The sequence below is a fragment of the Mesorhizobium sp. P2_E6 genome (assembly GCF_056403835.1).
The window spans coordinates 337,399-423,388 of record NZ_JBFUEQ010000007.1; the positions used below are offsets into that span (position 1 = coordinate 337,399).

Consider the following 85,990-nt stretch of genomic DNA (forward strand, 5'->3'; position numbering starts at 1 on the left):
GCTCCTCGTTGAGGTCGACCATTCGGGCAAGCCGCTCCTGCGGCGCCGGCCTGATCTTCTGGCGAAGATCGTCGAGCGGTGTCGGACCGGAGCGCGCACCGGGCAAGGCGCCGACGCCAGCGCTTTCGGCGTTTGCACTTGCTTCGGGTGTCGGTAGCGAGCGTTGGACGTCTTCGTAGCTGGGGCCTGTAAGTGCCGGCGTCGCCTTTGCCGTCAGCGCCGCCGCCATCGGCCTCAGGCCGAAGAAGGCGACCAGGAACACCACGACGATGAAGGCGCCGGCGTTGATCAGCGTGCCGGCATGCTGGCCGATGGAATCGAGCATCCCAGCCTGCGGGATCGCCTCGCCGTCCAGCCCGTCGATGAACTCGACCGCAGAGACGTCGATGACGTCGCCGCGCTTGTCGTCGAAGCCGGTGGCCGAGGTCACCATCTTCTGGATCTCGGCGACGCGCTTGGCAATCTGCTCCGGCGTGGCGTCCTTGCCGAGGATGGTCACCAGGCGTTGCTGGTTGACCACGACGGCGATCGACATCTTGGTGACGGTGTAGCCGTTGGAGACGGTGGCGATCTTCTTCGAGTTGATCTCGTAGTTGGTGATCTCTTCCTTGCGGTCGTTCTGCGAGGAGGATTGCGGACCGTCGGTGGCGGTTGCCTGGGTCTCGGGCAGGTTCTGCTCGACGCTGGCTGGCGTCGAGGCCTGCTTCTGGTTGTTGTTTTCGTTGGCGCGCACCGACTGCACCGAGCGCTCGACGCGTGAATTCGGATCGAAAATGGTTTCTTCCGTCTGGCGGGTGTCGGTGTTGACCTCGGCCTTGACGCTGGCGCGGAAGTTGTCGGGGCCGAGATAGGCCGTCAGCGCACGGCGGATGTTGTCGCCGATCTGCGCCTCGACGGTCTGCTCGACACCGAGCGTGCGGGCGGCGCTGGTGTTGGAAGGATCATCGCCCGCTGCCAGCAGATTGCCGCTGGAATCGAGCACGGTCACCTTGTCGGCCGACAGGCCAGGGACAGCGGCGGCGACGAGATGGCGGATCGACATGGCGCTCTTCTCGGCGTCGATGCCGGCGTAGCGGATGACCACCGATGCCGAAGGCTGCTGTTCGTCGCGGCGGAAATTGGCGCGTTCGGACATGACGATGTGGACGCGCGCCGCCTTGATGCCTGAAATCGACTGGATGGTGCGGGCGATCTCGCCCTCCAGCGCGCGCACGCGGGTGATCTGCTGCATGAAGGAGGTGAGGCCGAGCGAGCCGACATTGTCGAACAGTTCGTAGCCGGCATTGGCGCTGGTCGGCAGGCCCTTTTCGGCAAGCAGCATGCGCGCCTGCGCGGTTGTGCCGGCCGGCACCAGCACCGAGGTTCCGTCGGCGCCCACATCGAAGCCGATGCCGGCTTCGCCCAGCACCAGGCCGATCTGGTTCACGTCGGCGCGGTCGAGCCCGACATAGAGCGTGTCGTAGGCGGGACGGTTGAGATAGACCGAGGCGATGCCGATGACGCCCATCACCAGGACGGCGATGCCAGCCAGCATGGCAAGGCGCTTGACGCCAAAGCCGCGAAGATTCGAGATGATGCTCTGGATCTGTTCCGGCACGGTTCGACGACTCCCAGCATGACTGTCCGCCGGAACAGTAGTCTTCGAAGCTTGTGCGAAAATGAAATCGGGCCGCGCTTGCGGCGCGGCCCGTTAATCGGAGTGCGAAAAGGACGGTGCCGGTGGCGCCCGCGACTAGTTCTTGAACAGCGACAGGATGCTCTGCGAAGCGCTGTTGGCGATCGACAGCGACTGGATGCCGAGTTGCTGCTGAACCTGCAGCGCCTGGAGCCGGGTCGATTCCTTGTTCATGTCGGCATCGACGAGCTGGCCGACACCACGGTCGATGGAGTCCATCAGGCTCTGGGTGAAGGTCTTCTGCAGGTCGATGCTGCTCTTGGCCGAACCGAGGATGGTTGCGGAATCGGTCAACTGCGCCATGACCTTGTCGATCCTGGTCACCATCTGGGTGATGATGTCGTCGGTTACGCCGGCCGCGGTGATGTCGAGGTTGTAGGCGGAGATGTTGTCGACCTTGGGGACGACCGCTCCCGCCGCCGCCTGACCAGCAGTGTTTGCCGCGATGTCCGTTGCTCCGCCAGCGAGCGCGGTCGCATAGGCGTTGTCATACAGGGTCTGGGCGGCTCCCGTGGCATAAATCGAAGTCTGGCGATCGAGGGTGCCGCGATTCTTGACCTCGGTGGCAAGGCCGTAGTCGAAAAGCTTGGTGCCCTCGACATCGATGTCGATCGTTCCGATCGAGACGGCGCCCGACGAGGAGCGATTGAACGAGGACACGATCTGGGAGTCGGCCTGGACGCCATCATTGGGGACGGCAGTCTGCTTGGAGGTTACCGCAAGGAAGTTCGAGCCTGAGAAGGTCGCCGCATCGGCAAAGGACTTCATCTGCGCCTGAAGCGCATTGATCTCGGTCTGGGTTTTCGCCTTGGCGGCATCCGTCTGGCCGACGGTCGAAAGCAGCTTGGTCTTGATCTGGCCGATCGTGGTCAGCACATTGTTCATGCCGGTGTAGGCGGTGTCGACTTTCGAGGCGCCGAGGCCGAGTGCATCCTGCACCGTCGACAGGGCCGAGTTGTCCGAGCGCATCGTGGTGGCGATCGACCAGTAGGCGGCGTTGTCCGAGGCCTGCGAGACCCGATAGCCCGTCGAGATGCGAGCCTGCGTCTGTTCGAGTGACTTGTTGGTGGCGCTGAGGCTTTGAAGTGCGGTTAACGCCGCAGCGTTTGTCATGATGCTCGCCAAGAAAGTCGCTCCTTCTCAAAAACCGACATGCTCAGACATGCCGGACAGGCCTGTTCAACGGGTGGCATCGTGCCGGTCGGACCGATTCGCCAACGGTCGTAAGCTATTGGTTAACCATAACTAGCGCGGCATGGTTAACAGCCTGTTAAAAGCTGGCCTTTGAGAGTTAAGGAACGAGCATTGTGCGAGGCTTGCAAGGGCAAGTCGAGCAAACGCAAATCGGGCCGCGCTTTTGGCGCGGCCCGATGTTTAGTGCGAACTGTGATCAGGCGAAGGCGATTAGCCGCGGAAGAGCGACAGGATCGACTGCGACGAACCGTTGGCGATCGACAGCGCCTGGACGCCGAGCTGCTGCTGGACCTGCAGGGCCTGCAGACGGGTCGATTCCTTGTTCATGTCGGCATCGACGAGCTGGCCGACACCGCGATCGATGGAGTCCATCAGGTCGGAGGTGAAGGTCTTCTGCAGGTCGATACTGCTCTTGGCGGCGCCGAGCGTGGTGGCGGCGTTGGTCATGTCGGCGAGCGCGGAGTCGATGACGGTCATCATCTGCTTGATCTGATCGTCGCCCGCGGCTTTGCCCGTTGCGGTGTCGAAGATCTTCAGGCTGGCGGCCGAGTAAGTGTCGGTGGCCGTTGCGGCGGCGCCCAGGGTCACGGCAACGGCCGTGAGGGTGGCCACACCGGTGGAGCCCGTGCGCTGCGAGTCCAGGATGCCCTTGTTGAGTGTCGCGGTGGTACCAGCTTCATAGAGCTTGATGTTTTCCACCTTGACGTCGATCGTCGAGATCGAAGACGCACCGGCGGCGTCACGGTTGAAGGCCGAAAGGATCTTCACATCGGCCGCCGTCGTGGCTGTTGCGCCGCTGTCTACGGACAGCATGTTGGTGCCTGAGAAGGTGGCGCCGGTGGCAAAGGACTTCATCTGGTCCTGAAGGGCGGCGATTTCGACCTGGGTCTTTTCCTTCGAGGCGTCCGTCTGGCCGTAGGATGCCAGCAGCTTGGCCTTGATCTGGTTGATGGTGGAGATCGCGCTGTTCATGCCGGTGTAGGCGGTGTCGACCTTCGAAGCGCCGAGGCCGAGTGCGTCCGAAACGGTGGACATTGCCTGGTTGTCTGAGCGCATCGTGGTGGCGATCGACCAATAGGCGGCGTTGTCCGAGGCCTGCGAAACGCGGTAACCGGTCGAGATGCGCGCCTGGGTGTCCTGGAGGGATTTGCTGGTGGCGTTAAGGCTCTGCAGGGCCGTCAACGCGGCGGAGTTCGTCATGATGCTGGACATGGTACTCGTACCTTGATTTTACAGGTGTTTTTTTGACATACCGGGCCTCCCGGTATGACGGTGCGGCATCATGCCAATGATCTTCGAAATCGATCACCCGCCATCTGCGAGCGAATATGCGGGCAAGTCCCTACCAAAGGGCTAAACCGGACGGTTAATCGAAAATATATTGCTTGAATTCTGCGCTGGAGACGCGCGATGGCGACCAGCCGCCAGGGATCAGTTGCCAGCGCTCAGTTGAAGGAGCGCACAAGGCTGCCGACAAGCAGATTCCAGCCGTCGATCAGGACGAAGAACAGGATCTTGAACGGCAGCGACACCACCGTCGGCGGCAGCATCATCATGCCCATCGCCATGGTGATGGTGGCGACGATCAGGTCGATGACCAGGAATGGCAGCACGATCAGGAAGCCGATCTCGAAGCCGCGCCGGATTTCCGAGATCATGAAGGCGGGCACCAGGATGCGCAGGTCGACGGTGTCGCGCGAAACGGTCTGGCCGCGCTCGCGGGCGAGATCTGCGAAGAGGTCGAAATCCTTGTCGCGCACATTGCGCAGCATGAAGGTGCGGAATGGATCCGAAATCTTGTCGAAGGCTACTGTCTGGGTGATCTGGTTGTCCATCAGCGGCTTGACGCCGGTGTTCCAGGCCTGATCGAAGGTCGGCGCCATGACATAGAAGGTCATGAACAGCGACAGTGAAATGAGAATGAGGTTGGCGGGCGTCGACTGCAGGCCGATGCCGGCGCGCAGGATCGAGAAGGCGATGACGAAACGGGTGAAGCTCGTCACCATGATCAGCAAGCCGGGCGCCACCGACAGCACCGTAAGCAGGCCGAACATCTGGATGATGTAGCCGACGGTGGTGCCATCGGCCTTGCCGATGCCGCCGAGATCGAGTTGCTGCGCCGCCGCGACGGAGGTGGCGGCGGCGACCATCGCCGTGGCGAGAAGGAACTTTCTCATTCGAGCAGCAATGTCCTGATAAGAATCTGCTTGGCGTGACCCTGGCTGCGGATCGAGGCGCGTTCCTCAAGATCTGCCTTCAGGTGCTGGTAACCGCTGGCACCCTCGATCTGATGCATCTTCAAGGTGCGCACCAGGGCCAGAAGGTCCTGGTGGATGTCATCCGTCATGGACTGGGGCTGCGGCCCGTCATAGACGACAGACGCTTCCATTCTGATCCAGGTATCGGCAGGCGAGGCGATGTTGGTGGTGATCGGCGCGAGCACGACGAGCATCGGCCCCACGCCTGGCTCACCGGCCCCGGCGGGCTGTGCGGTCTTGCCTTCGTTCTCGGGCGCGACCGGCACCGACGCCGGTGCCCCGACGCCCTTGAGATAGCCGCCGGACATCCAGCCCATGCCGATGGCGGCCGCGGTCACAACCAGCAGCATGACGGCCTGGATGGCAAAGGAGGGACCCTTGCGCGGCTGGACCTGTTCGACGTTTGCCACGGTGCCGTGTTCCCCAATCCTAGAACGGAAGGACCTGGTCGAGAATCTGCTGGCCGTAGGCAGGTTGCTGGACCTCGGTGATGCGGCCGCGCCCGCCGTAGGAGATGCGGGCTTCGGCGATGCGTTCGTAGGGAATGGTGTTCTCGGCGCCGATATCGGCCGGCCGCACGATACCGGCGAGGGTCAACACCCTGAGCTCGGCGTTGACGCGCACTTCCTGCGATCCCGTGATCATCAAATTGCCGTTCGGCAGGACATCGGTGACGATGGCCGCGACATTGAGTTCAAGCGTTTCCGAGCGCTTGATCTCGCCGTCGGCCGTCGTGTCCGTGGTGGAGGTGAGAGCGCCGGCGCCCTTGCCGGCTGTGCTCCACTTGTCCCATTGCGCGCTGAGGTCGTAGCCGAGCTTGCGGTTGGCGGTGCGGCTCCTGTCGTTCTGGTTCTTGAAGTTGGCCCTGTCGTTGATCTTGATCTTGACGGTCAGGATGTCGCCCTGCGACAGCGCCCGCGGGTCGGTGAACAGCCGGCTCTGGCGGTCATCCCACAAGGAGAATTTCTTGACCGGCGTCGGCGGCGTTTGCGGATAACGATATAGGGACGAGGTGTTGCCGCCATCGATGCCGGAGCCGACCGGGGACAAAGCCGGCTCCTTGCCGACCTCCTTCAGGTTGGTCCCGCAACCGGACAGCCCGGCGACCGCGCATACGACGAGCATCTTGCGGATCATGACGGATCTACCCTTCGGGCTGCGCTGGCCATGATGCCGGTGAGCGTCGCCGCCGCCTTCTGGTCCATTTCGTTGAGGATGACGCTCGCCTTGCGTGAATCGAGCTTCATCAGTATGGCCGCCGCCAGGTCGGCGTTGACGATGGCCAGCCGCTCGGCGGCGGCGTCGGGCTTCATGCCGGCATAGATCTGGACGACGCCGTCTTCGGCCCGGGCCAGGAAAACCTCGCGCCGCTTCAGCCAGGTCTCGTATTCGGCCCGCTTCTCCTCCAGCGCCTTCATGCGCTGGTCGATGCCGGCCTGCAGCTGCTTCATCTCTTCCGCCTGCAAGGCATAGCGGCGGTCGCGGGCGGCGTCGGCGATGTTGGAGCAGAAGCGCTCGATCTCACTTTGATCCGGCGCCTTTTCCCGCGTCAAATGCTGCGGTGTCTCGGCCGCCGGCGCGCCCGGCAGGACCTGGCGAACCTTTTCTTCGCCGCGCGCCGTGCTGGCGACTAAGGACATGGCGACAACACTGGCCGCGAACAGGATTGCGGCGGCGCGGCGTCTTTCTTGGCGTGAGAGGGAGCGCGTCATCGGCATCGCCTATTGCAGAACCAGGTCGGCCTGCAGGGCGCCGGCCGACTTGATGCCCTGCAGAATGGCAATGATTCCGTCCGGCTTGACGCCGAGACGGTTGAGGCCGGAAACGAGCGTTTCGAGATCGGGTCCGTCAAGCACGGCGACGCGGGCATCGGGCCGGCTGGCGTCGATCGCGGTGAACGGCTCGACGGCCGTCTCGCCCCTGGAGAAAGGCTCGGGCTGGACGATGCGCGGCGCTTCGGTGATGCGCACGGTGAGCGTGCCGTGGCTGATGGCAACCCGCGAGATCTTGACGTCGTTGCCGATGACGATGGTGCCGGTGCGCTCGTCGATGACGACGCGGGCCGGCGTGTCGGATTCGACCACCAGGTTTTCGATCTCGGCATAGAAGCGGGCCGCCGAAACACCCTTCGGCCTCCTGATCTGCACGGTGCGGGAATCGCGCTCGGCCGCAACCCGCGCGCCGAAGCGCTGGCTGGTGTAGTCGTTGATGGCGTCGGCGATGCGAATGGCGGTCGAGAAGTCGGGGTTGCGCAATTGCAGGGTCAGCGTCGCCTGATCGTCGAACTCGGCCTGGACCGCGCGCTCGACGATGGCGCCGTTCGGCACACGGCCGGAAGTCGGCACGCCTTGCGTCAGCTGCTCGGCCTGTCCCTTGGCGGTGAAGCCGGAAACGATGACCGAGCCCTGGCCGACGGCATAGATCTCGCCGTCAGCCGCCTTCAAAGGCGTCATGATCAGCGTGCCGCCGGCGAGCGAGGTGGCATCGCCCATCGAGGAGACGTCGATGTCGATGCGGGCGCCGGACTGCACGTAGGGCGGCATGTTGGCGGTGACGATGACGGCGGCGACATTCTTGGCGCGTGCGCTGCCGCCTTCGGTGGCGATGCCGAGATTTTCGAGCATGGCGCGGATCGATTGTTCGGTGAACGGCGAGTTGCGCAGGCTGTCGCCCGACCCGGCAAGCCCGATGACCAGGCCGTAGCCGACCAGTTGGTTGTCGCGCGAACTCTGCAGCTGGGCGATGTCCTTGATGCGCGAGGCGACCTGGCCCGGCGGCAGCGAACTCGGCCCCGACGAAACCCGGAACATGCGGCTGGTGGTGGCCGGATTGTATTCGGGATCGTCGTAGACGCCGCCATTCTTGGCGGCGAGCTCGCGCTTGGCCTTGGGCGTCAGGCCGTCGGCCAGCGCCGGCTGCAGGCCGAGCACGGCTGCGAGGATCAGAGCAAGTCCGCGCGTCATGAAGCGCTGACCTGGATGGTCCCATCCGCCATCACCGTGCCGGACAGGATCTTGCCGCTGTCGACGTTGCGGACCTTGACAAGGTCGCCGGCGGAACCCGGCTGCAACGTCACCGCGGTGGCCGAGATCGTCAATCCGCCGGCGATGAAGAAGACCTGCACGGACGCACCCTGTTCGACCAGCCAGGCCTCACGGACGGCGGCGGAGGGGATGTAGCGGCCGGGAAGAAGCGTGCGCTTGGCGACCTTGCCGTCGAGTTCCTCGGCCCGGGTGGCGACCGCGTCCGGCTTGTGCTTGCCGGCGATCAGGGTCACACGCTTGAGCGCGCCAAGCTCGATGGTCTCGCCGGGATAAATAACCCGGTTGGGGATCAACACAACCTCGCCGGCAGGTTGGTTGCTGGCGATCTGAGTGGCCGACTGGTCCGCCGATTGATCTGCCGATTCCTGGGCGAAAGCCGGCATGCAGCCGGCCACCAGCGCAAGGACAAGCGCGGTGCGGCGGAATGCGGAGCAGGAGATCGGCATGGCCATCATCCCTACCTGATGTTCTTGGAAACGACCGAGGCCATGTCGTCGGCGGCCTGGATGACCTTGGAGTTCATTTCATAGGCGCGCTGCGCCGAGATCAGCTCGGTGATTTCCTTGACCGGGTCGACGTTGGAGGCCTCGAGATAGCCCTGCTGGATGGTGGCAAAGCCGGGATCGCCCGGCACGCCGACATTCGCCGGCCCGGAAGCCGTGGTTTCCTGGAACAGATTGTCGCCGAGCGGGGCGAGACCCGCCTCGTTGGCGAAATTGGCGATCTGGATCTGGCCGAGGTTCTGCAGGTCAGCCTGGCCATCGATGCGGGCGAAGACCTGGCCGGTCTTGTTGACGATGACCTCAACGGCGTCGGTGGGAACGGTGATTGCCGGAATGACACTGGCACCGTCCACCGTCACCAGCTGTCCGGTGGCGTTGGTGTTGAGGGCGCCGGCGCGGCTGTAGAGCGTACCGCCGTCGGCGCCTTCGATCTGGAACCAGCCCCTGCCGGTCAGCGCCAGGTCGAAACTGTTGCCGGTGCTGGTCAGTTCGCCCTGGGTGTGGACGTTGCGCACGGCCGTCGTCTTGACGCCGAGGCCGATCGAGACGCCCTCCGGCACCAGCGAGGTATTGGAGCGGTTGGGCACGCCCTGCGTGCGGTCGACCTGGTACAGCAGGTCGGAGAATTCGGCGCGTGCACGCTTGTAGCCGGTGGTGTTGATGTTGGCGATGTTGTTGGCGATGACTTCCAGGTTTGTCTGCTGGGCATTCATGCCAGTGGCGGCGATGGCGAGTGCTTTCATGGCGGAGTTCCTCAGATGCCCATTCGACTGACTTCGAGATAGGCGGAAACCACCTTGTCGCGGATGGCGACGGCGGTCTGCAGCGCCTGCTGCGCGCTCATCACGGCGTCGACCACCTGACGGGTGTCGGCGTCGCCCTTGAGCGCCTGCACCGATACCTGCTCGGCATTCGCCATCGTGCTGACGGTCTTGGAGGCCGCCTGGCTCAGCGCCTCGGCGAAGGAGGTGCCGATATTGCCGCCGGCCGAGGGGGGCGCGCCGCCCTGGAGCAGGCTTGTCACCGCGTCGTCGCCACCGACCGAGGACTTGAACTGAAGGGCTCCGATGCCGCTGATCATTACTGGTTCCTCATCAGGTCGATGGTCATGGAAATCAAGTCGCGCGCCTGCTTGACGACCTGGAGATTGGCTTCGTAGGAACGGTTGGCCTCGGTCATGTCGGCCATTTCGATCAGCACGTTGACGTTGGGCATCTTGACATAACCCTTGTCGTCGGCGGCCTCGTTGCCGGGTTGGAACTCGACGGGAAAGTCACTGGGATCGCGATCGATCGAGTTGACTTGGACAGTCGAGCTGCCGGAGGTCCGGTCGAGCTCGGAGACGAAGCTGATGGTCTTGCGGCGATAGGGATCGGACCCTGGCGTTGTGCCGGTCGACTGGGCGTTGGCCAGGTTTTCCGAAACCACACGCAAGCGCTCCGATTGGGCGCCGAGGCCGGACGCTGCGACTTTTAGGGCTGAGATCAGCGCGTCCATGGTCAGCTCTTCACCGCCATCATCATCATCGAATGGAACGCCTTGACGATCGCCGTGTTGAGCTCGAAGGAGCGGCGCACTTCGCCGGCCTTCATCAGCTGATCTTCCAGCACGACCGAGTTTTTGGACGGCATGACAACGCCGTCATCTTCCTGCGGCTTGACGGTGAAGCCGGCATTGGTCGCGGCGTTGCCGAGATGGCCGGCCTGCGTGGCCTGCAGCGACACCGCGGTGCGGTCGAGCACTTTTTCGAACGGCTCGACATCGTTTGCCGTGTAGCCCGGCGTGTTGGCGTTGGCGATGTTGCCGGCAATAGCGGACTGGCGCACGGCAAGCCATTGCGCTTGCTTGGCGGCGAGGTCGAAAAGGGAAACGGGCTCCATGGGAATCTCCGGGCGGGTTCCCGAAGACTAGGCCGCCAGTCTTGCGCGGACCTTGCGGATGACCGGACGCGCGAGACGGGGCGTTACCTGGAGAGTTCGATCACCTGGTCGGTGCTGGTGACCATGACCCATTTGCCGTTGCGCTGCTCGATGGAAGACACTTGGCTGGAGTCGGGCAATATCGAGCCCCGCTGGACCATCCATAGTCCGGCATCGTCCTCGATCATGGCGCGGCCGTTGGCGACATGAACCATGCGGAATTTCGCGGCGTCGGCCGGGAAGGGTTGCTCGTCGGGCGCAGGCGCGGGATTGGCGTCGTCCTGCACCGTTCCCGTGGCAAACAGATCGAGATTGGCCGCAGGAACGTCCTTTACCGTCAGCGGCGCGCTGCGTTCGGCGACCACGCCGCCGCCCGCCCGCCCCGAATTGGTGCCGGTGCCGCCGAACTTGATCGCCTGGACGCCAAACTGTTCCTGGTTGAAGAAGATGTACCAAGGAAACAGGGCGCAGATCAGCCCTAGTGTGAGGCCGAGCGCGGCAACAACGAAATCGCTGCGGCGGTCGGACTGTTTTTTCAGCCTGGGAAACTGTGCCTTTGGCGGCTGTGGCCATTCGGTGCGGGGGAACAGGCCGTCGATCAGCGACTCGCGGCTGGCTTGGGTCATCTCGCCAGCCTCCGCCTGGGGATCCCTGGGCAGAGCGAGCTCAGCAGCCTTGGACCGAACAGGCTCGGCTTTGGCAGCCCTCGGCAGGATTGGCTTGGCGGCCCTGGGCAGGATTGGCTTGGCGGCCCGGGCTAGAACAGCCTCGGCTTTCGCAGCTATGGCGCGGGCAGCCTTTGCCTTGGCAAATCTGGCTTCGTCAGCCCTGGCTTGTTCCGCAGCGTTGGCCTCCGCGATCATCTCGCGCAGGATACGCTCGGTGTACTGGCGTTCAGTCTCCTGCATCGGCATTCAGCTTACCCTTGAGGTGACGGGCGAGATCGGAGAACGGTTCGGCGGACGGACGGTCCTTGGGCGATTGCGTCAGCGCCTCGTAGATCAGCGGCACCTGGCGCACGGCAATATCGAGCTCGGCGTCGACGCCGCCCTGATAGGCGCCCAGCAAACGGATGTCGCGCGTGTCCTCGAAGCGGGCGATCATCGACTTCAGCCTCGTCACCAGCGCGCGCTGTTCGGCGCTCCAGGCCTTGCCGGCAAGACGCGATATGGACGACAGCGGATTGACCGGCGGATAGCGGCCCTGTTCGGCGATCGCACGGTCGAGCACGACATGGCCGTCAAGGATGCCACGCACGGAGTCGGCGACCGGGTCGTTGTGGTCGTCGCCGTCGACCAGCACGGAAATGATGGCGGTGATCGATCCCCTGCCTTCAACCCCGGGGCCTTCGGCGCCCGGTCCGGCGCGCTCGAGCAGCTTGGGCAGTTCGGTGAACACTGAAGCGGGATAGCCGCGGGCGACCGGCGGCTCGCCGGTTCCCGTCGCCACCTCGCGCAAGGCATGGGCGAAGCGGGTGATCGAATCCAGCACCAGAAGCACGCGGTGGCCCTGGTCGCGAAAATGCTCGGCGACGCGCATGGCGGTGTCGGGCGCACGCCGGCGCATCATGGCGCTCTCGTCGCTGGTGGCGACGACGGCGACGGTCTTGTCCATGCTGTCGCCGATCGTATCCTCGAGGAATTCACGGACTTCGCGGCCGCGTTCGCCGATCAGCGCCACGACGACGGTATCGAAGGCGTCGGCGCCGGCAAGCATGGCGAGCAGCGTCGACTTGCCGACGCCGGAGCCGGCGAAGATGCCGAGGCGCTGGCCGAAACAAAGCGGCGTGAAGATGTCGATGACCTTGACGCCGGTCATGAAGGCGGTGCCGACGCGCTGCCGGGCCATGGCGCCGGGCGTGGTCCGGGCGCCGCTCGGCGTGTCGTCACCCCTGACCAGTGAGGGGCCGGCATCGATCGCCCTGGTGAGCGCGTCGATGGTGCGGCCGCGCCACGAGGCATGCGGCGCCACCGCGAGCGGGCCGCGGCGGAACACGGCATCCCCGATGCCGGCATCGGCGCTGCGTTCGAAGGGTGCCACGACGACCTCGTCACGGCTGATCTTGACGATCTCGCCACGGCGTGCGCCGGCATGGCCGCGCTGTTCGACAATGTCGCCCAGCCTGGCGAAGTCGGAAAGGCCGCGCACCTTGTAGTGCGTGGACGTCACTTCGACGACGCGGCCGCCGCGCTTGAGCAGCGCTTCGGTGCCGGCGAAACGTCGCCATACCCGTTCCAGCGCGGCAAGCCGGTCTTCGGGAGCCGGCTGGAGCTGTCTTTCGGGTGCGCGCAGGGATGGCTGGTCGAGCGACATGGACTATTTCGAGCCGAGCGTCTTGATCGCCTCGTCGGTGGAGGAGTCGGTCTGCCGCATCAGGGCCGCGGTGTTTTCGAACGCGCGCTGCACCTGGATCAGCCGGGTGATCTCCAGCACCGGATTGACGTTGGATTCTTCGAGAAAACCCTGGGCGATGCCGGTATCGGAGCGATCGGTGACCGGCTCCGGCGTGCGCGCCGGAATGATCCCGGAATTGCCGTAGCGGACGAAATTCTCGCCGGGATCGAAATTGTAGAGGCCGATGGAGCCGACAAGCTGATCGTTCTGGCGCAGCGAACCGTCGGCCCCGGCCTTGGGCGGACCGTTGCGGGGGTCGAGCTGGATCGGGGTACCGCCGGCGTCGAGCACCGGGTGGCCCTCGATCGACATCAGTTCGCCATTCTCATTCATCGAAAAGCGCCCGTCGCGGGTCATGACGGTGCCGACCGGCGTATCGATGGCGAACCAGGCATCGCCCTGGACGGCGAAATCGAACGGATTTCCGGTCTCGGTCAAGGCGCCGTGCGCGCCGGAAAGATAGGTCTTGCCCGAAGACGCGAAGGATACCGACTTCGGCCCGGTGCCGGAGACGACATCCTCGAATTTCACGCCGGTAGCGCGAAAGCCGACCGTCGAGGCGTTGGCGACGTTGTCGGCGATCGTGTCGAGGCGGCGCTCGAGCGCGATCTGTGAGGAAAGGGCGACGTACAGGCTGTCCCGCATGATGGTCTCAGAACCTCAATTTCTGCATGGCCATCATCAGGTCGGTGGAGATGCCGACCGTGATCGGCTGGGCAAACAGCACGCTGGCCGAGCTGACCGCCGATGAGGTCGGGTTGTTTATCTCGTACATGCTGGTGAAGCGGGTCAGGAACTTGCCGAGCTTCTCGGGATCGGTGAAATCCGAGATGTCGAGTTTCTGCTCGAACAGCTGCGCCTGCTTGTCGATGTTGGCGGTGGCGAAGGAATCGGGCAGCCCGAGCGCGGTGCGCACGACGCTGGCAAGGGCAGTGTCGGCCAGCACGTCGTACCAACTGGTGATGGTCGGTGCCTTGCGATCGAAATAGAGCGCCAGCCGTACGCCCTGGTTGGTGTTGCCGGCATCCTCTTCGAGCGTCTGGCGCATGTACTTGTCGACGGTCGGCTGCTGCGCCGAAACGATGGTGGTGGCGCTCGCGCCATTGGCTTCGAAATTGAAAGCCGAGGCGAGTGCTGCGTAGGTCTTGTCCGTCATCTTGTTGGCGACGCTGTCGGGGTCGCGGACGCCGCCCTGCAGAACCCGCTTGATGAGATCCTTGTCCTGCGTCGCCGCGTCGAGGCCGAATGACGCGAGGGCGTAGGTGTAGAGCCGGTTGTTCGACATCAGATCGTCGATCGACTTCACCTTGGTGATGTTGGCGAGATAATATGTCGTCTCGCCCTTCACATAGTCGGAGTTCGGATCGAGGCCGGCGATTGCCGCCTGCGTGGCGTAGTTCTTGGTCACCATCTGCTGCGTCTTGTTGTAGATGGTCGCATCGGCGCCGTTGGCGGCGAAGTTGAAGGCGCTGACGAACTCGGCGTAGCGCTTGTCGGTCAACTTGTTGGCAAAGCTGTTGGGATCGGAGACGCCTTCCTTCAACGCCTTGACCATGAAGGCCTTGGCGTAGTCCATGTTCTCGAGGCCGTAGGCCTTCATGGCATATTTGAACAACCGGTCATTTTTGACGAAATCGTCGATCGATTTCACCTTGGTGATGTTGGCGAGATAATATTTGGTATCGCGGTCAACGACGGGCTGCTGCTCGATCCTGTCGAGCGACTTCGAGATGTCCTTGGTGATGAGCTGGTAGCTGGTAAAGGTATTAAGCAAAGACGTGCCTCCGGCCGAAGCTATGCCGGCACAATACCCCCACTTCCTTGCGCGAAACTGAATCGGATCCGCGGCTTCGATTCAAGCCTCACACAAGGCACGAGGGCTATCCCTTGCTTCCGATGTGAAATGCGGAAGGACCTGTTGTGGGCATTCTGATTGGACTGGTGGTAACGCTCGGCTGCGTGCTTGGCGGCTTCATGGCCATGGGCGGCCATCTTCATGTGCTGGTCCAGCCGTGGGAAGCCGTGGTCATCTGTGGCGCCGCGTTCGGCACGTTTCTGGTCGCCAATCCGATGAAGACGGTCAAGGATACCGGCAAGGCCATCCTCGAGGCGTTCAAGCAGGCGGTGCCGAAGGAACAGAACTACCTCGAAACGCTCGGCGTGCTGCACAGCCTGATGCGCGAGCTGCGCTCAAAATCGCGCAGCGAGGTCGAGGCGCATATCGACAATCCGGAGGAATCGGCGATCTTCCAGGCCTTTCCGACCGTGCTCAAGAACCACGATTTGATGAATTTCATCTGCGATTACTGCCGCATCATCATCATCGGCAATGCCCGCTCGCACGAGATCGAGGCGCTGATGGACGAGGAAATCCAGACCATCAAGTCCGACAAGATGAAGGCTTATCACGCGATGGTGGCGGTCGGCGACGGCCTGCCCGCGCTCGGCATCGTCGCCGCCGTGCTTGGCGTGGTCAAGGCGATGGGCGCGCTCGACCAGTCGCCTGAGATCCTCGGCGGCCTGATTGGCGCGGCCCTGGTTGGCACCTTCCTCGGCATCTTCCTTTCCTATGCGGTGGTCGGGCCGGTCGCCACCAAGATCAAGACCGTGCGCGAGAAGAACAACCGCCTCTACATCATCGTCAAGCAGACGCTGCTGGCCTACATGAACGGCGCACTGCCGCAGGTGGCGATCGAGTTTGGCCGCAAGACCATCTCGTCCTATGAGCGGCCAACGATCGACGCCGTCGAGCAGAGCACGATGAACACCGGCACCGCCGAGAAGAAGGCTGCCTGAACGATGCGCCAGAGATCGGTCCCAGCATTGTCATGACAAGCCCGGGAAGCCCCTCGGAAGCCCGCTCGCTGATTATCGAGCGCCTGGTCGGCGACAGCGGCGAGGCCGCCCAGGTCATCGGCACCGGCCGGGGCATGGCCGAGCGCGCCGCGCCGCTGCTGCAGAAGAGCCTGACCAGTGAGCTTGGCGTGCCGGTCACCGTCGATCTCAGGACCGTCGAGATCAGCCGCGTCGCGGAAGCGCGCTCGCATGCCGGCGATACGTTTGCCATGACCATCGTCGCATCAGCCACGTCGTCCGATGCCATGACCGTGGTGATCGATGCGCCGGCGATCGCAATCACGGTTTCTACGCTGTTCGGCGGTGACCCGGAGATGCCGGCATCGCCTATCGAGCGCGATCTGTCGCAGATCGAGGTCGATGTCTCGACCATGGTGTTCCAGCAGGTCGCACAGGCCCTGAACGGATCCGGACGGCGCTCGCTCGATCTGCGCCTGCCCGTGTCGCGGGCGATGTCGGGCACCGAAGCAAAACGGCACGTGCTGCGCGACGGCGCTGCAGTCCGCATCGTCTTTGGCATCTCGACGCCGGCCGATAGCGGCACCGTCACGGTGACGATGCCGCAGCGTATCGTGCTGGCCAGCCGCGATAGCGCCGCCGGTGTCAGCCAGGACGATCACAGCGCCAGCTGGCGCGCGCGCTTTTCGGAAGAAGTGATGCGATCGACGGTGGCACTAGAGGCCACCATGCCGCTTGCACGACTGACACTCGGCGACCTTGCCGATTTCGAAATCGGCCAGGTCATCGAATTCGAGGAAACGGCACAGTCGCAGGCGCGTCTCAGCGCGCGCGGCAAGACCCTGTTCGTATGCGAGTTCGGCAAACTGGGTCAGAATTACACCGTCCGAATCAGGCATCCCTACGATGCCGGGCAGGATTTTATCGACGGGCTGATGCCGGCTGCCGCCGGACGCGCCTGAGCATTTGGAGACGATTCATGGCCCAGACCAAGGCGGAAGCCGACCTCGACCAGCCCGACGAGCAGCTCGACCGCGCCATCGAAGAATTGCGCGGGGTCCTGCATGAAGAGGAACAGCGCCCGGACGCGGCGTTCAGAGCCGCTTCATCAGCCAATTCAAGCGTCATCATGAACATCCCCGTCGATGTCCAGATCATCCTCGGCAGCACCGAGATGCCGGTCTCCGACCTGATGGCGCTGCAGAAAGGTTCGACGGTGGGGCTCAACCGGCGCATCGGCGAACCTGTCGACGTCGTGGTCAACGGCCGCAAGATCGCACGCGGCGAGATCACCGTGCTGGAAAGCGATCCGTCGCGCTTCGGCATCAGGCTGACCGAAATCATCGCCGGCACGAAGGGCGCCTAGACATGGATTGCGGGGCTTGCCGGTGGCAGCGGAGGCGAGAGGCATGACGACGCCGGTGACCTTGACCCGAGCGCAGAAGGCGGCCGCCATACTGGTGGCGATGGGCAAACCGTCGGCCAGCCGTCTCTTGAAATTCTTCAAGCAGGAAGAATTGAAGGCGCTGATCGAGGGCGCCCGGCTGCTGCGGACCATTCCGCAAAGCGATCTAGAGCGCATCGTCGCCGAGTTCGAGGCCGAGTTCACCGAAGGGGCGGGACTGCTCGATTCGGCCGACAGGATGGACACAATCCTCAATGAATCGCTCTCGCCCGAAGAGATGAGCGCGATCATGGGCGACAAGAAATTCGAGGTCGCGCCGGAAGCCCCGCTGCCGATCTGGCCCGAGCTCGAAAAGCTCGAACCGGCGCGGCTTGGCGCCTTCCTGGCCGGCGAACATCCGCAGACCGCGGCCATGGTGCTGTCGAAGCTGGCGCCGCAAGCGGCGGCGAGCGTGCTCCTGACGCTAACCAAGCCGACGCGCGGCGAAATCATCAAGCGCATGGTGACGATGGCTAATGTTCCGGACGCTGCCACCAGGATCGTCGAAAACCGGCTGCGCAGCAGCGTGCTGACGGAAACCTCGACCAAGGACACTTCGGCCGGGCAGGCGCGCGTCGCCAGTGTTCTCAACGAACTGGACAAGCCGCTGCTCGAGGAGGTCATGCAGGACCTGGAGGCCGCCGGCACGCCCGATCTCGACGGCGTCCGCGCTCGCCTGTTCGCCTTCGACGATTTGCCGCTGCTGACCCAGAAAGCGCGGGTGCTGCTGTTCGACGGGCTGTCGACCGAACTGGTCACGCTGGCCTTGCGCGGCACTTCGGCCGCGCTTGCCGAGGCGGCGCTGTCGGCGATCGGCGCGCGGTCGCGGCGCATGATCGAAGCCGAGCTCGGACAAGGGTCGGAGGGCGTTGCCCTTGCCGACATCATGGCAGCGCGCAAGTCGATCGTGTCAACGACGATCCGGCTGTCGCGCGAAGGCGCCTTCGAACTTCCCTCGACCCAGAACGCCGCCTAAGACCGCGACATGGCTGACGCGGTCGACAAGGATTCTAAAACCGAAGAGGCGACGGAAAAGAAGATCCGCGACACCATCGAACAGGGCAAGCTGCCCCATTCGCGGGAGACGGCGCTGCTGGCATCCTTCGTCGCCATACTGGTGTTCACCGTCTTCTACGCCAAGGACGCCATCATCGATCTCGGCATGTTTCTGTCGATGTTCCTGGAGAAGCCGGAAGCCTGGCCGATGGACACCGAGACCGACGTCATCGCACTCTACAAGATCGTCCTCCTGGAGGTGGGCCGCGCCATCGTCAGCCTGCTGGTGCTGTTGAGCGTTGCCGGTGTCGGCGCCTCGGTGTTCCAGAACATGCCGCAATTCGTCGGCGAGCGGATCCGGCCGCAACTCTCGCGCATCTCGATTGCCAAGGGCTGGAACAGGCTGTTCGGCATTCAGGGTTGGGTCGAGTTCCTGAAGTCTCTCGGCAAGGTCGGTTTCGCCATCGTCGTGCTGAGCTTCACGCTGTCGGAAGACCACCGTAAGCTGCTCGCCGGCATGATTACCAATCCGGTTGCGTTCGGCCTCGTCATCCGTGGCATCGCCGTCGACATCCTGGTGGCGATCGTTTTCGTCATGGGGCTGATCGCGGCGGTCGACATCGTCTGGTCGCGCTTCCACTGGAAGCAGGACCTGCGCATGAGCAAGCAGGAGGTCAAGGACGAGTTCAAGCAGTCCGAGGGTGACCCGATCGTCAAGTCGCGGCTGCGCTCGCTGGCGCGCGACCGGGCGCGCAAACGGATGATGACGGCGGTGCCGCGCGCGACGCTGATCATCGCCAACCCGACCCACTTCTCGATTGCGCTGAAATATGTGCGCGACGAAGATTCGGCGCCGATCGTACTGGCCAAGGGGCAGGATCTGGTGGCGCTGAAAATCCGCGAGATCGCGCGGGAACACAACATCCCGATCTTCGAGGACGTGGCGCTCGCCCGCTCCATGTACAAGCAAGTTTCGGTCGATAATGTGATCCCGTCGCAATTCTATCAGGCCGTCGCCGAACTGGTGCGGGTCGTCTACTCGAAAAAGGCTGAGCGCAGACAGATTTCATGAACCGGCAACCGCACGCAAACTCCCGCGAGATCATCGTCGCCAGCGCCATCGAGCAAGTGGTGGGGGAACTCCGGCTGATCGATGTCGCCGACTACATCGCCTTCATCCGGCTGGAGCATTTCGCGTGCCTGTCGGATCTGGTCGATTCGGCGGTGGAGCTGTTTTTCATGCCGGGTACGCTGCGGCTCGGCCATGGCGGCGAGGCGCATGTCGACTGGAGCGGCAGCCCGCGCATCGTGCTCGATCTGGAGCTGAGGCCGCCGGGTGTCACCGTCTATTTCCAGCTGACGCTGAGCGAGCACGGTGCTTCCGTGGTGGTCAACTATGTCTCGTTCGAGAAGCCGGGCGAAGACCCTGAGCACAACACGGCCCTGCTCGAGGCGGTGATCGAACAAGCGCGCATCCGCAGGGTCGAGCCGCTGGCCTTTCGCTGAACATCGGCCGCTTCCGAGCTGCGGCTGAAAGACCCACGAATTTGCCCTATTCGATAAGCCCCAGCCGCAACGCCTTGGCCACCGCCTGGTTGCGGTTGACCGCGTTGAGCTTCTGGGTGGATTGGGTCAGGTACTGGTTGGCGGTGTGCACCGAAAGCTTCAGCAGCCGCGCGATCTCCTCGCTGGTGTTGCCATTGGCGGTCAGCTTCAGGCATTCGAGCTCGCGCTTGGAAATCGCGCGCATGCGGCCGGTATCGCTTGGGCGCATGAGGGCGACAGCGGCAAACAGCGAAAAGCAGCGGGCATGGATCTCGTAGAGCGCGTCCTGCGGCAGGACGATCTCGGACCCCAGGAAGACGACAAGGCCGCATTGCCCACGCTCGGCATGGACGGGGAAGGCGATGCCGCTCGTGCCAGGCGCCAGCGGTGCCATCTGCTCGGTCCAGGCGAGATTGCCGAACGTCTCCGCCATGGCGGCGATGCCGTCGTCGGTCCACCAGCGCGGTTCCGTCGAGTTGCGGGTGTGGCGCACGATTTCCTCGCCATTGGCACCTGAAATGAACTTGGTCGCCACCGCAACGCCGGGATAGTCGGAATCGAGGCAAGGCACGAGCCGTGCCCGTTCGGCCGACGGGCTGACGAAGAACAGGCCGAAGGCCGAGGCGTTGATGTCGACAGCGATCCATCGGCAGCGGCGCACGGCGTCTGGAATGGTGACGGCGTGATGGGTCTCGGAGCCGAGCGAGAAGGCGCCGAACGGGTTGCGCTGCTCGTTGAAAAGGGCTTCGGCAGCCTCCTTGATATCGGCCTGTTTCAAATGATGCCGCTCCTGATCGCCGTGGCGATGGCCATCGCGCGGTTGCTGGCCGCGAATTTCTGGATGGCGTGGGTGATGTAGCTGTTGACGGTGTTGGAGGAGACGCCAAGGATGACGGCGACCTCGTCGGTGGTCTTGCCTTCGGAGACCCAGAACAGGCATTCGCGCTCGCGGTCCGACAGCGGATCCTGCATGGCGGCGGCGGCAATCAGCTGCGGGATGTGCGAGAGCGCATAGCAGCATTTCAGTTGCGCCCTCATCAGCGCCGGCTGGTCGATGCTGCCGGCAGTCGCTGCCGAGAACAGAGCGAACAGGCGCTGGCGGCCGACATTAAGCTTGAGTGAATAGACCTCGGCATGACCGAGCACATCGAGAAGGCGGGCCTCCTCGCCGGTGATCAACCCGTTCGTCTCGGGCGCTTGCGATGCCACCAGCGGTCTCGGGCGGATGCCGGGCGCAACGGTGAGCGCGCCTTGTGCAAGCCCGGCGATCAGCCGCTTGCCGATCAGCTCGATGGCGTCGAAAATCCAGTTGGACGAAACGATGCGAGCATCGTTGCGGTCCTGGTCGTGGACAATGGCAACCAGCATATAGCTGTCGGCGCCGATCTCGGCGGTCAGCTGCATGAAAAAGCTTGTGAGATCACCGCGCGACGTCAGGCGCGAGCCCAATGTATCGGATTGAAGAAGCGCGGCGGGACTGCTCATTCTTGTTGCTTTTGGCCGGAATCGTTTCTGCTGTCCGGATGCTGGGTGCCAGCCGCCGAACCTGAATACGCATTACTTTGACGAAGACACACGCTTGGCGCAGGGCTGCGCCAACCAGATCCGAATCCATTCAGGGAACGCGAAGCCGTCCGCGTCTGGTGCCGGAAAACTCCGGAACAAGAGACTTTGGGTGGTTGCCGCGCCCCCCTAGGACCGGCTGATTCGGGTCTAATCTACCCGCAGTTGAATCTGACATCAAACGCGATTTGACAAAATCGAATCCGATGGACTCGCATGCGACTCAGAGGCGGACTCCCAAGCCCTTTCACCACCCTTGGGTCATGGAAACGCCGACACGAAAAAGCCAGACGCTGTTGTTAAGTTGGCATATCGAGGGCCGATCGATTCCGATAGGTTTCCGCTGACCGGCAGGGATGGGCGTCCCTTCGGTCGGACTGGGCGAGATGGGCGGCGCTTGTTCGCGGCCATCGGCATTGGGGGGGTGATTATGAAGCGGGTTTTCCTGGCGTTCACGGTGATGCTTGCGATCTTGATCGGTGCGTGGGCGGTAGCTCCCGCACAGGCCGAGCCTGTTGTCACCTATGCGCTCGACAACGGGCTGCAGGTGGTGCTGGTGCCTGACCATCGGGCGCCGAAGGTGGTGATGAACCTGCGCTACCGCGTCGGTTCGATGAATGAACCCGCCGGCCGCTCGGGTTTCGCGCATCTGTTCGAGCACCTGATGTTTTCCGGCACGCCGGCCTGGCCGAACGTGTTCGGCGCCCATGCCGCGCTCGGCAACGAAATCAATGCCTGGACCACCGAGGATGGCACCGTTTTCTATGTCGACGGGCTGTCGTCGTCGCTGCCGATGATCCTGTCGCTGGAAGCCGACCGCATGGCCAATCTCGGCCGTTCGGTAACGCAGGCCAAGCTCGACCTGCAGCGCTCGGTGGTCAAGAACGAGATGCGCCAGAACGTGCTGGACAAGGCCGGCGCATCCGGCTGGGAGGCCTTCTGGTCAGGGCTGTTCCCGAAACCGCATCCCTACAGCCGCATGGTCATCGGCTCGGTCGCCGACCTCGACGCGGCGACGCTGGACGACGTGCGCGGTTTCTTCAACACCTATTATTTGCCCAACAATGCGGTGCTGGTGCTGGTCGGCGACCTCAAGGTCGATGACACCAAGGCGCTGATTGCCAACACGTTCGGCCGGGTGCCGCGCGGCGCCGATGTGGCTCGGCCAGCAGTGCCCGAGCCGACGCAGGCGCGACTCAAGCTGGTGCTCGAGGACCGTGTGCCGAGCCCCGTCGTCGTGGTCGGCTTCAGCGGCCCGGCGGCGCAATCGCCAGACAATGGCGCGCTCAGCATCGCTGCCGAAGTGCTCGGCAATGGCGAATACGGCTTCCTGCGCAATCGCCTCGTCTCGGAACAGGGCGTCGCCACCTATGCCAACGCGAGCTGGACCGGCGGATTGCTTGGCGGCCGCTTCACCTTCGAGGCCGGCGCGGCGGCAGGCGTGACGCCCGAAGCGCTCGAAGGCGCGATGAAAGCCGCTTTCGCGGATTTCCAGAAGATGCCGCTTGATGCGGCCGATGTCGAACGCGCGCGCAACGGGATATTGCTGGCCACGCGGCTCGGCAGCGAAGCGCTGAAGGATCGCGCCGGCACGGTTTCCTACAACGCCGACATTCTCGGCGACGCGCAAAGCGCGCTGGTCGACGATCCGCACGTCAGCAATGCCAGCGTCGCTGATGTCGAAGCAACGATGAAGCGGCTGCTGAGGCCGGAAGATGCAAGCGTGCTGGTGTTGAAGCCGGGTCCGCGCGGCGGCTACCCCGACGCGCTGATCGGATCGTCCGGCACGCCGCTGCCGTTCACGGCGCCGGAGCGGGCAGCGATCGATATTCCGAAGCACCAGGCCGGCGAGGCGCCTTCGGCGGCGTTGCCCGCCATGGAAACGGCGACGCTGTCGAACGGCATCAAGCTCGTCCACTACACCATGCCGGAAGCGCCGATGGTCTATGTGGCGGCCAGCGCCGACGGCGGCTGGAACAGTGTGCCGGAAGGCAAGGAAGGGCTGCTCGAGCTTGCCGCAAGCATGGCAACGCGTGGCGCCGGCGAGCGCGGCTCGGCCGACTTCGCCAAGGCGACCAGCGATATCGGTGCCAGCGTCGGCTATCAGGCCGGATACCTGACCACCGCGATGACGCTCGGCGTGCCGCCGGAAAAACTGGACCAAGGTGTCGGTCTGCTTGCCGATGCGGTGCTGAAGCCGCGTTTCGACAAAGCCGACTGGAGCGTGCTGATGGCGCAGACCGTCGACTGGCTCAATGGCCGCGAGGCGGACCTGCCGGGCGTTGCCGGCCGCGCGGCCAAGGCGGCGCTGATTCCACAGGTGCCTGACAAGGCCGCGATCGACTGGTCGGCCAAGGCGCTGGCCTCGATCTCGCTCGACGATGCCAGGTCCGCCTTCAGGACGGAGTTCACGCCGAAGGCGGTGACGTTCTACAGCGTCGGTCCGATGCCGGTTGCGACGGTGGCGGCAAGCCTTGAAAAGGCGTTCGGCACGTGGGCGGATAACGCCGCCGGCTATGCGGTCGAGCCATCGCCGGCGGCGCATTTCAATGGCGGCCAGAAAGTGCTGCTGGTGCCCGAGCCCGGCGCCAGCCAGTCGGCGCTGTTCGTGGCGCGGCCGGCGCCCGGCACCGACGAGGGCGAGCGCGCGGAATCGACCGCGGTCGCCAATCTGCTCGGCGACGATTTCTCCAGCCGACTGAACTCGGTGATCCGCGAGGAGAAGGGCTATTCCTATGGCGTGTCGAGCTATCTCTTGAGCCCGATGAAAGTCGGGTCCGGGCTGGTGGTGGCAACCACCGTCGAGCGGGCCAACACTGGTCCGGCGATCACCGAGATCCTGAAAGGCTTTGCCGGCCTGACCACCTTGCCGGTGGCGCAGGACGAGGTCGACCGCACGGTGACGGTCTATCGCCGGGCGCTGGCCGGATCGGCGGAGACTTCGGCCGGCCTGTTCGGTTCGCTGATCGGTGCCGTCGGCTCCGGTTCGACGCTGGAGGACCAGCAGAGCCGGATGACGGCGCGCACCCAATTGACGCTCGGTGCGGTGCAGAAGCAGGCGCTGGCACTATCTTCGCTCGATCCGTCGCTGATCGTGGTGGCGGGCGACCCGGATGTGGTGATGCCGCAGCTTGCCGCGATCGGACTTAGGAATGTCGAGATCGTCAAGCGCGACGCGGAAGGCGAGCAGACGGCGATGCGGGCGCTTGACCTTTTCGGCGGCAAGCAGCAAGCGCCGCTGTCCGCCTCGCCGTGGCGGGTCGGCGACGGTGGCACGACGCGGGCGGTGCATTCCTGTGCTTCGGCCAGGGATTGCGGTGCGCAAATCCACGCCGATTGATCGGTTCAATGCGCGGCCGCCGGCCGCGCGCAAATCTTGGCACTGTTGGTTTCGGGGGAAACGATGAGCGATTCATTTCGGGAAGTTACATCCGTCTCGTGGTTCGGGCGGATCAAGCGCGCGGTCGGTGGTGTCATCTTCGGCCTGCTTTTGATCGTGCTGATGGTGATCGGCCTGTTCTGGAACGAGGGCCGCGCGGTGCAGACGGCACGCTCGCTCGCCGAAGGGGCTGGCGCCGTGGTCTCTGTCAGCGCCGACAGCGTCGATGCCGCCAATGACGGCAGGCTGGTGCATGTCAGCGGGCCGGTGACGGCGGACAGCGGCCTGTCCGATCCGGATTTCGGTATCGCGGCGCAAGGGCTGCGCCTGTCGCGCGACGTCGAGATGTACCAGTGGAAGGAAGAGTCCAAATCCGAGACCACCAAGAAACTTGGCGGCGGCGAGGAGACGGTCACCACCTACAGCTATTCGAAGGTGTGGGACGACAGCCAGATCGACTCCTCGGATTTCAAGAAGCCGGACGGCCACCAGAATCCGCCGATGGCGATCCACAGCCGGACCTTCCAGATTCCGGAAGGCAAGCTCAGTGCTTTTACGCTCGATCAGCCAGTGCTCGATCGCATCGAGGGTGACAAGGACTATTCGCTGTCGGCCAGTCAGTCAGCCGCGATCAAGGCCGCCTATGCCGGCGCCAAGCCGCTCAACATCGTCGACGGCAAGATCTATCTCGGCGTCGACACGACGACGCCGGCGCTGGGCGACTACCGCATCGGCTACGAACTGGCGCCGCTCGGCGTGGTCAGCATCGTGGCACGTCAGGCCGGCAGCCGGTTCGAACCCTACCAGACGGTGGCCGGCGACGAATTGCTGATGGTCGACACCGGCACTGTCCCGGCCGACAAGATGTTTGCCGAAGCCGTCAGCGCAAACACGCTGATCACCTGGCTGCTGCGCGCTGCCGGCCTGCTGTTGCTGACCATCGGCTTTGCCCTGTTCCTCAGCCCGATCGGGGTGATCCTCGACGTCATTCCGTTCCTTGGCAGCATGGCGCGGATGGGCACCGGCATCATCGCCTTCTTCCTGGCGATCCTGGTCGGCACGACGACGATCGCCATCGCCTGGTTCTGGTATCGGCCGGTGCTGGCGGCGGGCATCCTGGCCGCCGGCGTCATCGCGGCGGCGGCGGTCTATTATTTCGGCCGCTCACGCAAGGCAGCCGCACCGGCGGTCGTGCCGAGCACCGGCACCGCAACCTGATCGCGAGAACCCGGCAGCAGCGCCGCCCGGTCCCTCGCTTTGCTTCTGCAGTCGGTGCCCCAAAATCGCTCACGCCTTTGGGGTGACGGCATTTACCTGCCCTCGAAACCGGTCAGCACGCCGACGGCGTTGACGCCGATCTCCTCGACGGCATAGCCGCCTTCCATGACGAACAGCGTCGGCAGGCCGAGCCTGGCGATGCGGCGGCCGATCTTGGGATAGTCCGACGTCTTCAGCTTGAACTGGCTGATCGGGTCCTTCTCGAAAGTGTCGACGCCGAGCGAGACGACGACGACGTCCGGCGCGTAAGCGGCAAGCTTGGCGCAGGCATCTTCAAGCGAGGCATTCCAGGCGTCCCAGTCGGTGCCGAACGGCATCGGATAGTTGATGTTGAAGCCTTCGCCGGCGCCCGAACCACGTTCATCGGCATGGCCGAGGAAAAAGGGATATTCGACCATCGGATCGCCGTGCAGATTGAGGACCTGCACGTCGGCGCGGTCATAGAAGATCTCCTGCGTGCCGTTGCCATGATGGTAGTCGACATCGAGTATGGACACACGGCTGGCGCCCTGGTCGAGGAACCATTGCGTGGCGACGGCGGCGTTGTTGATGAAGCAATAGCCGCCCATGAATCCGGCTCCCGCATGATGGCCCGGCGGGCGGCAGAGCGCGAAAGCGGATGCCTCGCCGCCCTTGACCAGGCCGGCGGCGGTCAGCGCCACGTCATAGGACGACTTGATCGCGGCCCAGGTGCCTTCGACGAAGGTGGCGCCGGCATCGAAGGAATAATAACCGAGCAGGGCGTCGATGCGCTTTGGCGGCACGTCGCCGCGCAGGCCGCGGGTCGGCCATGTGAAGGGCATCGCCGAGCCCTTGAAACCGGCTTCCACCCATTGCGGCCAGACCGTCGGCAGGAAGTCGATGTAGTCGGCCTTGTGGATACGCCTGGCGGCAGCAAGATCGTGCTCGAGCGGCAGGACGATCGGACCCAGTTTCTCGCTTTCGACCCGCGCCTTGATGAATTCGGCCCGCGAGGGCATTTCGAAACCCGGCACGATCGCAGCGGTGACCAGTTCCATCTGGCCGGCATGGCCAGCATGAAGCGGCGAATAGACAGTCTTCATGAAATTCCTCTCGAAGTGCGAAATCAGTCAAGGTTGAGATAGGGGCTCACCAGAGCGAGCCACATGGTTTCCACATCGTCCTCGATGAGGTTGTATGTCCTGCGATCCCTCTTCAGTCCGACCAGCCGGCAGGCGTGCCCGACCTCCATCATCACAAGGCCGAGCCGTTTGGCGATCTTGTCTTCAAGAACAGGATTCACATGCCGCAGCCAGGCGGCGTAAAGCGCGATGATCTGCTCGTCATATTCGTCCTGGATAGGCCTGAGATCGGCATTGCCTGAAATGGCCTCGATCACCGGCATCAGGGTCGCGTTCTCGAGATAGATACTGGACGTGTCGATAAAGAGCTTGCGCACTTCGCGCCGGAATTCTTCGCGGTTGGTGGGCCGGGGGACCTTGATACGCTTCTCGATCACTTCGGGAAAGGAGGACAGCCAGCGCCGGGCGAGGTCCAGAAGAATGGCTTCCTTGTTGGGGAAGTATTGGTAGACCGACCCGACCGACAGGCCTGCGCGCTGCGCAATGGCGAGCGTCGTCGGCGTCTTGGTTCCTTGCTCCCGCGTCAGGATCAGCGCCGCGTCGAGAATCCTGTCGACCACCTTGCTCGACCGTTGTTGGCGCGGCTGCTTGCGCGGTTCGAGCGCTATCCTGGTTTTGCGGTCGAGACTGCGCTTCACTGCCTGATGTCCCCGTTCCCCGCCCGGTCCCAACACACGGGGAGGGTGCTGTCCACAATACATTCCAAATTCCGCATGTTGACAAACGCGAATAAACAGTCGCATTCTTTATCCACGCTGTCTTCAGGGATAACAAGGGGAATTTCGAAGACAGCACGCTGGCATCGTTTTTTGTCCGTAGCGCCGCTCCAGTGGAGTGGCCGCTCGTGGGCACAGGGTTGTCGGTCTCAGTCAGTCGTCAAAAGCGCGGAGTCGCGATGTCTGTCACGGGTGCGGGTCATAATGCTGATCTGATCGTCATCAACGGTCGCGTGCTGACCATGGACCATGACAATCCCGTCACAGAGGCTGTTGCCGTCAAGGACGGCGCCATCATCGCCATCGGCAGCCGCGCCTCCATCGAAGAGCTCAAGGGACCGGCCACCAAGGTCATCGACGCCAAGGGCGGTTCGGTGATCCCGGGCTTCATCGAAGCCCATATGCATCTGTTTTCAGGCGGGGCTGAACTTGCCCACCTCCAGCTCACCGGTATTCACGGGTTTGAGGCGCTGCAAAAGGCAATCCGCGACTATGCGCCGACCCAGCCGGATGCGAAAATGCTGGTCGGGCAGGGTGTCGACTACACGGTGCTCGGCAGCGAGCGGGTGACACGACACCATCTCGACGCCATTTTGCCCGATCGCCCCTTCTGCATGGCGGCGCCCGATCATCACACCATGTGGGCCAACACCAGGGCGCTGGAAACGGCCGGCATCCTGCATGGGCGCACGCTTGGCCCCGGCAACGAGATCGTCATGGGCGATGATGGCCTGGCCGGCGGCGAATTGCGCGAGGGCGAAGCCTTCGGTCCGGTGCTTGACCTTGCCGGCGAAAGCCGGGTGCGGCTGGGCCTGGCCACCGGCGGCGAGCCGGACCCGATGCCGACCGCGGCCGAGCGGGCCGCCGACCGCGATATCATGCGGCGCGGGCTTGCCTGGTGCGCGCGCCATGGCATCACCTCGATCCAGAACATGGACGGCAATCTCTATCAGCTTGAACTGCTGGCCGAGATCGAAGCCGAGGAAGGGCTGCCCTGCCGCGTGCAGATACCGTTCCACTACAAGAATTTCATGACGCTCGACATGCTCGACAAGGCGTCCGACATGGCCAAGCGCTACAACAGTGAGTGGCTGTCATCAGGCATGGTCAAGGTGTTCTACGACGGCGTGCTGGATTCCTGGACAGCGGTCATGGTCGAGCCCTATGCCGACCGTCCGGACTGGGTGGGCGAGCCGCTGTTCACGCCGCAACAATTCATCGACCTGGCTGTCGCCGTCGACAAACGCGGGCTGCAGATCGCCGTGCATTCGATCGGCGACGGCGCCGTGCGCGCGGTGCTCGACGGTTACGAAGCGGCGCAGAAGGCCAACGGCAAGCGCGACAGCCGCCACCGGGTTGAGCACATCGAGGTCACCACCACCGCCGACGTTCCGCGTTTTGCCGAACTCGGCGTCATCGCTTCCATGCAGCCGCCGCACCCGCCTGGCGCCATGGATTTTCCGCTGGAGCCGACCGTATCGCGCATCGGGCCGGCGCGCTGGCCGTTGAGCTATGCCTGGCGGACCTTGAAGGATGCCGGCGCGCGCGTGGTCTTTGCGTCGGACTGGCCGGTGTCGCCGATCGATCCGATCCTGGGCATCCGGGCGGCAGTGTTGCGCAAACCGTGGGCAGAAGGCGACCCGGACCAGAGTTTCTCGCTGCATGAATCCCTCGCCGGCTACACCGTCGAAGGTGCCTATGCCGAATTCGCAGAGCACCGCAAGGGCATGATAAAACCCGGCTATATGGCGGATCTGGTGGTGCTCTCGGCCGATATCGAGGCGACCGCGCCGGAGGCGTTGCACAAGGTGCATCCGGTAACGACGATCTGTGGTGGCAAGATCACCTATCAGGCCTGACTGTGGCATGAGGCTTGCTAGCCAAATTACGAATTGAACTGTGATTCAGTGCCGGGCTTGCCAACATACCGGCCTTGTGTTCACATCGAACAGGGGAACATTCCGCCAGCAAGAGCGGGGTCAACAGTGAGGCGTAGTCGTGCCGGATAAACCGGATCGGAATGCGATTGAAGTTGTCAAAGTAAGCAAAATTTTCGGATCAGGAGAGGGCCAAGTCGCTGCCCTCGATACGGTCTCGGTATCCATCCGCGAAAACGAGTTCTTTACGCTGCTCGGCCCGTCGGGCTGCGGAAAGACGACGTTGCTGCGGCTGATTGCCGGCTTCGACTTTCCAACCGCCGGCGAAATCCTGCTCTACGGCCAGGACATCGCGCCGCTGCCGCCCTTCAAGCGGCCGGTCAACACCGTCTTCCAGTCCTATGCGCTGTTTCCGCACATGACAGTGGCCGAGAATATCGGCTTTGGCCTGGAGATGCTGGGCAAGCCGAAGGCCGAGATCAAGGCGCGCGTCGACGCGATGTTGAAGCTGGTCAAGATGGAAGCGCTCAGCGCGCGCCGCACCAGCCAGATCTCCGGCGGCCAACAGCAGCGTGTGGCGCTGGCCAGGGCGCTCGCACCGCAGCCGAAAGTGCTGCTGCTCGATGAGCCGTTGTCGGCGCTCGACTACAAGCTGCGCAAGGAAATGCAGATCGAGCTGAAGCGGCTACAGCACGAGACCGGGATCACCTTCATCTTCGTCACCCATGACCAGGAGGAAGCGCTGACGATGTCGGACCGCATCGCGGTGATGTCGTCCGGCAGGATCCTGCAGGTCGGCTCGCCGCGCGACATCTACGACCGGCCGTCGGAACGCTTCGTCGCCGATTTCATCGGCGAGTCGAACTTCCTCAAGGCCGAGGTGGTTGGTGTCTCGGCAGGCCGCGCGACGGTAAAACTGTCGTCGGGCACGGAAATCCCGGCCTCGCTGCCGGAGGGCCTGGTTCCCAAGGGCAAGGTTACCATCGTCGTGCGCCCCGAACATGCGCAGTTGAGCGCCGCAAGCCCCAGTGCATCGCTGTCGGGCACGGTCGAGAACATCGTCTATCTCGGTACCGACACGCATTTCCATCTGCGCCTCGCCGATGGTGAGCCCTTCATCGTGCGGCGCCAGAACAGCCGTGGCACCGGCGACGGTATCGTCCAGGGCGGCAAGGTCGGCATTCTGATTGGCGGCGACGCCGCCCAGGTCTTGAAGGACTGACGATGGCGACCGCAGAGGAAGTCGCCAAGGCAGCAGAGCGGCGCGATATCCGCGACCGCTGGCTTTTGTCAGCCCCAGCACTGCTGGTCATTTTTCTCGCCGCGACCGGCCCGTTGCTGATCGTGCTTGTCTATTCGTTCCTGACGCCCGGCGCCTATGGCGACGTGAAGTGGCAGTTTTCATCCGATGCCTGGTTGTCGGTGTTCATGGAACGCGACATTTTCGACGATACGCTTTCTCTCGCGGCAGCGCATGTCACCATCTTCTGGCGCTCGATCAAGCTTGCCGTGGTGACCACGCTCGCCACATTGGCGCTCGGTTTCCCGACCGCCTATTTCATGGCGACACGAAGCGAAAAGACCAGGGATCTCTGGCTCTTCCTGATCACCATTCCGTTCTGGACCAACCTTCTGATCCGCACTTTTGCCGTGCTGCAGATCATCCGCAACGAAGGCATCGTCAACACGATCCTGCTCAAGCTCGGCATCATCTCGGCGCCGATCCAGATCCTCTTCACCGATACGGCGATCCTGATCGGCATGGCCTATGTCTATCTGCCGCTGATGGTGCTGCCGATCTACGCCAGCATGGAGAAGCTCGATTTCCGGCTGGTCGAGGCGGGCTACGATCTCTACGCGACACGCTTCAAGGTGCTGCGGAAGATCATTTTCCCGCTGGTCAAACCCGGCGTCATCGCCGGCTCCATCCTGGTCTTCATTCCAGCACTCGGCGCCTATGTGACACCAAGCGTGCTTGGCGGCGGCAAGAATATGATGCTGTCCAACCTTATCGAATTGCAGTTCGGCCAAGGCCGCAACTGGCCGCTCGGTTCAGCGCTGTCGATCGCCGTCATGATCATCGTGATGGTGGCACTGCTTGCCTATGTGCGCAATGCCGGAACGTCAGGGGTGCGTCATGGCTAGCAATTTCTCCATCAAGCATCAGCCGGGCTTTACCGCGATCGCGGCGACCTGCTTCGTCTTGCTCTACCTGCCCATCATCGTGCTGGTCGTCTATGCCTTCAATGCGGCGAACTCGACATCGGAATGGGGCGGCTTCTCGCTCAAATGGTTCCAGTCGGCGTTGCAGAACACGCAGGTCATCGATGCGACCCTGCGTTCGTTCCAGATCGGCGCCACCGCCGCGGTGTTCTCGACCATCTTCGCCACCATGGCCGCGCTCGCCACGACGCGGACGGCACCCTATCCGGGTCTGACGTTCAAATATGCGGCGATCAACCAGCCGCTGATGGTGCCCGAGATCGTCACCGGCGTGGCGTTGCTGATCTTCTTCTCGCGCATCAAGATCTTCACCGGCTATTCCGGCCTCGGCTACCTGATCGCCGCGCATACGGCGTTCTGCATTCCCTTCGCCTATCTGCCGATCCGGGCGCGGCTGGAGAACATGGATCTGACGCTGGAGCGCGCCGCGGCCGATCTCTACGCGACGCCGTGGAAGACCTTTCGCCGCATCACGCTACCGCTTTTGTGGCCCGGCATGCTGGCCGGACTGATGCTGGCCTTCGTCATCTCGCTCGACGACGTCGTCATCACCGAGTTCGTCAAATCCGGTGGCCAGGACACGCTGCCCACTTACATGCTCGGCCAGATCCGCCGTGGCGTAACACCCGAGATCAACGCGATATCGACCGCTTTCCTGCTGCTCTCGGTCGCGATCGTCACGTTGTTTTTCTTCGTCAGCAGGAAACGAAACTGAAACCAACAATGGGAGTTAGAACGATGAACTGGAAGACAACAGCGACCGCCATGGGGTTGGCGTTGCTCGCTTCGACGGGCCTGGCTCGCGCCGATGGCGAACTGAACATCTACAATTGGGGCAACTACACCAGCCCCGATGTGATCAAGAAGTTCGAGGATAAATACAAGATCAAGGTGACCATCACCGACTACGATTCCAACGACACCGCGCTCGCCAAGATCCGGCAGGGCGGCACCGGCTTCGACATCGCCGTGCCATCGCAGACCTACGTGCCGATCTGGATCAAGGAAGGCCTCCTGCTCGAAACCGATCCGGGCAAGATGGAGAACTTCAAGAACGTGGCGCCGGAATGGGCCAATCCTGAATTCGATCCGGGCCGCAAATATTCGGTGCCGTGGGCGTGGGGAACGATCGGCGTCGTCGTCAACACCGATGCCTACAAGGGGCCGGCCGATACGTGGGGCATCGTCTTCAACACGCCCGACGAGCTGAAGGGCAAGGTCAACGTCGTTCCTGAAATGAACGATGTCATCTTCGCGGCGATCAAATATGTCGGCGGCCAGCAATGCACCGACGACAAGACGGTGCTGAAGAAGGTGCGCGACCTGCTGGTGGCGGCCAAGCCGAACTGGATCGCGATGGAATACAACACCATCGAAAAGATGGTACCCGGCGACTTCAAGGCGACCAGCGACTGGAACGGCTCGGCGCTGCGTCAGCGGCTGGCCAATCCGGCCATCCATTACAACTATCCGAAGGAAGGCTTTGGCCTGTGGAGCGACAATGTGGTCGTTCTTAAGGAGGCCAAGAACGTCGAGAACGCCAAGCTGTTCCAGAACTTCATCATGGATCCGGAAAACGCGGCTGGCCTCTCGGCCTTCCACCGCTACGCCAACGCCATCACCGGCTCGGACAAATACATGCCGGCTGACATGAAGGACGCGCCGGAAGTCGTCATTCCGGCCGACGCCAAGCCGAAAGGCGAATTCCAGAAGATGTGCGCGCCGGAAACGCAGGAACTCTACACGAAGATATGGACCGAACTGCAGAAGTAATCTCTGCATGACGGACCCGGCGGCACACGCCGCCGGGTCTTTTCTTTTCCGGGAATAGCCTTTCATGGACTCCTATCGCAATTCCGATCCGCGGCCGCCGATCATGCAGGGCTCGCCGCCGGCCATGGTGCTGCCCAAGCTCGACTGGGACCGGCCGCCATGGAACCGCTGGGCGTTCCAGCATGTCAGAGAATTCCTGCCGACCGCCGAAGTCTGGCGCGGCAATGGCCATCGCCACCGCTTCGAACGCGCCGAAGTCGATCTCGACGGACAGGCGGTCGAGGACAGCACGGGCCAGCCGACGACGCTCGCCGGATTGCTCGACGAGACCTATACGGACGGCTTCCTGGTGCTGAAGGACGGCAGGATAGCCTATGAGCGCTATTTCAACGGCATGGGCGAGCGGTCGCTGCACCTGTCGCAGTCGATGGCCAAGTCGGTCACCGGCTCGGTTTTCGGCATACTGGTCGGGCGCGGCCTGATCGATCCGGCCAGGCCGGTGACGGACTACCTGCCGGAACTGAGCGTCACCGGCTGGGCGGGAGCCAGTGTCCAGCATGTACTCGACATGACCAGCGGGGTGCGTTTTTCCGAGGAATATACCGACCGCTATTCGGACATCGGCCAGGTCGATGTCGCGACCGGTTGGAAACCGGTGCCGCCGGACAGCGATCCGGCCTTTCGCTGGCCCTCGCATATGTTCGAGCTGATCCTCGGCCTCACGGAAACGATCCGCCCGCATGGCGCGGCCTTCGAATATCGCTCGATCGAGACCGATGTGCTCGCCTTCATCATGGAACGGGTGACAGGCAAGCGTCTGCCGCAACTGGTTTCGGAAGAACTCTGGCAAAAGCTCGGCGCTGATGAAAGCGCCTGTTTCACCGTCGACAGTGCCGGCTATGCGGTCGCCGATGGCGGCTTCAACGCGACGCTGCGCGACTATGGCCGGTTCGGCCAACTGATCCTCGACAATGGCGGCGGCGTGGTGCCGGCCGACTGGATCGAGGCGACGCGCAACGGCAGGCACGGGCCGGACTTCAATCCCAGCCTGCCCGAAGGCAGCTACCGCAACCAGTTCTGGATCGAGGATCCGCGCTCGCGCGCGCTGATGTGCCGGGGCGTGTTCGGCCAGATGATTCACATCGACTGGAACACAAGTATGGTCGTGGTGAAGCTTTCGACCTATCCGGATTTCAGCAATGTCGCCTATTCGGTGGCGACGGTGAAGGCCGTGCACGCCATTGCTGCGGCACTTGCCTGACAGGCTGCTTGGAAACCCACTCCGGCGGCCATCGCCGGAGCACCTTTCGAAACAGCCTCTAAGAAACCCAAAGAAATCCAGAAGGATACGCCATGACCGGCAAGACCGCGTTCGAAACCCGATACGGCTTCCGCCGCAATGAGGTTCTGCTCGCCAACTGGCGCGAAAATCCGTTCAACCGCTGGTCGTTCCAGAATCTTGGCGAACTGGTGCCGACGGCGCCGGTGGCAGCAGTGCCGGGTGGTATCGAGGCGCCGGTGCGGGATATCAGCGGCTTGCTGGGCAACAAGGTCACGATCGCCGGCGCGCCGGAGACGGTGGCTGATTTTCTCGCACGCTCGAACACCGACGCGCTGACGGTGATGAAGGGCGGCACGGTCATCGGCGACTGGTTCGCGCCGCATATGGATTTCGGCGCCCGCCATATCATCTTTTCGATCAGCAAGTCGCTGACCGCCATCGTCGCCGGCATATTGGAAGGCGAGGGCGTGTTCGATCCGGAAGCGCCGGTGACGCATTACATTCCGGAAGCCGCCGGATCAGCCTACGCCGACGCGAGCGTTCGGCATGTGCTCGACATGAGCGTCAGCCTCGACTTCGAAGAGGCCTATCTCGATCCGGAAAGCGCCTTTGCCCGCTATCGCCGCGCCACGCTGTGGAATCCGGGCGGCGGCACGGAAAGCCTGCGCGAATTCATCCTGACCTTGCAGCGGCTTGCCGAGCCGCATGGCCAGACCTTCCGCTACCGCTCGCCCAATTCCGACCTGCTCGGCATCCTGCTCGAACGTGCCTCGGGCCAGCGCTTCACCGACCTGATGCGCGAGAAACTTTGGCTGCCGCTCGGCGCCGTCAACGAAGCCTCGATCGGCGTCGACATGGAAGGCACGGCGCGCACTGCCGGCGGCATTTCGGTGACGCCACGCGACCTGGCGCGTGTCGGCGAGATGATGCGGCAAGGCGGCACGGCCAATGGCCGCCGCGTCGTGCCCGAAGCTTGGGTGCGCGATACGATTGCCACCGGCGGCAGTTCGGAAGCCTGGCAGCGTGGCGCGATGCTGCCGCTGTTCCCCAAGGGCCGCTATCGCAACAAATGGTACCAGACGGGTCTGCCGGGCGGCGCCTATTGCGGCATCGGCATCCACGGCCAGTGGCTCTATGTCGATCCCAGGACCGAAGTGGTGATCGCCAAGATATCGTCGCAGCCGGTGCCGGTCGATGATCCGCTGGATATCGAGATCGTTGCCTTCTTCGAGGCGATGAGCCGGATGGTCTAATCTCCCTACCCGCCAATTACCGCGCGCTTTCCTGTGGACCCGCCGGGCTGATGAAAATGCGGCGGTTGGCGGACTGAACGTCTGCGCCTATGGTCGCCGCTCTTTTCGACGAGAGCAGGAACGACATGGCATCCGACATCAAGCGTATCGCAGCCATCATCGCGGCCGAGATCACGGCGCGGCCCGAACAGGCCGCGGCGGCGATCGAACTGCTCGACGAGGGCGCAACGGTTCCTTTCGTGGCACGCTACCGCAAGGAGGTGACGGGCGGGCTGGACGACACGCAGTTGCGCCTGCTTTCGGAGCGTCTGGCCTATCTGCGCGAGCTCGACGCGCGCCGCGACACCATCCTTGGTTCCATCCACGAGCAGGGCAAGCTGACCGACGAGCTTGAAGGCAAGATCGTCGCCGCCACCACCAAGGCGGAGCTGGAAGACATCTACCTTCCCTACAAGCCGAAACGGCGGACCAAGGCTGAAATCGCCAGGGAGCGCGGGCTGGGGCCGCTGGCCGAAGCCATCCTGGTCGACCGGTCTCTGGTGCCGGCCGAACTGGCGCTGACCTATGTGACCGATGAGGTGGCCGACGCCAAGGCGGCACTCGAGGGCGCGCGCGACATCCTGTCGGAACAGTTCGCCGAGAATGCCGACCTGGTCGGCAAATTACGGACCTACATGAAGGAACGCGCCTTCATGCGCGCCCGGGTGGTCGACGGCAAGCAGGAGGCCGGCGCGAAATTCTCGGACTATTTCGACCATGTCGAGCGCTGGTCGACCGTGCCAAGCCATCGCGCGCTGGCGATGCTGCGCGGCCGCAATGAAGAGGTGCTGTCGCTCGACATCGAGGTCGATGCCGATGACACGTCGCCGGTGAAGCCGGTCGAGCGCATGATCGCCAACGCCTATGCCATCGGCGGCAGCCTGCCGGGCGACCGTTGGCTGATGGAGGTGGCGGGCTGGACTTGGCGGATAAAACTGTCGCTGCACCTGACGCTCGACCTGATGCGCGACCTGCGCGAGCGGGCGGAAGAGGAAGCGATCCATGTCTTTGCCCGCAACCTGAAGGATCTGCTGCTTGCCGCCCCCGCCGGCTCGCGCGCCACGATGGGGCTCGACCCCGGCATCCGCACCGGCGTCAAGGTGGCGGTGGTCGACGGCACCGGCAAGGTGCTGGCGACGACGACCGTCTATCCGTCTCCACCCCGGAACGATGTGCGCGGCACGCAGGCGGAGCTGGCCAAACTCGTTCGCCTGCACAAGGTCGAGCTGATCTCGATCGGCAATGGCACCGGCAGCCGCGAAACCGAAAAGCTGGTGGCCGACATGCTGTCCGATATGCCGGCGGATGGCGGGCCTAAGCCGCTCAAGGTGATCGTCAGCGAGGCCGGCGCCTCGGTCTATTCGGCTTCAGCGACGGCGGCGGCGGAATTCCCAGGCCTCGACGTGTCGCTGCGTGGTGCGGTGTCGATCGCCAGACGCCTGCAGGATCCGCTGGCCGAACTGGTCAAGATCGAGCCGAAGTCGATCGGCGTCGGCCAGTACCAGCACGATGTCGACCAGTACCGGCTTGGCCGCTCGCTGGAAGCGGTTGTCGAGGATGCGGTCAACGCCGTCGGCGTCGATCTCAACACCGCTTCGGCGCCGCTGCTGGCGCGCGTTTCGGGCCTTGGCGCATCGCTGGCCGACGCTATTGTCGCGCATCGCGATGCGACCGGACCCTTTGCCAGCCGCAAGGATCTGCTCAAGGTGCCCCGCCTCGGACCTCGCGCGTTCGAACAATCCGCCGGCTTCCTGCGCATCGCCAACGGCAGCGAGCCGCTCGATGCCTCGTCGGTGCATCCGGAAGCCTATGGCGTGGCGAAGAAGATCGTCGCCGCCTGCGGCCGCGACGTGCGCTCGCTAATGGGCGACAGCGCTGCGCTGAAGGCACTCGATCCACGCGTCTTCGTCGATGAGCGTTTCGGCTTGCCGACGGTGCGCGACATCCTGGCCGAGCTGGAAAAGCCCGGCCGCGATCCACGCCCCGGCTTCAAGACCGCGACCTTCGCCGACGGCATCGACGATATCAAGGATTTGAAGCCCGGCATGCTGCTGGAAGGCACCGTCACCAATGTCGCGGCCTTCGGCGCCTTCGTCGATATCGGCGTGCATCAGGACGGGCTGGTGCATGTCTCGCAACTCGCCGACCGTTTCATCAAGGACGCGCATGAGGTGGTCAAGGCCGGCGACGTGGTCAAGGTGCGCGTCGTCGATGTCGACATCAAGCGCAAGCGCATCGCCCTTTCGATGCGCAGGGATGGCGGAGAAGGTGGTGCATCGCGCAGCGGGCCGCGCGACACTGGCGGCGGCAGACCAGCGCCGCGTTCGCCTGCGCCGCAGCGCCAGCCGGAACGGCCGGCGCAGCAAGGCGCGTTCGGCGCGGCGTTGGCCGATGCGTTGAAGCGGAAGTAGCGGTTCTTCTCGCTCCGCCAAGGTCGGCGCCGCCCCTCATTGCCCTGCCGGGCATTTCTCCCCGTATAGTGACGGGGAGAAATGGCTGGCCGCATCGCCGTCACTCTTCTTGAAACGCTGGCGATTGGTGAAATCGCCAAAGACAGCCCCCTCTCCCCGTCACTATACGGGGGAGGATGCCGGCAGGCAGGTGAGGGGCGGCGCCACCGCCCGCAAAAGCCGCCAGTACTCAAGGCTTTCCGCTCTATCTTGCTTCCAGCCGATCAAACACCTGCTCCGCGGGGATGCCTGGGCCACTCTCCACACCTTTGCGAATGTCCTCGCGCAACCCGACGTGCATCAGCAGCCAGTCGCGAAAACTGGCGACCGGCGGGTGGTCGCGCTTGTCGTGCGGTACGACGAGATAATAGGCGCTGCGGCTTTGCATCGGCAGGCCGGGCGCGGGCACCAGCTGGCCGCGCTGCAATTCGCCAGCGATGAGGATCAGCGGCAGAAGCGCCACGCCGAGCCCCGCCATGCAGGCTTGGGCGGCGGTGCCGAACTGTTCGAACTGCATGCCCGGTCCGGTCGGCGCGCTCAGGCCCTGGTGTTCGAACCATTCGGTCCAGGCGCCGGGGCGCGTCGTCATGTGCAGCAGCGGCAAGCGGCCGATATCCGCCGGTGCGGCGATGGCGCGGCCGGCGAGGAATTCGGGCGACACGACCGGCGCCACCGTTTCGCGCACCAAGAGCGTCGAGTCTGCCTCCGGCCAGTCCGGCAGGCCGTAGTGGATGGCGGCATCCAATCGTTCGCGGGCGAAGTCGAAGCGGCCGACGCGGGTGACGAAGTTGATAGTGATATCGGGATTTTTTTCGACGAAATCGGGGATCATCGGCATCAGCCAGCGCGTGCCGAAGGTTGGCAAAATAGCAAGGTTCAGCATGCCACTATGCCGATTGCTCATCAATCCAAGGGAGGCGTCACGCAATTGGCCAAGCGCCGACCGCACCGCTTCGGCGTAGATTTCGCCTGCCATCGACAGCCTGACATTGCGGCTGTCGCGTTCGAACAGCCGGCGGCCGAACTGGTCCTCCAACAGCCTGATCTGCCGGCTGACTGCGCCCTGGGTCAGATCGAGTTCCTGGGCGGCGGCGGTGAAACTGCCGAGGCGGGCCACCGCCTCGAAGGCGGCAAGGGCACTTGTGTTAGGTAGAAGGCGGCGCTGGACACTCATGATCGATTACTAACGCTCATTGATCGGCGAAGCAATTTCGTTTGATTTTTTCAGGCCGCGGGTCGATAAGCCGGGCCAAGATTTTGCTTCATGCATGTCGTCATCCCAAAACCGCTGACACTTTTGGGCGACCTGCATCAGTTGGGAGAGAGCCATGGCCGCCGACAAGAATGTATTCGTCTGGGAAGACCCGTTCCTGATCGAGAGCCAGCTTTCGGAAGACGAGCGCATGGTGCGCGATGGTGCCGCTGCCTTTGCCGCCGACAAGCTCGCGCCCCGGATCGAGGACGCCTATCTCAACGAGACGTTCGACACGGCGATCTTTCGCGAAATGGGCGAGGCCGGCCTGCTCGGCATCACCATTCCCGAGGAGTTTGGCGGGCTTGGCGCCAACTACGTGACCTACGGGCTGGTCGCGCGGGAAGTCGAACGTGTCGACTCGGGTTACCGCTCGATGATGAGCGTGCAGTCGTCGCTGGTGATGTATCCGATCTACGCCTATGGCTCGGATGAGCAGCGCAAGAAGTACCTGCCCAAGCTCGCCAGCGGAGAATGGATCGGCTGTTTCGGCCTGACCGAGCCGGATGCCGGCTCCGATCCGGGCGGCATGAAGACTCGCGCCGAGAAGACGGCCAACGGCTACAAGCTCTCCGGCTCGAAGATGTGGATTTCCAACTCGCCGGTCGCCGATGTGTTCGTCGTCTGGGCGAAATCATCGGCGCATGACAACCAGATCCGCGGCTTCGTGCTGGAAAAGGGCATGAAGGGGCTTTCGGCGCCGAAGATCGGCGGCAAGCTGTCGCTGCGGGCTTCGATCACCGGCGAGGTGGTGATGGAAGGCGTCGAGGTCGGCGAGGACGCGCTGCTGCCCAATGTTTCCGGACTGAAAGGCCCGTTCGGCTGCCTCAATCGCGCCCGCTTCGGCATTTCCTGGGGTTCGATGGGGGCCGCCGAAGATTGCTGGCATCGCGCCCGCCAGTACGGTCTCGACCGCAAGCAGTTCGGCAAGCCGCTGGCCGGCATGCAGCTTTACCAGAAGAAACTCGCCGACATGCAGACCGAGATCGCGCTTGGATTGCAGGCGAGCCTGCGCGTCGGACGGTTGCTCGATGAAGGCAAGATGGCGCCGGAAATGATCTCGATCGTCAAGCGCAACAATTGCGGCAAGGCGCTCGACATCGCCCGCCAGGCCCGCGACATGCATGGCGGCAACGGCATCCAGATCGGCTACCACGTCATGCGCCACGCGCAGAACCTGGAGACGGTCAACACCTATGAAGGCACGCATGACGTGCATGCATTGATCCTGGGAAGGGCGCARACGGGCCTGCAGGCGTTTTTCTAAGCCGGCACACCTGCTTAAATTAGGTGCACCGCAACATCTCTGCTTGGAGAATGGCCGCCATTTGTGTCAGGGTTCAGCGAATTCGTTTGAAACGCTGAATTCCGGGGCCCCATGGCAATTCTGGCAGCTGTCTACCATCTGACCCACTACAAATATGACCGGCCGGTGGTTCTCGGGCCGCAGATCATCAGGCTGCAGCCGGCGCCGCATTCCCGCACCAAGGTGTTGAGCCATTCGCTCAAGGTCGAACCGGCTAACCATTTCGTCAATCTGCAGCAGGACCCCTACGGCAACTTCCTCGCCCGTTTCGTTTTTCCCGAGCCGGTGACGGAACTGAAGATCGAGGTCGATCTCGTCGCCGACATGACGGTCTACAATCCGTTCGATTTCTTCGTCGAGCCGTCGGCCGAGGCGTTTCCGTTCGAGTATCCGGAAGAGATCCGCGACGATCTCGCCATTTACCGCACCCCGGAGCCGGCCGGTCCGCTGCTTTCGGCTTTGCTCGGGACCATCGACCGCAGCGCAAAGAACACCGTCAATTTCCTCGTCGATCTCAATGCCCGGCTGCAGCGCGAAATCGCCTATATCGTGCGCATGGAGACCGGTGTGTTCTCGCCGGAAGAGACGCTGGCCGCGAAAAAAGGCTCGTGCCGCGATTCAAGCTGGCTGCTGGTGCAGATCTTGCGCAATCTCGGCATCGCCGCGCGCTTTGTCTCCGGCTATCTGATCCAGCTCAAGCCGGATCTCGTCGCGCTGGATGGACCGCCTGGAACCGCCGTAGACTTCACCGATCTGCATGCCTGGTGCGAGGTCTATCTTCCCGGCGCCGGCTGGATCGGCTTCGATCCGACCTCCGGCCTGCTCACCGGCGAGAGCCATGTGCCGCTCGCCGCCACGCCGCATTTCCGCAACGCAGCGCCGATTTCCGGCATGGCGAGCTTTGCCAATGTCGACTTCGGCTTCGAGATGCGGGTCGACCGCATCGCCGAACATCCGCGCATCACCAAGCCGTTCTCGGATGAAAGCTGGCAGGCGCTCGATGCACTCGGCAACAAGGTCGATGCAGCACTTGCGGAAGGTGACGTGCGGCTGACGATGGGCGGCGAGCCGACCTTCGTCTCGATCGACGATTTCGAATCCGCGGAGTGGAACACCGCTGCCGTCGGACCGACCAAGCGCGAGAAGGCCGATGCGCTGATCCGACGGTTGCGCGAGCGCTTCGCGCCGGGCGGCTTTCTCCACTACGGCCAAGGCAAATGGTATCCGGGCGAGAGCCTGCCGCGCTGGACCTTCTCGCTCTACTGGCGCGCCGATGGTGAACCGGTTTGGAGCGACCCGTCGCTGATCGCGCGCGAAAAGAGTGAGGCCGATGTCGGGCCGAAACAGGCCGAAGACCTGCTGACGGCGATTGCCGGGGAACTCGGCATCGAAAAATCCATGGTCAGCGAAGCCTATGAGGATCCGGCCGAGTGGCTGCTCAAGGAAGGCAAGCTGCCGGACAATGTCGATCCCTCCAACTCCAAGCTGGAGGATCCGGAAGAGCGCAGCCGCATGGCGAAAGTCTTCGAACGCGGGCTGACCAAGCCGTCCGGCTATGTACTGCCGGTGCAGCGCTGGAACAGCCAGGCGTCGGGACCGCGCTGGCGTTCGGAAAAGTGGAAGACGCGGCGCGGCCGGCTGTTCCTGGTGCCGGGCGATTCTCCGGTCGGCTATCGCTTGCCGCTCGGCACGCTTCCCTATGTGCCGCCGGCGCAGTTCCCCTACATCGTGCCGGTCGATCCCTCGCTGCCGCGCGGCCCATTGCAGGCGCGCGAGGCGATCCTGCCCGTAGCGGCTCCGGCCGAACTCGAAGGCGCCGATGAAATGGCGCGCCGCCAGCAGGCGGTGTCGTTCACCGCGGCAAGCGGTCAACAGGACCGGGTCGAGCAGGAAATCACCGAGATCGGCGGCGCGGTGCGCACCGCACTTTCGGTAGAGCCGCGCGACGGCCGGCTCTGCGTGTTCATGCCGCCGGTCGAGGCGCTCGAAGACTATCTTGAACTGGTGGCGGCTGCCGAGAATGCAGCGCGGACCATCGGTCTGCCGGTGCATATCGAAGGCTATGGCCCGCCGCACGATCCGCGCCTCAACGTCATCCGCGTCGCACCCGATCCCGGCGTCATCGAAGTCAACATCCATCCTGCCGCCAACTGGCAGGATTGCGTGGCGACGACGACAGCGATCTACGAGGAGGCGCGGCAGACCCGGCTTGGCGCCGACAAGTTCATGATCGACGGACGCCACACTGGCACCGGCGGCGGCAATCATGTCGTGGTCGGCGGCGCGACACCCAATGACAGTCCGTTCCTGCGCCGGCCCGATTTGTTGAAGAGCCTGGTGCTGCAGTGGCAGCGGCATCCGTCGCTGTCCTACCTGTTCTCCGGCCTGTTCATCGGCCCGACCAGCCAGGCGCCGCGCTTCGACGAGGCGCGTCATGACTCGCTCTACGAGCTCGAGATCGCGATGGCGCAGGTGCCGCATCCCGACCAGGGCGCGGCACCCTTGCCGTGGCTGGTCGACCGGCTGTTCCGCAACCTGTTGACCGATGTCACGGGCAATACGCATCGCTCGGAAATCTGCATCGACAAGCTGTTTTCGCCGGACGGGCCGACCGGCCGGCTCGGCCTGGTCGAGTTCCGCGGCTTCGAGATGCCGCCCAATGCGCGCATGAGTCTGGCGCAGCAGCTCTTGGTCCGTGCCATTATTGCCCGCGCGTGGAAAAACCCGCTCGACGGCCGCTTCGTGCGCTGGGGCACCTCGTTGCATGATCGTTTCATGCTGCCGCACCATGTCTGGGCGGATTTTCTCGACGTGCTCGACGATCTCAAGCTCAGCGGCTTCGAGTTTCGTCCGGAATGGTTCGATGCCCAGCTCGAATTCCGCTTCCCGTTCTGCGGCGAGGTCCAGCATGCCGGCATCAAGCTGGAGCTGCGGCAGGCGCTCGAGCCTTGGCACGTAATGGGCGAGCAAGGGGCGATCGGCGGCACCGTGCGCTTCGTCGATTCCTCGGTCGAACGGCTGCAGGTCAAGACCGAGGGGCTGAACCCCGAGCGTCATGCGGTGGTCTGCAACGGCCGCATCGTGCCGATGAAGGTCACCGACAACCGCGAGGTGGCGGTGGCGGGCGTCCGCTTCAAGGCGTGGCAGCCGGCTTCGGGACTGCATCCGGCGCTGCCGGTCAACACGCCGCTGGTGTTCGACATCTATGACCGCTGGTCGGGCCGCGCGGTCGGCGGCTGCGTCTACCATGTCGCGCATCCCGGTGGGCGCAACTACGACACCTTCCCGGTCAACGGCAACGAGGCGGAGGCACGGCGGCTCGCCCGCTTCGAACCGCGCGGCCATACGCCGTCCTTCTATGTGCTGCGTGAGGAACAACCGGCGGAAGATTTCCCGATGACGCTTGACCTTCGGCGGCCGGCAAGACTCTGATCAACGATGGCAAAGGGGAATCACAAAAGGGTACGCGGCAAGCCGCAGATCCACAGCCTGCTGGAGCACTACCAGCCGATCGACGGCGTCGTCGACGAGATGGTCGATGCGTCAGGCACTCCCCGTCCGGTCTGGAAGCACTTCATCGAGGCGCTCGACGAACTTGGGGCTGAAAAGCTTGGCCAGCGCTTCGCGCGCGCCGACCAGTATCTGCGCGACGCCGGCGTCTATTACCGCGTCTATGACAAGGCCGGCGCCAATGAGCGCGAATGGCCGCTGGCGCATATTCCCCTGCTTATCGAGGACAGCGAGTGGGCCGCGATCAGCGCCGGCCTGGTGCAGCGCGCCGAACTGTTCGAAGAGACGATTGCGGACATCTACGGGCCGAACCGGCTGGTCGAAAAGGGCATCCTGCCGGCGGGGCTGATCGCCGCCAGCCCGGAATATTTGCGGCCAGTGGTCGGCACCAGGCCGGCTGGCGGGCATTTCCTGCATTTCTGCGCGTTCGAACTCGGCCGCGGGCCCGACGGCCAATGGTGGGTGCTGGGCGACCGCACCCAGGCGCCATCCGGCGCCGGCTTTGCGCTGGAGAACCGCGTCGCCACCACACGCGCGCTGTCCGATATCTACGGCGAGATGCATGTGCACCGCCTTGCCGGCTTCTTCCGCCGTTTTCGCGATGCGTTGATCGGCATGGCCAAGGAAACCGACGGCCGTGTCGCCATCCTGACGCCGGGGCCGCTCAACGAAACCTATTACGAACACGCCTATATCGCCCGCTATCTCGGTATCATGCTGCTCGAAGGCGAGGATCTGACCGTCTCCGGCGGCAGGCTGATGGTGCGCACGGTCTCCGGCCTGATGCCGATCAGCGTGCTGTGGCGGCGGCTCGACGCTGCCTTCGCCGATCCGCTCGAACTGCGCCCGGATTCGCAGATCGGCACGCCAGGCCTTGTCGAGGCGATCCGCCAGGGCGCGGTTGCGACCGTCAACGCGCTTGGCTCCGGCCTGATGGAAACACGCGCGCTGCTCGCCTTCCTGCCCAAGATCTCGCGCGCCTTGCGGGGCGAGGAATTGCTGCTGCCGAGCGTCGCGACGTGGTGGTGCGGGCAGGCGACGGAACGCGCGCATGTGCTGGCCAATATCGACCGCATGGTGATCGGTCCGGCGCTATCGACACGGCTTGCCTTCGAGGATGACAACCAGACGAAGCTCGGCTCGGCGCTTTCCGCCGGGGAGCGGGCTGAGCTGGTGGCGCGCATCGAAGGTGAAGGCGGCGCCTTCGTCGGCCAGGAAGCGGTGACGCTTTCAACGACACCGGTCTTTGTCGGCGGCTGGCTGGAGCCACGGCCGGCGAGCCTGCGCGTCTATCTGGCGCGCACGCCCGAGGGCTGGACGGTGATGCCGGGCGGTTTTGCCCGCGTCGGCCTGTCGCTCGATCCGACGGCGATCGCCATGCAGCGTGGCGGCCAGGCTGCGGACGTCTGGGTGGTCAGCGACAGACCGGTGGAGCGCGAGACGCTGCTGCCGCAAGAAGGCGACAGCTTCATCCGCACCAGGCCGGGCAGCCTGCCCAGCCGGGCGGCGGAAAACCTGACCTGGCTCGGCCGCTACATCGAACGCTCGGAAGACACGGTGCGCATCCTGCGCGCCTATCATGTGCGGCTCGCCGAGACCTCCGATCCGGACATGCCGCTGCTTGCCGACATCAGGGATTATCTCGAACCTTTCGGCATCGACGTCGAGACGGCGATCCCGTCGGGACTGATCGGCACGCTGGATAGCGCCGTCTACAGCGCCGGGCAGATCCGCGACCGGTTCTCACCCGATGGCTGGCTGGCGCTCAAGGATCTGTCGAAGACCATCCATCAGTTCGCAACCACGGTGGCGCCCGGCGACGACGCGACACGGGCCATGACGGTCATCCTGCGCAAGCTCGCCGGCTTCTCCGGCCTGCTGCATGAGAACATGTACCGCTTCGCCGGTTGGCGTTTCCTCGAGATCGGCCGGCGGCTGGAGCGCGGCATCCAGATCGCCCGCACGCTGTCCCGGCTGACCGGCGCCAAGGCGCCGGACGGCGCGCTCGACATGATGCTGGAGATCGGCGACAGCGTGATGACCCACCGCCGGCAATATCCGGTGCAGGCCGGCCGGCGCACGGTGGTCGATCTCCTGGCGCTCGACCCGCTCAATCCGCGCTCCATCCTGTTCCAGCTCGAAAGGCTGAAGGCAGAGATCGGCCTGTTGCCGTCGCTCGGCGGCGAGGGGCACATGTCGCCGGCGGCCAAGGAGATCCTGCAACTCAACACCCAGATTGCCATCAAGGAGCCTTCGGACATGACGGCCAAGGCGCTGGACGATCTCGCCTATGAAATCGGCGGCCTCTACAACAGCCTCGCCAAAGCCTATTTCGGCTAGGCAGGTTCCGCAAAAGGGTCACATGGTTTTGCGACAAGACCCTGCGCCAAGACAAGAAAAGTAGCGCATGCTTTACGACATCCGGCTCCATCTCCATTACGACTATGCCGCGGCGGCGGGCGGCGGCCGCCACCAGATCCGCGTGCTGCCATCGACGATTTCCGGGGTGCAGCGCGTCATCGCCGCGTCATTGTCTTTTGCGCCGGCGCCCAACGAGCGTTCGGATTTTTTGGACTTCTTCGGCAACGACGTCACCTCGATCGCCTTTCGCGACGCGCATGATGCGCTCGACATAAGGATGAGCGCACGCGTATCGGTGTCGCGGCCCGAGCCCGGGCTCGACGTGTCGCCCGATATCGGCCGGCTCAGGCAGGAACTCGCCGCGGTGCGGTCGCTGGCGTCTGATGCACCGCATCATTTCCTGACGGGCAGCACCCATGCCGGCATCGATGGTGCGATCACCCTCTATGCGCAAGGCAGCGTCGGCGGCTCCGCCGCCGGCACGGCGATGGACCTGTGCAATCGCATCCATCGCGATTTCACCTATGACGGCGAGGCGACGACGGTGCGGACCCGGGCCAGCGACGCCTTCAGGCTGAAGCGTGGCGTCTGCCAGGACTTTTCGCACATCATGATCGCCGGCCTGCGCGGACTCGGTATTCCGGCCGGCTATGTCAGCGGCTTCCTGCGCACCATCCCGCCGAAGGGCAAGCCTCGGCTGGAAGGCGCCGATGCCATGCATGCCTGGGTCAAGGCCTGGTGCGGGCGCGACGCCGGCTGGCAGGAATTCGATCCGACCAACGGCATGCGGGCCAGCAACGACCACATCACCGTCGGCTACGGCCGCGACTATTCGGACGTGGCGCCGATCGTCGGCGTGCTGAAGACCACCGGCGGACAGGTCGGCGAACAGGCTGTCGACGTCATTCCGGTCGTGCTCGAAAAAGCCTGAAAGCAGGCTCGGCGCCAGCGCTGTCGCCGGCTTTTCGCACGACCTTTGGAACCAGCAATCGGCCCGCAGCTTATCTACGGATATTTGCGTGGAGCAGACATGCTGCAAAAATCCGGATTGTCGCACGGCCGGCCGGCTGACGAAGATGCTGTGCCGAAGAACGGGGCGCAAACCTCGGCCGATCATGCATCGCTTACCTATGTCAGCGATGCCGAGCCCGGCATAAGGCGGCTTAAGACAGGCAAGGGGTTTTCCTACAAGGGACCGAACGGGCGGCCAGTTCCCGACGTCACGCGGGCGCGCATCGAGGCTATCGTCATTCCGCCGGCCTGGACGGATGTGTGGATTTCGCCGGACGACGACGGTCATATCCAGGCGACCGGCAGGGACCAGCGCGGACGCAAGCAGTACCGCTACCATCCGCAATGGGCCGAAGAACGCGACGGCGCCAAATATTCGAGCCTTGTCGCCTTTGCCGAAAGCCTGCCGGTCCTGCGGCGCCGGATCGACGGCGATCTGCGCCGTCGCGGCCTGCCGCTCGAGCGTGTCGTCGCCGCCGTCGTCTGGCTGCTCGACAACACTATGATCCGCGTCGGCAACGCCGCCTACGCCCGCGACAACAAGAGTTTCGGGCTGACCACATTGCGCGACCGCCACGTCGACATCGTCGGTTCAAGCCTGCGCTTCGCCTTCAAGGGAAAGTCCGGCAAGGAGTGGAAGCTCAAGCTGGTCGATCGCCGCATCGCCGGGATCGTGCGCGGCGCACAGGACCTGCCCGGCCAAAAACTGTTCCAGTATCTCGATGAAGACGGCAACAGGCGGCCGGTCCGTTCAGAGGACGTCAACTGCTATATCAGGGAGGCCGTTGGCGATGCGTTCAGCTCCAAGCACTTCCGCACCTGGGGCGGCACCATCCACGCCGCGTCACTGTTTGCGCAGACGGAATTACCGGAAACCCAGGCGCAGCAAAAGCGGGTGATGAACAGCGTCATCGACAAGGTCGCCGAGCGGCTGGGCAATACGCGCGCCGTCTGCCGCAAATGCTATATCCATCCGCAGGTGTTCGAGGCCTGGTCGCAAGGACGATTGCTCGACGAAATGGCGCAAGCCAACAAGCATAAGCGCTCGATAGACGGCCTCGATGGCGAGGAAGCTCTCGTGCTGAGATGGCTGAAGGTGCGCGAAAGCTAACCGGCGGCAATGCGGTTACCAAATGCGCGGCACCCAGATTTTTTTATCGACGTCGTGTCGGGATCGGTCCTAGTGTTTCGTCCTTTGACAGAGAAAAGGACCAACCATGCTCTACGCAATCCTCTGCTATGCCTCCGAAGACGTCGTCAGCTCGTGGAGCAAGGCGCAGGACGATGAAGTCATAGGCAAGCTTCTCAACGTTCAGGAAAAGTACGTCCAGGCCGGACGACTTGGCCCGGTGGCGCGGCTGTTGCCGACCACGGCGGCAACGACACTGAGAAAGGTCAAGGGCGAAGCCGTCGTCATCGACGGGCCTTTCGCGGAGACCAAGGAGCAATTCCTCGGCTTCTACACGCTCGAATGCGCGGATCTCGACGAGGCTGTAGAGTTCGCCCGTGAACTGTCCGACGTCAACCCGAGTGGCGGCTCCTACGAGATCCGGCCGGTTCAGATGTTTCACACCAACAAGATTCCCGCATGACCGAACTCGCCTGGATAAGCTCGACAATCAACACCGCCCGTCCGCAGGCGATGGGCGCGCTGCTGCGTTATTTCCGCGATCTCGATACGGCGGAGGAAGCTTTCCAGGATGCGTGTCTCAGAGCCCTGAAGAATTGGCCGCAGAACGGGCCGCCGCGTGATCCGGCGGCCTGGCTGATCTTTGTCGGCCGCAACAGCGGCATCGATGCCGTGCGCAAGCGTGCCAAGCAGGCGCCGATGCCGGAGGAAGACCAGATCTCCGACCTGGAAGATGCCGAGAGCGACATGGCCGAGCGGCTGGACGGCGCGCATTACCGCGACGACATCTTGCGGCTGCTGTTCATTTGCTGTCATCCCGATCTGTCACCGACGCAGCAGATCGCGGTGGCGCTGCGCATCGTCTCGGGCATCACCGTCAAGCAGATCGCGCGCGCCTTCCTGGTCGGCGAGAGCGCCATGGAGCAGCGCATCACCCGCGCCAAGGCGCGCATTGCGGACGCCGGCGTGCCGTTCGAAACGCCGGGCGCGGTCGAGCGCTCGGAACGGCTCGCCGCTGTCGCCGCCATGGTCTACCTGATCTTCAACGAGGGCTACTCGACCAACAGCGGCGAGGCGCCGGCGCGCGCACCGCTGTGCGAGGAGGCGATCCGGCTGGCGCGGCTTTTGCTCAGGCTGTTCCAGACCGAGCCGGAGATCATGGGGCTGACGGCGCTGTTGCTGCTGCAGCATGCGCGCGCGCCGGCCCGTTTCGATGAAGACGGCGAGATCGTGCTGCTCGAGGATCAGGATCGCAGGCTGTGGAGCCGCAAGATGATCGACGAGGGGCTGGCGCTGGTCGACAAGGCGCTGCGCCATCGCCAACCCGGCCCCTACCAGGTGCAAGCGGCTATTGCCGCGCTGCATGCGCGAGCCGACAAGGCCGAGGACACCGACTGGGTGGAGATCGACCTGCTCTACGGCCTGCTCGAACAGATGCAGCCGTCGCCGGTAATCACGCTCAACCGCGCGGTCGCGGTCTCAAAGGTGCGCGGACCGGCAGAAGCGCTTGCCATGATCGAACCGCTCGAACAGAGGCTTTCCGGCTATTTCCACTTCTTCGGCCTCAAGGGTGGCCTATTGATGCAGCTCGACCGGGGCGAAGAGGCGCGTGTCGCCTTCGACCGCGCCATCGCGCTCGCCAACACGGCCGCGGAAGCCGCCCATATCCGCATGCATATCGACCGGCTGATGAAAGACGGTGCCGTACGGGGACCTGCCCGCACGGCGAAATGACTGACTTTTGATCTGGTTCAACGGTCTGCTCTCGGCTTGGACCATGCCGGGGTGGCGATTTTCCCCTGGAACGAGTAATGCCACGCCATGACAGTGCCTGAGGTGCCTTTTCGGCACGCAGGCGACATGGCGCAAGGCTTGATCCGGCGCCATATGATGGCGACGGGATATGAAAGGGAAAAAAATGACCATAGCGAAGGAAACGGCCGAGCTGCTGGCGAAACTGGGTGTGGCCAATGACGCGCTTGTCGGCGGCGACCTGATCGTGCGCAGCCCGGTGACGGGTGAGCAGATCGCGGCGCTGAAGACGATCTCGCCGGCCGACGCGGCCAAGACCATCGATGCCGCGCACAAGGCGTTCCAGGCGTGGCGGATGGTGCCGGGCCCACGGCGCGGCGAGCTGGTGCGGCTGCTCGGCGAGGAGCTGCGCACGCACAAGGCCGAGCTTGGCCGGCTGGTCTCGATCGAGGTCGGAAAGATCCCGTCCGAGGGACTTGGCGAAGTGCAGGAGATGATCGACATCTGCGATTTCGCCGTCGGTCTGTCCCGGCAGTTGTACGGCCTGACCATCGCCACCGAGCGCCCGGGCCATCGCATGATGGAAACCTGGCATCCACTCGGCGTCGTCGGCGTCATTTCCGCCTTCAACTTTCCGGTCGCGGTGTGGTCGTGGAACGCAGCCCTGGCGCTGGTCTGCGGCGACGCGGTGGTGTGGAAGCCGTCGGAGAAGACACCGCTAACGGCGCTCGCCTGCGAAGCGATTTTTGCCCGCGCGGTAAAGCGTTTCGGCACCGACGCGCCGCAGGGCCTGGCGCCGGTGCTGATCGGTGACCGCGCCGTCGGCGAGATCCTGGTCGATCATCCCAAGGTGCCGCTGGTATCGGCCACCGGCTCGACGCGCATGGGCCGCGACGTTGGCCCGCGGCTGGCCAAGCGCTTTGCCCGCGCGGTGCTCGAACTCGGCGGCAACAATGCCGGCATCGTCTGCCCGACCGCCGATCTCGACATGGCGCTGCGCGCGATTGCCTTCGGCGCGATGGGCACGGCGGGACAGCGCTGCACGACGCTGCGGCGCCTGTTCGTGCATGACAGCGTCTATGACGCTCTGGTTCCACGTCTCAAGAAGGCCTACGAAAGCGTCTCGGTTGGCAATCCGCTGGAGACCCCTTCACTGGTCGGGCCGCTGATCGACAAGGCTGCTTTCGACGCCATGCAGAAGGCGCTGAAGGAGGCAGGTTCACATGGCGGCAAGGTGACCGGCGGCACGCGGGTCGAGAACGGCCATCCGGATGCCTATTATGTGCATCCGGCGTTGGTGGAAATGCCGAAACAGGTTTCGCCGGTGACGGAAGAAACCTTCGCGCCGATCCTCTATGTGATGAAATATTCTGATTTCGACGCCGTGCTCGACGAGCACAACGCGGTTGGCGCCGGCCTGTCGTCGTCGATCTTCACCCGCGACCTGCAGGAATCCGAGCGCTTCCTCGGCGTCGACGGATCGGACTGCGGCATCGCCAACGTCAATATTGGCACGTCGGGTGCAGAGATCGGCGGCGCCTTCGGTGGCGAGAAGGAAACCGGCGGCGGCCGTGAGAGCGGCTCCGATGCGTGGAAGGCCTATATGCGCCGCGCCACCAACACGGTGAACTATTCCAAGGCGTTGCCGCTGGCCCAGGGCGTGTCGTTCGACATCGATTGAGGACTCCGGGGCTCCATGCATCCCCGCACGGGGTATGCATGGAGCCCCGATCATCTGCCTGCCGGCGAGCCGAAGGCCTCGACGAAGGCGGCATCGATGATGGCCAGCTTCACGGCCTGGGCGGTCATGTATTCGCGGTAGAAATCGGCCGACACCCACATCACCGAATTGCCGCGTTGGCCGAGCCAGCCGACGCTGCCGAGGTCCTCGGCATCACGCAGCTTGCGCCCCAGATGGGTTCGCGACAGTTTGAGCCATTTGGCGAAATCGCCGATCGAGACGATGCCGGTCGGGATTTGATCGAGGCCGGCATGATCGGGATCGACGCTCGATATCAGCCAGTCCATGACGACGCCGCCATTGTTGAGCCAGGTGAACAGGGAAAAGGTCTGCCTGGGCTCGCGGACGGGGTTGGAGGAGACCAGGCCGTCGGCCACCAGCGGCTGCACCCTGGCGAGCGCGTCGGGCCGTTCGAGGAACGTCGCCAGACGGTTCGCGCCGTCGAGGCTGTCCAGCGTGTGCAGATGCGCCATCATCCAGCCGGCGACCGTCTCCAGCGTGTTTGCTGTGGGTTGTATCGGGCGGATGCGCCCGTCATGCGCCGTCGGCAGAAGCTCGACGAAATTGTAATGCAGCATCTCTTTGATGAAGGCGTCAGCGGTGTTGCGGCTGGCGACGGCGTTCTGGCGGATCACGTCGATGAAACGTGCCGCCGTCAGTTGCTTGCGGTAGTCATCGGGCTTCCGCCTGAAATGCAGGGCGAGGCCGATATGCGCCATCAGCCAACGCTGCTGGGTGGCGAACACAGACGAGAGCCGAGGGCTCATTCCGTAGGCCTGGATCAGCGCCTGCGCCTGGGCACGGACACAGCGATACAATGCCGGGTGGCCCGCAATAAGCTCCGAGGTCAGCGCCATTCTCCCCCTGCTCCGATTCGGCCTGACGGCTGCGAAGACCCAACCACATTTTCAGCCTTCCGCTTCTGTGTCCAGAAGCAGTCCGCCGGTGCCGGTTCACAGCATCGTGGGTTGGTGCATGACCTACGATTTCCCGGGGCAGCCCGATGTCACGGCGATTGTCGGCGGCCCTCGCTTGCCGGAAAACAGGCGTTGAAAGCGGCATCCACAATGGCCAGCTTGGCGGCCTGGACGGTCATGTACTCCTGGAAGAACGTCTTCGACACCCACATCACCGAATGGCCGCGCAGGCCAAGCCAGCCGATGCTACCGAGATTCTCGGCCGCGCTGAGCTTGCGGGAAAGATGGGTGCGCGAGAGCTTGAGCCATCTGGCGAACTCGCCGATCGAAACCACGCTGGTCGGAATGCGGTCCAGGCCGGCATGATCGGGATCGATGCCGGACATCAGCCAGTCCATGACGATACCGCCATTGTTGAGCCAGATGAACAGGGAAAAGGTCTGGTTGGGTTCGCGCACCGGCTTGGAGGAAAGCAGGCCGTCCGCCACAAGAGGCTGCAGCCTGGCAACCGTCTCGGGCCGCTGCAGGAACCTCGTCAGGCGATCGCCGCCGTCGAGCTGATCCAGCGTCTGCAGATGGGCGAGGACCCAGCCGGTAAACGTTTGCACGGTGGCCGCCGTCGGCTGCAGGGGGTGCGTGCGCCCGTCGCCGCCCGACACATATTCGGCGATGTTGTAGTGCAGCATCTCCTTGATGAAAGCGTCAGCGGTGTTGCGGCTGGCCACCGCGTGCTGGTGCACGACCTCGATGAAGCGCGACACCGTCAATTCCTTGCTGCGATCGTGCGGGTCACGCCTGAAATGCATGGCAAGTCCGACATGGCCCATCAGCCAACGCTGCTGCGTGGCGAAAATGGAAGCCAGCCGTGGGCTCTCTTCATAGATGTGGATCAGCGCCAGCGACTGTGCCTGAACATGGCGATGCAGGGCTGGATGGGCGGCAATGTCTTCCAGATTCAGCGCCATCCTCCTTGTGTTCCGAGCGAGCCACTGCAACCCAGACGACGTAACCACATTTTCAGCGTTCGCCGCTTGTGTCCAGACGTTCCATCCCGGTCCACAGGCATGGAGAGCAGGCCGAGGCGGGCCAGGGTACAGGCCGTTGATCGCAGTGAGGAGCTTGGGACTCTCTGCGGCGGCCGGTTTCTCATTCTCCCGGCTGTGCACCGGGCTGCCAGGGGCGCCACTTTGGCGACCGCAGCCTCTGGCACCAGCGGCCGAAGCGGTCGACATAGATGTAGATGACCGGCGTCGTGTAGAGGGTCAGGATCTGGCTCAGCACCAGGCCGCCGACGATGGCTATGCCGAGCGGCTGGCGCAGTTCGCTGCCTTCGCCAAGGCCGATGGCCAGCGGCACGGCGCCGAACAGTGCCGCCATGGTCGTCATCATGATCGGGCGAAAGCGCAGCAGGCACGCCTGGTAGATGGCATCATGCGCCGACTTGTTCTCGTTGCGCTCGGCGGCCAGCGCGAAGTCGATCATCATGATCGCATTCTTCTTGACGATGCCGATCAGGAGGATGACGCCGATCAGCGCCATGATGCTGAATTCGATGTCGAAGGCCGACAGGGCCAGCAGCGCGCCGACGCCGGCCGAAGGCAGCGTGGAGAGAATGGTCAGCGGGTGGACGTAGCTCTCGTAGAGGATGCCGAGCACGACATAGACGGCGATGAGCGCAGCAAGGATGAGCAGCGGCTGGTCGGAGAGCGAATCCTGGAACACCCGGGCCGTGCCCTGGAAACTGCCGTGGATGGTGGCCGGCATGCCGATGCGGTCCGCCGCCGCGTTGATGGCCGCGACCCCGTCGCTGAGCGCGACGCCCGGCGCAAGATTGAACGACAGCGTGGTGGCGACGAACAGGCCCTGGTGGTTGACCGAAAGCGGCGTGCTGCCGGGGCCATAGCTCGCGACCGACGACAACGGCACCATCGTCTCGGCACCGGTGCTGACGGCCGATCCGGTCGATGCGGCAGTCTTGCCGGTGCTGGTGATGGAATTGGTCGCCTGGTTGCGCGCGGCATCCGTCGCTGCCGCCGCGGCGCTGCCGGACTGTCCCGGCGCGACGAATGTACCGGCAACCGCATTGCTCGCCTGCGAACCATGCACTGATCCGCCCGACGTGCTGACATAGACCTGTTTCAGCGCTTCGGGGTTCTGCCAGTATTGCGGCGCCACCTCCATGATGACGTGGTACTGGTTGCGCGCCACATAGATGGTGGAAACCTGGCGCTGGCCGAAGGCATCATAGAGCGTGTTGTCGATCTGGCCGACGGTGATGCCGAGGCGCGTCGCGGTGTCGCGATCGATGACGATATCCGCCTCCAGGCCCTTGTTCTGCTGGTCGCTGTTGACGTCGGTCAGCTTCGGCTCGGTCTGCAGTGCCGCCGCGAGTTTCGGCGCCCATTGCGCGAGGTCGTCGAAACTGTCGCCTTGCAGCGTGTACTGGTACTGCGCGTTAGACTGACGCCCGCCGACGCGGATATCCTGTACCGCCTGCAGGAAGAGGGTGGCGCCCGGCACCACCGCAAGTTCGCGCCGCAGCCGGGCGATCACCTGGTCGGCGGAAACCTTGCGTTCGGCCAGCGGCTTCAGCGACACGAACATCGAGCCGGAATTGGTCTGGCCGCCGCCGGTGAAGCCGACAGCGGCATCGACGGCAGGGTCCTTGCTGACGATGCCGGCGAACTGGCTGAGTTTTTGCGACATCAGCTGGAAGGAGGTTGCCTGGTCGGCCTGGATCGAGCCGACAAGCCGGCCGGTATCCTGCTGCGGAAAGAAGCCCTTGGGGATGGTGATGTAGAGATAAGCATTGAGGCAAAGCGTCGCCGCGAGCACAGCCATGATCAGCAGCGGATGGTCCAGCGCCCAGGAGAGCGACCGGCGGTAGCCGCTCAGCATGGCGTCGAAGACGCGCTCGCTGAAGCGGTAGAGACGGCCATGGCTGCGACCCTTTTCGCCGCGCAGCAGGATCGAGCACATCATCGGGGTGGTGGTCAGCGAAATCGCCAGCGAGACCAGGATTGCGGCCGACAGCGTGATTGCGAACTCGCGAAACAGCCGGCCGATGATGCCGCCCATCAGCAGGATGGGAATGAAGACGGCAATCAGCGAAAGGCTCATCGACAGCACGGTGAAGCCGACTTCCTGCGCCCCCTTGATCGCCGCCTCTATGCGGCCCATGCCCGAAGCGACGTGGCGGGAAATGTTCTCGAGCACGACAATGGCATCATCGACGACGAAGCCGGTGGCCACCGTCAGCGCCATCAGCGACAGATTGTCGATGCTGAAGCCGAGTAGGTACATGACGCCCAGCGTGCCGACCAGCGACACCGGCACCGCCACGATCGGCACCAGTGCCGAACGCAGGTCGCGCAGGAAGGCGAAGACGACCAGGATCACCAGGCCGATGGCGATCATCAGCGTCTGCGCGACTTCCCGCAGCGAAGCGCGGATGGTGGTCGAGCGGTCGACCGCCAGCGACAGATCGATGGCCGGCGAGATCGAGGCGCGCAGCGACGGCATAAGCGCCTTTACGCGGTCGACCGTGGCGATGATGTTAGCATTGGGCGAGCGGTTGAGGATGATCAACACCCCCGGCTTGCCGTTGGCAAGACCGGCATTGCGGATGTTCTCGACGGAATCGTTGACCTGGCCGACGTCTGAAAGCCGCACCGGGGCGCCGTTGCGATAGGCCACCACCAGCGAGCGATAGGCGTCCGCATGGTTGGCCTGGTCGTTGGCGTAGATCTGATAGCGCTGCGGGCCGACGTCGATGGCACCCTTGGGGCTGTGGGCGTTGGCCGAGGCGAGGGCCGCGCGCACATCCTCCAGCCCGATGCCGTAATCATAGAGCGCCTGCGGATTGAGCTCGACGCGCACCGCCGGCAGCGAACTGCCGCCCACCGACACCTCGCCAACACCGTCGACCTGCGAGAGTTTCTGCGCCAGCACGGTGCTGGCGGCATCGTAGAGCTGCCCCTTGGACAAAGTGTCGGAGGTGAGGGTGAGAATGAGGATCGGTGCGTCGGCCGGATTGACCTTGCGATAGGTGGGGTTGGAATGCAGGCTGGACGGCAGGTCGGCGCGCGCCGCGTTGATCGCCGCCTGGACATCGCGCGCGGCGCCGTCGATGTCGCGGTCGAGGCCGAACTGCAAGGTGACGCGCGCGCTGCCGACGCTGCTCGACGACGTCATTTCGTTGACATCGGCGATCTCGCCGAGATGCCGTTCGAGCGGGCTGGCGACCGTGTTTGCCACGACCTGCGGGCTGGCGCCCGGCAGCGATGCCTGCACCGAGATCACGGGGTAGTCGACCTCGGGCAGCGGCGCCACCGGCAATTGCGGAAACGCCACCAGTCCTGCCGCCAGCAGGCCGAAGGTCAGCAAGGTCGTTGCAACCGGGCGCCGGATGAAGGGAACCGACAGGTTCATGGCGCGGCGTCCGCATCATAGGCGCGCGGAAGGTCGGGCTGGACGCCCCGCAGCCGGGCGGCAAGGCGATCGAACCAGAGATAGATGACCGGCGTCGTGAACAGCGTCAGCAACTGGCTGACGAGCAGGCCGCCGACGATGGTGACGCCCAGCGGATGACGCAGTTCCGAGCCGACGCCGGTGCCGAGCATCAGCGGCAGCGCGCCAAGCATCGCCGCCAGCGTCGTCATCAGGATCGGGCGGAAACGCAGCAGGCAGGCCTGGTAGATGGCTTCGCGGGGCGCCTTGCCTTCGTTGCGCTGTGCGTCGAGCGCGAAGTCGATCATCATGATGGCGTTCTTCTTGACGACGCCGATCAAGAGGATGATGCCGATGATCGAGATGATGGTCAGGTCCTCGCCGGCGATCATCAACGCCAGCAGCGCGCCGATGCCGGCCGAAGGCAGTGTCGACAAGATGGTGATCGGGTGGATGAAGCTCTCATAGAGCACGCCGAGCACGATGTAGACGGTGATCACCGCCGCCAGGATCAGGAACAACGTGTTGTCGAGCGAAGCCTGGAATGCGCGCGCCGCTCCCTGGAAATTGGTGATGACGCTGAGTGGCATGCCGATGTCGCTTTGCGCCTGCTGGATCGCGGTGACCGCTTCGCCAAGCGACACGCCGGGTGCCAGGTTGAACGACACTGTGGTGGCGGGGAATTGCCCCATATGGGAGATTTGCAGCGGTGCGGTGGCGACGTGAGTGCTGGCGACCACGGCCAGCGGCACCGGACTGCCGCCGCTCGATGACGGCAGGTAGACGGAGGACAGCGCGTTGAGCGAATCCTGCAAAGAGGGATCTGCTTCGAGAATGACCCGGTACTGGCTGGATGTGGTGAAGATGGTCGAGACGATGCGCTGGCCGAAGGCGTCGTAGAGCGCGTTGTCGATCGTCGCCGGCGTGATGCCGAAGCGCGCCGCCTGGTCGCGGTCGATGTCGACGAAGACGGCGAGCCCGGCATCCGACAGGTCGCTGGCGACGTCGGCGATCTCAGGCAGCGTGTTCAACCTGGCCAGCAGCTTCGGCGTCCATAGCGTCAGCTCGTCTGGATTGGCGTCCTGCAGCACGAATTGATACTGCGTACGGCTGACCGTGCCGTCGATGGTCAGGTCCTGCACCGGCTGCATGTAGAGGGTGACGCCGGCCGTGGCGGCGGTCGCCTGCTTCAGCCTTGCTATGACTTGCGTGATGTCGGCGGTGCGCTTTTCATGCGGCTTGAGGTTGATCAGGATGCGGCCGACATTGAGCGTGTTGTTGGTGCCGTCGACGCCGATGAAGGATGACAGGCTGTCGACATCGGGGTCTTTCAGGATGATCGCCGCCAGTTCTTGCTGCCGCTCGGCCATCGAGGCATAGGACACCGATTGCGGCGCCTCGGTGATGGCCTGGATGACGCCGGTATCCTGCACCGGGAAGAAACCCTTTGGGATGACCACGTAGAGTGCTGCCGTCAACACCAGCGTGGCCGCCGCCACCAGAAGCATCAGCGTTTGCCGGTCGAGCACCCAGGTCAGCGCGCGGCCGTAACCCCTGATCACCCAGTCGAAGAAGTCGCGGCTGGCGCGCTGCAGGGCGTTCTCGCGCACCGCCGACAACGGCTTGAGCAGCTTGGCGCAGGCCATCGGCACCAGCGTCAGCGACACCACGGCGGAAATCAGGATGGTGGTGGCGAGCGTGATGGAAAATTCGCGGAACAGCCTGCCGACGACATCGCCCATGAACAGCAGCGGGATCAGCACGGCGATCAGCGAGACGGTCAGCGATATGATGGTGAAGCCGATCTGCTGCGACCCCTTCAGCGCCGCCTGCAGCGGCGTCGCACCCTCCTCGACATAGCGCGCGATGTTTTCGATGACGACAATGGCGTCGTCGACGACGAAGCCGGTGGCAATGGTCAGCGCCATCAGCGAGAGATTGTCGAGGCTGAAGCCGAACAGGTACATCACCCCCAGCGTGCCGACCAGCGACAGCGGAACCGAGAGGCTCGGGATGAGCGTCGCACGGGCGCTGCGCAGGAAGACGAAAATGACCAGCACGACGAGGATGACGGCGAGCGTGAGTTCGTATTCGACGTCGCGCACGGACGCGCGGATGGTGGTGGTACGGTCGGTCAGCACCTTGACGTCGACAGTGCTTGGCAGCGAGGCCTGCAATTGCGGCAGCAGCGCCTTGATGCGGTCGACCACCTCGATGACGTTGGCGCCGGGCTGGCGCTGGATGTTGACGATAATGGCCGGCGTGCTGTTCATCCAGGCCGCCAGCCTGTTGTTCTCGGTGGCGTCGACCACCGTTGCCACATCGCTCAGCCGCACCGGGGCGCCGTCCTTGTAGGCGACGATCAGCGAGCGGTATTCCTCGGCGCTTTTCAGCTGGTCGTTGGCGTTGATGGTGTAGGCCCGCGACGGCCCGTCGAAATTGCCTTTCGGCGTGTTGACGTTGGCGCTGCCCAGCGTGGTGCGCAGATCGTCGAGATTGAGGCCATAGGCGGCGAGCTTGCGCGGATCGGCCTGGACGCGCACGGCCGGGCGCTGGCCGCCGCTGAGGCTGACCAAGCCGACGCCCGCCAGTTGCGAGATCTTCTGCGCCAGCCTTGTGTCGGCAAGCTGCTGCACATCGCGCAGCGGCATCGTGTCCGATGTCAGGCCGAGCGTCAGCACCGGCGCATCGGCCGGATTGACCTTGGCGTAGATCGGCGGCGCCGGCAGATCGGCCGGCAGCAGATTGCCGGCGGCGTTGATGGCCGCCTGCACCTCCTGCTCGGCGACATCGAGCGAGATCGCCAGGCTGAACTGCAGCGTGATGACCGAGGAGCCGGCCGAACTGACCGAATTCATCTGGTTCAGGTTGGCAATCTGCCCGAGCTGGACCTCCAGTGGGGCGGTGACCGAGGATGTCATGACGTCCGGGCTTGCTCCCGGATAGAAGGTCTGCACCTGGATGGTCGGATAGTCGACCTCGGGCAGCGCCGAGACCGGCAAATAGCGGTAAGCCAGCAGGCCTGACAGCATGATGGCGACCATGAACAGCGATGTCGCCACCGGCCGCAGAATGAAGGCTCGCGACGGGCTCATTGCTGCTGCCCGGACTCCGCATGGCGATGCTTGCGGCCCTGGCCCTTGTGCCTGCCGGTGTCGTCCGGCTTCAGCGTCGCGGACACCGGCTGATCGGGTGGCTGCGCCTGCGGTTGAGGCGCTGTCCCTGCCGGTGCAGGCGCCGAGGCCTGCGGGGCTGTCTGTGCCGGAGCCTGTGTCTGGCCGTCCTGTTGCAGGTTGATATGGGCTCCGTCGCGAAGCTTGTCGGCGCCGTCGACGACGATGCGGTCGCCGGGGGTCAGGCCCGCCAGGATCTCGACGTGCTCGCCATTGGTGACGCCAAGCGTGACCTTGCGCACCGAGACGGTGCTGTCGGGATTGACCAGATAGACGAAGGTGCCGGGCTGGCCGCGCTGAATCGAGGCGATCGGGGCGATCGCCACGTCCTTGTGCTCGTCCACCAGCAGCTCGATGTTGACGAACTGGTTCGGATAGAGAATGCGCGTTTCGTTGGCAAAACCCGCCCTCAGCTTGATGGTGCCGGTGCTCGGGTCGATCTGGCTGTCGAAGGTTTCAAGCTGGCCGTCGGCGAGCTTCTTGTTGCCGGCGCGGTCGAAGGCGGTGGTGGGCAGCTTGGCGCCCTGCTGCAGGCGCTGTGCGATCTCCGGCAAGTCGTCCTCGGGCACGGTGAAGAGGACACTGATCGGCTGCAGCCTTGTGATGACGACAATGCCGTTGGCATCGCCCGGCGTCACGTAGTTGCCCTCATCCACCTGGCGAAGGCCGGCGCGGCCGTCGACCGGCGCCAGGATGCGGCAATTGTCGAGATTGAGGGTCGCGGTCTGAACCAAGGCCTGGTCGACCTGGATGGAGCCGGCGTCCTGCGCAACCAGGGCGACCTGCGCGTCGAGCGTCTGATGCGTCGCCGCGCCTTGGGTCACCAATGTCTGGTCGCGTGCAAGGTCGAGCTGGGCGTCCTTCAGCATCGCTTGGTCGCGCGCCAGCTGGCCCTGGGCCTGGGCGAGTGCTGCCTGGTAGGGACGGGGATCGACCTCAGCCAACAGATCGCCCTTGGCGACGTCCTGACCCTCCTTGAAGTTCACCTGGACAAGCGGGCCGATGACCTGCGGCTTGACCGTGACGGTGGAGAGCGAGGTCACCGTGCCAAGCGCGTTGAGGGTGACGTCTATCTTGCCCTTCTCGATGGTGGCGGCGCCGATCGACATCGGTTGCGCGTTTCTTCTACCACCGGGCTGCCTGGCCTCGACATGCGGGCGTTGGTAGAGATAGGTGCCGGTGGCGGCGACAATTGCAATAAAGATCAGCCACGGGATCCAGCCACGCGAACGGCGTTGCGCGACATTCGTTTGCAGGGGCGTCTGCAGGGGTATTTCCAACTGCTGGTCCATGGCGGCATCTCTCACCCCCATCAACCAATATGGCCGAAACCGACCCAAGTCGAATTAACAGTTGGACAGGTTTGACCGGCCATGCCGGCCGGTCTTTCGCCTCGGTTTCTGCTGTTTCCGCGGTCGTGTCCTGACGGCCGGCGCGCCGGATACATGCGCATCAGCGGGCCGCCGTCGAAGGCGAGTTCGATGCCGTCGCACATCACCGACCTCGAATGGCAGCCTTATTTCGTCAACTGATCATCGGTTGACGAGGCAAAAAGAAACCGGCCTGCTTGTGCCGACCGGTTGTTCCGGGCGAGATCAGCTGCAGACGCGGACTTCCTCGATCACCCTGCGGTGGTGACGCCAGGTCCTGACCAGTTCGATATGACAGCGGTGATGCCGGTGGTAGCGGCGATATTCGCCGCCCTGGTAATCACCGAACTCTACGCTGTCGTCACCATACTGGTTGTCGTAGTCGCGCCGGTGGTGGCGGCGATAGTCACCACCTTGATAGTCGCCAAACTGCGCGCCGTCGTTCTGATCGTCACCATATTGGTTGTCATCGTAATGCCGGTCATGATGGCGGCGGATGATGATCTGGCCACCGTTGTCGGGCTGATCGTCCGATGAGTACTGATTGTCGTCGGACTGGATAATCAAGCTTGCGGCTTGCGTTGGCGCAATGACGGCGGCCGTTGCGGCCAATGCCATCACCGAAGCCAGGAATAGGTTTTTCATATCTTGTCCTCCTAGGTTCAATCTTATGAACTCGCCGGAAGACTTAGCGTTCCAATATCGCTTTTCATAGCCGTGGACGCCAGGTTGGGCGTCATCGGCGGGACAATTTGCCTTACAGGCGCACAAATGCCGTCAGCGGCAGGTGGTCGGACGCCACCCGCGAAAGCGGCGTGTCATGCGCCTCCACGGCCGAGATCATGCCGTGCCGGTTGGCCATGATGCGGTCGAGCGCCAGCAGCGGCAGGTTCGACGGGAAGGTGGGCACTGCCGGCGGCAGCGGGCCAAAGGTGACATGCAGCGTATTCAGCGCGGAGCGGTTGCCGAGCCGCCATTCGTTGAGATCGCCGAGCAGGAGCGTCGGCGTGGCATCGGGGCTGTTCATGATATCCAGCACGACACGGGCCTGCTGCGAGCGGGACCGGCGCAGCAAACCGAGATGGGCGGCGATGACGCGCAGGGTCCGGTTTCCGTCAAGATCAATCTCCGCCACCACGGCGCCGCGTGGCTCCAGCCCCGGCAGCCTGATCTGATGCACGTCGCGGACGACGCCCTTCTTGAACAGCAGGACATTGCCATGCCAGCCATGCCCCTTGCCATTGGCCGCAATCGGCACCGGCACCAGGCCGGTTTCATGTTCCAGGCGAGACAGGTCGAGAAGCCCGTCACGGTCGCCGAAGCGGTTGTCGGCTTCCTGCAGTGCAATCACGTCAGGATCGATTTCGCGGATGACGCGGCTGGTCCGCTCGGGATCGAACTTCCTGTCGAGGCCGATGCATTTGTGGACGTTGTAGGAGGCAACTAGCGTTCCGGTTGTGCCTGTCCGCTTGGGCGCACCGGCGTTTGCCTTCCGCATCCTGCGGTCGCGAATGGATAGAAGCATGCTTGCCGGAAGGCTGCGTCCAGTTCTGTGCATATCCGTGCTGCTCGTCCTCGCTGGCTTCAATTCGGAACCGGGCTACAGTCAAAATAGGCGCCGTCGGCATATATTCCATGACAGGCTGGCGTCACACGCGCCAACCTTGGCTAGAGATAGGGCGAACCGAGCCACAATACCCGGTCGAACAGCCTGATAAGGAAGGGTCGGGCCCGCAAGGCGTCGAGCGTCACCGGCACTGCGGTGGCGAGCGCCGATCCGATCCGCGCCTCGATCTCGCTGGCAAAGCCGGCGTCGAGGACCTCGAGGTCGATCTCGAAATTCAACCGCAGCGACCGGGCGTCAAGGTTGGAAGAGCCGACATACGCCCACACGCCGTCGATCGAAAGCAGCTTCGAATGGTCGAACGGTCCCTCCGTGCGCCAGATGCGGCAATAGTTCTTCAGCAGCTGATCGAACTGCGCCGTCATAGCGCGGTCGACAAGGAAAAGATTGTTCACCGCCGGCACCACGATGTCGATTTCGACGCCGCGCCTTGCAGCGGTGGTCAAGGCGCTGATCAGTTCACGGTCCGGCAGGAAATAGGGCGACATCAGGCGGATCGATTTGCGGGCGACGGAGAACGCGCCGATCAGCAGCTTGTGGTTGGTTTCGATGCTGGCGTCCGGGCCGGATGCGACCGCCCGCACCAGCATGGGCAGGCCGGGCGCCGGCGACAGCGGCCCAATTCGCCAGGCATCGCCCTTCAACGGTTCGTCGGTGGCGAAGCGCCAATCCTCGGCGGCGACCGAGAAGAGATCGGCGACGACCGGACCAGTGACCCGGAAATGCGTGTCCCTGGCGCAGTTGGAACCGGCGAACTCGGCCGAGAAGCCCTTGCGGATGTTCATGCCGCCGGTGAAGGCGACCTTACCGTCGATGATCAGGATCTTCCTGTGGGTCCTGAGATTGGCGTAGGGCAGGCGCAGGCCCATGACGATGTTGCCGTTGAAGACATCGGCGGTGATGTCGGCGCTGCGCAGATGCCCCAGGATACTCGGCACGGAATAGCGGGCGCCGACGGCATCGATCAGCACGCGGACCGTGACGCCGCGCCGGACGGCGCCGGCGAGCGCCTCGACGAAGAGCATGCCGACGGCATCATTGTCGAAAATATAGGTCTCGAGCAGGATGCTGCGCTCGGCGCCGTCAATCGCCGCGCACATGGCGGCATAGGCCTCGTCGCCTGTCTCCAGCACATCGATTGCGTTTCCAGGGTGGAGCGCGCGCCGCGCCACCCTGTCGCCCAGTGTCCGCAGACCGGTGAACCGCTGCCCGTATCGCTCGACGATCAGGGCCTCTTCGGCCGCAACGTCGCGCTCATGCTTGGCGGACACCGCGCCGCCGGTAAGTGGGCGCTGGGCGCTGATCGAGGCGCGACGGATGCGGTTGATACCGGCGACGGCATAGATCAGCACGCCTATGATAGGCGACAGCACCATCACGCCGACCCAGCCGGTGGCTGCGCGGACATCTTCCTTGGTCATGACGACGTGGATGATGCCGACGGTCGCCATCACCACCGAGATGATCGCAAGGATTTGGGGCCAGTGAGTCGCCAGAGTCTCGAACATTGCTGGGACTATCCAGCGAGCGGTTGCGGAAGGCAATGCGGCCCCGGCGTGCGGGGCGAATCCACGGATCGGCGTTACCGGGTAAGTGTCTGCAACCGTTGCGAGCGGCGCAGCCGAGGCATTATCTGAATTATCTCGGTACGGAGCAGCAGGCTTGCACCTCCATCTGCTTTTACCGGCTTCGGAATCTTTCTGTCAGTCAGGGCGATACGATTGAGGATCAAGCCAAGGAACTCGCTGGGCGAAGACTTGTGCGCCTCACTTCCGGTCGAGAAAAGTCCTCACGGCTGCGATCGTGGCCTCCGGCTGCTCTTCCATGAGCCAATGTCCCGAATGGGGGACCACGACTTCGGTCACGTCCGTCGCGGCATTGCGCATGACGACCGCCTCGGTTGCTCCAAAGGATTTTTCGCCGCCGATCGCCAGCACCGGCATGGTGAGTTTCGTCATCATGGATACCTTGTTGTCTTCGACGTCCTGCCGGATAGAGCGGAACTGCGCGAAGGCCGAGCGCATCGCTCCCGGAAGGGCGTAGAACTTGGTATAGTGCTCACGCGTTGCTTCGTTGATCTTGGACGGATCGCCCGCGAATTCGTTCCAGAAACGATCAAGGTAGATGCGTTCACGTCCCGCCACCAGCCGCTCTGCATCCGGCCCGCCAAAGTCGAAATGCCACAGCGCCGGGCTGCGCACGACCTCATCCCAGGGCGGAATGCCGGGAACCGGCGCGTCCATCACCACCAGCTTTTCGGTCTTGTCCGGATAACGTGCCGCATAGGCGTAGGCGACCATCGTGCCAATATCGTGCCCGACAATGATGGCATGGTCGATATCAAGCGCGGTCAGAATTGCGCGGATGTCGGCCGCCTGTGTCCGTTTGTCGTAGCCATCGACTGGATGGGACGACAGACCCATACCCCGCAGATCCGGAATGACGATCCGGTGATCGCGGGACAGTTCGGTGGCCAGCGGCCCCCACATATCACCGGTGTCACCGAAACCATGTATCAAAACCACCGGGGAGCCCTGTCCGCCCACACGGACATGCAGCGTCACATCACCCGCCTTGATATCCTGCGTCTGGAAGCCAGTGGGCAACGATTGAACCTGCGCTGCGGCAGGCAATGAAATCACAAGCATGCCAAACAGGCCAAGCAGGAACCTGAACATCTCTTAATCTCCGCCAATTGGTCCCAGTCTCGTGACCATCATCTGTACCTTGCTTGAGTATGGCGCAGGACTTTCGTTCTGATTAGCCATATAATTCGGGAACTCGAATTCGGAAAATGCGGACAATCATGAAGCTTGAAGGCATCGGCACGTTTGTCACCGTAGCGGAAGCCGGTTCGATCAGCGAAGCCGCCCGGCGTCAACGATTGTCCAAATCGGTGGTGAGCGAGCGTTTGGCCGAGCTCGAAAGAAGCCTGGGCACGACCTTGCTGCATCGTACGACGCGCAGACTTACCCTGACGGAGGATGGGATAGCTTTCCTCGCACGAGCGCGGCGCATCGTCAGGGAAGTGGAGGACGCCGGCGCCGACATGGCGGAACGACGCGGCGAACTGGTCGGGCCGCTGCGTATCTCGGCGCCGGTCGCATTTGGACGCATGCATCTCGGGCCGGCGCTTTACCCTTTCCTGGCGCGCCATCCAGGGATCGAACTGACGCTCGATCTCGATGATCGGCGCGCCGATGCCGCTGCCGATGGTTACGATGCGGTTGTGCGACACGGTGCGATCCAGGATTCGCGGCTGATAGCATGGCGCCTCGCGGCGAGCCGACGCCTTCTCGTCGCGTCGCCGGAGTATATCGCCCGGAACGGTGCGCCTACGTCAATGGCTGACCTGGCCAGCCATCGGGGCATTTTCTACACCCATCGCGGCGTCGCCGATTGGCGCTTTCCCAGCCCCGACGGCGCTGCGATTGTCCGGGGTCGGATCGGGTTGCTCGTCAACAATGGTGACGTCATGCGTGAGGCTGCGATCGCGGGTCTAGGAATAGCCTTGCTGCCGACTTTCATTGCCGGAGGAGCAATCAGAACCGGTGAGCTCAAGATCGTCGATATCGGCGTCGAGGCCGAAGGCGAATTCATCTATATCGCGTATCCTGAAGGGCCGCCGCCATCGGCCAAGCTCAAGGCGTTCGCGGAATGTCTGATCACGGTAATCGGTGATCCGCCCTACTGGGATGTGCCTGATTGCCGCCCGACGGACAAATGATTATCCGCTCCATCTAGGCAAATCACTAAAGACCCAGGGCAATCTTGAAAGCAGAAAGCTCGTCGTTGGTGACGGGGACCACGTGCTGCGGCTCGGGGTAGGCGCCCGTCTGCACGTCGGATATGAACTCGCGATAGGCGGCGATGCGTTCACGCTGCAGCCGCTCATATTCGGCGGCGAAGTTGCGGTAGGTCTTGGCGTGGCGCGGCCTGTGGCCGGCGGTGTGGCCGAGCACGTCCTCGCTGAAAAGATACTGCGCGTCGGCATGCGGCCCGGCGCCCATGCCAAGCATGATCAGGGGCGTATTCCTCGTGATCAGTTCGGCAACCCGGTCGGGCACCACCTCCAGCTCGGCGCCGAAGCAGCCAATGGCCTCCAGGCGCTTGACGTGATCCCACACCGCACGGGCACTTTCGGCCGTCCTGCCGACAGCCTTGAAGCCGCCGGTCCAGGTGCATTGCGAGGGGATCAGGCCGACATGGGCGACGACCGGCACGGCGTTGTCGCAGAGCGCCTTCTGGATATCGAGCGAGGCGGCGCAGTAGAAACAGTCGCCGCCGATGCGCATGAACTGGTAGGCGGTTTTCAGATAATCCTCCGAGGTGACCAGATTGCCGGCGGGACCGTAGGGCAGCCCGACCTGCACGAAGCATCGGCCGGCCGCCTCGCGCATCTCGGGCGAGAAGAAGCGCCCCTCGATCGAAAGCATGTCTATGCCGGCAGCATCCGCTGCCGCCGCCTCTTCGAGAGAGGTGACGTAGAGCATGGAAATCTTTTGTCCGCGGCCCTTCATGGCGCGGATGTCGGCGACGGTGGGACGGCTGCTCTTGGTGACCATTCTTGTTCCTCAGACGGTGAAAGCTTCACGGAAGGCCTGCAGTGCCGGCTCGGGATCACCCGAGGCAAACGCTTCCATGCCCACCGGCCCGCGGTAGCCCATGTCCTTCAGCGCGCGGGCGATGCCGCGATAGTTGATCTCGCCCGTGCCGGGCTCCATTCGGCCGGGCACGTCGGCCACCTGGACTTCGCCGATCCATGGCAGGCAGGCGCGGCACAGCGCGATCAAGTTCCCTTCGCCGATCTGCGCATGGTAGAGGTCGAGGTTGAGGCGCAGGCCCGGCCGGTTGACGCTCGACACTAGCGCAAGCGTGTCTTCGGCTCGTGCAAAAGGCACGCCGGGATGGTCGACCGGAAGGTTCAAATTCTCCAGCGTGAATGTCACGCCTTCCGCCTCGGCGAGATCCGCAATCCGGTTCAGCGTGTCGTATGCCCTGAGCCACATCGCGCCGGTGACGGTCTCGCAGGGTGCGACCGGCAGGCCGCCTTCGCCCAGCCCGGTGCCGTGCAGGTTGAGCCGTGCGACGCCGAGGCGTTTGCCGACCGCCGCGGTCTCCTTCGCCGTCATCAACAGTTCCGCGGCGCCCTCGTCATCGGAGAGACGGCCGCGCAGATAGCCGTTCATGATCGAGAAGGTCGCGCCGGAATTCTCGAGCATTGCGAGGTCGTGATCGGGCCAGTTCCAAAGGCCGACCTGGAAGCCCATTTCGGTCAGGCGCCGCACGCGCCATTCCATCGGCCGGTCGCGCCAGAGCATCTCGGCGCAAGCCGCAAGGGTGAAGGTATCGGACATGTCAGACCTCGATGTACACGCGGCCGTCCTCGACCTTGGTGTTGTAGATTTTAAGGTTCACGCAGACCGGTGCGCGCAGCGCTTCGCCGGTCCGGTAATCGAACACGCCGTTGTGCTTGGGGCATTCGATCCTGTATTCCATAACCAACCCGTCGCTCAGATGCACCTTCTCATGCGTGCACAGCCCGTCGGTGCAGAAGAACGCATCGTCGGGGCTGCGGTAGATGGCGAATGTCCGACCCTCGTGATCGAAGCGGATAACGTCCTCTTCCTCGATATCATCGGCCGCGCACGCATCAATCCACCTTGCCATTGTCGCCCTGCAGTCTGTTCTTGGGTTGGTCGAAAAGACAGCCGGCGGAACCACGCATTCCGCCGGCCGCACAGGAAGGTGCCCGGGAGGAGGAGATGGGCGCCTTCACTGGGTTCACGCATGGCTTGCGCCATGCGGCGCATGCCTGTCTTCAGCCGCCGAGAAGCTCTCGATCTCGGCTTCGAGTTCGGCCATCTGCTCGCCGCCTGCCATCAGGTCGGTGATCGCTTCACGGCTTTTTTCGCCCTTGCGGAAGTCGGCGACCTTGGCGCCCCTGATGAGGACGGCGAAGTGGTCGCCGACGGTCAGGGCATGAACGACATTGTGGGTGATGAAGATGACTGCGATGCCCTTGCGACGTGCCTGCAGGACGATGCGCAGGACATGCGCCGCCTCCTTGACGCCAAGTGCGGCGGTCGGCTCGTCGAGGATCAGCACGCTGGCGCCGAAATGCACGGCGCGCGCGATCGCCAGCGCCTGCCGCTCACCACCGGACAGTCCACCGACCAGGCGATCGCCGTCGTCGATGCGGGTGATGCCGAGCTGGCGCATCTCGGTGACGGCGATCTCGTTGGCCCGCTTGCGGTCGTAGATGGTGAGCGGTCCCCAGCGCCGTGTCGGCTCGGCGCCGACGAAGAAGGAACGGCCGATGCTCATCAGCGGGAACGTCCCGCCGAATTGGTGCACCGTCGCGATGCCGTGGTCGCTGGCGTCGCGCGGGCTGTCGAAGGCGACAGCCTTGCCGTCCATTTCCATCGTGCCCGATGTCGGTTTGTGGACGCCGGAGAGGATCTTGATCAGCGTCGACTTGCCGGCGCCATTGTCGCCGAGCAGGCACAACACCTCGCCTCTGTCGACCTCCAGCGAAATGTCGTGAAGCACGTCGATCGGACCGAACGACTTGTTGATCCCGGTCAGCCTGAGCAGGGGCGTGGTCATGAGCGAACTCTCGATTTGGTGCGCGGCGCGTAGGTCAGCGCCATGGTGCGGAAGGTGTTGTTCATCAGCACGGCCCCCAGCAGCAGGACGCCGATGATCAGGCTTGCCCAATTGGCGTCGAAGCCGGTGTAGAAAATGCCCTGGTTGACGATGGAGAAGGTCAGCGTGCCCAGCACGATGCCGACCACCGAACCATACCCGCCGGTGAGCAGCACGCCGCCGATGACCACCGCGATGATCGAGTTGAAGATGAAGGACTGCCCCGCGGCCACCTGGGCGCTGTTGTAGAGGATCGCCTGCGACATGCCGACGAAGGCGGCGCACAGGCCGCTGCTCATGAACAGCGCGATGGTGACCCGGTCCGTCGGGATGCCGGCATTGCGGGCGCTGACCGCGTCACCGCCCATGGCCAGGATCCAGTTGCCGAAGCGCGAGAAGTTCAGGATGAAGCCGACGATCAGGACGATGGCGATCCACCAGAACAGGGTCACCTGGAACTTGCCGCCGAGATAGTCGCCAAACACAAGCTTGGCGATCGGCCCGCTCTTCAGCGCGACACTGGTGCTGCCGGACAGGATGATCGAAAGGCCGAGCGTCAGGCCGGCCAGCGCGAACAGCGTTGCCAGTGTGACGACGAAGGACGGCACTTTGGTGTGGATTACCAGGAGCCCGTTGATGAAGCCGACGATGAGGCCAAGGGCGAGGGCCGCGAGGATGCCGACGATGATCGGCAGGCCGTAGTGGCCCGAGATGATGGCGATGGTCATCGAGCTGGCGGGGATCATCGAGCCGACCGAGAGATCGAGATGTCCGGCGATCATCAATAGCCCCACCGGGAGAGCGATGATGCCGAGTTCCGAGGCGACGTTGAGCCAGCTCGCGGCACCGCCGGCCGACATGAAGTTGGCGCCGCCGAAGATCGAGAAGAACACCAGCACGGCGATCATGCCGATCAGCGAGCCGACCTCTGGGCGACGCACGAGCCTACCGATCGAGGGCATCGAGGAATGCGGGGCGGGTAGCGCAGTCGCTACCACGGCAGGTTGGTCATGGGCTTGGGATGTCATCGAAGTGGTCCCTGGCTTGAACAATGGGGGTGCCTGGCGCGGCCCTCGGAGGGGCGCCGGCCGGCGATGTCCGGCCCACGGCGGGCCGGACACTCGGTTTGCGCAATCAGCGGGCGCCGGCCGCCGCACCACCCATCGTCGCGCCGACGTTGGCAGCATCGACGATCCCCGGTCCGGTCAGCACCGGCTTCGTCGGCAGGTCGAGCCCATAGTTGACGAAGCCGTTGAGCAGCGACACCGCGAGATAGCCCTGCAGGTAAGGCTGCTGGTCGATCGAGAACATCTGCGTTCCGTCCTTGATGCGCTGCAGGCCGGTTTCGTCCATGTCGAACGACGCGAGCTTGACCTTGTCGCCAAGATTGGCCTGGCTGATGGCGTTGGCCGCACTGTTGGCGTCGCCGGCACTGATGGTGATGAGGCCGTCGAGGGTGTTGTCTTTCAGCACGGCGGCCTTGATCGCCTCGGCGACCGCGGTCGGGTTGCCGAAGCTGGATGAAGGCAGCGGCAGCTGGGTGGATTTGCCGCCGCTCTTGGCGATGGCGTCGGCGATGCCCTTGCAGCGGTCTTCCGTGTTCGTGGAGCCAGGCAAGGTGTTGACGCACAGCACGTTCTTGGCGCCATGGTTGCCGAAATAGGCGCCGCCACCGAGACCGGCCGCGTATTCTTCGTTGCCGGCATAGTTCATGGCGCCGAGCCGCTTGGCTGCGTCCATGCCGCCGGAATTGTAGATGATGAGCGGCACGCCGGCGGCAACGACTTCCTTGAAGGCGTCATCCATGGCCTCGGGCACCCAGTCGGGACCGACGATGGCGCTCGGCTTCTGGCTGAGCGCGGTGCGGATCAGCTTGGCGGCGTCCGGGCCAAGATTGTCGTAGTTCTGCGGGCCGAGCCAAGTCACCGAGCCGCCGGTCAGTTCGGCGACCTTTCCGGCGTCGTCCGCACCTTTCTTGACCTTCGACCAGAACGGGTCGTCCGCCTTGCCGCCGATGACGAAGATCTTCGCCCCATCAGCCATTGCGGCTGTGGCACCTGTCGCCACCAAGGCTGCCGTCATCGCCGCAGTCAAAAGCTTCGTGATATGGTTCATTTCATTTCCTCCCGGTTGCCGTCATCAGACGGATTGGAAAACTTGGTCCCGACGCTCCCCTCCCGGCGCGTCGCGTGATCAATGCTTCGCCCGGCGTCGCTTACGCCCTGGCATTCATGCGCTGCTTCTTTTTCTGGAACCGGGCGTCCATCATGGCGTCGCCCTCTCTGGTGCCGTCATGCAAGGTGCCGAACCATCTATCGAGCGGGATCAGCCCGTCGCCGCCGTAGTTCACCTCGAAATATTTATGGTGCAGGTAATGCGCGTAGGCGTGGCTCGATACGGCTGTGTCCTGCGTGAGTTCCAGCTTTTCGAAGCCGAGATGGCCGTTGACGGCACCAAAGCTGGCGACGTGCAGCTGGAACAGTGCGACGATGGGGTTGGACGGGATCAGCAGATGCCAGAAGGCGACCGCGTGATAGAGGAACCCTTCCACCGGGTGCATCGACAGCGACGACCAGGGCGACGGGTTGATCGAATTGTGGTGGACGGAGTGGATCCAGCGATAGAGCGGACCCCAGTGGATCAGGCGGTGGATGAAGAAGAAATGCACCTCGTGAATGGCCGGTGCGACCAGCACCAGCGCGGCGAGGTAGACGGGGTGGTCCTGCCAGCCGACCCACGGCACGTAGCCCTTGGCAAAGCACCACAGGAAGATGACTTCGACCACCGTCCATAGCGGGATGGTGATGAAGAACGAGCGCAGGAAGTTGTCGAGGTTCTGGCTCTGGAACCAGAACACGTCGGAGGGCGCATCGGCGGGGAATTTGTGGTTGTATTTGAAGCGCGTCGCTTGCGTGCGCCTGACGTAATAGCGCAGCTCGAAAATGCCGTAGAAGACGAGGATCGCCGCGGCGTTGACGGCGTAGAGCCAGAGCGCCCATCCCCAGCTGATGGTCTTCATCGTCTCGACGCTGGGGACGACATAGATCCAGTAAAGGAGGGCGGTGGCCATGTGGAAGGCATTCCACGGCCAGATATAACCGGGCAGCCATGCCAGGATCTTCGGCAGCCTCGGTGGCCAGTTCCACAACGGCACGGCCTCGATGCGCCCGTTCGGCTTCCAGTCGCCGCGCTTGTCGCGCACGCCGTATTTGAGATCGTCCATCCCGGATCCTCCACCCGCAGTGCCTGGGATGGCTCGCACGCGCACGCCGCCTCGCACCGCCGTCGGGCGGAGGGTCAGAACCTTGTCTGCGCTGTGCTGCTTCTATCCCTGGGCTGGCGGTGCTTGCGCCTTCTTTGCTTCTTCCCGAGATAAACATCTTGATCCAAAATGAATCAAGAATAGAATGTTTATTCCAAATTAATTGTATCATTCGTCTCAGGGCTGCCCGACGAATGATATCTTCGTATCAATTGCTATAGGCTGATGACACGAAATGGATCAGAACAAGCGGCCGACCATCAAGGATGTTGCCGCCGAGGCCAATGTTTCGGTGGCCACCGTCAATAGGGTGCTGAGCGGCTCGGGCGCCGTGCGCCAGGGCACGCGCGAGCGCGTCATGCTGGCGGCGGAGCAGATCGGTTTCTACGGCATGGGCGCTGCGCAGCCGTATAGCGGCCGCCCGGCCGCGCTACCGGTTGGGTTTCCTGCTGCACCAGCCCGGCCGAGCCTTCTACCGCAACATGGCCGAGGCACTGCGCCTTGCAGCCCAAACGATGCCCGACTGCGAAATAGAGTTGCTTACTGAGTTTCTCGACGATCTGTCGCCGCAGAATGTCGCCTCGCGGATGCTGGCACTGGGCGCCGAATGCGACGCCGTCGGCGTCGTCGCCGCGGTCCATCCTCTGGTCACCCAGGCGGTGGACGCGCTGCAGGCCCGCAACGTGCCGGTTTTTGCGCTGATCTCGCAGATCTCGGCGACCGGCCATATCAACTATATCGGCCTGGACAACTGGAAGGTCGGGCGCACCGCGGCCTGGGTGTTCGAGCATGTTTGCCGGGCGCCCGGCAGACTGGGCATCCTGGTCGGCAACCATCGCTACCGCTGCCAGGAGATGAACGAGAGCGGCTTCCGTTCCTATTTCCGCGAACATGCTCCTGGCTTCACGCTGCTGGAGCCGCTGCTGACCTTCGAATCCAGCGCCATCGCCCAGGAAATGACCGAAAAGCTGCTGAACGAAAATCCGGATCTGTCTGGCCTCTATGTCGCCGGCGGCGGCATCACCGGCGCCATGGCGGCGCTGCGCTCCACCGGTCGGGCCGGCAGCGTCGTGGTCGTCGGCTATGAACTGATGGACACGACCCGCGCCGCACTTCTCGACGGCACGCTGACCTTCGTCATTTCGCACCCGCTGGCCCGCATCGCCCAAGAAGCGCTGGCCGGCATGGTCCGCGCCGTCTCGGCCCCGAACGAAGGCGGCAACTTCACGACGATCCTGCCCTTCGAGATCTACACCCGCGAGAACATCTAGTTCACGGCGCCGTCGCAATCCTTGATCCCCCGAAAAGATTGCCGCAACAGCGATCTGCCTTCGGTTTGGTCGCAAATAGCGGCTATCCCTGCTTGATTCTCCCTGCCTTGGTTAACCACCTTCCGTTTTTGGTCCTTTTCCCAACTGACAGCGTCAGGATACGATCGCAGGGGGTCTATGCTTATGTGCCATTTTTGCTACATCTAACAATCTTGTCGCCTGAATCATCGATTTAGCAGGAGCTAATTCAATAATTCCTCACACATTTCGTGAAACTGTGGATAGTTCTCGGAGGCAGGCCTTGGCTTGGCGTAGCGCTCTCGAATAAGGGTGCTGGGGGAAACTTTAGGGTGGGTTATATGAATAAGACAAGCATCTCGGCCGTCGGCAAGCGCCTTGGTCTTTTGATGGCGGCTACAATGCTGACTTGCGCGAGTGCTCATGCGCTCACGCTCAAGGAGGCGATGGCTGTCGCGGTGGAATCCAATCCCGAGATTGGACAGGCAATTGAAAACCGCGAAGCAATCGAGTTCGAGTTGCGACAGGCCAAGGGCCTTTATCTTCCCAGTGTCGATGTCGAGGCATCGGCTGGAGTTCGTCGCCTCGACAATACGTCCCGGCGCGCACTGTCGATAGAGGACGATTCGCTCTATCCGGCGGAAGCGGATCTGGTGGTCACACAGAAGCTGTTTGACAGCGGCGCGCGGCGGGCGGAATTGAACCGCCAGGCATCGCGGGTCGACGGAGCGTCCTTTCGGGTGCTGGAACGCTCGGAATTCATCGGGCTGTCGGTCGTCCAAGACTACCTTGAATACATGCTGCAGGCTTCGATCGTCGCCGAAGCCAAGAAGAACCTCGGTTTCCATCAGGCGATACTCGGCGACATCCGGCAAGGCATCTCGGGCGGGGCGCTGAACGAGGCCGACCGGCAGCAGGCCGAAGAGCGTCTGTTCGCAGCCCAGGCACGCATGCAGGAGGCGAGCGAAGAACTGGAAGCCTCCAGGATCCGGTTCTTCAAGACCGTCGGCAAACCGCTGGTCAATGCTTCGCGGCCCGGTGATGTCGCCGCCGCACTGCCGAGGTCACTTGACGATGCGCTGGGCCTGGCACGACAGAACAATCCACGCGTTCACATGGCCACCAGCGATATCGCCGCTGCTGCTTCCATGGTGGATGCGGCCCGGGCGAAATACGGCCCCGAAGTTTTGGCCGAAGGCCGTGCCAGGGGAGGGTATGATATTGACGGCGACAATGGCGACGCCAGTGACCTGCAGGCGCGTCTGGTGCTGCGTTGGAACCTGTATCGAGGCGGCATAGACAAGGCCAATGAACAGGAGCAGATCCGCCGTGCCAGCGAACAGCGGCTTGCCTATCACCAGGTCTTGCGTGAGATCGAGGAGGCTGTCCGCACATCATGGGATCGCCGTTTCCGGCAAGCCGACCTGGCAAAGACGCTCAGGCTGCAAGCCGCTTCCAGTGAAAAGCTGGTTTCGTCTTACCGCGAGCAATTCAAGGTAGGGCAACGGTCGCTGCTCGACGTGCTCGATGCGCAGAATACCCGGTTCAACACGGCAACGCTGGCGGACACAGCATCCTATGCATCGCTGTTCGCCCAATACCGACTTCTGGCCGCGACAGGTCAATTGCTGAAAACGATGGGTCTTCAGCCGGCAAAGCAAGCGACGGCCTATGCACGATCCGAGTTCAACGCACCAGAAACCGCGGACACTGAAACCTATGCGCGGACGCCATCGGAGCAGAAAAACGACCTGCCTTTCGATATCCTTGCGCCAGTGAGGAAGAAGTAGGACGGTGCAGGGTCCAGCGAGGGTCCTTACGGGCATATCGTGAACCAGCAACCCAACATCCTCTCCCCCAAGGAGGCATTCAAAGCCTGCTTTTCAGCGGTCGCCGGCTATCTTGGCAGGCCGAGCGCCGAGACAGTGCTGTTTGCCGGGGTGCCGATTTCAGAGACGCGAATTGAGGTGGAGGATATTCGGCACCTTGCCGAGCGCATCGGCCTCGAGGTCAAGGACGTCAGTCATCGCGATTTCCTGCGCGGGCGCGTCGATCTGCCCGCCATTCTGTTTCGCGCCAGCCAACTGCCTGTCGCCCTGCTCGCGGAGATTGAAGCGGGCGAATACCTGACTGCGCCCCAAGAAGACGGCCGCACCACGATCAGCAGATCCGAGCTGGCTGCCAGCTATATCAGCGGCGGCGCGTCCTTCTCGATCACCTATGCCAATGCCACCGAGGCGATGAAGGTCGGCTCGGCACAGAAGATCGAAAGGCGCCATTGGCTGACGGGGACGATGGGCGCCTTCTGGCGCACCTACTCGAAAGTCGTCCTTGCTGCGATATTCATTAATGTTCTGGCCATTGCCTCACCCATCTTCACGATGAACGTCTACGACAGGATCCTGCCGAACAAGGCAATATCCACACTGTGGGTTCTGGCCATCGGCATCGGCGCCGTCATCCTGTTCGATCTGCTTTTGAAGACGGCCAGGGCTTCCCTCATCGACTATGCCGGGCGCAAGGCGGATCTTCGGATATCGTATCTTCTGTTCGAAAAAGTGCTGAACTCGTCACTGTCGGCGCGTCCCGACTCGACCGGTGAATACGCAAACCGGGTCACGCAATATGAGTTCGTCAGAGAGTTCTTCACCTCGAACACCATCAGCGTGTTCATCGACACGGCATTCGTCTTCGTCTTTCTTCTCGTCATCTATGCGATAGGCGGCTGGCTGGTGATCATACCGGCGCTGGCCTTTGTGATGTCCGTCATCGTCGGCTTGATTACCCAGCGCCGCATCGGCAAGCGCGTCGCCGCCTCGATGAACGAAGCTTCGCAACGCCAGGCCCTGCTGGTCGAATCCATCTCGACGCTGGAGACGATCAAGTCGCTGCGCGCCGAGGCGTATCTGCTGCGAAAATGGGGAGAGCACTCCAAGAACGCCGCCAACACGTCCGAGAAGATCAAGCAACTGTCGGCGGCCGCAGGCAACATAACCCAGTCGATACAACAGCTGGTGACAGTCGCTCTTGTGGTGGCCGGCGCTTACGCCTTCTCGGAAGGGCATGTTTCGACAGGAGCAATCATAGGAACGGTCATGCTGGCGAGCAGGGCGGTGGCTCCGCTCGGCCAGATCGCCATCACGCTGTCCCGGTTTCGCCAGGCCATGCTCTCGCTGAGGATGGTGAACTCGATCATGGAGCAACCGGAGGACCGGCCGGACACGGTGGGTTTCGTCAACCGACCCATTCGCAACGGGGCGATGGCGTTCAGGAATGTCGGGTTTGTCTATCCCGGCGCGGAAAACGAGGTTTTGACCGGTCTGAATTTCACGGTGAAGCCGGGAGAGCGGATCGGCATCATCGGTCGCATAGGATCGGGAAAGACGACGATGGGTCGGCTGGTCGGCCGGCTGTTCCTGCCGACCTCCGGTGAGCTGCTGCTGGATGGGATCGATATTCGCCAGTATCACCCGTCAGAAGTTCGGGCCGCTGTCGGCATCGTTGCGCAGGCTGGCGATCTGTTCTCGGGGACCATCAAGGAAAATCTCCTGATGGCTTGCCCGGAGGCTACCGATGAGCAGATCATCGACGCGGCAAAGGCGGCTGGCGTCGACGATTTCGTCTCACGCCATCCGCGTGGTTACGACATGAATGTCGGCGAGCGTGGCACCAATCTTTCAGGCGGCCAGAGGCAGACAGTGGCGATCGCACGCCTGCTGCTGACCAAGCCGAAAATCGTCTTTCTAGATGAACCATCGGGCTCGATGGATCTCGCATCGGAACGCCAGTTGATAAAGCAGCTCAAGGTCGCCTTTGACCGCGACACCACGCTGATCGTCTCCACACATCGCTTCAGCATGCTAGAACTGGCCGACCGCCTGATCGTTATCGAACAGGGCAAGATCGTTGCTGACGGACCGAAGGACCAGGTTATACAGGCGTTGCAGAAAACAAGCGCCTGATCGAACAAATTGAATGCATCCAATGCGTTGGGGCGTAGGAAATGCTTGCCAGGGAAGATCGGCCGCCGCTCTTTGCGTCGGCGTCCATATTCATCATAGGAGCGCTTTTCGTTGTATTTGTCGCCTGGGCAGCCTTTGCCGAAGTCGATGAGATCGCGCGGGGAGACGGCAAGGTGATACCCGCTTCCAAGACCCAGATCATTCAGGCGAGTGAAGCCGGTGTCGTCCAGGAAATCGCAGTGACGATTGGCCAGGTCGTCAAGAAGAATGATCTCATCATCCGTCTCGACAACACGCTCAACACCTCCAGCCTTGGTGAGCAGCAGGCCAAGGCGCGAGCCCTGCAGGCGCGCATTGCGCGGCTCCAGTTCGAGCAGAGCGGCAATCTCGAAGGCGCATTTCCCTGTCCGCCCGAGATCCAGAAGGCAGCGCCGGAAATCTGCGAAAACGAGCAGAAGCTGCTCGTCGCGCGCCGCGAAAACTTCGAAGTCAAGCTGTCGGTTCTCAAGTCGCGCCTCGATCAGCGCCAGAATGAATTGGACGAAGCCACCGCCAATCTCGATCGTCTCACCAAGAACCTGGCTGTTAGCGACCAGGAAAAGGAGCTGGTCGATTCCATGGTCAAGAAGGGGCTGATGGCGAGGACCGAGCAGATCCGCGTCGAGCGTGAGCATACCGAACTGCAAGGGCAGTTGAACCTCGCCGGTGAAACCATCAAGAAAACCAAGGGGGCTATCACGGAAGCCCAGCTTCAGGTCGACGAGCTAGGTCTGCAGTTGCAGCAGGAAGCCCTGAGCGACCTGACGGAGGCGCTGGCCGATCTCTCGGTGGTGGATGAGACCATACGTGGCGCCACCGACAAGGTCGCGCGCACGGATATCCGGTCTCCGGTGGATGGGATTGTCAACACGCTGGAGCTGAACACGGTCGGCGCCTTCGTCCAGCCTGGAGCGGTCGTGGCCGGCATCGTCCCGACCTCCGAGACCCTTCTGGTCGAGGCCCGGGTTTCACCGCGAGATGTCGCCTTCATCCGGCCGGACCAGGACGCGCTCATCAAGGTCACCGCCTACGATTTCTCGATCTTTGGTGGCATCGAAGGCAAGGTCTCCAACATCACAGCCGACAGCCTGGTCGACCAGAAGACAGGCGAACCCTATTACCAAGTGCGCGTGTCGACGGACAAATCGACACTCGAGAGAGACGGCAAGGCCTATTCGATCATCCCGGGCATGATCTGTTCCGTCGACATCAAGACCGGGCGCAAGACGATCCTGAATTACCTCTTGAAGCCGATCAACAAGGCACGTCAGGAGGCGATGAGTGAGCGGTAGCGCCAGCTCTCCTCTTCCCGATCGCGAGCGGCTGCTGCCTCCTGTCACGGCTGAGGATTTTGGGCTGGAATTTCGGGTTGTGGCACGCGGCGGCGTACGACGCGGCATCCGTCTGGAACGGGCTTTCTGGGTCACGCTGAAGCAGATGGCCGAAAGCAGGAAGTGCACGATCGGGATGCTCATCGATGAGATCGCCGAAAGTCAGGCACAGACAGGTAACCTGACATCTGCGATCAGGGTGGCCTGCATGCGTGGATTGGGGGAGGAAAACCTGACCTTGCGAAGGCTTGCGTCGATCAACACCATCAACGCCATAGTGGTCGCCTGCCCGTCGCCAGCCTTTGCCTTGGCATCGTCGAAGAAGATCCTGACGTTCAACGCGCCGTTCCAGCAACTGGTCAAGCGTCAATTGCCGATAGCTCCAAACGACGATGCGCGCCATGACCTCAAGCTGGCGCTGGACCTCAATGTAGCCGACATTTTCGCGCGGCTCGACGCCAATGGCCAAGCGCCGGTGGCTACCGGCTTTGTCATCGGCGCCGGTGAACGTCGATACCGGGGTCATTTGAATGTTGTGCGAGCCCCGGTGGTCGAGCCGGAGTTGCTGATGGCGTTCGTCTTCGGCGGCTGAGGCGTGTCACGTTGATCCGGATTCAGCCGATGCGCTCACGCTCTGGTTTTCATGCAAACCATTGTCCCAAAATCACTTTTGGCGACATGTGATCTTGCCGGAAAATCTATCGCTGAACGCCTTCGCCCGGCGCAACGGTCGCGAAGCCGCCTTTGATCTCAGCCATCTGGGCTGCGCCCGGTTTCGAGCCGTGGATCCAGGCCCGGTCCGTGCTGAACGAATAGAGCGGAACGTAGTCGGGAAGATCGCTATCGCGCACGACGATGTTGCTGAGGCTGTCGAGAATGAAGGTGCCGCTGCCAGTGCTGACCGACAGCACCGCGTGAAAGAAGCCTCGCTTGCGGTCCTGGAGAACAACGAGCGCCATGCTTTGCGTAGGAATGCCGGCCCTCAGCAGAGCCGTCATCTTGAGGATGGCAAAATCCTCGCAGTCGCCGGCTCGCCGTTCGAGAATTTCCGACGGCTTTGCCCAATAGTCGAGTTTGCCGTAGACGACGCTGTCTTTCCTGTAGGCAATCAGGTGATTTACGCTGCTGTTGACGAAGGATAGCTTCTCGCTGAACCCCTTGCCCTGGGCAGCGGCGACCATGCTGGCAAACGCCGCACTCTTGCGCTCGCAGGCGCTGCCTGCCGAGCAACTGGTGATTGCCTGGTAGACGGGCGCCCAACGAGCCGAGACGGGGAAATTGCGCATGGACAAGGCGACCGATCCGAATACGCCGGGAATAATCGATGCCGTCTGCACCGGATCTATCCCGGCATCAGCTCGCGCCGTTGACGAACCATCCCCTCGATCAGCAAATGCCGGGCCGTAGCTGCCCAAAACCATGCTGATCCGGTAAGGAGCCACAGGCTGCCACGGCTGCGGCCTTGCCAGCGAAACACCGCCGAGACAGGGCGGCGTCAGGACCCGTTCCAGAGGCGTGCCGGTAGCGGCAGCCTCCCCGGAAACGGCATTTGCGAACGATGGTCCTGCCAGGCCAACAAGGCCGATTGCCAGCAGGAGCACCTTGAGCCTGGTTTTTCCCAGGACTGATTTTTCTTTTTTCATAACGCCCACCTTTGACTGTGGACGCTACCAATCTTGTCTCAAATTATTGGAAAGGAAGGTGGATAACTTTACGGCAAGTGGCTTTGTCTATTTTATCTAAAATTTTATTCGATTTTATACTCCCATTTACCGAGAGACCGTGTCGAACCTCCACCGAGCGCGCTACGCAGAAGCCGGCATATATCAGGTTATATGTTCGAGGTTTACCAACGTGTAAAAAATGCTGGGGCAAGCATATCGGAGTATATGAAACAGATTGCGGGGTTGTTGCAAAGCAGAAGTGGCCAATGTCTCTTGCCGGGAAATGTCGGAGGGGTTTCAGCAATGATCACCAATAATGAGTTGGACAGTTCTTCGGGTTCCTTGAACGAGCATTCCGCGTCCAGCGAACACAATGGTCAGGCATCGCCGGGAGAGATCCTGGTCGCACAAGCAACTTCGACCCAGCAGCCCGCGCCGGCAGCGGCCGAACCGGTGCCGGTCGATGTTGGTGGCGGAGCACCTGTCAAGCCGGAAGCGCCGGCGACAGCGAACGCACCCGCAGCGGCGGCACCCCATGAATATGTGGCTGACGCCAGCAACATCGTGAAACTTCCGTCCAACGTTTCCATCGACAACATCAAGGTCGACGGCCACAACCTTGTGCTCGAGCAGGCCGACGGCTCGGTGATCGTGATCAAGGACGGCGCCTTGAACGTGCCGACCTTCGTCATCGGCGACGTCGAGGTGCCGCGCGTTGCGTTGCTGGCCGCGCTCGAGGCAAGCCATGTCGACGTTGCCTTCGGCGCCGACGGTTCCATGTCGGCCGGCACGGGCGGTTCGCCACCCAGTGCAGGCGGGAATTTCGAAATCCCCCCCGGCGGCATCGGTGACGGGTTCGGCCTTTCGGCCTTGTTGCCCCCGACAGACTTGCAGTTCGGGTTGCTGGACCGGCGCGAGCTGACGATTGGCGTTGCGGAAAAGGAAGACTCCACCCCCTCGATCGATCTCATCGGCTCGGCAACAGTCAACGAGGCCGGCCTGCCGGCGCGTGGCGGCGAGCCCGCAGGCTCGGACGCGTCCGCGTCCTCGGAGACGACCTCGGGCAACATCGGCTTCACCTCGCCGGACGGTGTGTCGGTGGTCTCGCTCGGCGGCCATGTGTTGAGCGCGGTTGATCAAACCTTCACCGATGCGACGGGCTCGCTGACGGCGAGCTATGTCTTCGATGCGGCGACCGGCATCGGCACCATCCACTACACCTACACGCTTCTCGACAACACCGCTGGCAACGCCACCAATGTGAGCTTCCCGGTCGCGGTGACGGATGCAAATGGCAATCCGGCCCCGGCCGGCAATCTGGTCATCAATATCATCGATGACGCACCGACGGCAGTTGCCGATACCGACGCGGTGGCGGCGGGTTCGCACGCGCAGATTGGCGGCAATGTGATCAGCGGCGCCGGCAGCGACGGCAATGCTGCAGGCGCCGACACCAAGGGCGCCGATGACGCGAAGGTTGCGGGCGTTGCCGCCGGCGCGACCAATGCCGATCTGGACAGCGGCATCACGCTGAACACGCCGATCCATGGCGCCTATGGCACGCTGATGCTGCAGGCGGACGGCTCCTACACCTATGTGCGCGATGCCGGCACGCCTGGCGGCGTCCACGACGTGTTCACCTATACGATCAAGGATGGCGACGGAGACCTTTCGCACACGACGTTGACGATCTCGATCGGCAATTCGACACCGACGATCGGCGACCTGACGCCGGCGGCCGGTGGCGGCGACGTCGTCGTCAACGAAAATGACCTGCTGGCCAACCGTGGATCCGGTGAGTCGGACGGCTCCGATACTGCCAAGGAAAGCACCACACAAGGCGGCACCTTCGCCATTTCGTCGCCCGACGGCATCGCCTCGCTGGCGATCGACGGCCACAATTTCATCACCAATGGCGTGTTCACGGCGGGCTCGTTCACGACGGCGCTGGGCAACACGCTGACGGTGACGGCCTACGACGCCGCGACCGGTCAGGTGAGCTACACCTACACGCTCCTCGACAATGAGGCGCATCCCGCCGTCCAGGGCACCAACAGCCTGTTCGAGAATTTCACCGTCACGCTCACCGACCAGGACGCGCAGAGCGTCAACGGCACGCTGTCGGTCAACATCGTCGACGATGTGCCGACGGCCACGACCGAGGCTTCGCAGAATGTTCTGGAAGGCGCGACCATCACCGGCACGCTGGACTTCGTCGCCGGCGCCGACGGCGCCACGGTGACGCATATTGGCGCCACCGCCCTGGTCTTCGGCGGCGACGGCTACTCGCAGGCGATCGACATCGGTGACGGCTTTATCAAGGTCAAGGCCGACGGCAGCTATTCATTCACGGCCAACAGTCCGGTCATTGGGGCCGGTGCGGCCTCGGCGACCTATACCGTGACGGACGGCGATGGCGACAAGGCGACGGCCGGCATCAGCTTTGCGGTGACCGACGCCAACCATCCGACGACCGGCACGGCGGCGGCCACGGTCGATGATGACGGGCTTGCCGGCGGCAATGCGGCAAGCACGGCGGGCGACATCGACGCCAATGCTGGCGAGGTTCCGCTCAGCGCCAGCGAAGCAACCTACAACGGCACGCTGGGCGGCAGCGTCGGCGGCGACGGCGCCGGTTCCAACGGCTTCTCGTTCGCGACGCTGGACGGCACCAGCGGGACGGTCGGCCAGGAGAACGTCACCTACAGCTGGAACGCCGCCAGCGACACGCTGACGGCGACGGGTCCACGCGGCGACCTGTTCACGGTGCATGTGACCGATCCGGCCACCGGCGCCTACACGGTGACGCTGCTCGACAACGTGCTCCAGGCACAGGGTCCGAACGACGAGAACAATGCGACGGTCAACCTCGGCTACGTGATCACCGACGCCGATGGCTCGACGGCGCCAGGCACGCTGACCATCACCTTCAACGATGATGCTCCGACGGTCGCGATGGCGGATGTGAAGCTGCCGTCGCTAAGCGTCGACGAGACGGATCTGACGACGAATGCGACGGCGAGCTTCGCCAGCGCCTTCACCTCGAGCTATGGCGCCGATGGCGCCGGCACGACCACCTATGCGCTGGGCTTCAATGCCGGCGCGACGGGGCTGGTCGACACGGCGAGCGGCCAGGCGGTGGTGCTGAGCCTCGAGGCTGGGCAGGTGGTCGGCCGTGCGGGCGTCGGCGGCGTGATCGTGTTCACGGTCAGCACCGATGCGTCGGGCAATGTGACGCTCGACCAGCAGCGGGCGGTGGTCCATCCGACGACGGACCCGAACGAGCCGGTCAGCCTGAACGCCGACAATCTGGTGACACTGACGGCGACGATCACCGACAAGGATGGCGATCATCAGTCGGCGACACTGAACATTGGCAGCAACCTGACCTTCCTGGATGACGGCCCGTCGATCTCGGCGCCGGGCGCCAGTGCATCGCTGACGGTGGACGAGACGGATCTGACGACGAATGCGACGG

71 protein-coding genes (1 of these 71 cut by a window edge) are annotated in these 85,990 nt (G+C 63.4%); 32 read left to right on the forward strand and 39 right to left on the reverse strand.

What is annotated here, in order from left to right:
• The 17 genes from fliF to AC1D08_RS20080 all read right to left on the reverse strand — a co-directional run.
• Positions 1-1,597 carry the 5' portion of a flagellar basal-body MS-ring/collar protein FliF gene (fliF, locus tag AC1D08_RS20000; RefSeq protein ID WP_477423805.1) on the reverse strand. Its footprint begins 50 nt before the window's first position, so 1,597 of the gene's 1,647 nt are visible here — the first part of the coding sequence; the start codon lies at positions 1,595-1,597; its stop codon lies off the left edge, out of view.
• A 135-nt stretch (positions 1,598-1,732) separates the two neighbouring features.
• Positions 1,733-2,800, reverse strand: coding sequence for a flagellin N-terminal helical domain-containing protein (locus tag AC1D08_RS20005; RefSeq protein ID WP_477228051.1), 1,068 nt, complete (start codon positions 2,798-2,800; stop codon positions 1,733-1,735).
• Between the two features lie 279 nt (positions 2,801-3,079).
• Positions 3,080-4,081, reverse strand: a complete 1,002-nt coding sequence (locus tag AC1D08_RS20010) for a flagellin N-terminal helical domain-containing protein (RefSeq protein ID WP_095084515.1) — start codon at positions 4,079-4,081, stop codon at positions 3,080-3,082.
• Between the two features lie 233 nt (positions 4,082-4,314).
• Positions 4,315-5,046 (reverse strand): flagellar type III secretion system pore protein FliP, encoded by a 732-nt coding sequence (gene fliP / locus AC1D08_RS20015; RefSeq protein ID WP_457151590.1) that lies wholly within the window; start codon positions 5,044-5,046, stop codon positions 4,315-4,317.
• Complete coding sequence (locus tag AC1D08_RS20020) at positions 5,043-5,537, reverse strand: flagellar basal body-associated FliL family protein (protein WP_457151591.1); 495 nt, start codon at positions 5,535-5,537, stop codon at positions 5,043-5,045. The genes fliP and AC1D08_RS20020 overlap by 4 nt, the downstream gene beginning before the upstream one ends.
• Positions 5,538-5,556: 19 nt before the next feature.
• Positions 5,557-6,264 carry a flagellar basal body L-ring protein FlgH gene (gene flgH / locus AC1D08_RS20025; protein ID WP_457151592.1) on the reverse strand — a complete coding sequence of 236 codons (708 nt, stop codon included), beginning with the start codon at positions 6,262-6,264 and terminating at the stop codon, positions 5,557-5,559.
• Positions 6,261-6,845, reverse strand: a complete 585-nt coding sequence (locus tag AC1D08_RS20030) for a MotE family protein (protein WP_457151593.1) — start codon at positions 6,843-6,845, stop codon at positions 6,261-6,263. Before AC1D08_RS20030 ends, flgH begins: the two co-directional genes overlap by 4 nt.
• A gap of 3 nt (positions 6,846-6,848) precedes the next feature.
• Entirely contained in the window at positions 6,849-8,090 is a 1,242-nt protein-coding gene (locus AC1D08_RS20035) for a flagellar basal body P-ring protein FlgI (protein ID WP_457151594.1), read from the reverse strand.
• Positions 8,087-8,623 (reverse strand): flagellar basal body P-ring formation chaperone FlgA, encoded by a 537-nt coding sequence (gene flgA, locus AC1D08_RS20040; protein WP_477423808.1) that lies wholly within the window; start codon positions 8,621-8,623, stop codon positions 8,087-8,089. The genes AC1D08_RS20035 and flgA overlap by 4 nt, the downstream gene beginning before the upstream one ends.
• A 5-nt stretch (positions 8,624-8,628) precedes the next feature.
• The gene (gene flgG, locus AC1D08_RS20045) at positions 8,629-9,417 is read right to left on the reverse strand and encodes a flagellar basal-body rod protein FlgG (protein WP_095084509.1); all 789 of its coding nucleotides are present in this window, start codon (positions 9,415-9,417) and stop codon (positions 8,629-8,631) included.
• Between the two features lie 11 nt (positions 9,418-9,428).
• Positions 9,429-9,755, reverse strand: a complete 327-nt coding sequence (gene fliE / locus AC1D08_RS20050; RefSeq protein ID WP_457151597.1) for a flagellar hook-basal body complex protein FliE — start codon at positions 9,753-9,755, stop codon at positions 9,429-9,431.
• Positions 9,755-10,171 carry a flagellar basal body rod protein FlgC gene (gene flgC / locus AC1D08_RS20055; protein ID WP_457151598.1) on the reverse strand — a complete coding sequence of 139 codons (417 nt, stop codon included), beginning with the start codon at positions 10,169-10,171 and terminating at the stop codon, positions 9,755-9,757. The genes fliE and flgC overlap by 1 nt, the downstream gene beginning before the upstream one ends.
• A gap of 2 nt (positions 10,172-10,173) precedes the next feature.
• Positions 10,174-10,554, reverse strand: a complete 381-nt coding sequence (gene flgB, locus AC1D08_RS20060; protein ID WP_095084506.1) for a flagellar basal body rod protein FlgB — start codon at positions 10,552-10,554, stop codon at positions 10,174-10,176.
• 83 nt (positions 10,555-10,637) lie between these two features.
• On the reverse strand, positions 10,638-11,507 hold the full coding sequence (locus tag AC1D08_RS20065; protein ID WP_457151599.1) for a hypothetical protein: 870 nt from the start codon (positions 11,505-11,507) through the stop codon (positions 10,638-10,640).
• Complete coding sequence (fliI, locus tag AC1D08_RS20070; protein ID WP_457151600.1) at positions 11,488-12,906, reverse strand: flagellar protein export ATPase FliI; 1,419 nt, start codon at positions 12,904-12,906, stop codon at positions 11,488-11,490. The genes AC1D08_RS20065 and fliI overlap by 20 nt, the downstream gene beginning before the upstream one ends.
• 3 nt (positions 12,907-12,909) lie before the next feature.
• Positions 12,910-13,632, reverse strand: a complete 723-nt coding sequence (flgF, locus tag AC1D08_RS20075; protein ID WP_457151601.1) for a flagellar basal-body rod protein FlgF — start codon at positions 13,630-13,632, stop codon at positions 12,910-12,912.
• A 7-nt stretch (positions 13,633-13,639) separates the two neighbouring features.
• Positions 13,640-14,761 (reverse strand): DUF1217 domain-containing protein, encoded by a 1,122-nt coding sequence (locus AC1D08_RS20080; protein ID WP_457151602.1) that lies wholly within the window; start codon positions 14,759-14,761, stop codon positions 13,640-13,642.
• 146 nt (positions 14,762-14,907) lie between these two features.
• Here AC1D08_RS20080 and motA point away from each other — a divergent pair, with 146 nt between their 5' ends.
• The 6 genes from motA to AC1D08_RS20110 are packed head-to-tail and all read left to right on the forward strand — an operon-like array spanning position 14,908 to position 19,747.
• The gene (motA, locus tag AC1D08_RS20085; protein ID WP_095084502.1) at positions 14,908-15,783 is read left to right on the forward strand and encodes a flagellar motor stator protein MotA; all 876 of its coding nucleotides are present in this window, start codon (positions 14,908-14,910) and stop codon (positions 15,781-15,783) included.
• Positions 15,784-15,815: 32 nt separating this feature from the next.
• Entirely contained in the window at positions 15,816-16,763 is a 948-nt protein-coding gene (locus AC1D08_RS20090) for a FliM/FliN family flagellar motor switch protein (protein WP_457151603.1), read from the forward strand.
• Between the two features lie 17 nt (positions 16,764-16,780).
• On the forward strand, positions 16,781-17,167 hold the full coding sequence (gene fliN, locus AC1D08_RS20095; RefSeq protein ID WP_457151604.1) for a flagellar motor switch protein FliN: 387 nt from the start codon (positions 16,781-16,783) through the stop codon (positions 17,165-17,167).
• A 43-nt stretch (positions 17,168-17,210) separates the two neighbouring features.
• A complete protein-coding gene (locus AC1D08_RS20100; RefSeq protein ID WP_457151605.1) occupies positions 17,211-18,221 on the forward strand; it encodes a flagellar motor switch protein FliG in 1,011 nt (336 codons plus the stop codon).
• Between the two features lie 9 nt (positions 18,222-18,230).
• A complete protein-coding gene (gene flhB, locus AC1D08_RS20105; protein ID WP_095084498.1) occupies positions 18,231-19,313 on the forward strand; it encodes a flagellar biosynthesis protein FlhB in 1,083 nt (360 codons plus the stop codon).
• Positions 19,310-19,747: a hypothetical protein gene (locus tag AC1D08_RS20110; protein WP_457151606.1), complete on the forward strand. Its 438-nt coding sequence runs from the start codon at positions 19,310-19,312 to the stop codon at positions 19,745-19,747. The genes flhB and AC1D08_RS20110 overlap by 4 nt, the downstream gene beginning before the upstream one ends.
• A 46-nt stretch (positions 19,748-19,793) precedes the next feature.
• On the opposite strand, the gene AC1D08_RS20115 is transcribed toward AC1D08_RS20110, so the two are convergent.
• Entirely contained in the window at positions 19,794-20,564 is a 771-nt protein-coding gene (locus AC1D08_RS20115) for a helix-turn-helix transcriptional regulator (RefSeq protein ID WP_457151607.1), read from the reverse strand.
• A complete protein-coding gene (locus AC1D08_RS20120; protein ID WP_477398453.1) occupies positions 20,561-21,271 on the reverse strand; it encodes a helix-turn-helix transcriptional regulator in 711 nt (236 codons plus the stop codon). The genes AC1D08_RS20115 and AC1D08_RS20120 overlap by 4 nt, the downstream gene beginning before the upstream one ends.
• A gap of 508 nt (positions 21,272-21,779) precedes the next feature.
• Between AC1D08_RS20120 and AC1D08_RS20125 the strand changes: the two genes are divergently transcribed.
• Together AC1D08_RS20125 and AC1D08_RS20130 are read left to right on the forward strand one after the other, a co-directional pair.
• A complete protein-coding gene (locus AC1D08_RS20125) occupies positions 21,780-24,689 on the forward strand; it encodes a M16 family metallopeptidase (RefSeq protein WP_457153711.1) in 2,910 nt (969 codons plus the stop codon).
• A 63-nt stretch (positions 24,690-24,752) separates the two neighbouring features.
• Complete coding sequence (locus AC1D08_RS20130) at positions 24,753-25,946, forward strand: TMEM43 family protein (protein ID WP_457153710.1); 1,194 nt, start codon at positions 24,753-24,755, stop codon at positions 25,944-25,946.
• 92 nt (positions 25,947-26,038) lie between these two features.
• On the opposite strand, the gene AC1D08_RS20135 is transcribed toward AC1D08_RS20130, so the two are convergent.
• Positions 26,039-27,070, reverse strand: coding sequence for a histone deacetylase family protein (locus tag AC1D08_RS20135; protein ID WP_457153709.1), 1,032 nt, complete (start codon positions 27,068-27,070; stop codon positions 26,039-26,041).
• A 23-nt stretch (positions 27,071-27,093) separates the two neighbouring features.
• Positions 27,094-27,747 carry a TetR/AcrR family transcriptional regulator gene (locus tag AC1D08_RS20140; protein ID WP_095084491.1) on the reverse strand — a complete coding sequence of 218 codons (654 nt, stop codon included), beginning with the start codon at positions 27,745-27,747 and terminating at the stop codon, positions 27,094-27,096.
• Between the two features lie 257 nt (positions 27,748-28,004).
• Between AC1D08_RS20140 and AC1D08_RS20145 the strand changes: the two genes are divergently transcribed.
• The 8 genes from AC1D08_RS20145 to AC1D08_RS20180 all read left to right on the forward strand — a co-directional run bounded on the left by AC1D08_RS20145 (position 28,005) and on the right by AC1D08_RS20180 (position 38,683).
• Complete coding sequence (locus tag AC1D08_RS20145) at positions 28,005-29,684, forward strand: amidohydrolase (protein ID WP_457152090.1); 1,680 nt, start codon at positions 28,005-28,007, stop codon at positions 29,682-29,684.
• Between the two features lie 139 nt (positions 29,685-29,823).
• The gene (locus AC1D08_RS20150; RefSeq protein ID WP_477228063.1) at positions 29,824-30,924 is read left to right on the forward strand and encodes an ABC transporter ATP-binding protein; all 1,101 of its coding nucleotides are present in this window, start codon (positions 29,824-29,826) and stop codon (positions 30,922-30,924) included.
• 2 nt (positions 30,925-30,926) lie between these two features.
• Positions 30,927-31,847, forward strand: a complete 921-nt coding sequence (locus AC1D08_RS20155) for an ABC transporter permease (RefSeq protein WP_457152088.1) — start codon at positions 30,927-30,929, stop codon at positions 31,845-31,847.
• Positions 31,840-32,640, forward strand: coding sequence for an ABC transporter permease (locus tag AC1D08_RS20160; RefSeq protein WP_457152087.1), 801 nt, complete (start codon positions 31,840-31,842; stop codon positions 32,638-32,640). The genes AC1D08_RS20155 and AC1D08_RS20160 overlap by 8 nt, the downstream gene beginning before the upstream one ends.
• Positions 32,641-32,663: 23 nt before the next feature.
• Positions 32,664-33,698, forward strand: a complete 1,035-nt coding sequence (locus AC1D08_RS20165) for an ABC transporter substrate-binding protein (RefSeq protein ID WP_457152086.1) — start codon at positions 32,664-32,666, stop codon at positions 33,696-33,698.
• A 64-nt stretch (positions 33,699-33,762) separates the two neighbouring features.
• Positions 33,763-34,959 (forward strand): serine hydrolase domain-containing protein, encoded by a 1,197-nt coding sequence (locus AC1D08_RS20170; RefSeq protein WP_457152085.1) that lies wholly within the window; start codon positions 33,763-33,765, stop codon positions 34,957-34,959.
• 92 nt (positions 34,960-35,051) lie between these two features.
• Complete coding sequence (locus AC1D08_RS20175; RefSeq protein ID WP_477423810.1) at positions 35,052-36,233, forward strand: serine hydrolase domain-containing protein; 1,182 nt, start codon at positions 35,052-35,054, stop codon at positions 36,231-36,233.
• Positions 36,234-36,358: 125 nt separating this feature from the next.
• On the forward strand, positions 36,359-38,683 hold the full coding sequence (locus AC1D08_RS20180) for a Tex family protein (protein WP_457152083.1): 2,325 nt from the start codon (positions 36,359-36,361) through the stop codon (positions 38,681-38,683).
• A 244-nt stretch (positions 38,684-38,927) separates the two neighbouring features.
• Here AC1D08_RS20180 and AC1D08_RS20185 read toward each other — a convergent pair whose 3' ends face one another.
• A complete protein-coding gene (locus AC1D08_RS20185; protein WP_457152082.1) occupies positions 38,928-39,896 on the reverse strand; it encodes a LysR family transcriptional regulator in 969 nt (322 codons plus the stop codon).
• Positions 39,897-40,050: 154 nt separating this feature from the next.
• Here AC1D08_RS20185 and AC1D08_RS20190 point away from each other — a divergent pair, with 154 nt between their 5' ends.
• The 8 genes from AC1D08_RS20190 (at position 40,051) to amaB (ending at position 52,724) form a co-directional block, all read left to right on the forward strand.
• A complete protein-coding gene (locus tag AC1D08_RS20190; RefSeq protein WP_457152081.1) occupies positions 40,051-41,241 on the forward strand; it encodes an acyl-CoA dehydrogenase in 1,191 nt (396 codons plus the stop codon).
• Between the two features lie 111 nt (positions 41,242-41,352).
• Positions 41,353-44,712 carry a transglutaminase family protein gene (locus AC1D08_RS20195; protein WP_477228066.1) on the forward strand — a complete coding sequence of 1,120 codons (3,360 nt, stop codon included), beginning with the start codon at positions 41,353-41,355 and terminating at the stop codon, positions 44,710-44,712.
• 6 nt (positions 44,713-44,718) lie between these two features.
• On the forward strand, positions 44,719-47,130 hold the full coding sequence (locus AC1D08_RS20200; RefSeq protein ID WP_457153363.1) for a circularly permuted type 2 ATP-grasp protein: 2,412 nt from the start codon (positions 44,719-44,721) through the stop codon (positions 47,128-47,130).
• A gap of 67 nt (positions 47,131-47,197) precedes the next feature.
• Complete coding sequence (locus tag AC1D08_RS20205; protein ID WP_477423812.1) at positions 47,198-48,082, forward strand: transglutaminase family protein; 885 nt, start codon at positions 47,198-47,200, stop codon at positions 48,080-48,082.
• A 99-nt stretch (positions 48,083-48,181) separates the two neighbouring features.
• Positions 48,182-49,273, forward strand: a complete 1,092-nt coding sequence (locus tag AC1D08_RS20210; RefSeq protein ID WP_477228067.1) for a DNA topoisomerase IB — start codon at positions 48,182-48,184, stop codon at positions 49,271-49,273.
• Between the two features lie 106 nt (positions 49,274-49,379).
• Positions 49,380-49,754 (forward strand): YciI family protein, encoded by a 375-nt coding sequence (locus AC1D08_RS20215; protein ID WP_095084477.1) that lies wholly within the window; start codon positions 49,380-49,382, stop codon positions 49,752-49,754.
• The gene (locus AC1D08_RS20220) at positions 49,751-51,025 is read left to right on the forward strand and encodes an RNA polymerase sigma factor (protein ID WP_457154607.1); all 1,275 of its coding nucleotides are present in this window, start codon (positions 49,751-49,753) and stop codon (positions 51,023-51,025) included. The genes AC1D08_RS20215 and AC1D08_RS20220 overlap by 4 nt, the downstream gene beginning before the upstream one ends.
• A gap of 184 nt (positions 51,026-51,209) precedes the next feature.
• Positions 51,210-52,724, forward strand: coding sequence for an L-piperidine-6-carboxylate dehydrogenase (amaB, locus tag AC1D08_RS20225; protein ID WP_477228068.1), 1,515 nt, complete (start codon positions 51,210-51,212; stop codon positions 52,722-52,724).
• 50 nt (positions 52,725-52,774) lie between these two features.
• Here the strand turns inward: amaB and AC1D08_RS20230 are convergent, their stop codons facing one another.
• The 9 genes from AC1D08_RS20230 to AC1D08_RS20270 form a co-directional block, all read right to left on the reverse strand.
• On the reverse strand, positions 52,775-53,641 hold the full coding sequence (locus AC1D08_RS20230) for a hypothetical protein (protein ID WP_457155039.1): 867 nt from the start codon (positions 53,639-53,641) through the stop codon (positions 52,775-52,777).
• Between the two features lie 149 nt (positions 53,642-53,790).
• Positions 53,791-54,666, reverse strand: coding sequence for a hypothetical protein (locus AC1D08_RS20235; protein WP_457155040.1), 876 nt, complete (start codon positions 54,664-54,666; stop codon positions 53,791-53,793).
• Positions 54,667-54,847: 181 nt separating this feature from the next.
• Positions 54,848-58,132: an efflux RND transporter permease subunit gene (locus AC1D08_RS20240; protein WP_457153111.1), complete on the reverse strand. Its 3,285-nt coding sequence runs from the start codon at positions 58,130-58,132 to the stop codon at positions 54,848-54,850.
• Positions 58,129-61,245: an MdtB/MuxB family multidrug efflux RND transporter permease subunit gene (locus tag AC1D08_RS20245; protein ID WP_477423814.1), complete on the reverse strand. Its 3,117-nt coding sequence runs from the start codon at positions 61,243-61,245 to the stop codon at positions 58,129-58,131. The genes AC1D08_RS20240 and AC1D08_RS20245 overlap by 4 nt, the downstream gene beginning before the upstream one ends.
• Complete coding sequence (locus AC1D08_RS20250; RefSeq protein ID WP_477228072.1) at positions 61,242-62,615, reverse strand: efflux RND transporter periplasmic adaptor subunit; 1,374 nt, start codon at positions 62,613-62,615, stop codon at positions 61,242-61,244. The genes AC1D08_RS20245 and AC1D08_RS20250 overlap by 4 nt, the downstream gene beginning before the upstream one ends.
• 303 nt (positions 62,616-62,918) lie before the next feature.
• Positions 62,919-63,338 carry a hypothetical protein gene (locus AC1D08_RS20255; protein WP_477423816.1) on the reverse strand — a complete coding sequence of 140 codons (420 nt, stop codon included), beginning with the start codon at positions 63,336-63,338 and terminating at the stop codon, positions 62,919-62,921.
• Positions 63,339-63,450: 112 nt separating this feature from the next.
• Entirely contained in the window at positions 63,451-64,251 is an 801-nt protein-coding gene (locus AC1D08_RS20260) for an endonuclease/exonuclease/phosphatase family protein (RefSeq protein WP_095084468.1), read from the reverse strand.
• A gap of 110 nt (positions 64,252-64,361) precedes the next feature.
• Entirely contained in the window at positions 64,362-65,825 is a 1,464-nt protein-coding gene (locus tag AC1D08_RS20265) for a phospholipase D-like domain-containing protein (protein ID WP_457152387.1), read from the reverse strand.
• A 258-nt stretch (positions 65,826-66,083) separates the two neighbouring features.
• Complete coding sequence (locus AC1D08_RS20270) at positions 66,084-66,995, reverse strand: alpha/beta fold hydrolase (protein ID WP_457152388.1); 912 nt, start codon at positions 66,993-66,995, stop codon at positions 66,084-66,086.
• Between the two features lie 125 nt (positions 66,996-67,120).
• Between AC1D08_RS20270 and AC1D08_RS20275 the strand changes: the two genes are divergently transcribed.
• Entirely contained in the window at positions 67,121-68,044 is a 924-nt protein-coding gene (locus tag AC1D08_RS20275; RefSeq protein ID WP_477423828.1) for a LysR family transcriptional regulator, read from the forward strand.
• Positions 68,045-68,069: 25 nt separating this feature from the next.
• Here AC1D08_RS20275 and AC1D08_RS20280 read toward each other — a convergent pair whose 3' ends face one another.
• The 7 genes from AC1D08_RS20280 to AC1D08_RS20310 all read right to left on the reverse strand — a co-directional run bounded on the left by AC1D08_RS20280 (position 68,070) and on the right by AC1D08_RS20310 (position 74,188).
• On the reverse strand, positions 68,070-68,882 hold the full coding sequence (locus tag AC1D08_RS20280) for a 3-methyl-2-oxobutanoate hydroxymethyltransferase (RefSeq protein WP_457152389.1): 813 nt from the start codon (positions 68,880-68,882) through the stop codon (positions 68,070-68,072).
• Between the two features lie 9 nt (positions 68,883-68,891).
• Positions 68,892-69,674, reverse strand: a complete 783-nt coding sequence (locus AC1D08_RS20285; RefSeq protein ID WP_457152390.1) for a TIM barrel protein — start codon at positions 69,672-69,674, stop codon at positions 68,892-68,894.
• 1 nt (position 69,675) lies between these two features.
• Positions 69,676-69,987 carry a MocE family 2Fe-2S type ferredoxin gene (locus AC1D08_RS20290; protein ID WP_457152391.1) on the reverse strand — a complete coding sequence of 104 codons (312 nt, stop codon included), beginning with the start codon at positions 69,985-69,987 and terminating at the stop codon, positions 69,676-69,678.
• Between the two features lie 114 nt (positions 69,988-70,101).
• Positions 70,102-70,926 (reverse strand): ATP-binding cassette domain-containing protein, encoded by an 825-nt coding sequence (locus AC1D08_RS20295; protein ID WP_457152392.1) that lies wholly within the window; start codon positions 70,924-70,926, stop codon positions 70,102-70,104.
• Positions 70,923-71,927: an ABC transporter permease gene (locus AC1D08_RS20300; protein WP_457152397.1), complete on the reverse strand. Its 1,005-nt coding sequence runs from the start codon at positions 71,925-71,927 to the stop codon at positions 70,923-70,925. Before AC1D08_RS20300 ends, AC1D08_RS20295 begins: the two co-directional genes overlap by 4 nt.
• A gap of 172 nt (positions 71,928-72,099) precedes the next feature.
• Positions 72,100-73,080 carry a sugar ABC transporter substrate-binding protein gene (locus AC1D08_RS20305; RefSeq protein ID WP_457152393.1) on the reverse strand — a complete coding sequence of 327 codons (981 nt, stop codon included), beginning with the start codon at positions 73,078-73,080 and terminating at the stop codon, positions 72,100-72,102.
• 100 nt (positions 73,081-73,180) lie between these two features.
• A complete protein-coding gene (locus AC1D08_RS20310) occupies positions 73,181-74,188 on the reverse strand; it encodes a sterol desaturase family protein (RefSeq protein WP_457152394.1) in 1,008 nt (335 codons plus the stop codon).
• Positions 74,189-74,462: 274 nt separating this feature from the next.
• On the opposite strand from AC1D08_RS20310, the gene AC1D08_RS20315 reads away from it, so the two are divergent.
• The 6 genes from AC1D08_RS20315 (at position 74,463) to AC1D08_RS20340 (ending at position 81,440) form a co-directional block, all read left to right on the forward strand.
• Positions 74,463-74,774, forward strand: coding sequence for a LacI family DNA-binding transcriptional regulator (locus tag AC1D08_RS20315; protein ID WP_477423819.1), 312 nt, complete (start codon positions 74,463-74,465; stop codon positions 74,772-74,774).
• Positions 74,710-75,498 carry a substrate-binding domain-containing protein gene (locus AC1D08_RS20320; RefSeq protein WP_477423821.1) on the forward strand — a complete coding sequence of 263 codons (789 nt, stop codon included), beginning with the start codon at positions 74,710-74,712 and terminating at the stop codon, positions 75,496-75,498. The genes AC1D08_RS20315 and AC1D08_RS20320 overlap by 65 nt, the downstream gene beginning before the upstream one ends.
• Before the next feature lie 359 nt (positions 75,499-75,857).
• Positions 75,858-77,306: a TolC family protein gene (locus AC1D08_RS20325; protein ID WP_477228082.1), complete on the forward strand. Its 1,449-nt coding sequence runs from the start codon at positions 75,858-75,860 to the stop codon at positions 77,304-77,306.
• 39 nt (positions 77,307-77,345) lie between these two features.
• Positions 77,346-79,478: a type I secretion system permease/ATPase gene (locus AC1D08_RS20330; protein WP_477398404.1), complete on the forward strand. Its 2,133-nt coding sequence runs from the start codon at positions 77,346-77,348 to the stop codon at positions 79,476-79,478.
• A gap of 41 nt (positions 79,479-79,519) precedes the next feature.
• Positions 79,520-80,809 carry an HlyD family type I secretion periplasmic adaptor subunit gene (locus AC1D08_RS20335; RefSeq protein WP_477228084.1) on the forward strand — a complete coding sequence of 430 codons (1,290 nt, stop codon included), beginning with the start codon at positions 79,520-79,522 and terminating at the stop codon, positions 80,807-80,809.
• The gene (locus tag AC1D08_RS20340) at positions 80,799-81,440 is read left to right on the forward strand and encodes a ribbon-helix-helix domain-containing protein (protein WP_477423823.1); all 642 of its coding nucleotides are present in this window, start codon (positions 80,799-80,801) and stop codon (positions 81,438-81,440) included. Before AC1D08_RS20335 ends, AC1D08_RS20340 begins: the two co-directional genes overlap by 11 nt.
• 106 nt (positions 81,441-81,546) lie before the next feature.
• On the opposite strand, the gene AC1D08_RS20345 is transcribed toward AC1D08_RS20340, so the two are convergent.
• Positions 81,547-82,491: a transglutaminase-like cysteine peptidase gene (locus tag AC1D08_RS20345; RefSeq protein ID WP_477423830.1), complete on the reverse strand. Its 945-nt coding sequence runs from the start codon at positions 82,489-82,491 to the stop codon at positions 81,547-81,549.
• 324 nt (positions 82,492-82,815) lie between these two features.
• On the opposite strand from AC1D08_RS20345, the gene AC1D08_RS20350 reads away from it, so the two are divergent.
• The coding region (locus AC1D08_RS20350) for a DUF5801 repeats-in-toxin domain-containing protein (RefSeq protein WP_477423824.1) at positions 82,816-85,990 on the forward strand (3,175 nt) is incomplete at its 3' end.

Bases quoted from the DNA above. Each gene is read 5' to 3' on its own strand.
- flgG (WP_095084509.1), bottom strand. From the start codon at position 9,417: ATGAAAGCACTCGCCATCGCCGCCACTGGCATGAATGCCCAGCAGACA.
- AC1D08_RS20205 (WP_477423812.1), top strand. From the start codon at position 47,198: ATGCTTTACGACATCCGGCTCCATCTCCATTACGACTATGCCGCGGCG.
- AC1D08_RS20130 (WP_457153710.1), top strand. From the start codon at position 24,753: ATGAGCGATTCATTTCGGGAAGTTACATCCGTCTCGTGGTTCGGGCGG.
- AC1D08_RS20300 (WP_457152397.1), bottom strand. From the start codon at position 71,927: ATGCCCTCGATCGGTAGGCTCGTGCGTCGCCCAGAGGTCGGCTCGCTG.
- AC1D08_RS20200 (WP_457153363.1), top strand. From the start codon at position 44,719: ATGGCAAAGGGGAATCACAAAAGGGTACGCGGCAAGCCGCAGATCCAC.
- AC1D08_RS20335 (WP_477228084.1), top strand. From the start codon at position 79,520: ATGCTTGCCAGGGAAGATCGGCCGCCGCTCTTTGCGTCGGCGTCCATA.
- AC1D08_RS20315 (WP_477423819.1), top strand. From the start codon at position 74,463: ATGGATCAGAACAAGCGGCCGACCATCAAGGATGTTGCCGCCGAGGCC.
- AC1D08_RS20250 (WP_477228072.1), bottom strand. From the start codon at position 62,615: ATGGACCAGCAGTTGGAAATACCCCTGCAGACGCCCCTGCAAACGAAT.
- AC1D08_RS20165 (WP_457152086.1), top strand. From the start codon at position 32,664: ATGAACTGGAAGACAACAGCGACCGCCATGGGGTTGGCGTTGCTCGCT.
- AC1D08_RS20175 (WP_477423810.1), top strand. From the start codon at position 35,052: ATGACCGGCAAGACCGCGTTCGAAACCCGATACGGCTTCCGCCGCAAT.
- AC1D08_RS20320 (WP_477423821.1), top strand. From the start codon at position 74,710: ATGGCCGAGGCACTGCGCCTTGCAGCCCAAACGATGCCCGACTGCGAA.
- AC1D08_RS20210 (WP_477228067.1), top strand. From the start codon at position 48,182: ATGCTGCAAAAATCCGGATTGTCGCACGGCCGGCCGGCTGACGAAGAT.
- AC1D08_RS20280 (WP_457152389.1), bottom strand. From the start codon at position 68,882: ATGGTCACCAAGAGCAGCCGTCCCACCGTCGCCGACATCCGCGCCATG.
- AC1D08_RS20185 (WP_457152082.1), bottom strand. From the start codon at position 39,896: ATGAGTGTCCAGCGCCGCCTTCTACCTAACACAAGTGCCCTTGCCGCC.
- fliI (WP_457151600.1), bottom strand. From the start codon at position 12,906: ATGTCGCTCGACCAGCCATCCCTGCGCGCACCCGAAAGACAGCTCCAG.
- AC1D08_RS20220 (WP_457154607.1), top strand. From the start codon at position 49,751: ATGACCGAACTCGCCTGGATAAGCTCGACAATCAACACCGCCCGTCCG.
- AC1D08_RS20235 (WP_457155040.1), bottom strand. From the start codon at position 54,666: ATGGCGCTGAATCTGGAAGACATTGCCGCCCATCCAGCCCTGCATCGC.
- AC1D08_RS20245 (WP_477423814.1), bottom strand. From the start codon at position 61,245: ATGAGCCCGTCGCGAGCCTTCATTCTGCGGCCGGTGGCGACATCGCTG.
- AC1D08_RS20265 (WP_457152387.1), bottom strand. From the start codon at position 65,825: ATGTTCGAGACTCTGGCGACTCACTGGCCCCAAATCCTTGCGATCATC.
- AC1D08_RS20110 (WP_457151606.1), top strand. From the start codon at position 19,310: ATGAACCGGCAACCGCACGCAAACTCCCGCGAGATCATCGTCGCCAGC.
- flgH (WP_457151592.1), bottom strand. From the start codon at position 6,264: ATGATCCGCAAGATGCTCGTCGTATGCGCGGTCGCCGGGCTGTCCGGT.
- flhB (WP_095084498.1), top strand. From the start codon at position 18,231: ATGGCTGACGCGGTCGACAAGGATTCTAAAACCGAAGAGGCGACGGAA.
- AC1D08_RS20145 (WP_457152090.1), top strand. From the start codon at position 28,005: ATGTCTGTCACGGGTGCGGGTCATAATGCTGATCTGATCGTCATCAAC.
- AC1D08_RS20230 (WP_457155039.1), bottom strand. From the start codon at position 53,641: ATGGCGCTGACCTCGGAGCTTATTGCGGGCCACCCGGCATTGTATCGC.
- AC1D08_RS20255 (WP_477423816.1), bottom strand. From the start codon at position 63,338: ATGAAAAACCTATTCCTGGCTTCGGTGATGGCATTGGCCGCAACGGCC.
- AC1D08_RS20065 (WP_457151599.1), bottom strand. From the start codon at position 11,507: ATGCCGATGCAGGAGACTGAACGCCAGTACACCGAGCGTATCCTGCGC.
- AC1D08_RS20215 (WP_095084477.1), top strand. From the start codon at position 49,380: ATGCTCTACGCAATCCTCTGCTATGCCTCCGAAGACGTCGTCAGCTCG.
- AC1D08_RS20090 (WP_457151603.1), top strand. From the start codon at position 15,816: ATGACAAGCCCGGGAAGCCCCTCGGAAGCCCGCTCGCTGATTATCGAG.
- AC1D08_RS20295 (WP_457152392.1), bottom strand. From the start codon at position 70,926: ATGACCACGCCCCTGCTCAGGCTGACCGGGATCAACAAGTCGTTCGGT.
- AC1D08_RS20240 (WP_457153111.1), bottom strand. From the start codon at position 58,132: ATGAACCTGTCGGTTCCCTTCATCCGGCGCCCGGTTGCAACGACCTTG.
- AC1D08_RS20310 (WP_457152394.1), bottom strand. From the start codon at position 74,188: ATGGACGATCTCAAATACGGCGTGCGCGACAAGCGCGGCGACTGGAAG.
- AC1D08_RS20170 (WP_457152085.1), top strand. From the start codon at position 33,763: ATGGACTCCTATCGCAATTCCGATCCGCGGCCGCCGATCATGCAGGGC.
- AC1D08_RS20120 (WP_477398453.1), bottom strand. From the start codon at position 21,271: ATGAGCAGTCCCGCCGCGCTTCTTCAATCCGATACATTGGGCTCGCGC.
- AC1D08_RS20345 (WP_477423830.1), bottom strand. From the start codon at position 82,491: ATGAAAAAAGAAAAATCAGTCCTGGGAAAAACCAGGCTCAAGGTGCTC.
- AC1D08_RS20155 (WP_457152088.1), top strand. From the start codon at position 30,927: ATGGCGACCGCAGAGGAAGTCGCCAAGGCAGCAGAGCGGCGCGATATC.
- AC1D08_RS20180 (WP_457152083.1), top strand. From the start codon at position 36,359: ATGGCATCCGACATCAAGCGTATCGCAGCCATCATCGCGGCCGAGATC.
- AC1D08_RS20305 (WP_457152393.1), bottom strand. From the start codon at position 73,080: ATGAACCATATCACGAAGCTTTTGACTGCGGCGATGACGGCAGCCTTG.
- AC1D08_RS20160 (WP_457152087.1), top strand. From the start codon at position 31,840: ATGGCTAGCAATTTCTCCATCAAGCATCAGCCGGGCTTTACCGCGATC.
- flgF (WP_457151601.1), bottom strand. From the start codon at position 13,632: ATGCGGGACAGCCTGTACGTCGCCCTTTCCTCACAGATCGCGCTCGAG.
- flgC (WP_457151598.1), bottom strand. From the start codon at position 10,171: ATGGACGCGCTGATCTCAGCCCTAAAAGTCGCAGCGTCCGGCCTCGGC.
- AC1D08_RS20270 (WP_457152388.1), bottom strand. From the start codon at position 66,995: ATGTTCAGGTTCCTGCTTGGCCTGTTTGGCATGCTTGTGATTTCATTG.
- AC1D08_RS20035 (WP_457151594.1), bottom strand. From the start codon at position 8,090: ATGACGCGCGGACTTGCTCTGATCCTCGCAGCCGTGCTCGGCCTGCAG.
- AC1D08_RS20100 (WP_457151605.1), top strand. From the start codon at position 17,211: ATGACGACGCCGGTGACCTTGACCCGAGCGCAGAAGGCGGCCGCCATA.
- fliN (WP_457151604.1), top strand. From the start codon at position 16,781: ATGGCCCAGACCAAGGCGGAAGCCGACCTCGACCAGCCCGACGAGCAG.
- flgB (WP_095084506.1), bottom strand. From the start codon at position 10,554: ATGGAGCCCGTTTCCCTTTTCGACCTCGCCGCCAAGCAAGCGCAATGG.
- fliP (WP_457151590.1), bottom strand. From the start codon at position 5,046: ATGAGAAAGTTCCTTCTCGCCACGGCGATGGTCGCCGCCGCCACCTCC.
- AC1D08_RS20195 (WP_477228066.1), top strand. From the start codon at position 41,353: ATGGCAATTCTGGCAGCTGTCTACCATCTGACCCACTACAAATATGAC.
- fliE (WP_457151597.1), bottom strand. From the start codon at position 9,755: ATGATCAGCGGCATCGGAGCCCTTCAGTTCAAGTCCTCGGTCGGTGGC.
- AC1D08_RS20135 (WP_457153709.1), bottom strand. From the start codon at position 27,070: ATGAAGACTGTCTATTCGCCGCTTCATGCTGGCCATGCCGGCCAGATG.
- flgA (WP_477423808.1), bottom strand. From the start codon at position 8,623: ATGGCCATGCCGATCTCCTGCTCCGCATTCCGCCGCACCGCGCTTGTC.
- AC1D08_RS20285 (WP_457152390.1), bottom strand. From the start codon at position 69,674: ATGTCCGATACCTTCACCCTTGCGGCTTGCGCCGAGATGCTCTGGCGC.
- AC1D08_RS20030 (WP_457151593.1), bottom strand. From the start codon at position 6,845: ATGCCGATGACGCGCTCCCTCTCACGCCAAGAAAGACGCCGCGCCGCC.
- AC1D08_RS20125 (WP_457153711.1), top strand. From the start codon at position 21,780: ATGAAGCGGGTTTTCCTGGCGTTCACGGTGATGCTTGCGATCTTGATC.
- amaB (WP_477228068.1), top strand. From the start codon at position 51,210: ATGACCATAGCGAAGGAAACGGCCGAGCTGCTGGCGAAACTGGGTGTG.
- AC1D08_RS20010 (WP_095084515.1), bottom strand. From the start codon at position 4,081: ATGTCCAGCATCATGACGAACTCCGCCGCGTTGACGGCCCTGCAGAGC.
- AC1D08_RS20325 (WP_477228082.1), top strand. From the start codon at position 75,858: ATGAATAAGACAAGCATCTCGGCCGTCGGCAAGCGCCTTGGTCTTTTG.
- AC1D08_RS20290 (WP_457152391.1), bottom strand. From the start codon at position 69,987: ATGGCAAGGTGGATTGATGCGTGCGCGGCCGATGATATCGAGGAAGAG.
- AC1D08_RS20260 (WP_095084468.1), bottom strand. From the start codon at position 64,251: ATGCACAGAACTGGACGCAGCCTTCCGGCAAGCATGCTTCTATCCATT.